Raw genomic sequence first — 115,343 nt, 5'->3', positions numbered from 1 at the left:
TAGGGTTTAGTTCGGTAGCGAGCCCCGCCTCCTGCGCTGTTGAAGCGTGGGGAGGCGGGGCTTTGCTGTGCCCGCTAGATGCCATATGCGCTGGATGCCGTACGCGCTGTGTGTACTGGATGCTGCGCGCGTTGGCTGCTGTATGTGCTGGCGAGGGGAGGGTCGCGTGTTCGCCGGTAGAAATAGTTCGCTCAGTGGCGACCGATATATCGTGGCGGACTTCATATTTACGGTTTATAATGGGTATGTGCGTAAGTACAACTGACACATGTGATTACGAAGAGAAGAGCATTATGCTTTCAAAATATAACTGGATGTCCTTGGTTACCGGTCTGTTGCTGATTGCAGCGGCAATCTACATGTTCGCCAATCCCGCTATTCCGCTGGTAGTTCTGGGTTATGTGTTCTCCATTTCGGTGTGGCTTGGTGGCGTGTTTGAACTGGTACGTTACTTCGGCACGCCAAAGCAGGCACGTACCGGCTGGGACCTGGTTAACGGCATCCTGACCGTGGTGGTTGGTCTGATTCTGCTGAGCGCTTCGGCTGGTGCGCAGGCGACGTACATTCCGACTATTGTGGGTACGTGGATGATTATGTGGGCGCTGATTCGTCTGATGACTGCCCAGGGCGTGAAATACCTGAGCTACGCCGCCGGACGCCACCTGCAGCTCTCTGCTATTGGTACCCTTATTCTGGGCTTGCTCGTGGTGCTGTTCCCGATGTTCTTCGGCGTGGCGGCAGTATGGATGGCAGCACTGGGTCTTCTGGTGACCGGTCTGGTATTCGTGGGTGACTTCTTTGTTTCCCGCCGCACCAAGAGCACCGTGCACATTTCCCCGGACGGTGTGATTGACGGCGAAGCTAAATAAGAGCTTCCAAACGGCTTCTAGACCGTACACTAGAACATAAGAAAGACCGTGTGAGACAACCACCTCACACGGTCTTTCTGTATGCTCTGCCAGGTTCGCCTGACGCCTTCCGGTAGTCCTAGCGGTGCTCTGCTTTATCGATATTCCGGCAGGCGGAACATCATTTCCTGCGCCACGGTCGCCACCAGCTCACCGGAACGATTGAAAATCGAACCCTGCGCGAGCATCCTGCCGCCCTGCGCGCTCGGGGAATCCAGCACGTACAGCAGCCACTCGTCGGCGCGCGCCGGGCGGTGGAACCACATCGCGTGATCCAGCGAGGCGCTCTTGAGGCCCGGTTCCAGCCAGAACTTGCCGTGACGACGCAGAGCAGGCTCCAGCGGCAGGTAATCCGAAGCGTAGGCGATAGCGGCGCGGTGCTCCGCCTCCGACGCCTCAGAACCATCAGCATGCACCAGGCGGTCAAAGGTCTTGAACCACACGCAGGCACGCGGCTGTGTCGAGGAGGCATCCGGCTGAGTGTACAGGGGCGCATCCACGTGGCGCATATCAATCGGACGTTCCCACGCTACCGCCTGTGCAATGGGGTGGGGGAGCTGGCCCAGATAATCGCTGACCTTCGGAAGGGACTCGGGGTCCGGAACCTCCGGCATGGTGACCGCGGTGTGCTCCGGGCCGCGGCTATCCGCCTGGAAAGACATAATTGCAGAGAACATGGGCGCCTCATCCTGGAACACCTGCACGCGGCGGGTCGAGAAGGAACGGCTATCGTTCAGGCGCTGAGTGGCGAAGAACAGTTCACGCTCAATATCGCCGGGACGCAGAAAATAGGCGTGAATCGAGTGGATGTCCTTGCCCTCCACCGTGCGGTCGGCGGCAATAATCGACTGGGCAAGAACCTGACCACCGAAAGTGCGCGGCTGCTCGCGGGTGAGCGTCACGCCGGTAGATACTTCATCGCTACCGAAGGAGGCGGGCGCCGCCTCCACGGGGGAGAGGTCCAGCATCCGCATGAGGTTTTGGGTCACAGTGGGCTTGGTCATGGTTTTATTCTCGCACGTTTTCAATGAACCGGTTTCTGGCGTAGAGTGGGAGAGCATACTCTGAGACAACCACGACAGGTTGATTCGGAACATTGACTAGGAACGATGACCCGGATTGTCGATCCGGAACGTCTGCCTAACACACCATCGCAGATATCACCCACCAACTTGCCACCGAGCAGGCCTACGCCGAAAAGGAGCAGAAATGACTACGCCGTCTGAAACCACCCCTGACAATACCCCCGTGCAGGAGAACGCTCCCGACCAGAACAGCGCATCGAACGCGGCAGCACCCATTGAGCTCAAGTACAACCCCCACGAAGGCGTGGAGGAGCCCTACCTGATTCTGCCCGGCGGCGCGCAGGGTGCCGCAGTCGTCAAGGATCTTGCCACCTACATTTCTCGCGCTCTGGCGGTCAACCCGGATGCGGCTATCCGCCTGACCGCGCGCGGTCGCGTGGTGGCGGTGTTCGCCTGCGCCCTGGAGCCGGAGGACGCCTCCTCGGACACCCCGGTTATTATGGGTCTGCGAGCCCTGCACCTGCTGGCTGACTCGACCCTGGACATGACCGTACAGGGGCAGGCGCTACTGGACCGTCTGGCGCGTCTGCAGAAGCAGGCAGAAGAACAGGGCAACGAAGAGAACCCGCAGCTGGTGCTGTTCATGCCGCCGGTGACCGTCAACGCCAGCTGGGCTGGCAAGTCAGCCCCGCTCAGCGGCTGGCACGAGGTCGGCACCGTTCCGGTTGAAGAGTTCCACCGCGCCACCGCAGAAGGCCTGGAGGCGGTAGAACGCGCCCTGCCCGAGAACCCCGGCGCCGCGGTGCTTTCCACGGTGCGCTCGCGTATTTGGTCCTCCGATATGGTGCTGGAATACCTACCTGAGTTCGATACCGTGCTAGTACCGACCGGTGCGGCATTCGCCCTGCGCGTGTTCGGTTTCATTCCGGAAGGCTTCACGGGCGATCTGCCGCTGTTCGCTGCGCATGTTGGTTCGGAGGAGTGGCTGCGCATTGTGGCGCCCGCCGGTATGGTGCTGGTGCGCCGCGGGTCCGGTTCGCTACTCTAACTTTCCTCGAGACATTTCTAGACTTTTTACGCTGGTGGTGTGGGCTCTTAGCCTGCGCCACCAGCGGTTTTTCTATGCCGTATGACATCAACGGGGTAGTTGTAATAATGACATTCGATAGGGCATTACTTTACGAAAATAGGGTATTCTAGAAAGACTACGCCCTTTCACCTGGGCGTCTTTGACACACCGATTACCAGCCACACCGCACGGGAACTCTTCCGCTGCGCCCTCACCAGGCGCATTCTTCCCGTACGGATTGAAAGTGAGACCTATATGGATCTGATTGCAGTCGACATCGACGGTACCCTTGCCAGCAACCGAGATCAGATGGACAAGTACCTGACCGGTTTCTTCGCAAGCAACCGCCGATTCTTCAAGGCCATCCGCAACGCCACGGTCAATGTTGAAGTTGCCGACCGTGTTCGCGAAATCGCGGCAGAAACCGGCGCAGAGGTCGTAGTAATTACCGGCCGCGACGGCACCTACATGAAGGAACTGAACCAGTTCATCGCCCGCGCAGGTCTGGAACCCAAGCACGTGTTCGCTAAGCCCGGCAACGATGGCTCCAACAGCCCCGCATGGAAGGACTCCGTCATCGAGTCCCTGATTGCTGACGGCAACCGCATTATCCACGCTTTTGAAGACACCGACCACGAGGTGTACCTGCGCCGCGGCATTCCCGTCACCTGGGTCGCCCCGATTCGCGACTACATTGGTGAATGGCACTACGAGTCGATTGACATTGACCCGGTCGCCTGGGCTGCCGAGCAGCGTGAGAAGGAAGCCGCTCGTGAGCGTCAGAAGCGTCGCCTTGCGGAGGGCGTGCTCGCACACCAGAAGGCCGAGGCGAAGGAACGCCAGGCAAACGTCGCGGCATAAAACCCGCACACTAACTTGAGAGCTGCGGTGGGTAACCCACTCAAACGAATGAGGCGCCGGAAGGATTCAATCCTCCCGGCGCCTCATTCTAATGCTATATGCGTTGATCGAAGCTGATGTACTCGGCTGATTACACAGTTAGTTTACGCGGTGCCGAGCAGTTCACGCAGACGAGTCGCAAAGGGGCCCGCCAGCTTATGGTGCGCCTTCTCCTTCAGATGCACGCCATCAGCCATGTCACCCTCAGCCAGGTAGAGGCTCTGCCAGCCCGAGGTGTCCATGAACAGCACGCCGGTCTCGCGGGCACCCTGCCTTGCCACCTCGTTTGCCACGTGACGCTTATGCGCCACCTGCTTATCCGGTGCAGACGCCTCATCCATAGACACCACACCACCGAACACAATCTTCGACGACGGGTACATACGTCGCAGCTGCTCAATGACCTGAGTCTGGTGAGCGTTCACGTGCTCGCGCGCCTTCGTCTCATCCTCGTGAATGTAAATGTCATTGCCGGAGGCGTCCAGGTAAATCACGCCGGGGTTACCGCTCGGCAGAGCCCAACGGCCACCCATCACACCCTGATAGTAGGAGGGGCACACACCCTCGCGGGCAGTCACAAAACCGATGCCGCCGCAACGGAACAGGTACGGGACGAAACCAGCCTGCTTCAGACCCAAACCAACCCAGGAGGTTGCGGTCACCTGCGAGTCACCAATCACCAGGGCATCCTTAGCGCCAAGAACATTGGTGTTACGCGGCAGACCGTTCGCCTTATCCCAGTAGAGTTCAGCCTTCTCAAACTTGGTGTACAGAACGCCGTTCTTGGATTGCCAGCTCACCGGCAGACCCTCCCAACCGGCAAAGTCGCTGTACCCGCGCTGCTTCCACCAGTGCTCGTAGACACCAGATTCCACCGCGACCGGACCGTACTTGGGGGTGTACATGACCACGCCACCCTTGAACTGCTGAACCAGCATGTCGGCGGCATCAGCGGAGGTGGAGAACGGCGCCTGAATCTCACCGGTTGCCTGCGCGCCCTCCTTGCCGAAGGCGTTCTGCGCGGTGCGTTCCATCTTCTGAGCCGGGGTGGTCGGTTCCGGAGTCGGCTCGGGGGAGGGGGACTCGCTGGGGCTTTCCTGCGCCGACTGGGTAGGCTCGGCGCCCGTAGCAGCGGTAGCGGCGGTGCTACCGGGCGCGATGAAGCCTCCTGCGGAGTACACGCCAAAGGAACCGGCGGCAACCACAGCAAGGATTGTGCCGGTCAGAGAAACTTTCGCGATAGGAGACTTGATAGAAGGCATGCACAACAGTATACGATAGGCGCAACCCCAAGTAGAGAGCTTTTGAGGGATATTCAAATGAAAATAACAAAAAATATGCACCGCAGTGACAAGAATTAGACTCGGTGCGCAAACCGGTGTGCAACTTGGGGCACAACTCAAAATAGAACCGGCATAAACCCCCATATAGAAACGTCCCCTCCCACCCCGAATCGGGGTAGAAGGGGACGAATAAAAACCCATGAGTAAAAACCTATGAGCAAAAACCCATGAGAGCAGGTGGCGAACCCGCCTCAGCTCACAAGCATTGTTAAATGTCAGCCGCCTGAACCTTCAACGCACGAGCCACGCCGTCGCGTGCCTCCGCAATCTGACGGTACAGAGCCGCAGCATCCTCAGGCAGAGATGCCAGGTACGCCTCGGTACGCTCCAGCAGCTCAGCGGTCGGCTCGCTCGGGTACATGCCACCAATAATCTGCATGGAAATCTCGTGCGAACGCGAACGCCAAATACCCTCAATCTGCTCGAAGTACGGCTCATCGTACTGGGCAATCAGCTCGGGCTTGCCGGACTTGAAACCGGAAATAGCGTAACGCTGAATCATGTTCGACAGCTCGCCGGTCACCATGATCTTGTTCCAGTACTCAGCCTTAGCCTCCGCGGTCGGAATCGACGCGTATGCCTGAGCGGCGTACTGCTGACCGTTCGCGGTGTTGTCGTTCTCCAGCTCCGCAGCAATCTGCTCGGCGGAGAAACGGCCACCGGTAGCCAGGCGGCACACCAGGTTCCAACGCAGGTCAGCGTCAATGTCCAGTCCCTCAAGGGTCAGCTCACCCTCGAAGAGGCGCTGCACGTTGTCGTACTGCTCCTCGGTGCGGGTCTGGTTGATGAACGCCTGCAGCAGCTGCAGCTGAGCATCCGAATCGGGCTCTGCAACGCATGCCAGCTCCCACAGACGGTCAGCGGCACGGTGGCGGGTCTCCTCGCGAGCCTCAGGAGCTACGAAGGAGTGCAGAGTAGCGGACAGGTTGTTGATCTGGGTGCGCAGAGCGGTGGAGTTGGTCTCCTTACCGATGTTGTTCAGCACCAGGTCAACGTACTTACGTGCCGGCATCTGAGCGTCACGCACGGTATCCCAGAGCGAACCCCAGACCACGCCGCGAGCCACGGACGAATCAATGTCGCCCAGGTGCTTGATAGCGGTCTCGATGGAACGCTCGTCCAGGCGAATCTTGGCGTACGCCAGATCCTCATCGTTCAGCAGCAACAGGTCGGGGCGCTTCTTGCCGAGAGCCTCCTCAACCACGGTCAGCTCGCCGTCAATGTCCAGCTCGATGCGGTCGGTGCGGGTCAGCTTGCCGTCCACCAGGTTGTAGAAACCAATTACCGCACGGTGCGGGCGCAGGGTCTCGAAGCCCTCAGCGTAGGACTGGCGGATGCCCAGGTTCGAAATGTTGCCCGCCTCATCATTCTCAACCTCAACGGCGAGAGTGTTCACGCCAGCGGTCTCAAGCCACTTAGCGCTCCACGCACGCACGTCACGGCCGGAGGTGCGCTCCAGCTCAACCAGCAAGTCATCCAGAACGGTGTTGCCCCAGCTGTGCTTATCGAAGTACACCTTCAGAGCAGCCATGAAGTTCTCCTGGCCAACCCACGCCACCATCTGACGCAGCACCGAAGCGCCCTTCGCGTACGTAATGCCGTCGAAGTTCACCTGAACATCGGCAAGGTCACGAATCTCAGCCACAATCGGGTGAGTCGAAGACAGCTGATCCTGACGGTATGCCCAGGTCTTCTCCGACGCGGCGAAGGTAGCCCACGCCTCCTTCGCGTAGCGGGTGTTCTCCGCAGCAGCCAGGGTCGACATGAACTCAGCGAAGGACTCGTTCAGCCACAGGTCGTTCCACCACTTCATGGTGACCAGGTCGCCGAACCACATGTGAGCCAGCTCGTGCAGAACGGTGATAGCGCGGCGCTCACGCAGAGCCTCCGCAACCTTGGAGCGGAAGACGTAAGTCTCCAGGTAGGTCACGCAGCCAGCGTTTTCCATCGCACCGGCGTTGAACTCGGGCACGAACAGCTGATCGTACTTCTCGAACGGGTACGGGGTCTTGAACTGCTCCTCGTAGAACTCGAAGCCCTGACGGGTCAGCTCAAACATGTCCTCAGCATCCACGAACGGCATGAGGGACTTACGAGCGTACACGCCCAGCGGAATCACACGACCCTCAGAGTTGGTCAGCTCGCTGGTGACCTTCTCGTAGGGGCCAGCCACAATCGCGGTAATGTACGAAGACATGCGCGGGGTCGGCTTGAAGAACCAAGTCTTCGCACGGCCGCAACCGCACTCCTTCTCCTCAACCTTCACCTCGGGCTGGTTAGACACAACCACCCAGTGCGAGGGAACGCGCACAATAAACTCGAACTCAGCCTTCAGGTCGGGCTGCTCAAAGACGGGGAACACGCGGCGGGAGTCCGGCACCTCAAACTGGGAGTACAGGTACACTTCGCCGTCGGCGGGGTCCACGAAACGGTGCAGACCCTCACCGGTGTTGGTGTAGAACATCTCTGCGTCAATGACCAGGGTGTTCTCAGCAGCAAGGTTCGGCAGCTGGATGCGCTCGCCGTCCGCCAGGTCGGTGCTCAGCTCTTCGCCGTTGAGGTTAATGGACTTGACCGAGGAGGTGATGGCGTCAATGAAGGTGGAGGCACCTTCCTGAGCGTCGAAGCGGATTTCAACCTTCGAGGAGAAGACGTCTTTGTCCTTCGGAAGATCGAGTTCAATACGGTACGAGTGCACGCGCTTAATGATGGATGCGCGTTCGGTTGCCTCATTGCGGGTTAGGTTCAGACCGGGCATACAGCTCCCTCTCCTTAGATGTGAATAGCGTGCCATGTTGACACGCCCTGTCATGGTGCGCTGGTTCCCGAGGTGCGCGGCTCCTGCGATGCTGCATACGTAGCGCTGGAGGCGTTCAAACTTGGGCGCGGCGAATCGGGACACCAAAAAGTGCCATACCCCACAGTCTACCGTATAGGTGGGGGTCTAGAAGGCTTCCCATTACCCGAACCCGCGTGAATTCGATACAGTTAAGACAGAAAAAACCCAAACGGGGAAGCGCATCCCACCTGATGGATGCGCGGCGCACTCTAGCAACGGCGCTCAGAACTGAGAACCGGCGCCTCCCACGAACGCACAAACGCACGTCACACCAAGACAAAATCACCAGGAGAGTACCTTGCGCGTACACATCGCAACCGACCACGCTGGCCTCGAACTGAGCCACTACCTGATCGAGTCCCTCACCGCTGCGGGCTACGAAATGATTGACCACGGCCCCGCCGACTACGACCCGCTGGACGACTACCCCTCGTTCTGCATTAACGCAGCCCTTGGCGTGAAGCGTGACCGCGAGGCTGGCCTGGACTCCCTGGGTATTGTGCTGGGCGGTAGCGGCAACGGCGAGCAGATGGCTGCGAACAAGGTTGATGGTATCCGCGCGGCTCTGGCATGGAACCACGACACTGCGGCACTGGCTCGCGAGCACAACAACGCACAGGTCGTAGCTGTGGGCGGCCGCCAGCACAGCAAGGAAGAAGCACTGGAAATCATTAAGGTCTTCCTGGCTACCCCCTGGACCAACGAGGAGCGTCACGCACGCCGTATCGGTCAGCTGGCTGAGTACGAGCAGACCGGCGACATTGCCGGCAAGCAGATTGACGCTGCCTAAGCTCTAAAATCTGAGGCGCATAGTGCAGGCTATGCGCCTCAGTCGTCTCTGCACTCCATATAATCCACGCTATTTCTAGCCGACAAGTTTTCGAGGAGAACCCGTGCCCGAAGGCCACTCCATCCACCGTATCGCCCGCCAAATCAGTGACGTCTTCACCGGCGAGCGCGTGCAGGTTTCCTCCCCGCAGGGCCGTTACGCTGAGGGTGCCGCCCTGCTGGACGGGCACACCATCACCGGGGCGTACGCGCACGGCAAGCACCTGTTCGTGACCTTCGAAAACGACCTGACCCTGAACGTGCACCTGGGTATTTACGGTAACTGGAGCTTCGGCGGGGACGAGACGTTCACTGGTGCTTCGAGCATTGGTGCGCCCCGCAAGATCGGCGAAAAAGAATACGCGGCGGGGGAGGGGGAACCCTACGCCGGTCCTCCCGAACCGAAGAGCACGGTACGTTGCCGTATTGTTTCGGAGCACGGCTGGGCGGACCTGGTGGGCCCGACTATCTGCCGCACCCTCACCCCGGAGGAGGTGCGCACCGTCCGCTCCAAGCTCGGCCCCGACCCGCTCAACCCGGACGCCGACCCCGAACAGTTCTACCGCGCCGCACGCAAGAGCTCCCGCCCGATTGGCGTGATTTTGATGGATCAGGCGGCAATCTCCGGCGTGGGCAATATCTTCCGCGCCGAATCGCTGTACCGCCAGGAAATTGACCCGCTGCGCCCCGGCAAGAGCCTCAGCGACGAGGAGCTGGAGCGACTCTGGGAAGACAATAAGCACCTGCTGGTCATTGGCGTGCGCGTGGGGCGCATCATCACCACCGAACCTGAAGACCGCCCCGGCGTGCCCGAAACCGAAGCGTGGCCCGACCACGCCAACTACGTGTACATGCACCACGGCGAGCCCTGCCGCCGCTGCGGAACCACCATCCGCATGGAAGAAATCGCCGGCCGCAAACTCTACTGGTGCCCCGGCTGCCAGATGTAGTGGTATCCAGCTCTAACTCACGGCTGTGGATACGAGAAAAGCGAGGAGTCCTCGATAATAAATTGGGGCTCCTCGCTTAGCTCTACTGCTCTGATTTTGTGAGGGCTTATGAAGTGAAGATGAATTTCTCGCCCTTAGAGAGGCGCTGAGCCCACTCCTTCAGCTGTGCATTATCAACATTTCCACCCTGTTGCTTCACAAACTTCTGCAGTTCCGGCAGGATCAACTCCACCGGTTTGCCCTTCATAGTTGAGGCGATGCGGTCAAACTCATGCTGATACTTCTGAGTCGTTGCAGCAATCTGTTGCTGTACGAGCTTTTCCAAAGCTTTTTCATTAATCTTCAAGGTCACTGGATTTTCCTATCTGAAATAGATTACTTTCGAATAAGTGTACCATGTTTTGAGGTAAATATTCGTATCTGTTTCCTATTGCTTTATTGGGGTGAAGTTTTTAGGTGGGGTAAGTGCGGTAGGGGCTCCGTGTGTTGTCGGGGATGGCGAGTTGGAGCGTGCGGATTCCGAGTGCGTGAGGAAACAAATCCGCATACGGAAGGGATTCCTGGAGATTAGTTCTCGAGGGATGATGGGCTGGAGTCTAAAAGTTTCGAAAGCTTTCGGAACTTTTAGACGTAAGCGATTCCCGGAATCCCCGGAATGCAAAAAGGCCCCGACGCTTGCGTCGGAGCCTTTTTCATGGAGGGGATGACGGGAATCGAACCCGCGTAATCAGTTTGGAAGACTGAGGCTTTACCATTAAGCTACATCCCCGGAATGGAACTTGACCATAGTAACGAGGTTCCATCTGTGCTGTCAAACTCTTAGGCGTGTTGGTGCGGTTTTGTGTGCTGGCTTTTGCAGGTTCTTGCGGGCGCTCGCCCCTCCTTTTTTACGCCGGTCTGCGCATCCTTATTAGGGTAGTACGCGCTCAGTGGAAATAAACCGTGCACGAGCCGCTGTGTTGGGCATTTAGCGGGAAAACAGGTAAACTAGGGCACTGACTGTGTTAAACACGCAAGTGCGCAACACGGTCGGTTTCACGGGGCGTGGCGTAGCTTGGCTAACGCGCCTGCTTTGGGAGCAGGAGATCGCAGGTTCGAATCCTGTCGCCCCGACGTGAAACGGTTGCCGCGACGCTACAGGGTCGTGGCGCTCTTTCCACTAAGCAACCGCGGCACACACGATTCGTGCCGCACCGAAACTATATGAGGAGATCACGGACGTGAAGACCGCCGTCGAGAAGCTCAACCCGACCCTCGCAAAGATTGAGGTCGAGGTTCCCTTCGCAGAATTCAAGCCCTACCTGGACCGCACCTACAAGAACCTCTCGGGTCAGATCAGCGTTCCCGGCTTCCGCAAGGGTAAGCTGCCCAAGCAGCTCATCGAGCAGCGTGCGGGCTTCGACTACATCGTCGAGGCATCCCTGAACGACGCTCTGAACGACTACTACGCACAGGCACTGGGCGAGAACGAACTCTCCCCCCTGGCACAGCCCGAGCTGGACGTTCAGTCCCAGCCCTCCACCGAGAACCGTGAGGCAGACGTCAAGCTGACCATCACCGTCACCGTCCGTCCCGAAATCGAGCTGCCCAACTACGAGGGTCTCGAGGTTGAGGTTGACGAGGTAGAGGTCACCGCTGAGGACGAGGTTCAGGCACTGGACGCTCTGCGTGAGCGCTTCGGCACCCTGAAGACCGTTGAGCGCCCCGCAGCTGACAAGGACTTCGTGACCATCGACATCGCCGCAGAAATCGACGGCGAGCAGGTAGACGCAGCAAACGACCTGTCCTACCAGATCGGTTCCGGCACCATGCTCGACGGCATCGACGAGGCTCTGACCGGCCTGTCCGCTGGCGAGGACGCAACCTTCGAGACCAAGCTCTCCGGCGGCGAGCACGCAGGCGAGCAGGCAACCATCAAGGTCAAGCTCACCGCAGTCAAGGAGCGCGAGCTGCCCGCAGCTGACGACGAGTTCGCACAGCTGGCTTCCGAGTTCGACACCATCGACGAGCTGAAGGAAGACATCAAGAAGCAGGTTGCAGAAGCTAAGGTTGCCGAGCAGGGCACCCAGGCACGCGACAAGGTCCTCGCAAAGCTCGTTGAGCTCGTTGAGATCCCCGTCCCCGAGAAGGTTATCGAGGACCAGCTCGAGCAGCACTTCAACAACCCCAACGCTGAAGCAGACCACGACACCGAGGAGCACCGCGCCGAGGTTCGCGAGAACACCGAGACCGCATTCAAGAACGAGATGGTTCTCGACGCTGTTGCGGACAAGGAAGAAGTGACCGTCGACCAGGCTGAGATGATCAACTACATCATCACCATGAGCTCCCAGTACGGTATGGACCCCAACCAGTTCGCACAGATGCTGGACGGCTCCGGCCAGGCAGGCGCACTGGTCGGCGAGGTTCGCCGCTCCAAGGCTCTGGCAGCAGTGCTGAAGACCGCAGTGGTCAAGGACACCAAGGGCAACGTTGTTGACCTGTCCAAGTACCTGGGCGAGGGCGAAGAGGCAGCTGCCTAAATCCCGCCACGGTCTGCAAAAAGCCACCCCGCTAGAGGGCGTGAGCTGATTGCTTGAAACGTGTAGCCTCAGCGGGCATCCACCGAATTACCGGTTGGGTGCCCGCTGAGGCTCTTTTCACCCCAAACTATTCCGCCCTCAAGTTATTCCGTACCGAGGTTTTCGCCTCTGCTTCACCCCCTGGCGAACGAACAACCCGAAGGGAAGCGGGGGAGAGCAACTATCGGTAAGGTAGTAGCAACGAAACTTTTCGCGTGCGCTCCGGCGCGTAAATCGCGCAAAGATGCAGCGAAGACCCATTAGAGAAGAAGAGGAAGAATGTCCAGCTACATGCCTCTGCCCATCGGCGCCTCCCAGGCAGCCGGCGTGGCGCCCGCGCCGTCTATGGCAACCCCCATCGTTGGTGCCCAGGAAGATTACGTCTACAACAGCCTCCTGAAGGAGCGCATTATCTGGCTCGGCTCCGAGGTGCGCGACTCCAACGCCAACCTCATCTGCTCCCAGATGCTGCTGCTCTCGGCTGAAGACCCCGAGGCAGACATCTACCTGTACATCAACTCTCCCGGCGGCTCCGTCACCGCCGGCATGGCTATCTACGACACCATGCAGCTCATCCCGAACGACGTGGTGACCGTGGTGACCGGTATGGCAGCATCCATGGGTCAGTTCCTGCTCACCGCAGGCACCATCGGCAAGCGCTACGCAACCCCGAACGCCCGCATCCTCATGCACCAGCCCCTCGGCGGTATTGGCGGTACCGCATCGGATATCCGCACCCAGGCTGAGCTGATTCTGGACATGAAGAAGCGCCTGGCAGAGATCACCGCTGAACGCACCGGCAAGAGCCTCGAGACCATTCTGAAGGATAACGACCGCGACAACTGGTTTAACGCGGAAGAAGGCCTGGAATACGGCTTCTTCGACCACATTGCCACCACCGCCGGTAAGCTGCCCGAATCGAAGAACGCATAAGGGAGATGCACATGAACTACCTGCCGAACGATATCACCACCTCGGCGCCGGCTATGCCGAGCAACCGCTACGTGCTCCCCAGCTTCGAGGAGCGCACCCCCTACGGTTACAAGCGTCAGGACCCGTACGCAAAGCTGTTCGAGGACCGCATCATCTTCCTGGGCACCCAGGTGGACGACGCATCCGCTGACGACATCATGGCTCAGCTGCTGGTTCTGGAGGCGCAGGACCCCGAGCGTGACATCACCCTGTACATTAACTCGCCCGGTGGCTCCTTCACCGCAATGACCGCCATCTACGACACCATGCAGTTCATCCGCCCCGAGATTCAGACCGTGTGCCTGGGCCAGGCGGCATCCGCTGCGGCGGTTCTGCTGGCTGCCGGTACTCCCGGCAAGCGTCTGGCACTGCCGAACGCTCGCGTGCTGATTCACCAGCCCGCGCTGAGTGGCCAGCAGGGCGGTCAGGCATCTGACATTGAGATTCACGCGAACGAGGTTATGCGTATGCGTGAGTGGACTGCGCAGACCCTGGCACTGCACTCGGGCAAGACCTACGAGGAAGTTGACCGTTCCATTGAGCGTGACAACATTCTGACTGCGGCTGCTGCCCTGGAGTACGGCCTGGTCGATAAGGTGCTGGAGTCTCGTAAGCTGCGTAAGCCTGCGACCAACACCGCTATTTCCCACACCTAAACTTTAGTTTTGAGGAATATCCCGGAGCGTTTTTCGGGGGAGGGGCGGCATCGCTCCGTGTGCGAGCCTTCGGGCTGGTGCGCGGTGCGGTGCCGCCCTTTTTGCGCCCGCCGGGTGGGGGCGGCGAACCAAGCTGATATGTGGCGTTGACCTGCGCTTTCTTGCCGGGCTTTAGCGTCACATACCTATCGTCATATGCCGGAGTATCAGCCTCGCCGCCGTCATAAAAGACGCGCTTTGTCATATGCCCGGTAAGTCCGTTCATTTGCGGTGCGTAATTCTGAGTTCCGGGGTGAACTCCGGTAGCCTTAGAGAAGGAGAAAATTCGAGTATTTCATACCGGTTTCTCACTCAAACTAAGGCGCCCACCACCCACCGGTGCCCCTCCTAAGAAATCACCGCAGACATCAGGTCACTGACCCTTCTGCACCGATTTCACCACGCCGATCGAAAGGGAATCTTCGTGGCCACAGACATCATTGTGCCTCCCGAACAGCCCAACGCCAGCATGCGATGCTCCTTCTGCAAGAAGACTCGCGCGCAGGTTTTCAAGATTGTGCTCGGCCCGAATGTTTCCATCTGCGACGAATGCGTGGAGCTGTGCGAGGAGATCCTCGCTGAAGAGCGTCTGAAGGTGAAATCCTCCGCGGCGGCGCCTGCATCTCAGCTGGCTACTCCGCGCGAAATTTACAGCTACCTCAACGACTACGTCATCGGTCAGGACGCGGCGAAGCGCACCCTGGCGGTGGCGGTGTACAACCACTACAAGCGCATCCACGATATTGATAACCCGGTGCTGACCTCCCGCATTCTTTCGGCGACCGCGGGGGAGCAGGTGGAGCTGGGCAAGTCGAATATTCTGATGCTCGGCCCGACCGGTTGCGGTAAAACCTACCTGGCGGCAACCCTGGCGAAGAAGCTGGATGTGCCCTTCGCCCTGGTCGACGCAACCACCCTCACCGAGGCGGGCTACGTGGGTGATGACGTGGAGAACATTCTGCTGCGCCTCATCAACGCCGCTGACGGTGATATTGCCAAGGCTCAGCGCGGCATTATCTACATTGACGAGATCGACAAGATTGCCCGCAAGGGCGGCGAGAACCTCTCCATCACCCGTGACGTGTCCGGTGAGGGCGTGCAGCAGGCGCTGCTGAAGATTATTGAGGGCACCGTGGCGACCGTACCGCCGGAGGGCGGACGCAAGCACCCGGCACACGCGAATATTGAGATTGATACCTCGAACATTCTCTTTATCGTAGCTGGCGCCTTCGACAATATCGACGACCGCATCGCAGCCCGCGTGGGCGCCGGCGGCATCGGTTTCGGCGCTGAACTGGGCAGCTCCGTAAAGAACCCGCTGGACCAGATCATGCCCGAGGACCTGGCGCACTACGGCATTATCCCCGAGCTGATTGGCCGCCTGCCGGTCATCTCGACCCTGAGTGAGCTCAACGAAGAAGAGCTGGCTCGCGTGCTGACCGAACCGAAGAACGCGCTGCTCAAGCAGTACCGTCACCTCTTCGCCCTGGACGGCGTGGACCTGGTCCTCGACGACGCTGCGATCGCGGCTATTGCCCGCCTCGCCGCCGAACGCGGCACCGGTGCCCGCGGCCTGCGCGCCATGATGGAGCAGATTCTGCAGCCGATTATGTTCGACATCCCGGACCGCACCGATGTGGTGTCCATCGTCATCGGTGAGGACACCGTGCTCAACGGCACGGAACCCCGCTACGTGCTGCAGGCGCCCGACCCCGAAACCGAGACTACCCGCACCGTGAAGGGGGAGGCGAAGGCCACCTCCCTGAAGGACGCGGACCGTCAGGCGGCATAACCGAATACTTCCAGCCGACAGGCTAGGGAATAAAGAAGCCGTCGCCCCGGTTATACGGGGTGACGGCTCACTAGCAGGTACCGCTCGGCAACATGTGCTGAAGGGCGTGTGCCGAAGAATAAGCGCCGGCTCATAGAAGCGGCTGGCGCAACCGTATGAAAGAGGAACACTCATGGCTGAGAACGCACCCGCACAGATTGATTTCTGGTTCGATCCGATTTGCCCCTGGTGCTGGATTACCTCCCGCTGGATTGGTGAGGTGCAGAAGGTCCGCAACGTTGAGGTGACCTGGCGCCCCTTCTCCCTGTCCATGCACAACCAGGGCCGCGAGCTGCCCGCCGACTACCAGGCAATGATGGACCAGTCCTGGGCACCGACCCGCCTCATTACCGCTGTGCGTGAGCTGCACGGCAACGAGGTCATCAAGCCCCTCTACGACGCTCTGGGCGAGCAGATTCACCACAACAAGAACAAGGCTGATTCCTACCGCGATGCAATCGTCAAGGCGCTGGAAGAGGTCAACCTGCCCGCTGAGCTGGTGGACGTCGCCTTCACCGACAAGTACGACGAGCAGATGCGCGCCTCCCTGGACCTGGCACTGGAGACCGTGGGCGGCACCGATGTGGGTGTTCCGCTGATTTCCATCAACGGCACCGCTTTCTTCGGCCCGGTCATCTCCCCGAGCCCCGCCGGTGAAGAAGCAGGTAAGCTCTTCGACGGCGCTCTGGCGCTGGCTTCCTACCCCGGCTTCTTCGAGCTCAAGCGTCCCCGTAACGTGGGCCCGATTTTCCACGGCGAAAAGGGCGAAGCCTAAGAACCCTGCAATGTGCTGAGATTCCTGCAATGCGCGCAGGCTCGGTAGAGTCTGCGGCTGCAGAGCAAAAAAAGTACCGCCCGGTCATGTACTGACCGGGCGGTACTTTTCTATTCACTATGTTGCGCTGAAACGTGCAATCCCTGAAACGTGCAATCTACGCGCGGTGAGCGCTACTTGCAGAGGTAGCCTTGCGTGCCTTCTGCGCATTGTGCGTCTTCTGTGCTTTCTGAGCCTTGCGCTGTGCCCTGTGCTCGAGAACCTTCGGGTGCGTCGCGCGCTGCACGATTTTCGTGTCGCGCATGTGGAAGGTGCGGGTCGCGGTGTACTGGACCGCCTCGTCCGAGGTGAACGCCAACATTGCGAACACCGCAACGCCCAGCTGGAAGAAAATCGTGGACAGCGGCAGGGAGTGGTGCCCCCACAGCACGCCGCCGGTAATCGCCATGAAGTTTAGCGCCGTCAGTAGCAGGGCCAGACGGCGAGCCTTGGAGGAGCCGCGCAGCGTGCTCCACAGCAGGAAGAGGTGGGCCGCAGAATAGACGGCTACGAAGCCCACCAACACCGCGCTGGTGATGGTCAGCAGCACGTCGCTATCCACCTGATCGAATAGGCTCAGCAAATCAAGATCGTCGCCGGATCCTTCCTCCAGCAGCTTGGCTCGCAGAGCCGGGCGGCTGAGCGCCAGAATGACGCTGTTGATAATGTCTGCGAGGGTCACGGCGATGAGCATACCCGAACCGACCAGCAGACTCAGCGGCATGCGGTAGGCCAGGTCGTGGGCGCTGGAGAGGTGAATTTCTTCCTGCTCCTGTGGCTCCAGTCCCTCATTGTTCAGCACGATGACCGGGAGCGCGCCGTCTGTGCGGATCGCGTCGCCGCCGCCGTTGCGGGCGTGATAGCCGGAGGAGAAATCGTGCAGAATCTCAACGTGAGTTTCCGGGTGGGCGTACTGAATGGACTCCACAATGTAGTCGCGTTCAAAGTCGGTTTCAGCATCGATGCGGTGCGTGACCTGCAGGGTGAAGAAGCTGAAACCCACACCGGAGTCGTAGGTGCCCGCCGCTAACCAATCCACCTGGTGACCACCAGGCAGAAGCCAGCCGTTCGGGGTTTTCCAGAAGCGCACGTGGTGGCGTTTCTCGGGGTTGCCGTCCACTTCCTTCTGGTAGGCGAAAGCCTGCGTCTTACCAAAAATTTTTAGCGGGGAGACCGGCGCCTCCGCGTAGGAACGGCGGGTGATGGTGGAGATAATAATCTTCCACGAGGAGACGAGGGTGACGTCGTCAGCGCGGGTCCAGCCGGCGTCCTGCATGACCTGGTGAATCTGCTCCTCGGTTCCAATCAGACCGATATTGACCGGGTCACCGAGCAGACCGTCCGGGGTGCGGGTGCGCCCAATAAAGTAGTCGGGCACATAGATGCGGGTCATGATGGCGTGAAAACGCGGTAGCGTCAGGTACGCGGTGACCGCCCAGAAAATGAAGGCAATGGGGAAACCCCAAAAAGAGTGGCCGACCGTATTCGCCAGAATCATGAAGGTCAGTACGAGTGCCGCGATGCCGGCGAAGATGAAGAAGAGAGTGTCCCAGAAATCGACCCACAAGCTGCGCGGGACGAGGTCTTGCGCCGTGCCGCGCGCGTCAATATCACCACGGTAGACCGGTGGCGAGGTAACTGGGGGAGCAACATCGCTACGGATAGGCCGCAGGACGCGTTTTTGGTGGGACATTCCCGCCCTTTCTGCAACATAGTTAGAGTCTTTGAATATCCATAACTATAGCAAGGGGCAGGTTGTGTGAAGTACGCATTCCGGGCAGGGCTTAATCGCTTGGCTCGATAGCCCCGCCGCAGAAAAACGCGGTACCAACGCGGAGTGCTGGCGTTGCCGCGCGAAAGAAATAAAGGGTGACCCTACTCGGGGAGGGGCTTAGCCTCCACAGCGGCGCGTGCGGCGGCAATGGAGCTTTCGTGGTGCAGCATATCGCGGCTTTCACGCATGAGGCGCACCCACTTGCGGGTCAGCTCCTCAAGCTGCTGAGCGGTCAACGAACCGGAGGCGATGCTCGCCTCATCGGCGGCGGCGCTGGTGGAAATATGCTGAAGCCAGAGTTCATACACTTCGTTGGTGTAGCTGGCACGCAGCGCCTGGGCGTGTTCACGTGCCTGGCTGATGTACTCGTTCAGGCTCGTGTGATAGTGCTGAAGCTGATCGGGGGAAATGTTGGCTTGTGCTCCTGGCGGCGTGCTCGGGGTTGAGCTCTGCCTCGCCTGAGGCTCTTGCGGTAATCCGGAAGATGAAGAGTGTGAATTCATAGTAATTATGGGTGCGCCTACTTTGGCGCGGGTCAGAGTCAGGACGCATCGCTGCGTCTGACGGGTGGTTTACTGTCGTGCGGTTGGTCGGGGTATGTCGTTACTCGTACCGGTGATTTGTCTGTTGCTGAAGTTGAATAGAAGGTTGTTCCTGATGGTAAAACCCTCGCATCAACAATCATACATAAAGTGACAGTCAATCTCATAAGGTTGATTATGCTCTTTGCACATTGATGAATATAAAAAAGGGGTTGGAAATCCCACAGAATCCCCACAGATTAGCAGGCTAAACCCACATCGTTGGGGAAGGGAGCCAGGGAAGCTCTTCGAATCAGATGCAGGTACTTGCGGGCCCCACAGAGATAAAACACAAAGTCAGCACCGTATAAGTCCGCAGCCGGGGCCTCACACCCGGCGAGCTACAACGAGCCGCAGGCACAGAAAACGGGGCGGTACTGAAAACCAGTACCGCCCCGTTACCAACACCAAAGTGGCGTCATAAAATCAAGCGATAAAACGCTAAGACGCGATTACTCAGCTGCTTCTTCCACAACGAGTACAACATCGCGAACCTCCAGCTCGCCCTCAGCTGCCACCAGGGACAGCTCACGAGCGTTACCGGCAGCCTTCAGGTCAGCCAAGCCAGCGGCAATGCGATCCAGCTGAGCCTGAGGAGCCGCAATAGTAGCGGACTCAACCTCGGTGCGCTGCTTGACCTTCGCGTCGCTCTTAGCCTTACGCAGACCACCCAGAGCCTCAGCAACATCCGGCAGGATCTGCTTGAGCGACTCAATCTGAGCCGGGTCAGCGTCCGCCAGGACCCACTGAGCAGAAATGCCAGCAGTCGGGTTCTGTGCGGAGTACTCAGCCAGCAGGGTGCCCTCCAGGATGGGCAGTGCCTGCGGCCACTCGGCGCGGTGTACGCTACCTGCACGCCACCAGGACCAAATCTCTTCGGTCACGAACGGCAGGAAGGGAGCGAACAGACGCAGCAGAGCATCCAGGGTGGTTGCCAGTGCGGCAAGAACAGAAGCCTGCTCCTCTTCGCCGCGAGCACCGTACGCACGGTCCTTAATCAGCTCAACGAAGTCGTCGGTGAAGGACCAGAAGAAGCTCTCGCAAATCTGCAGGGCACGAGCGTACTCGTACTTCTCAAACGCTGCGGTTGCCTCTTCAATCAGGTACGCCAGGCGAGCCAGCAGGGAGCGGTCCAGGGCGTTGATGAGCACGCGGCCCTGAGCCTGAGAAGTAATGACAGACTTCTCGGTAGCGCCCAGGTTCAGCACGAACTTGGATGCGTTCAGCAGCTTGATCGCCAGGCGGCGACCAATCTTCATCTGGCCTTCGTCGTAGGCGGTGTCAGCACCCAGGCGAGCGGAAGCAGCCCAGTAGCGCACAGCGTCCGAACCGTACTTCTCCAGAACCTCGTTCGGGACCACAACGTTGCCCTTGGACTTGGACATCTTCTTGCGGTCCGGGTCGAGAATCCAGCCGGAGAGCGCGGTGTTGTACCACGGCACGGAGGACGCCAGGGTCTCCGCGCGAACAGCGGTGGAGAACAGCCAGGTACGGATAATGTCGTGACCCTGCGGGCGCAGATCCATGGGGAAGGTCTTCGCGTGCAGGTCCGGGTTCACACCCCAGCCGGTCGCAATCTGCGGGGTCAGGGAGGAGGTAGCCCAGGTGTCCAGAACGTCCGGGTCAGCGATGAAGCCGCCCGCTACGCCGCGCTGATCCTCGGTGTAACCGGGAGCAGCCTGAGATGCGGGGTCAACCGGCAGCATCTCTTCGGTGGGCAGAATCGGGTTCTCGTAGTCCGGCTCGCCCTCAGCGTCCAGCGGGTACCAGACGGGGAAGGGAACGCCGAAGAAGCGCTGGCGAGAAATCAGCCAGTCGCCATTCAGACCCTCAACCCAGTTCTCGTAGCGGCTACGCATGAAGGAGGGGTACCAGTTCATCTCACGGCCGCGCTCGATGAGCTTCTCGCGGCGTGCAGCGTCACGGCCACCGTTGCGGATGTACCACTGGCGGGAAGCAACGATTTCGAGGGGCTTGTCGCCCTTCTCGTAGAACTTCACGGGGTGGGTAATCGGCTTGGGGTCGCCGTCCATTTCGCCAGCCTCAACCAGCATTTCCACGACGGTCTTCTGCGCGGTGAAGACGGTGGTGCCTGCCATACGCTCGTAGCGCTCGCGACCCTCGGCGGAGGTGATCCACTCGGGGGTTTCGCGGGAGAAGCGGCCGTCGCGACCGATGAGGGCGCGGGTGTCCAGCTGCAGTTCACGCCACCAAGTGACGTCGGTGGTGTCACCGAAGGTACAGATCATGGCGATACCGGCACCCTTGTCGGGCTGTGCCAGCGGGTGCGCCTTAATCTCGACCTCAACACCGAACAGCGGGGAGGTGACGGTGGTGCCGAACAGCGGCTTGTAACGCTCGTCGTCCGGGTGCGCCACGAGAGCCACGCAGGAGGGCAGCAGCTCGGGGCGGGTGGTCTCAATCCAGACCTTCTCGCCGTTGGGACGGTGGAAGCTGATGCGGTGGTACGCGCCGGGGCGTTCCTTGTCTTCCAGCTCAGCCTGTGCCACTGCGGTGCGGAAGGTGACGTCCCACATGGTCGGTGCTTCAGCCATGTAGGCGTTGCCTGCTTCCAGGTCCTTCAGGAAGGCGAGCTGGGAGACCTTGCGGGAGTGTGCGTCGATGGTGCGGTAGGTGCGCGACCAGTCAACGGACAGACCCAGGGTGGTGAAGAGGTTTTCGAAGACCTTCTCGTCTTCAACCGCGAGCTCTTCACAGAGTTCAATGAAGTTGTTACGGGAGATACGCGGCCACTTTGCCTGGCTGCGGTCGGGCTTGGGGGTGCCGTCTGCCTTCCAAGTGATCAGGTCACGGAAGGAGTCGTTGTCTGCCACGGAGGGGTCGCAGAGAACGCCGTAGTAGTTCTGAACGCGGCGTTCGGTGGGCAGGCCGTTGTCATCCCAGCCGAGGGGGTAGAACACGTTCTTGCCGGTCATGCGCTGGTAGCGTGCAATGACGTCGGTCTGGGTGTAGGAGAACATGTGACCCACGTGCAGGGAGCCGGATGCGGTCGGCGGCGGGGTGTCAATGGAGTAGACCTGTTCGCGAGTGGTGTTCTCGTCGAATGCGTAGGTCTTCTCGTCGGCCCAGCGCTGCGAGAGCTTCTCTTCGAGGCCTTCGAGGGCGGGGCGGTCGGGAACGTTAATCTGTACGGGCGAGTCTGAGCCCAAAATGTTTTCAGCCATAACGGCTATTTTCTCATATTCACGGCATTCTCTCAGCTCCAGGGGAATTCTGCGCTGTGCTTGCCTGTTCGTACCGCTCGATGGCGGCTTCTAGACGCGCCAGGAGGGGCTTGTATCGGCGCGCAAATTGTGCCCTGCGTACTGCGGCGCGTACCCCGGTAGAGGCGGTGAGCTCTTGCCAGCTGGCGGGGTCGAGGTAGCTCTGCCCCAGCAGCAGGTGCACCTCGGAACTGTAGGGGGTTCCGGCGGTGGCACGGATAGTGCGCGCCCGCTGCTGGAGCGCTTGGCGCTGCTCTTTAAGAGAGGTGATGCGCTGGTGCGGTATTGCTGTCATGTGGAGGTTCCCTATATGAGGAGTAATTGGCGGTTCAGCGGCAAACTCGGTGGAAACGGTAATGGGGGAGAGGTACCCCTAATATACTGCCCTCGATTACCTGCAGTGTAGGCGCGAAAATCTGCAGTATCAATACCCACGAATCCTTCTCAGCAAAGCGGGCGCGGCGTAGACTGATAGATACACGACCTTTGAGGAGTTGCCAATGAGTTCTCTGAGTATTTTTGGTTTGGGTACGCCTGAAACCGTTCTGCTGATACTGCACCTGACGCTGGTGGCGTTGTGCCTCTGGCATTTGACGGTGCGTAGCGGCTACGGCGAGGCGCGCATGCGGTTCGTGCTACCCCTGCTTGTGTTCATGCCCGGCGCCGCGGCTCTTTACCTGTTGTCGGCGCGTGAGGGTGCGGTCCCTCCGGACACGATCAAGACTGGTAGTAGCTCGCCCGTGTATTTTGAGCACCGTCTCGGTTTCCGTGACGGCGGTAGGAGCCGTTGGGGTCTGCCTCGCCGCCGCAAGTAGTAGCCTGACAGAGCGCCGCGCAGTTGTGGTACCGCCATCTATCTCACTATCGAAAATTTCAAAATATATGCCCGCGAGTCTGCTCGAACAGAGCACCCGCGGGCATCACTCTACTAGGATTAAAGTATGACTGAGAACACCCACATTCCTGCATCTCCTTTCTTGCCTCATACCGGCGACGGCAAAGTTGCCGTGGTGACCGGCGCATCCAGCGGTATTGGTCGAGCCACCGTACAGCAGCTAGTAGCAAGTGGCTGGACCGTCTATGCTCTGGCTCGTCGCACCGACCGTCTTTACACCCTTTATGCGGAGACCGGCGCTCACCCGGTGACCTGCGACGTGACCGACGAGCATTCCGTGCGCTTTGTCGCCGAGCAGATTCTGGAGGAGCAGGGCACCATTGACGCCCTGGTCAATATTGCCGGTGGTGCTATTGGCGTGGATAAGGTTGCCGACGGCAAGCCTACCGATTATTTGAAGATGTACCAGATGAATGTGCTCGGTATTCTGCACATGGTGCGTGCCTTCGCGGAGGCGTTACGCCTGAACGGTCACGGCACGATCCTGAACCTGACCTCCACTGCAGCCGAGCACGGTTACGAGGGTGGCGCCGGATACAATGCGGCGAAGTTCGGCGCTCGCGGCCTGACCGAGGCGCTCCGCCTGGAAGAAGCGGAACATAACGTTCGCGTGATTGAGATTTGCCCGGGCATGGTGCACACCGAGGAGTTCTCCCTAAATCGTCTGGGTTCCAAGGAAGCCGCCGAGCGCGTCTACGCGGGTGTTGAGAAGCCGCTGACCGCCGAGGATGTGGCGCAGACCGTGACCTTTGCACTGAACGTTCCGCACCACGTGAACCTTGACCGTATTACGATTCGCCCGGTGGCCCAGCCGAGCCAGTTCAAGGTGATTCGCAAGGAGAGCTGAGCTCGCGGCGCACCGTGACGCTTGAACCTCAGTGAGGCCTTGACTTTGGTAGCCCCGCCCGCATCCCTATCTGGATGCGGGTGGGGTGTTTCTCTGTGTTCTCGGCGTGTAGAGAAGACATGCATGAAGGTGCCCGTGGGGTATTGAGAGGCAGGGGAGGAGTGTGAAGGGAAGCTTGAGGGAACTATAAAGTGGTACGTGAGACTTTAAGGTTCACTTAGATGAAAATGGTGAGCCTAAATCACCTATGGAACACCCTATATTTTCTTCAAATGCAATCAAAAGATAGGGTTATATGCCTTCGTGTGTCAGTAGATGGGCGTAAAATTCCCGGATTGGTCTGCATTAAGCCTCAACTTAAGGGGTGGTTTTATAACGATTTCGTTACAGTTGGGCAAAGATGGCGGTAAGCATGCTAAACGTCCAGGGGCAAATGCTAGCCTTTTAGCAGTCACACCCATGTATGGGCCTACTGCACCTTCAAAGACGGGGGCGCACCACGGTAGGTTCAACACCGATAATCAGAGATCGAGGAAAAATGTCGAAGACTACCCGTCGCGTTTACAAGATCGCAGCAGCGGCAGCCTTTACTGCCGGTTCCGTGGCAGCAATCCCGGCAACTTTCGCGGCAGAAGCACCCGCTGACCAGCAGCAGGTTGTCGATCAGAAGGCAACTACGCAGACTTCTTCCCTGCCCGGTGGCAATGCAACCGAGGCCCCCAAGGCTGAGGCAACCCAGGCACCTAAGGCTGAGGCCCCTAAGGCTGAGGCCCCTAAGGCTGAGGCCCCTAAGGCTGAGGCAACCGAAGCTCCCAAGGCTGAGGCTCCTAAGGCTGAGGCTCCCAAGGCTGAGGCTCCCAAGGCTGAGGCAACCCAGGCGCCTAAGGCTGAAACCCCTGCCCCCACTGCTCCTGCAACCGAAGCTCCCAAGGCAGAGACCCCCAAGGCCGAGGCAACCGAAGCTCCCAAGGCTGAGACCCCCAAGGCAGACGCAACCGAGACCCCCAAGGCAGAAACTCCTGCCCCCACTGCTCCGGCAACCCCCGAGCCCACCACTCCGGCAACCCCTGAGCCGACCACCCCCTCCACCCCGGCTCCCGAGGCAAAGCAGGCTGATCCCTCCGTCGTTATTGAGAATGCTCACTTCCCCGGTGACGCGCAGTTCAACACCGTGAACGTTGTTGGCACCGGCTTCTACGGTGAGAAGGTTGGCCCCGGCGTTCAGGTCAGCATCTACGCACTGGATGCAAACAAGCAGGTCACCGGCGATGCTATCGCTACCGTCTCTGTGTCTGCAGATCAGATTCAGGACGGCTCCTTCAAGACCGCCTTCACTGTTGAGGCAAGCAAGCTGCCCGCAGGCGCATCCTACGCTCTGGTTGCTGTCAGCAACCCGCAGGGTCAGCCCGATCAGAAGCTCGTGGCTCTCTCCTCCTTCAAGGTCACCGATTCCGCTTCTCCCGAAGCTCCGAAGACCGAAGAGACCCCCGCCCCTGAAGCTCCCAAGACTGAGACCCCCAAGGCTGACGAGACTCCCGCTCCCGTAACCCCGGCACCGGAGACCCCCAAGACCGAAGAGACCCCGGCACCCGAGGCTCCCAAGACTGAGGTTCCCAAGGAAGAAACTCCTGCTCCGGAAGCACCCAAGGCTGAAACCCCGGCACCCGAGCAGACCGAGACCCCCGCTCCTGAGGCTCCCGCAGCACCCGAGAATGCAACCCTCACCACCGAGGATGCATCCCTGAATCCGAACGACCAGTACAACGTTCTGACCTTCAACGGCTCCGGCTTCACCCACGAGTCCGTCGCTAACGGTGTGCAGATTGCTATCTTCCGCCTGGATGCAAACGGCAACATCACCGGTGATGCTCTGGCAACCCACGATGTGCCCGCTTCTGAAATCGTGAACGGCACCTTCCGCGTCAAAGTCAGCGTTCTTGCTGAACTGCTGCAGCCCGGTTACGCCTACGCAATGGTGGCAACCAGCGACCCCAACGGCCCGGTACACCAGGTGGCAGTCACCACCGCTACCGTGAGCGATGCGAACAACCCCGCACCGACCCTGCCGGCAGCTACCGAGGACGAGAACACCACCGTTCGCGATAACGGCGACGGCACCACCAGCGTCTTCACCGCTGAGATGCGCGAAGATGGTTCGGTTGTCGTAACCGAGACCCGCATGCCTTCTTCTCAGGCACCCAAGGCTAAGGTTGGTAACGCATCCGCTGCTACCTCCTCTAGCTCCAAGGGCCACACTGTAGGTGTCTCCGGCACCAAGGGTTCGACTTCGACCTCTTCTTCGGCTTCCTCGAAGCCGCAGCTGGCTAACACCGGTGCTGAGGGCGTTGCAGGTATCGCAGGCGTTGGCGCCGCAGCTCTGATTGCTGGTGCCGCACTGATGCTCCTGCGCCGCCGCAGCCTCTAATAGCTCAGCCTCTATAGGCTAGGCTCTGAATATCTGATACTCGCCGCAAGGTGAGTGATTCAAGTGCCGCCAATACTCTGAAAGGGTATTGGCGGCACTTTTGCGTGCCAGCAGTTTTTGTTGAGCTGTTCTTTGGATCCGGGAGGGGGCTGTGCGGTAATGCGTGTGCTGCAGGCTGGGGGGAGGGGTGCAGACTGACGTAACGGAATGATTTTGTCGACTTATTTTGTGTGTGGTTATTGGTATGCACGCTTTTAATCAATGTGCGGGAAAAGGCGCTGTGACCTGCATTTTTTCACTTAAAAGAAATAAATTAAATGCATGAATGTGCAGAATATTTTTATCTCAAATCCATTAAAACTGCATATGCATGCAATAAAACCTTGAGCCTCAAGGGAGAGTTGAAAAATTTCGCCTAGTCCATGCATTTTGAGTGCTCTTGGTGATGTTATGGAGAGTAAAAAATATGCTGTGTGGGTTATTGCACAGGAAAATAGTCGGGACGTAAAGCGTCTTTACAGCAATAACAAGAAAAGTATTGTTAGTGTGGAATTACCGATAAATAGAGCGATTCCCTTCGCGGTAACTTCCACCATTACATGAACGTTATGGCTAGTCCGTACGTTATAGCGTTCATTCCCGAAGAGGCACCCGTCCAGCTTCGATCCGTGGCACCCTCCGGAGGGTATCGTTCACACTCACAGAAAAGGTGTGTTCCATGCCCGAACCCGCTCACTCAAAAACCCGTGCAACAGCCGCTATTGCTGCATCCGTCCTGTCCGTTACCGGTGTTGGTGCTGCGCATGCAGATGTGCAGGTGCAGAATACTGGCGGAATTGCTTCATCGACTGCGGTAGAACCCGACAATCCCCCCTCCGCAGCAAACGCGACCCCCATCGAAAACGTTGCCACCCAAACCTCCCCGCAGGTGTATGTGGAGCAGGGCGTCGTCATTAACCCGGCACGTTCCCAGAGCATCACCGTCACCGGTGAAGGCTTCACCGGCGGTGCCGTTGAACGTTACGGTGTGGCAGTGTACGTGAGCGAATACCGCCAGTACCCCCTCTACGCACTGGGCCGCGGCTCCGCAGTGACGATGACCCTCGTGCCCGAACTCGATGTGGACGGTGGCCGTTTCAGCACCCAGTTGACCCTGCCCGCAGGTACCCTCGACCCCAACCAGCAGTACGTTGTCGCAACTGCCGTGGTTGACCCTGCCAAGGGCTACGCGACGGAGGATCCCTCCTACAACTCCTCTGCACCGCTGGAGCTGCTGCCCGCAAATACTCAGGATGAGCCGCTGAATGCTCAGATTCTCTCGGGCCAGATGGAAATTCCACAGGAGAAGAACCTGGTGGTTTACAAGGTTACCGGCCTGGGTGAAGCGCAGGCATTTGAAGTGATGACCTACGTCTACGCCTTGGATAGCCAAGGTAACCGCATTCTGCTCGCTGCCTCTCCCGCGCGCGCCGACGTTATGAACGGCACCCTCCTGGATGGCATTGAAGTGCCCGGATCCAGGCTGGAAGAAGTGCAGGCTGTTCACGAAGACCTGCGCTATGTGCTGAGCGTTGAGGTTGCGCCCTCTGCCGCTAATGGTTACACCGCCCAGGAAGTTGAGGTTCCCTTCATGAATGGTTGGAATGCACAGAATGGCTCCGCTCCGGTTGCTACCGCTGAGCGTGCAATGGCGGAGCAGGCACAGTTCGAGAAGAAGCAGCCAGCAGAGGAAGCGCAGCCCGCGCAGAACGCCCAGGTTGATTCTGAGCAGGTAGTTGCTGTGAGCCCCGTCGAGAAGTTCGACCACGTATTGCCCGAGGATGACCCGCGCCGCCACTACAGCCTGCCGCGCAATACCGTCTTTGACCGCGTCCACGACACCACTGAAGAACAGAACAACACCTCTAACCCCGTGATGACCGCCCGCCTGCACGTAGAAGAGACCGTAGTTCCTGAAAACGACTCAGCTAAGACCCTGACCCTGCGTGGCGAGGGCTTCACCGGTGTCGGCACAGTGCACCTGATGGTTAGTGCTGTCGACGAATACGGTGTGGCAACCGGCGGCGTGATTGCTTCGGCTGATGTCTCTGAGATTGATGCCTCCGGTGCTTTCACTGCCCAGGTGCAAATTCCTGGCTCGGCACTCAAGCCCGGCACCACCTACCGTGTGAGTGCTGTGGCGGAGGATGAGCAGGGTACTGTGCGCATGGTCAATGGCGGCTTTACTGTCGAGCGCGATAGCGTGGATAGCCAGCCCCCAGCCCCTGAGCAGGATGCGCCCACTGTCGAGGCTCCCGTAGCCGACACTTCCGCAGCCGAGACTCCCGCGGTCGAGACTCCCGCGGTCGATGCTTCGGCGCCTACTGAGCCTGTGGCTGATCAGGCTTCCGCTACCGAGCAGAAGGCGGGGGAGAGCGGTGCTGAGCAGAAGAAGGACGCTCCGGCTGGTGTTCAGGGTGCTCCCGCGCAGAATGTCACTGCACAGAACGCCTCTGCACAGAAGGTCGAAGCACAAGCATCTGGCTCCCAGAAGGTTGCCTCTGGCGCCCAGCAGAAGCGCGAGCAGTTGGCGGCTACTGGCGCCTCCAATATGCTGGTCATTAGTGCCGCTGGATCGCTGTCACTGCTTGCCGGTATGCGTTTGAGTCGCCGTCGCCGTAGTGAGATGCGGCTCAGTTCTCGCCACTAAAACGGGGTAATTATTGCCCCACTAGGCAAAATATTCATATAGATGTATGGATGTCCGATATGCAAGATTCGGGCATCCCTACATCTTTAACTTTTTCTAAGGTTATACCTATAATTTAGAGTGCTGTTATAGACGGTACTATCACTCTTTATCACCTCGTTCACCCGGGGTGAGGAGTCGCTGTGAAGCGCCTCCGGTCACCGATATGAGAGAACCGTTATTCTGCGCCTACTTCCGACCTTTGGGCGCAGGAGTCACACGACGATTCATCACACTCACTCACGAAAATAGGTGACCATGTTTTCCACGCAGCGAACTGCTCGCGGCGCGGCGCTAGTAGCGTCTGCCGCCCTCGGTTTGGGCGGCTCCGTCGCGCCTGCAACTCTGGCCCCCGCAACCTTTGCATCTGCCGCTCACGCGCAGACTCAGCAACCCCCGAAGCCTGAACTTCCCATCGCTGTCGCCACCGACGTAGTCAGCCACGATACCACCCTGGATCTGGTAGCTCAGAGCAAGGACTACACCCTGCTCTCGTTGACCGGCGTAACCTCTTTGGAGAATCTGAAGGTTCGCCTGATCGCTATTTCCGTTGATGACGGTCCCGTGGCGGCAATGACCGTGCCCGCCTCCCAGATGACTGCCTCTCTGAACGATGAGGGCGCCCTGGAAGTTAGCATTCACCAGCGCCTGAACATTGAGCAGCCGTACATGGTTGAGGTGCTGAACCTGCGCACCAATGACACCGTCTCGGTTGAGTTCATGCCCGAACAGGGTGCGACCGTTGACGAGATTCTGGCGAGCCGCCAGAACATTTTCTTCCCTGACACCCCTGGCGTTCCCCGTGCTAACCGCGTGGAGGCGAATCCTGCCCCCGAGGTGTCCCTGAACCCCAGTGCATCCCCGAGCGCCGCGAAGGATAGCCCGCGCCCGACGGTCGCCCCGGTACCTTCTGAGGCGCCGTCTGCATCGCAGAAAGTTTCGGCTCGTCCTTCTGTGAGTGCATCTGCTAGCGCCTCGGTGAGTGCGTCTGCCAGTGCTTCTGCTTCGGTGAGTTCTTCTACCGATGATGCGGCGCCCACTGAGGTGACCGAGGATCGTCTGCTGGTGCACTCCCGCTCCGATCGGGCTCCCGCGGAGACCCGTGAGGCGACCCTGGAAATTTCTACCGCAGAGCTGCGCGGATCGGATGAGCTGCAGCCGATTAGCGTGCGCGCTAGGAACGTTGCGGAGAGTGGCCTGGGGTATGATGTGATGGTCTTTGAGATGCCTGCTGACGGCGGTGCCGTGGGTTCGCCGCTGGCGACCACGCATGTGAGCCCTCAGCAGGTGACTGATGCTTCTTTCTCTGCTGATTTGAAGGTTCCCGGTACCTCTTTGAATGCGGGTAAGCGCTACCGTGTGGTTGTGGTGGGTGGTAACTCCACTGAGGAGCTGCAGCTCATGGCGACCAGTGCTTTTGGTGTGAGCGTGATTCAGCGTGCGGTTCCTGTTGATCCGGCTCCGAAGCCTACGAATACTGTTGTTCACCCGCAGATCCCGATGATTTCTGATGCGAATCAGCGTGTGAGCCCTTCGGCCCCTTCGGGGCGCGTGAGCGCTGTGGATTCTTCAGGTGCCTCTGCGGATGCTCAAGATTTGGTGACTGATTCTGTTGCTAAGATTCCCTCGGTGGATAGCGCTCTGGGCTATATTGTGCAGGCGCAGCAGTCGGCGCGTGCGATTACCGCGCAGGCTCGTAGTTCTGTGGCTGAGACTGCGGTGGTTCCTTCGACGATGGTGATGTCTGGTTATGCGGTGATGTTGCCGGGGCGTACCGTGGTGAACCTGTTGGGTTACCAGTCTACTGAGGGGGAGACGGTGACTGTTGCTTCGCCTCAGGAGAATGTGGGTGCTGCAGGTTCGGGTAGTTTCTATACGCGTAGCTCGAAGTCGCGCGGTGATTCTGCCGGTTCGAAGCTGGAGGCGAGCGCTCAGGATAATGGCCCGCTGCCGGAGGGTACCTTGCCGCTGAGTATTGCTCTGCTGGGTTCGGTTGCTTTTGTGGGTACTGCTGTTGCGGTTAATGTGTATCGTCGCCGCCTTGAGGGTGCTGAGGAGCTGGGTGCTGAGTAGTTCAGCTATTTGTTGCTTAGCGCTGTGAGGCGTGGCTCTCTGTAGGGGAGTTTGTTGAGTGGGAGGCGCTCTGTCGGGTGCGTGCCGTGTGGGTGCGTGTTTGGCGGGGCGCCTTCTGTGCGCCCGGATGTTTGACTCTATTGCGCGGTGGTCTGGTGCGCTTTGGGGTGGTGTAAAAATCTCTTTTTGGTGCACTCTGGGGAATATATTTTGACATTCGAATTTTGCGTTATATATATCTCAGTAAAGTAATTAATTCCCTTTTGTTTCGGCAATTATCGCGACATAAAGTTTTAGCACGTGAATGCAATGCAACATTAAGTGCAATATCCGTGTTAGGCTAGGGTGTAACCGACGTACTGGTGCGCAAATACTTGGATAGAAACACCGGCTTGTGGTGAGCCTTCCCTAGTCCACGCTTTGCGCCTACATCGATCGAAATGGCGCACATGACTATCACTCGACTTCCGAAACGCATTCATGCTCTTTCGCTTGCAGCCGCTTTAGGTGCAAGCGCTTTTGTGCTTCCTGGTGCCTCCGCAGTAGAGGCTGAAGCAATTAACGTGAATGATTGCCTGGCGGCTCTGGTTAATAGCGAATTTAATTCGAGCTGCCCCTACGAAGACCTCGAAATTGAGGTCGACACCATTGAGATTCAGATTCAGTCCATCAAGGACGGTCAGGCAACCATTAAGCTCGTGCCCCTCTATGAGGGCGGCTACGTGGGCGATGCCTCTAGGGTGTACCTGGTAATGCAGTACTACGACGCCACTGGCACGTTGCTTGGGTCTGACACTTACGAGCCCTCCGCAATGCAGGTTGAGCGTGCGGACGACGGCTCGATGCTCGTCACCTTTGAGATGCCGCAGATGCCTCAGGAGGGCTACTACTCCATTAGTGCCATGGATCTGACGACCTCTGACGAGGGCTATGGCGAATTCATGATTTCTGAGGGTTCCCTCGTTCCGCACGTTATCCCGATTGAGGATGACTCTGACGAGGTTATGGTGGATAAGAAGGAAAACGCCCACCGTGTTCCGACCATTGACGAGCTGAAGACGATGGAAAAGCTCCGTGAAGAGGAGCAGAAGAACCAGCAGGCTGCAGATCAGAAGGGTAGCAAGGATAAGGTTAAGACTGAGGTGCCTTCCGAGTCTGCTGAAAACCTGAACCTCGAAACCCACACGCAGAAGCTGGAGCAGATTCCCGGTGGATCGACCTCTTCTCGCGATACTCAGACCCTGAGTGCTACGGAACTGAAGGTCGCGTATGCTGAGGTTCGCTCTGATAAGGAAACCAAGCCGGTGACTATCAGTGCAGAGCGTCTGCCCGCGAATGCGGCTGGCTACGACCTGATCGTGGTTGAAACCGACATGAGTGGCAACCATAAGGGTGATGCGCTGTCCATTACACGCATCAGCTCTGATCGCATCGTGAATGGCGCGTTCAAGGAAGAGGTTGGCATGCCCGGCTCTCTGCTGAAGACCGGCTCGGTGTACACCGCCTACCTGGTGCGCGCCGATGATACTGAGTACGCGGAAGAAGTTGTCTCGGTGCGATTCAAGGTCAGTGGCGAGGCGACCGGCAACTCAACCTCCTTGACGAAGGATGAGTCGCCCCGCCAGGATGCAAGCGCATCGCTCACGCCCAGCACCAATGCGGCCGAGGCGACCGGCACCACTCAGGGTAGCCCCTCGGCTGCTACTAGTGCCGTCTCGACTCGTTCTGATGATACCCAGTCGGGCTCGGGTCAGTCTGCCGCGAGCGCACCCCGCTCCACTCTGGATGCGGTGAGCGCCATGTCCAAGGCAAAGGAAGCGAAGGCTGAGCGTCAGCGTCAGGCTCTGCAGGCTTTGGCTCAGGCACGTACGATAGCTCCGCGTTCGGCTTTTGAACCGACCCGCACCAATCAGATTTCGGCGTACAGTTCGGGTTCTGACCCGGCATCTATCGCTGCTGCCGCGAACTCGGCTGCTTTGACGGATGAAGAAAAGGCGGCGTCGGCAGCTTCTGGTAATGGCAATAAGGGTTTCACCCCCGTGGTTCATTCGGAATCTAATAATCGTTCCGCTACGGTGAACTCGAATACCACCCAGGTGCACTCCAACGCGAATGCTGATCGTCAGGATGGCGTGAAGGCTGTAGCTTCGGCGGCGTCTCCCGCTAGTGAAGAGGTTGCGCAGCACGGTGTAGCTTTCTGGGCTCTTGGAGGCGCCGGTTTGGCGCTGGTGGTTGGTGCCGCATGGATGGCTCACCGCAGGGGAGTCCTCGGCGGCTAACGCCCCTAATCCGTGCTTTTTGACGGCATCGCATAGTATGTTCGTTGTTTCATGAGGAATGCTCGCCCCCGCTATCTGTTGGCGCAGATTGCGGGGGCGAGTCGTGCGTTCAGGGTGTTCAAAAAAACTCTACCCTCGCGTGAATAAACCTTAAGGTTCGTGATAGGGTTGAAATAACCGATAAATAGATGCGAGCTATTGTCAGGTCTTCTTCACCTGAAATATGAAGCGGAGTATGGTACGACAAATCCGGGTGTATGGCGCTCCCGAAAGGCTCCCTGAGGCGCATGAAGAATGGGCAGTAGCACGCACAATTCCATCATGAAAAGACGCATTGCATGAGTATTTATTCAGCGAAGCACCGTATTGTCACCGCAACTGTTTTGGTTGCGGGGCTTCAGTGCGGGCTTGTTGTACCCTCTGTCGCAACGGAAGCACCCGTCACGACCCACTCTGCCGTGCAAAAAACCGCGACCTTGAACGCGAACCGGGCTGAAGACAATCAGGAGACGCAGGGCGCCGCCTCCACCATCACCATGAAGGCGCAGCTCAAGGATGGCGGCTACCTTCTACGTTGGACGGGCTTCCCTGAAGATCTGGAGGCCTCCAGCGTTCTGGTTGACGTGAACTTCTACACCCCTTCCGGTGAGTACGGTGGCTCCGTTCTGGAAAGCCCGACCCTGACTGAGGGGACCAAGGAGGGGGAGTTTCGCCTCCGGATGAGCCCGGCGACGGACTCTAACGTCGTGTACGTGATCGTTCTGGAGGATACCGCGCACGGTGTATCCTACGAATTTTTTGTGACTGAGCGGGGGAACCGCCTGGTTGAGGCTGCTGACCCGCGCAACGGCAAAGCAAAGCCCACCGAACCGCCGGTCGACATTGAGCGTGAAGAGGTAGAAACCGCCGAGGCGACTGCTCAGCCGACCCCCGAAGCGGTGAACCTGCCTTCGCCTACCGCTACATCACCCACCGCTGAGAATGGTGACGCGGTTCGCCGTACCGTAGACAACCCGCAGAATAAGGATTCTGGCCAGTATGTTGTCTCCGAAGACACCAGCGTGTACGACCCGATGAACCAGCGGGATGGCAAGGCGCACATGTCTATTCAGGATTCGCAGGGTGACTCTCAGGATGATACGAAGCCTGTCACGGTCCGTGCCACGAACTTCCCCCAGAATGACAAGGGCTACGACCTGATCGTCATGGAAGTCGACTCCAATGGCAACACCGTGGGTGACGCGCTCGCCATTGTGCACGTTAGTCCGGAATCTATTTCTGCGGGTGCGTTCGAGGCTGTGATTGGTGTGCCCGGTGCGTCCCTACAGATCGGTAAGACGTACCTGGTGGCGGCTTTTGAAGCTGCCGGTGACGGTAACCTTCAGCTCAATACGGTGCGTTTTACGGTGACTCAGGCATCCTCTGAGAGTGGGGGAGTATCGTCCGGTTCTTCGTCTATGAACGAGGAGAAGCCGGTTGCTGTACCTTCCGCGTCTGCCTCTGAGGCTGCGGACGCATCCGGCGCGAATGCACCCGCTGCGGGTTCTAAGTCTAAGACCCGCGGTATTCAGGCTGATACCGCCATGGCTCCGGGTACTAATGACGCCACGATTTCTGTTCCGCGCGCTGCCGGTAGCTCTGCCACCGCGTCTTCCTCGGCGCTGGGGTACCGCACCGGGGAGGCGCAGCCTGTTGAGGTGGTGACCCCCGAGTCTAATTTGCCCTCGGGTACCGATTCGGCGGCTCAGTCTCGCCGTGCCGCGATTCTGAATGGTTCTTCCTCTCAGGTTCGTACTGATCCCGGATCGCCGAATGGTGTGAAGGCAACGGAGGCGCAGATTACCCGCAACATGGATAAGAGCTCGCCGCTTCTGCCGATTTTGGTGACCCTGGGCGGCGGTCTGATTCTGGGTGCTTTGGGTGTGTCACGTATGCACGCTTCGAAGAAGGATTAGTCGCCTAGGGGTTGGGGTAGTGGCGGCCCCTGTTGCCTGTTGAGGTGTGTTGGTGCGGGGTGGGTATATTGCCCTGTCGGTGTGCTGTGAGATGTTTTGTCATAAAACGGCTCATTTGGTGTATATCTTGAGAAATGTACACACTGTCGATATAGTAAGCCTGTCCTAACAATGTCGATAGTATGGATGCACACCAATGAAGATTTTCACATCTGGCACCCGCCTCTCCAAGGGAGCCTGCGCCCTCGCCGTTGCTGGCGCTGTTGCCCTGCCCCTGGCACCCGTTCTCGCCGAGAACATTAATATCGCTGCCCAGAACGTTGCCGCACAGAACGTCGCTGCAGGCGACCAGGCAACTGCAGGCGCGTCCTTCGGTTGGGGCGTGCGCGCCTCCTTCCTGTCCTACAACGGTATGCCCCGCGAAATGACCGACGGCGCATCCTGGGACGCAACCGCAAAGCAGTTCACCTTCACCCCGACCTCCACCACGGTCTCTGAAGATGGCAAGCAGGTCACCCTGCAGGCTGCCGGCCGCCTCTGGTTCACCGGCCACTGCGCCGAAGGTCAGGACCCCGAAACCGGTTGCGCCCTGAACCTCACCTTCTCCAACCCCCGCGTGGAACTGAACCTCGCTGACGGCACCGGTTCCCTCTACATGACCGTGCGCACCAAGAACTACGCCTCCGGCAAGTTCGAGGGCCCCATGGAAGTCAAGATGGCGACCCTGAGCACCGGCACCGCTAAGCAGAGCGAGAAGGATGGCGTGGTCAGCATCAGCGGCATCTCCGCGAACCTGACCGCCGACGGTAACCACGCCTTCTCCGACTTCTACAACGAAGGCGCCAGCCTCGACCCGCTGAGCATCTCCTACAACGGTAGCGCAGCCAACACCCCCAAGAGCGCCTACAGCGTCGCCGAGTCCTACAACACCGGCGCGGGCGTGAGCCTGCCCCAGAACACCGCACGTCTGGGTCAGAACCACATCGTGCACGTGGCACCCCCGAGCTTCGGTGGCAACACCACCTACACCGTGCTGACCAGCTCCAACCTGAAGATGACCGACACCGGCGTTCTGAAGGCAATCAAGGGCGTTTTCGCGGTGGATGCTGACGGCAACCGCATGCTCGTCATCGGCAGCGAGACCAACAAGCCCGAGCTGTACACCGTGACCGCTGAGGGTAAGCTCGTCTCCTCCGGTACCTACTCCGACGCAGAGCTCGGCGCCAACACCGTCAAGGCAATCGGCTACAACCCCGCCAACAACACCTGGGGCATCGTCAGCATTGACGGCCAGGGCGGCGGTAAGCTGACCATCATTGACGCATCCGGCAAGGCAACCTCGCAGGCTCTGCCGAAGCCCGACTCTATCGACCCGCAGGTTGTGAACGCCTACTCGCTCGACGAGTACTACGGTGACTCGTTCTCCAACAACACCGTGACCCTCGCACCGCTACCCGACGGCAGCTTCGTGTACGCGCCGTCGACTTCCATCTACGATGCGGCCGGCGAAAAGGTGGTTCAGAAGGGTCACCTGCTGCACATGAGCAGCAACGGCGTGTCCCTGGTGCCGAACTCTTCACCCGCAGGCTATGACACCGCCCTGCCCTCGACCCTGGTCAGCCCCAAGGGCTACATTTACCGTTGGAACAACTGGTACGGCGGTAAGGTGCAGATCCTCAAGTACGAGAACGGCACTTTCAGCGTGGTCCGCGAGTCCGCAACTCTTGAGGGCTTCGAGAAGACCGAGGTTGCCACCATGTTCCTGACCCGCGCGGGTAACGTGGTTGTGGTGGACGCATCCGGTTCCCGCCTGGTGTTCATGGATGAGACCCTGAACAAGGTGAACGAGGTGGTTCTCTCCTCGATGCGCAAGACCGACAAGAGCGGCGGCTACAACGCTCTCGAACTGCCCAACGGCGATATTATCTACCCGACCAGCTTCGAGAACCCGAACACCTACGAGGATCAGCTGTGGCTGAACCGCCTGGCAGCAAACTCGGCACCGACCCCGGCTCCCGAGCCCACTAAGTCTGCTGAGCCTACCGTGGCACCGACTGCTGAGCCGACTGTCGCGCCTTCTGCTGAGCCTACCGTGACTGCGGAGCCGACTGTTGCTCCGACCGAGGCACCGACCGCAGAGCCCACTAAGTCTGCTGAGCCGACCGTCGCGCCCACCGAGGCACCCTCTGCTGAGCCTACCGTCGCGCCCACCGCTGAGCCGACTGTGGAGCCTTCTGCTACTGCAGAACCCACTAAGACCGCAGAACCCACTAAGACCGCAGAACCCACCGTAGCGCCTTCGGCAACGGCTGAGCCCACTGCAACCGCAGAACCGACTGCTGAGCCCACCAAGACTGCAGAACCCACCGCAGTTCCTTCGGAGGAGCCCACCTCGCCGTCTCTGCCGACCGCGTCCGTGGCGCCTTCTGCTGCCCCGAGTGCTTCTGCAACTCCGAGCGCATCGGTGAGCGCATCCCCGACCGCGGTTCCGAGCGTTCCCGCCGTGACCCCCTCGGCGAGCGAGTCCGCATCCGCTAGCGCGTCTGCTTCTGCGAGCGCATCGAGCTCCGCAAGCAGCTCCAGCAGCGCATCGGCGACTGCATCGGCTAGCGCCTCGGCTTCTTCGAATGCGTCCGCGAGTGCGTCCGCAAGCGAGTCTGCATCCGCGAGCGCTTCTGCTTCTGAGAGCAACACCGCTGACCAGAACGCAGCCGGCCACAAGGGCGGCTCCAACGGCGGTTCTGATGCTGGCTCTGGTGCCTCCGACAACTTGGGTGTGAGCGGCTCCAATGGCGGCTCCTCTAACGGTGGTTCTTCCGCAGGTGGTTCCTCGACCTCCGGTAGCTCCTCCTCGAAGCTGGCGCAGACCGGCGCATCCGGCGCTATGTTCGCTGCCGCAGCTGGTGCTATCACCCTGGCTGCAGGTGCCGCACTGGTTGTGGCTCGCCGCCGCAAGAGCTAAGATTTAGCCTTCGTGCAACACCCCGCTTCGCCACTCGTGTTCATGAGTGGGGAAGCGGGGTGTTCCTTTCATACAATGGAAATATGACTATTCTGAATGTAATCGCAACCTCGCACGGCACCGACTCGGTCGCCGGTCGCGAGGCTATCACGCTGATTCGTGAGCAGATTAAGTTCCTGCTTGCCCAGCGTAACGACGGCGTGGAGTACCGTGTCCACGCCGCATATGTGGATGTGGAATCTCCCAGCGTTGATGATGCCGCAGCCTCTCTGCCCAATGATGAGCCCTGTGTGATCGTGCCGATTCTGCTGTCGACCGGTTTCCACACTCAGGTGGATTTGCGTCGTGCCGCACGCAATAGCGGTATTGAGCGTATTAGTATCGGTGAGTCTCTGGGCCCGGATGCGCGCCTTGCCGCACTGACCCGCGCCCGCCTGGAAGAGGCTGGCTGGACTCCCGGTGACGGCCCTGTTGTGCAGGGTGCTGCGGGCTCTTCTCGTGCTGATGGTCGCGCGGACATGAGCCGTGCCGCTGAGCTACTGGCTGAGGAACTGAACACCCCGGTGCATCACGGCTTCGTTGCCGCGATTGATCCGAAGTTCCACGAGGTCGTTGCCGAACATCAGCCTAAGTTTGCCGCGACCTACCTGCTGGCGGAGGGTTTCTTCTCCGGTAAGATGCGCCGTGATGCTGAGTCGACCGGTGTGCCGGTGAAGGTTGCCGCGCCGCTGGTGAACGTGCAGGGTGGTGCTTCTGCCGCTGTGGTGGCTGAATGCTTTATTGACCGCATGGATGCGGCTATTGCGCAGCTGGATGCCGCCTAGCTGTTCGCCCAATTTAGTTTGGGGCTTCTAAAAGCACATACAAAAAACCTCGGGACGTTATGTTCCCGAGGTTTTTTGTATGTAGCTGAAGTAGCTGAGTGCTTAGGCAGTCTTGAGGTAGACGTCGCCGTCGCGGACCTCTACGGGGTAGACCTTGATGGAGTAGGAGGGGTCAGAGACGCACTCACCGGTGGTCAGGTCGTAGACCTCCTTGTAGAGGGGGGAGGTGATGGTGGGGTTACCGTTCTTCTCACCGACGATGCCGCGTGCGAGGACCAGTGCCTGGCTGTGCGGGTCGAGGTGGTCGCCAGCGTAGATGCCGTGCTTGGTCTTGTAGATGGCGTACTGGTAGCCGTCGACCAGGGCGACTTCGCCCCAGTTTTCTTCGAGGTCAGATTCGGCGCAGATGCGTACCCAGTTCTCAGCCATGGGGGTTTCCTTTCGAAGTGGTGGTCTGCGCCGCGCAGGGTGCAGGACACAATAGCGGTTCGTGTGTTCTTTGTTTGGAGTTTACCTTATGAAACCCACATTTGGAAATGGGGCACGCAGAGGGTGCTAAAGGTTATTTTTACCCTAAAAGACGATTTCAAATTTTATAGATTAGCCTTACCTAAATTAGGTTTAGATAAGGTGAGAATGCCTTATTTCAGCCCGGTATTCCGCGGATTTTTTGGAAAATTTTCCCAAAAAATACGGATTTTCGATGCTTCGACCCCGCGCTAGAGTGTACGATAAAAGTCGTAGTTTAAAACGCCTTTTGACTGCCTGAAGAAAACAACATAATCCCACACAAAAATGTTTCGTAATTTTCAGATGCATTCTAAAGAAGCGGGCGCTCCAACTACTCGGTACGCATCAGGTACGAGCCCAACGGACGGAAACTAGGAGTTCCAATACCGGGCACGATCCAGCCGCACACTGAGGGTAGATAAGTGCCATGAACTACCTGCATTACAACTAGGAAGGAAAATCCATGTCGCACACCCCCCGCAACATTCTCGTTGTCGGCGCAGGCCCCGCTGCGTGGCGTTTTGTACGCGCGTACCACGAAGGCGCTGAAGCTGCCGGTCGCGCAGCGGACACCATCACCGTCCTCAACGATGAGCCCTACATCCCCTACGATCGCGTTGCTATCGAGAAGATTTTCAAGGACACCGAGAAGGACCTGACCCTCGGTGACCCCGAACTGTGGAATGCAGAGAACATCAACCTGGTCAACAACTGCCACGCAGAGAAGCTTGACCGCACCCGCCGCGTCGTCACCGACACCGAGGGCAACGAGTACCCCTACGACGTGCTGGTCTTCGCAACCGGTTCCCGCGCGGTTCGTATCCCCATTCTTAACTCGGACGCCGCACACGTCTTCCGCACCATTGACGACGTGAAGAACATGGTCTCCGAGGTCAATCGCCTGCAGGACACCCTCGGCCGCGCACCCCGCGGTATTGTCGTCGGTGGCGGTCTGCTCGGCCTCGAAGCAGCTGAGGGTCTGAAGGACCTGGGCGCAGAGCCCACCATCCTGGACGTGGCACCCTGGCTGCTCTCCGTTGAGGTTGACCAGGGCGGCGGTTACGCCGTGAACGCCCAGATCAAGGCAACTGGCATTGAGATTGAGACCGGCGTGTACATCTCCGGCATCAACAAGGATGCTGACGGCAACGTCGTCTCCGTCTCCATCGCAGATTCTCCCTCTGAGGATGCAAAAATCCGCACCCTGCCCGCCGACATGGTGGTCTTCGGTGCCGGTATTCGCCCCAACGACGAGCTGGCACGCGACGCCGACCTGGCACTGGGCGAGCGCGGCGGTATTCTCGTCAACGACGCATGCCACTCCTCCGACGAGCACATTTGGGCTATCGGTGAGGTCGCCTGCGTGCTGGGCCGCACCTGGGGTCTGGTCGCACCGGCTAACGCTATGGCTGACGCTGTGGCAGCTAACCTGCTCAACGACAACGAAGAAGCTCAGGTTGAAGAGTTCGACATCGCAACCAAGCTGAAGTTCTCCGGCGTTCAGGTTGCTGGCTTCGGTGACCGCCGCGGCACCACCGAGGGCTGCCTCGAGGTTCTGTTCGCAGACCCCGCACGCGGCATGTACCAGAAGATCGTGACCAGCGGCGACGCAAAGACCCTGCTCGGTGGCGTGTTCGTCGGTGACACCGCTCCCTTCGACTCCCTCAAGCCCCTGCTCGGCCGCGAACTGCCCGCTGAGCCGAACGTCTACCTGACCGCAGCTGGTGGCGGCGACGGCATCCCCGACACCGAACTGCCCGACGACGCAATCCTGTGTTCCTGCAACAACATCAGCTTCGGTGCTGTCCGCGAGGCTATCGTTGACGGCAACCACGATGTTGCATCCCTGAAGTCCTGCACCACCGCGGGTACCCAGTGTGGTTCCTGTGTTCCGATGCTGCAGAAGACTCTGGAACAGCAGATGAAGAAGATGGGTCTGACCGTCTCCAAGGCACTGTGTGAGCACTTCGACTTCTCCCGTGCAGAGCTGGCTGAGGCTGTACGCCTGACCAGCCTGGATGACTTCGACTCCGTGCTGGCACGCTTCGGCCGCGGTGGCGACGGCTGTGCTATCTGTAAGCCGACCGTTGCGTCGATTCTCTCCTCCTTCCGCAACTCCTACGTCCTGGACGCAGGCCGCGGTGGTATTCAGGAGACCAACGACCGTGCGCTGGCGAACATGCAGAAGAACGGTACCTACTCCGTCGTTCCGCGTATTCCTGCAGGTGAGATTCCCGCTAAGAAGCTGGGCGTCATCGCAGAGGTCGCTGAAGAGTTCGGTCTGTACGTGAAGATCACCGGTGCACAGCGTATCGGTATGTTCGGTGCTCGCCTGGAGCAGCTGCCCTACATTTGGGAGCGTCTGGTGGATGCTGGCTTCGAGTCCGGTCAGGCATACGGTAAGTCCCTGCGTAACGTGAAGTCCTGCATGGGTTCGACCTGGTGCCGCTTCGGCGTTCAGGACTCGACCGGCATGGCAGTCCAGCTGGAGAACCGTTACCGCGGTCTGCGTTCCCCGCACAAGTTCAAGTTCGGTGTTTCCGGTTGTAACCGTGAATGTGCTGAGGCACAGGGCAAGGACGTTGGTCTGATTGCAACCACCAACGGCTGGAACCTGTACCTGGGCGGTAACGGTGGTGCGAACCCCGCTCACGGTCGCCTCTTCGTCAAGGACGCCTCCAGCGAGGACATCATCCGCTACATCGACCGCTACCTGATGTACTACATCCGTACCGCAGACAAGCTGCAGCGTACCGCTCGCTGGCTCGAGGATCTGGATGAGGAGCACGGCGACGGTCTGGCACACCTGCAGTCCGTCCTCATTGAGGACTCCCTGGGTGTGTGCGAGGACCTGGAGCGCGACATGCAGCGTCACGTTGACTCCTACGAGGACGAGTGGGCGGCAACCCTGCGCGACGAGCGCCGTCTGCGCCGCTTCCGCGCCTTCATTAACGAGCCCAACGGCAGCGACGAGGGTTCGCACCTGTACGTGCTGGAGCGCGAGCAGATTCGCCCCGCAACCCCCGAGGAAATTGCGGCGGCAGAAGCTGGCGAGTCCAACACCGTCCTGCTGACCGGTGCCAAGATTCCCGTGGGCAAGCCCAGTGACCTCAACCCGGTCCCGGCAGCGTAGTATGTGCCCGAAGATTCCTCCGTTCCCGCCCCGCGAGTTCGCCACTATTGACGAGGTGCTCGCGGGCGGGGCGCCCGGGCACACCCTGGACGATAGCGTGACGGAACGCGGCATTCTTCTGCCCGGCGAGCCTGCTGAGAACCCCGGCAAGGTCTACATTGTGGGTGGCGGCCCCGGTGCCGCTGACCTGCTGACCCTGCGTGCGGCACGTGCCCTGAGTGAGGCGGACGTAGTCCTTCTGGATCACCTCGCCCCGCAGGAGTATGGCGAGTACGCACCGAACGCCCTCATTGTTGATGTGGGCAAGGTTCCCGGTAAGCACGCTGTTCCGCAGTCCCGCATTCAGCAGCTCATGATTGATTACGCGCTTTCGGGTAAGACCGTGGTGCGTTTGAAGGGTGGCGACCCGTACGTGTACGGTCGCGGCGCTGAAGAGCTGGATGCGTGCATCGCCGCAGGCCTGGAGGCTGAGGTTATCCCCGGCATCACCAGCGCCATCGCGGTTCCTGCGCGTGCGGCGATTCCGGTGACCCTGCGTAAGGTGTCCTCGATTTTCACCGTCATTTCTGGTCACTCCGGCCTGTCGGAGACCGAAGTGTCGGCGGTTGAGGCAACCCTGCGTGCCCAGGGCACCGTGGTGCTGCTGATGGGCGTTCGTACCCTGCCCGATACGGTGGCGTCTCTGCTCTCTCGTGGGATTGAGGCTGACACGCCGCTGGCAACCATTGAGAACGGTTTCTCTGAGAAGGAGCGCGTGACTGTCACGACCCTTGAGAACGCTCAGGCGGATTGCGCATCGGTTAGGGCGCCGGCTATTACCGTCATCGGTGAGGTCGTGCATTATGCTCGCGATGATCAGAACCGCTTTGTGAGCGAGGTTCACGAGCGTCTGCGTGAACGTTCCACCTCCTAGAGGCGGTGCGCCAGATAGTATTGCGCAGCCCCGCATCCTTGGTTTTCCTAGTTGCCAAGGAGCGGGGCTGTTGCTGTGCCGGGTCATATTGCCGCGCCGGAATGCCGCGGCACAGGAACATACGAAAGCGGGGCGGGTATCAGTTGATACCCGCCCCGCTTTCGTCAGGGGTGCTGCTCTCAGAGCCTAGACCTTGAAATCGCTGCTGCTACCGGAACTAGAGCTACCGGAGCCGCCACCGCTGGACTTGCTTGCCGAAGCCGATGAGGAGGGACCCTCAAAGACCTTGCGGAATTGGTCGCTGTACTGGGACACGAAGTACTCGCGGCTGGTCACGCGCCACTTGCCCTCGGCGTACACTACATAGATAACGACATCCAGGGTGCTTGCCTTCTGAACCTCACCGGTGCCCTTCTGGTAGATGGTGTATTCCTTGACGACATCCCGGCAGGGGAACGCCACAACAGCCAAATCGGAAGAGGCAAGAGCCTTCCCGTCCTTATCGTCACGGATGCTCAGCTTGCTCTCGTAGTCCTTAGTCCAACCGCCCGCGGCGTAGAGCTTAGCAATAGCCTTCAGATTGTTGACCAGACCGCTGTCAGCGCCGTGGACCAGACCCTTGAGGTACTGCAGATCGCCGCTGTACATCGCGGCAATGTACGCGCTCTGGTAAGCGGCCAGGGTCTTGTAGGCGCCCTCGAGACTGACGGTACGCTGAGCCACCGTATCAATGACCGGAATCGGAACGTTCTTCGCGGGGGAGGTGTCGGTCGGCTCAACATAGTGCGCAATGGCGGGCTTGTACTCGTACTTGACGTCGCCAATGTACTTCTTATAGTCCTTCAAGAACTCGTCGGACGGAATAATCTTCGCGTTGTTATGGCTGGACGAGGATGAAGACGAAGCGGATGCCGAAGCCGAGGCAGACTCAGAAGGCGAAGCCGAAGCTGAGGGGGAGGCGGAGGCGCTCGGGGAGCCGGAGAAGGTGTCGCCGGTACCGGTGGGGCGAATATCCTTGTTGAAAGCGCATCCGGCTAGAGCCAAAGCACCGGCGGTCAGACCGCCAAAAAGAACGGCGCGGCGGGTCAATCCGTTTCGGTCGTTAGCAGAGAAGCTGGCGTGTGCACTCGGCCGGAAGGACATGGTATCTCCTGAAAGTGGTTGATTGAGGTAGCTCGCTTCACAACGCTGTGATGCGTACGAAAGGATCCGCCTCATCGTTTTTTGTATGGTGCGCGGTACAAAGGGGGTACCGAGATACGGGTGCGCCGGAGTGTGAACTGCGGCGGTATGAAGTATCCACTTCTTACTATAGAAGACTGGTTTTAAAACTTCGTCAAAAAACCCTGGACATTGTCTTTAAGACGCAATAACCCAAAGTCGGTGAGGTGCAGGGGAGTGCGCCTCCTCGACTTTGGGCTAGTGCATATGGAATTGATGAGACGGGCTGCTCTCGACTAGGGTATTAGACCCCTGCGGATTTAGACCTTAGTGGAGCCGCGACCCGAGGACGAAGAACCGCTAGAACCTGCGGAACTGGAACCAGCGGAACTAGAAGAGTCGGAAGAGCCCTTGCCGCCATTCAGACGCTCGTTCAGATAATCGTTGCCGATTCGCCACCACTTACCCTCGGTGTAGAGCATCACGTGCGGAATGGCTACCTGAGTAATCGCCGGTATCTTGCGTTCGGTGCCGTCCGGCTGATGGATGGCGGTGGCAGAATACTTGGCGTCCATCATGATTTCTACGTAGCCGTCACCGTTCTTCAGGGCGGTTCGAGGCTCCGTATTCCGCATGGAAATGCTGCACGTGAAGTCCATGTACCAGCCGTTCTGCTCATACAGTTCCTTGACTGCTTTAACCTCGTCGATGGCGCTCTTGTCTGCCGGGTAGGTCAGCTCAATCGCCTGATCTGCATAGTGGCCATCCTTGAGCGCGGTGATCTGAGCACTGTAGTAGGCACGCAACGTCTCGTAGGCGCCCTGGAAGGTCGGTTCTTCACGGTGCGGAACGGTCTTGAGGGGCTTAGGTACGTTCTTCGCAGGGGAAGAATCCGTTGCGGGCTGGTACTCGCCCATGTATTCGCCGGTCAGCTTCAGAGGGCCGGGGTACTTTTCCCAACCCTCAACGAGTGCGTCCTCAGATACGGGTACGCGTGCCGCGCTGGACGAGCTGCTCTTAGCGCTTGCTGATGCGGTCGCCGAGGAAGTAGCGGTAGCAGACGGTGAACTAGACGCAGAAGCGGTCGCGCTCGCGGAAGGGGTGGGGGAACCGATCTTAGCTTTTGCTTCTTCGCTCAACGGGCGAATGTCGGAGGCGCAACCAGCCATGAGGGTTGCCGCACCACCGAGCAGTAGGGCGCGGCGGCTCATAAGGCGGGAAGCAGCGGAACGGGTGCTCGAAGAGGGTGAGAGCATCGGTGAACTCCTTGATTATTCCCGAGGTGGGCTCGGGGCACCCGGCGGCGGGCGCGTGGTTGTATGGCGTGTTGGGTGAGGCCGTGAAAGGGGGTAAAACTTCAGGCAAATGCCGCGGTTTCAGTCCACATCCGGAAGTGACCTCGGGCGCGTACATGCTGCTGGTAGAGCGAACGGATACGCGGTGAACTCATCGTTGAGACTGCTATGTTCACACCCCGGTGAGAGGGCAGATGCTATCGAATCGTCATTGATGTGTTGCACGATTCATTTTAGACTATTTTGAGCTCAAAATACACGAAAATACACCTTAGTAATCTCTGTGAGTCTATGGATCACTCAAGATATCAATCACCGTAAAGTATTGCGACTATGCTCTGTTGATGGGGAGCTATTTGATGAGGTGGATGCTTTGGTGAGAGGTGGCGCGCATGTTAAATTAAGTGATTTCAATCATATTTATGGTCTGAAAAATGAAAGAGTCTCACCCCAGTGTTCGCAAAAGATGGGGGAGAGGAGAGGGATTGGCTCAACCTTCTGGTTGTGAGGAGGCCTTCAGTAGTTCAGGAGAAATACCCGATTCAACAAGGGGAAACCCGCTCAACAATTCCCAAATATGCACTCTATTCACCCGCTATGCATTGCTGAATCATTTAGAAAAACCGGTTCCCACACGGGGTGTTGAAGAGATGAAAACGTGCAGGGGTGAATATCTAGTGGAATTACATCGGTGTTCACCCCATATCTTGTGGTTGCACTGACTGCAATCCCATGGGCTCCCACGAAAAAATCGAAACCCACTTAAAGCAACACCGGGGGAATGCAAAAACATACATCCTTAAACACGCCCGAGCGTGGGGTGAGGCAAGACCCCTTAAGCCCCCTACTCGCTCTAAATATCGCCGAACGAAGAACCATTCTGTTTTGTGTCCCCGGCATCGGCGCATCTGAATAGTACTGTTCAAACCCACACCCCGCGGGGTTGCATACAGGCACAAAAGCCACATAAACTATTAGTGTTTGCAACGACCCGGCCATCACCGGCGAGCAATTCGGAAGAACGGACCGCACCTGCGGGCACCCGCCAATCGCTGCGGCGAGGGTGTCTTAGCGGAAGAGATGTAGTCCCAGTAGAACCGGACGGTTAAGCCCGATATAGCTGTAATAAGCGACTGATACCCGCCCAACGCGCCGCTCTTCCGGTGGCTAGGTATCGCGGACACGCGACACCCCGCTAGCCCCGGGAGGGTTCGGTGCGTTGAGCTGTTAAATCAGTAAGCAAGGTGGTACCGCGCCGCATCCCGACCCCCGGCACAACCCGGGCAAGTCAGCGATGCCTAGGCGTCCTTGCACCCGTCATGTCAATCCTCACCCGCTGAAACGGTGCGGACGACGAGTGCTACGTACCCTGTCGCCCCAACCTCTCAGCGTTGAGAACAACAGATAAGGGCGCACAAACACATGTCCCATGTTTACCCCAAGGCGAGCGCCTTCGAAGCCGCAGGAAGCGGCGTCACCGCATCGCCCAAGTTCCCCGCACTCGAAGAGGCAGTCCTCGACTACTGGAAGAAGGACAACACCTTCTCCGCATCCGTCGAGAACCGCCCCGCAGGCGAAAACGGCGAAAACGAATTCGTCTTCTACGACGGCCCTCCCTTCGCTAACGGCCTGCCCCACTACGGCCACCTGCTCACCGGCTACGCCAAGGACCTCGTCGCACGCTACCAGACTCAGCGCGGCCACAAGGTAGAACGCCGCTTCGGCTGGGACACCCACGGCCTGCCCGCAGAACTCGAGGCAATGAAGCAGCTCGGCATGACCGACAAGCGCGAAATCCTCGAAATGGGCATCGACAACTTCAACGACGCTGCCCGCGCATCCGTGCTCAAGTACACCAACGAGTGGGAAAAGTACGTCACCCGCCAGGCACGCTGGGTCGACTTTGAAAACGACTACAAGACTCTGAACGTTGAGTACATGGAGTCCGTCATCTGGGCGTTCAAGCGCCTCTACGATAAGGGCCTGACCTACCAGGGCTTCCGCGTGCTGCCCTACTGCTGGAAGGACGAGACCCCCCTCTCCAACCACGAGCTGCGCATGGACGACGACGTGTACAAGGACCGCCAGGACCAGACCGTCACCGTCGCATTCCGCCTCACCGCAGACACCGCCCTCGGTGCTGACGAGAAGGTCGCCGCAGAACTCGACGGCGTCGAAGCACTCGCATGGACCACCACCCCCTGGACCCTGCCCACCAACCAGGCGCTCGCCGTCGGACCCGAGATTGAATACTCCGTCGTACCCGGCGCAGGCAAGTTCGAGGGCCGCTCCTTCCTGATCGCCTCCGAGCTGCTCGGCTCCTACGCCAAGGACCTCGGCTACGAAGGCGACCAGCCCGAAAAGGACGCAGCCGCAGCCGTCACCGCACGCTACACCGGCTCCCAGCTCGAGCACGTGCGCTACACCCCGCTCTGGGACTACTTCGCAGACGCCGAAAAGTGGGGCACCGAAACCTCCTGGCAGATCCTCGTCGCCGACTACGTCACCACCGGTGACGGTACCGGCATCGTCCACCAGGCACCCGCCTACGGTGAAGACGACCAGAAGGTCTGTGAAGGCTACGGCATCCCCGTGATTCTCTCCCTCGACGAAGGCGCAAAGTTCCTGAACCTCTTCGCCGAGCCCACCGCCTCCGGCTCCACCGCCCTGGCTGAGATTGCAGGCATGCAGGCATTCGACGCGAACCGCACCATTATCAATGCCCTCAAGGCAGACGATGTGCTGATCCGCGAGAAGTCCTACGTGCACTCCTACCCGCACTGCTGGCGCTGCCGCACCCCGCTCATCTACCGTGCAATCACCTCCTGGTACGTGAAGGTCACCGACTTCAAGGACCGCATGTACGAGCTGAACAAGCAGATCAACTGGATCCCGGAAAACGTGAAGTACGGCCAGTTCGGCAAGTGGGTTGAGAACGCACGCGACTGGTCCATCTCCCGTAACCGCTTCTGGGGCTCCCCGATCCCCGTGTGGGTTTCGGACGACCCGAACTACCCGCGCATGGACGTGTACGGCTCCCTCGAAGAGCTCAAGGCAGACTTCGGCCGCCTGCCCCTGAACAAGGACGGCGAACCCGACCTGCACCGCCCGTACATCGACGAGCTGACCCGCCCGAACCCGGACGACCCGACCGGCAAGTCCACCATGCGCCGCGTGGAAGACGTGCTCGACGTCTGGTTCGACTCCGGCTCCATGCCCTACGCACAGGTGCACTACCCCTTCGAGAACCAGGAATGGTTCGAGAACCACTACCCGGCAGACTTCATCGTCGAGTACATCGGTCAGACCCGCGGCTGGTTCTACGTTCTGCACGTACTGGCGACCGCGCTCTTCGACCGTCCCGCGTTCAAGAACGTCATCAGCCACGGTATTGTGCTCGGCTCGGACGGTCAGAAGATGTCCAAGTCCCTGCGTAACTACCCGGACGTCTCCGAGGTCCTCGACCGCGACGGCTCCGACGCAATGCGCTGGTTCCTGATGTCCTCGCCGATTCTGCGCGGCGGCAACCTGATCGTGACCGAACAGGGCATCCGTGAGGGTGTTCGCCAGGTCATGCTGCCGCTGTGGAACGTCTACCACTTCTTCGCCCTGTACGCTAACGCCGCCAACAACGGCGAAGGCTACAGCGCAAAGCTCAAGTACGACTCGCAGCACGTGATGGACCGCTTCATCCTCGGCAAGACCCGCGAACTCATCGAGCAGGTCACCGTAGCGATGGACTCCTACGACATCTGGAACGCTTGCGAATCCCTGCGCCAGTACGCCGACGCACTGACCAACTGGTACGTGCGCCGCTCCCGCGAGCGCTTCTTCAACGAAGACACCGACGCATTCGACACCCTCTACACCGCACTGGTGACCGTGTCGAAGGTCGCCGCGTCCCTGCTGCCGCTCAGCAGCGAGGAAATCTACCGCGGCCTCACCGGTGAACGCTCCGTGCACCTGGCTGACTGGCCCGAGGCATCCGCTTTCGCTGACGAGTCCGACCTGCTGGCTCTCATGCAGACCGTGCGTGAGGTCTGCTCCGCCGGTTCGGCACTGCGCAAGGAAAAGAAGATCCGCGTGCGCCAGCCGCTGCAGAAGATGACCGTGGCGATCACACCCGAGCAGTTCGCTGCTCTGGGCACCGCTTTCGGCGAGAAGGGCGCGGAGTACTTCGCGAACATCGTCGAGGACGAGCTGAACCTGCGCCAGGTGGAACTGGTCAGCGCCGACACCGTCGACCCCGCCGACTACGGCATCTCCCAGCAGCTGAAGGTCAACGCACGTGCGGCAGGTCCGCGCCTGGGCAAGCAGGTGCAGGTTGCCATTAAGGCATCCAAGTCCGGTGACTGGACCGTGACCGAGGACGGTACCGTCCTGGTCGGCGTGGCAGCTCTGGACGGCGGCCTGGCTCTGGAAGAAGGCGAATACGAGCTGGCAACCGTGGTTGCCGCTGACGCTGAGGGTGCTGAGCACACTGCGGCTGCGGTTCTGCCCGGCGGCTTCCTGGTCCTCAACATTGAGCTGACCGACGAGCTGGTTGCCGAAGGCATCGCCCGCGACACCATCCGCGCTATTCAGCAGGCACGTAAGGACGCCGACCTGAACGTTGCGGACCGCATCAACCTGAGCATCGTGGCACCGGAGGAAACTCTGGCAGCTCTGCGCGCGAACGAAGCACTGGTGACCGGCGAAACCCTCGCCGTGTCCCTGCAGCTGAGCGAAGCAGCCGAGCTGAGCATTAGCGTAGCCAAGGCATAAAACGCCTGAACCGTACGGCCGTCCCGCCCCCTTGATTGGGCGGGGCGGCCCGTCGTCTATCCCGCCGCACGGTTATCCCGCCGCACGGTGGGCCCCTGCCGGCACCGGCCGGCTATCCCAGTGAGGAGAACAATGAGCGAGAAGAATTACCCCGCAATTCCCGACCCCGAGGGCGTGGAACGGGTCTACGGTGAACTGCTGGCGCGAGCACCCGAAAACAAGATGGCGCCGCGCCTGGACGCTGTGGCGCGTGCCGTCGAAATCCTCGGCGACGTGCACCGTGCCGCGCCGGTCATCCACATCACCGGCACGAACGGCAAGACCAGCACCGCCCGCATGATTGAGGCGCTACTGCTCGGCCACGACCTGCGCGTAGGCCGCTTTACCAGCCCGCACCTCGAAAGCGTCACCGAGCGTATCTGCATTAACGGCGCGCCCGTACCGGACGCCACCTTCGTGCGCATTTGGGAGGAAATCGCCCCCTACCTGCAGATCGTGGACGCAGAGATGACCTCCCGCGGCGAGCCCGCCCTGACCTTCTTCGAGTCCGTTACCGTGCTCGCCTTCGCAATTTTCGCGGACGAGCCGGTGGACGTGGTGGTGCTCGAGGTCGGTATCGGCGGCACCTGGGACTCCACGAACGTTGCCGACGGCGTGGTTTCCGTGGTCACCCCGATCGGTCTGGACCACACCGATATGCTCGGTGATACCCTCGCCGAGATTGCGACCGAAAAGTCCGGCATTATCAAGCCCGGCGGCTTCCTGGTTTCTGCAGCACAGGACCCGGAAGCGGCGGACGTACTGCTCGCCTCCGCCCGCGAGAAGGAAGCATCCTTCGCCTTCGAGGGCGTGGAGTTCGGCATTGTCTCCCGTGAGCTTGCGGTCGGCGGTCAGCTGCTGACCCTGCGCGGCCTGGCGGGCGAGTACCCGGATGTGCCGCTGTCCCTGCACGGTGCGCATCAGGCGCAGAACGCCGTGGTGGCTCTCGCCGCCGTGGAGGCGTTCTTCGGCGGTCAGCGTCAGCTGCCCGAGGACGTGGTGCGTACCGCCTTTGAGACGGTGCGCTCGCCGGGCCGTCTGGAGGTTGTGCGCACCGAGCCGCTGACCATCCTGGATGCGGGCCACAACCCGCACGGTGTGCGTGCTTCCGCGGCTGCGCTGACTGAGGCGTTCAAGCTGTCCCACCTGCACGCCGTGGTCGGTATTTTGGGTGAGAAGGATGCTCTGGGCATGTTTGAGACCATGCGCGAAGAGTACGTTGACGCTTCTGACGGTACCTTCCGCCTGTACTTGGCGGCGTCGGATTCGCCGCGTGCGATTGCGCCGGAGCGTCTGCACGAGCTGGCGCTGGACGCGGGCCTGGACGAAGACTCGATCGAGGTGTTTGAGCACCTGGACGAGGCGATTGCCACCGCCATGGAGAACGCCCTCTTTGAGCAGGAGTCGGCGGGTGTGCTGATTACCGGTTCGATTACGGTCATTGGTGAGGCACGTACCCTGCTGGCGGCGCATGAGCAGGCGAAGACCCCCGGCGCTGAGGCTGAGGAGCTGCCGGATGAGCTGGGCGCCGAGGGTGCTTATGCGGGTTCTGCGGGCGCGGCGTCGGCTTCGACTCTGGCTGCCGCGGCGGCTGCGGCTGCCTCTGCTGAGCCGGATGAGCTGCTGGACGGCATCATGGCTGAGCTGGGTGGCGAGTCTGCGGCGGGTTCTTCGCTGGAGGATTCGCTGGGTCTGCCGCTGGGCGATTCGTACACCGATGATTTCTTCGGTGACGATGACTCCGAAGACGAATAAAGCCCACTGAGGTTATTGATGAGAAGGCGGGGTGCCGCCCTCCGGCTAGTATTTCTAGTATTTATTGGCTGGGGGAGTGGCACCCCGTTTTTTCGTGCCCCCGCTTTTTATGCCTTTGCCCTCATACTCCCACTCGAACGCATGATTTCTCACGTGTTCCCATGGGCTCTCACCTAACCCCAATCGCCCGAATTTGACCGGCATCATCCGCCCTCACCCACCCAAAAAATCGAAAAGAACGAAAATTTGCGGGCACCGGGGCGCAAAACCGGGCACGCCTTGGTGTCACGGTGCTATATTCGCTGAGGCGCCGGCCCCAACGCCTGAGGCCGCACCAACACACCCGCACACATACGCATACCAGCGACGGTATGCCACATAGTGAAAGGCACCCATCATGCCCGCACCCTTCACCGATTTGATTGGCACCGATTCGTTCACGGAGACGCTGCGCCAGGAGAACCTCGACACCTGGCTTTCCGCCACGAATCACCGCTTTGTTGCTGAGCTTTTTGACGGCTCGATCGCCCCGCAGGTCATGGCGGGTTACCTGGTGCAGGACTACCGCTTCCTCGATACCTTCCTCGCCCTGATTGGTGGCGCGATTGCTAACGCTGATACTCTCGCGGGTCGCCTGCGCTTGGCACAGTTTGCGGGCGAGATTGCGGGCGATGAGAACACCTACTTCCTGCGCTGCTTTGAGACTCTGGGCGTGACCGAACATCAGCGTGACTCCATGCCCGATACGGAGGCGACCACCGGCTTCAAGCGTCTCTTCCTCGACGCGGCGGCTAGCGGCAGCTACGCGGCGATCCTGTCGGTGCTGGTGGTTTGCGAGGGCCTGTACCTGGATTGGGCGTCGAAGGCTCCCGCCAAGCGTCCCGAATCGTTTGTGCACCACGAGTGGATTACCCTGCACGACTACCCGGAGTTCCGTGAGCTGGTTGATTTCCTGCGCCGCGAACTGGACCGTGTGGGCCCGTCGGATGCGCAGCGTGCCCGCGAGTTCTTTAGCCGCGCGGTGGAGCTGGAGCAGCTGTTCTTTGACGAGTCGTACACCCACCCGCTGCCCTAAGTAGTACCCTTGATGAAACCCTCGGAAGGTTCCGCTCACCGCTGAATTGCGGGCGCCTCCCGGGGGTTTTGCGTGCTGAAGACGCCCTGAAAGCGCCCGGAATTAGCTCCGAAATCGTCCTGAAAACGCGCCCACCTGTGTAAAATAGCACGTCATAAAACGGAACATATAGGCTGATGGCGTGCCATTTAGCGGTGTGAGAGGCTAGGATAAATGGGGTACCGCTTCCGGGGTGCTGGCTATGCCGCGCCGGTACGTACCCGCTACTGCACGAGGTGAGGCGCGCCCTTGAGGAACCTAACCGGTACCTCCTCAACCGTCCCCGGCGTCTGCCGCGTTGACGGTTGCACGCGCCCCTCAACGCACTGAGCTTAAGACGGTGCCGCTGCGCAAATATCCGCAGATATCTGCTGTGCAAGTATCCGCTACGCAACTATCACCGTAAAACACTATCTAAAGGAGTCGTATGAGTACCGCCGCATCGAGTACTACCGAGCCCACCCACGCTGCAAAAGAAGCGCAGCACGGGCACGCGGGAACCCCGGGCAGCTACTCAGACCGACAGCTCGGATTCTGGCTGGTTGGCGCCGGCCTGATTGCACTCATTTCTTCAGCGATTCTGGTGTACGAGCGCCTGCAGATTTACATTGATGCTGGCCACTCCACGGTCTGCGATATCAACGCTCTGCTTAGCTGCGGCACGGTGATGCGCACCCCGCAGGCGGAAGCTTTCGGTTTCCCGAACCCGTTCATTGGTCTGGTGGGCTTCTCGATTGTGGTGACTATCGGTGCCGCGATCATGGCGGGCGCACAGTTTAAGAAGTGGTTCTGGGTGTGCATGAACATTGGTCTGGCTGCGGCGACCGCATTCATTATGTGGCTGTGGTACCAGACGACGTTCCAGATTAACGCCCTGTGCCTGTTCTGCATGATCGTGTGGGTTATGACCATCACGCTTTTTGTGAAGACCACGGTCCGCAATATTTCGGCGGGTGTTATTCCGGCGTCGCAGTCGATGCGCGAGAGCGCTCGCGGCTGGTCGTGGTTTGCGATTAGCCTGTGGCTGATCCTGATTTTCGGCATCATCGTGATCCGCTTCTTTGAGGTCATTGTGAATATGATGCGCTAAGCAGTTGAGGGCTGATGCCCCGAACTTTCAACGCCCCGGTACTTGTTGGTGCCGGGGCGTTGTTGCGTCTGCGGGTGGGTGAGGCTGCGCAGAATACACCGGGCTGGGGCGCCGGGTAGCGGGGGAGGCGCCGGTGACTTTGCCGGTGGCAGTCAGCGGGGAGGCGGCGCGGGTGCGTATAATGGTCAGGTATATTCTTGAGCGGCGTCAGCCGCAGCCGTCCGCGGGTTTTGCCTGCGGCGTTGACTGCCTGCCGTTCTGCTGGACACTAGATTCTTGATACCCCTTCGAGGAGAACCGTGAAGACTGCCGGAATTGCCGCAATGGGCGTTGCTGCCGTTATTTTTCTGACTGCCCTGCTGTTGCTGACTGCCGGTCACTTCTCGCTACTGTGGGTGATTCTGCTGGTTGTTTCTCCGTTTGTTTTCATTCTGGGTGTTCCGTTCGCGACCGGTTCCGGTCCGGAGTACCTGCCGACCGACCCGAAGCTTGCTCAGCAGGCTCGTGAGGCGCGCGATGCGGAGCTGGGTCTGGACTAGCCCCTCCTCTTGAGAACTTTTTGAAGCCGGGTGGTGCGTAGTGGCACGCCCGGCTTTGCTGTACCCGCAATGCGTCCGCCGCAGTGTGCCTACCGCAAGGTGCCCGCAGTAATGTGCCCGTGCATCCTGCCGGGAAGTGAAGCCCAGATAGGATGGGCGGGGTGGCTTAGAGGTACCCTCTACCGGGTATAATGGAACACGGTGTCTTGTGCGCCCCGCACGCGCATAAAGATCCCCACCAACGCATCGAGGGAGAGTACCCGAAGAGCGCCGGCTATAAGCCGCGGAGCATAACTGTCGCACCGCGCGGGCCGCCCGCCTCGGCGAAGAAACCCGAAGACCGGCAGGGCACCCAGGAAGGGTGTGAGCGTGCCGTGCTCGAGAGCGAGGTGGCTGTGACCGTCGCGGCGCGCTCTGCGTTCCGCCCGCTCGCCCCCTACGGCAGAAGCACTGAACGAGATAGTGCCCGGTAGCGCCAATGAACGCGCGCCGTAGGGTGAGGCTTGAGCCGCGGTGACAGCAACTAGGCTTTGCGCTGTATGCGCGCTGTTAAAATCCTTGCGGTGCGGAGCAGGGTGTAACGAAAGAAGATTAATGTCTGACGAGAAGAACGTCGAACTTGGGGTTTTTGAGGCGCTGAACGCCCTCGCGGAGGAGAAGAACGCCTCTGCAGAGACCCGTGAAACTCTGCGTAAGAATGTTCGTGAGAGCTCTGACGCCCAGCAGGGTACTGAGCGCCGCCGTCCGGGTCGCCCGAAGAAGGAGAAGGCTCCTGAGGTTCCTCTGGATGAGGCGATTGCGGCTGGCCTGACCAACCTGCGTAACGCTAAGGCTAAGCACGCGCCGGCACCGAAGGTTGCCGCTCCCGCTGCGTCTGAGACTGAGGTTGCTTCTACTCTGGATAGCCTGTTTGAGGCTGCTGAAAAGAAGGTGGCTGAGCCTGCTGTCGTGGAGAACACCGCGAAGGTTGAGACCGTTGAGAAGACCGCTAAGGTGGAGGAAGTTGTTGCCCCCGCCGCTGAGTCTGCTGAGCCGGTTGCTGAGAAGAAGGCGGCTGAGCCCGCTGCCGAGTCTGCCGTTGAGGTGAAGGAAGAGACCGCCAAGGTTGAGGTCGTAACCCCCGCACCGGCTGAGAAGGCTGAAGCTCCCGCTGAAGAGCCTGCCGCAGAGCAGCCCGCCGAGGCTGCTGCAGCTGTTGAGGAATCCGCAACCGAAGAAACTGCACTCAAGGCACCCGCAGTAGAAGAGTCTGCTGAGGAGCCTGAAGTAGCTCCCGAGCCGGTAAAGACCATTAGCGACCTGCAGCGCGAAAAGCTGCAGGAGCTGCGCTCGCGTACCCCCATGGGTGCGATGCCGCTGTTCATGGCACCCGAGCCGGAGGAGCTGAGCGAGCTCGCTGTTGCCGCCAAGCTGGAGCGTGAGGCACGCCGCGCCGCTGCCGAGGAGCAGAAGCGCAAGGAGCGCATGGAGCGCCGCCGCGAGGAGGCTGCCGCTGAGGCTGAGGTGACGAGCCACCGTCGCCGTCGCCGTCGCCGCGGTACCGAAGATATTGAGATTGAGGGCGGCGTTGATGATGAGGTTGAGACCGTCACCAAGGTACGTGCGCCGCGCCTGGCTGACTCTCACGCATCCAACACTGTGACCGGTGTGCGCGGTTCTACCCGCCTGGAGGCGAAGCGCGTGCGCCGCCGCGAGTCCCGCTCCCTGGGTCGCCGCCGCCACATCGTGACTGAGGCTGAGTTCCTGGCTCGCCGCGAGTCTGTGGACCGTCAGATGCTGGTTCGTCAGAAGGACGGCCGCATCCAGATTGGTGTGCTTGAGGACGGCGTGCTGGCTGAGCACTTCGTGTCCAAGACCCAGCAGGATTCCCTGATCGGCAACGTGTACCTGGGTAAGGTTCAGAACGTTCTGCCGTCCATGGAAGCTGCGTTCGTTGACATTGGACGCGGCCGCAACGCTGTGCTGTACGCGGGCGAGGTCAACTGGGATGTCACCGGTCTGGACGGTGCGCCCCGCAAGATTGAGAACGCCCTGAAGCCCGGCGATTCGGTTCTGGTGCAGGTTACCAAGGACCCGATTGGTCACAAGGGTGCCCGCCTGACCAGCCAGGTTTCCCTGCCCGGTCGCTTCCTGGTGTACGTGCCGGGTGGTTCGATGACCGGTATTTCCCGCAAGCTGCCCGACACCGAGCGTGCGCGTCTGAAGAAGATTCTGAAGGATAAGCTGCCCGAGGGTGCTGGCGTGATTGTTCGTACTGCGGCGGAGGGTGCTTCTGAGGAGGAGCTGACCCACGACATTAACCGTCTGCGTGCGCAGTGGGAAGAGATTCAGGAGAAGGCTAACTCCCGCAAGGTGCTGGCTCCGGAGATGCTCTACCAGGAGCCCGACCTGATGATTAAGACCGTGCGTGACGTCTTCAACGAGGACTTCACCGCGATGATCGTTCAGGGCGAGAACGCGTGGGATTCCATCGAGGCGTACGTGACGTACGTGGCGCCGGACCTGGTCTCCCGCCTGCAGAAGTGGGATTCCGCGGATGACCTCTTCGACCACTACCGCATTAACGAGCAGCTGGCGAAGGCACTGGACCGTAAGGTGTACCTGCCTTCGGGTGGTTCGCTCGTGATTGACCGTACCGAAGCCATGACCGTGGTGGATGTGAACACCGGTAAGTTCACCGGTAGCGGCGGCAACCTGGAAGAGACTGTCACCAAGAACAACCTGGAAGCTGCTGAGGAGATTGTCCGTCAGCTGCGTCTGCGCGATATTGGCGGCATTATTGTCATTGACTTCATTGACATGGTGCTTGAGTCGAATCGTGACCTGGTTCTGCGTCGCCTGATTGAGTGCCTGGGCCGTGACCGTACCAAGCATCAGGTGGCTGAGGTGACTTCGCTGGGTCTGGTTCAGATGACCCGTAAGCGCCTGGGTACCGGTCTGCTTGAGGTCTTCTCGGAGCCCTGTGAGCAGTGTGCCGGTCGTGGCCTGGTGGTTCACGATCAGCCGCTGAGCGGTCGTAGCGGTGGCGCGTCGGATTACATCCACCGCCATGAGCGTAATGACCGTAAGCGTAGCCGTGCCGCTGCCCGCGAGGATTCTCGTGACCAGCAGAAGCAGGATGCTCTGGAGTCGAAGAAGGCTGAGCGCCGTAACGCTATGGCTGCGGTGGCTGCCGCATCCGCTCAGAGCGAGGATGTTTCGGAGGAGACTGCTTCGACCCGCAAGAAGCGTAAGCGCCGCAAGCGTTCGCGCCGCGCGGAGACCGCTGAGCTCTCGCTTGAGCAGGAGATTCAGGGTATTGCCGAGGCCGCCAGCGAGCAGGCTCACGCCGAGGTTGCTCAGCGTGAGGACAAGGTCGCTGAGGTCACCGAGGGCAACTGGATTGGCGAGCAGGGCGGTTTCTCCCTGGAGCAGCTGGCGAGCGCGTTTGACCGCGTGGAAGAGTCCGCTGAGGATTCCTCGAAGGACTCTGAACAGGAGCGTTCGGAGGATCGTTCTGAGGAACGTCGTTCGTCCAAGCGTGGCGAGAAGAAGTCTTCTCGTAACCGTAAGCGCCGCGAGCTGACCGATGCGGATATTGCCGCTGTTGAGGATTCCGGCGCGGGTGCGCTGGAGGACGAGCACCACGTTGACCCGGAGCTCGACCCGCGCTTTAGCCGCTCTTCGGATCGTTTCGAGGCGATTCGCGCCGGTGAGGCGAAGGCTCGTGCTTCTCAGAAGGCTGGCCGTATTGCCCGCACTGAGGGTGAGTCGTTCCGTTCGGGCCGTGAGGATCGTTCGGAGGAACGTCGTTCGTCCAAGCGCCAGGACCGTGAGCAGCAGAACGCTGAGGCAACCTCCGCTGAGGTAAACTCGGGTGTGCAGAAGGCTCAGGAGTCCAAGCGTGTTGAGCGTGAGGACCTGCGCATTGAGGATGTTCGTGAGACTCCGCGTGCCTCCCGCCGCCGTGCTCGTCGCGAAGCTGATGAGAAGCGCGCCGAGAAGGCAGCTGAGCAGAGCGTGGTATCCGAGCAGGCATCCGCAAAGGCTGATAAGGTTGAGAAGTCTGAGTCTCGTACGGTTGTGACCGGCGTGATTGGTGCTCCGGCGGTGACCGGTGTGGTGGGCGCAGCTCCCGCTGTGGTTGAGGCTCCGGTTGAGGAGGCTCAGAAGCCTGCGGCTCAGGTGCCCGGTTCAACCCCGCGTAAGCGTCGCACTCGCCGTGCGGCGTCGAGCGCCGGTGCCGGTGCTCAGGTCGTGACCGTGGACGCTTCCGAGCGTGCTGAGGGTTCCGTGGTTGCTTCCGCTTCTGTTGCGGATGTGGCTCCGGTGGCTGATGACGCTTCGGCTCCTGTCTTGTTCGGCATTGGCGTTGCTGCTGCCGACATTAAGCGTGAAGGTAAGGACGATTAGTCTTTAGCTTCCGATCATCGGAATTCCGATGGTGTGTGTATATGAGATAGCCTCGGTAGGGCGAGCCGGAACTTCCCTACCGAGGCTATTTTCTCTGTGCGTGTGCTGCGTCATTTTAAAGGCGCTACTAAGAGTGCGGTGCAGTATTAGAGGAGCATCACGTGGTGTCTGCGGATAATCCGTGAAATTATCTATTGCGCGGCGCGTAGATCATGCCGTATCCTTAAGGACTGGTGTTTATCTCAGTGAAGCCCTATCGACGCAGGGCCAGCGGGAGACACCGCTCCCACCCGCATCGTCTTCGGCGCGGTCGAGTATTCGGCTGAGTCGAAACGTGCGGGAGAGAGACACCACCGGTGAGCCTCGCGTGTTGGCTTCGGCGGGCAATCCCGCCGGAACGCACGGGCCGTTCCTCCTTATTCGCGGTCATTCGATTCGCGGGGGAGGGCGCACAGCAATGAAAGCGTAGGCTGCTCATTCGTGTGAGATTCAAGAAGCAAGTTGTCGAGAAAAGTGAGTCCCATAGTGGCATACGCGATTGTACGCGCTGGCGGCCGCCAGGAGAAGGTTTCCGTAGGCGACCTCGTTACCCTTGACCGTGTTGCAGGCGAGCCCGGCAGCACCATCGAGCTGCCCGTGCTGCTGCTCGTCGACGGTGACAAGGTCACCGCTGACGCAAAGTCCCTGGCTTCCGCCAAGGTTGTTGCTGAGAAGGTTGAGGACCTGCGCGGTCCGAAGATCGTTATTCAGAAGTACAAGAACAAGACCGGTTACAAGAAGCGTCAGGGCTTCCGCGCCGAGCTGACCACCGTCAAGATTACCGCTATCAACGCGTAATCGAAACGACCGGAATTCAACCCTAAGGTAGGAATACAGAATGGCACACAAGAAGGGCGCAAGCTCCACCCGTAACGGCCGTGACTCGAACCCCCAGTACCTCGGTGTTAAGCGCTACGGCGGCCAGTCCGTCAACGCAGGCGAGATTCTCGTTCGCCAGCGCGGCACCCACTTCCACCCCGGCCTGAACGTTGGCCGCGGTGGCGACGACACCCTGTTCGCTCTGGCAGCAGGCACCGTCGAATTCGGTACCCGCAAGGGCCGCAAGGTCGTTAACATCCTGGCAGCAGCTGAGTAATACTCACCGCTAGGGCAGAGGGGGTAGGCGTTAGTCTACCCCCTCTCGCTATGACCTCGAATGCCGTGGACGCCCGTGCTGGGCTCCATGATGAGGCGCACCCCAACCCGGTCGCGCCTGCCGCCGCATCCGCAGCATGATTAGTGTGTGCCGTGCGGTGGCGAAGTGAAGATTTTCCAAGATAAGGAGAACCCGTGGCAGAATTCGTGGACCGCGTGGTCTTGCATGTATCTGGCGGTCGCGGAGGTAACGGCTGCGTCTCCGTGCGACGTGAAAAGTTTAAGCCCCTGGGCGGCCCTAACGGCGGTAACGGTGGTAATGGTGGCGCGGTGATTCTGCGCGTGGATAACCAGACCACGACCCTGCTGGAGTACCACCACAGCCCGCACCAGCACGCCCCGAATGGCGATATTGGTCGTGGCGATATGCACCACGGCTTTAACGGTGAGGATCTGATTCTGACCGTGCCGCAGGGTACTGTGGTGAAGGACCGCGAGGGTAATGTTTTGGCTGACCTGCTGCGTGTGGGCGACGAGTATGTTGCGGCCCGTGGCGGTATGGGCGGTCTGGGTAACGCTGCGTTGGCTTCGGCTAAGCGTAAGGCTCCCGGTTTTGCTCTGCTGGGCACCCCCGGTGAAGAGGCTGATATTGTTCTGGAGCTCAAGTCCATTGCGGATGTGGCTCTGGTGGGTTACCCGTCGGCGGGTAAGTCTTCGTTGATTGCTGCGATTTCTGCGGCGCGTCCGAAGATTGCTGACTACCCGTTCACCACTTTGATCCCGAACCTGGGTGTGGTGCAGGCGGGCGATGTTCGCTACACCGTCGCGGATGTTCCCGGTCTGATTGAGGGCGCTTCGGAGGGCCGCGGTCTGGGTCACCGCTTCCTGCGCCATGTGGAGCGTTCTTCGGCTCTGGTGCATGTGATTGACTGCGCTACTTTGGAGCCGGGCCGCGACCCGATTAGTGACTTTGAGGTGATCCGCGGCGAGCTGCAGAACTATGAGGTTGACCCGACTGCGGGTGTGACCGTGCCGCTGCATGAGCGTCCGCAGATTGTGGTGCTCAATAAGATTGACGTTCCTGAGGCTCGTGAGCTGGCTGAGTTTGTTCGCCCCGAGTTTGAGGAGATGGGCTTCAAAGTCTTCGAGATTTCGACTGCTTCCCATGAGGGTCTGAAGTCCCTGATCTTTGCGATGGCAAAGCTCGTGGAGGAGGACCGCGTGGCTCGTGCCGCTGCCGAGAAGGAAGCGGAGCGCGTGGTTGTTGAGGCTCCCGTGGTTCGTCCGAAGGGCTTCCGCGGTAAGAAGAAGCAGGAGTTCACTATTCGCCGCGAGGAGCGTAACCTTGAGCCGCTGTTCCGCGTGATTGGTGAGAAGCCTGAGCGTTGGATTCAGCAGACTGACTTCAATAATGATGAGGCTGTCGGCTACCTGGCGGACCGCCTGGCGCGCCTGGGCGTTGAGGATGAGCTGTTCAAGGCTGGTGCTCGTGCCGGTGACGCCGTGGTGATTGGTGAGAACGACAACTCGGTGATCTTCGATTGGGAGCCGACCATGGTCGGTGGTGCTGAGTTGCTGTCCTCCCCGCGTGGTACGGACGCTCGTCTGGAAGAGATCATTCGCCCGACTCGTGCGCAGAAGCGTGTGGAGTACAAGGAGCGTATGGACGCGAAGGCGGAGGCTCGTGCCGAGCTGGAGTCCGAGCGTGTTGCAGGCGTGTGGACCGAGTCGGTTGAGTACCGCAAGAAGTTGAAGGAAGGCAAGGTCGACGAGAATATCGACATGCCGAACATCGACGACTAGTAGCTGAAGCGTAGCTATTTCCTAGACAGCTGTTTCCTAGACAGTGAATGGTGCCGCGTACCGGGGTTTGGCTCCGGTGCGCGGCGCTTTCTTGTGTGCGGTGCTTTCTTGTAGGTTCTGTGGTTGCCGCTCGCGCCGGATGTGCGTGTCGGAACACGCGGGTGAGCCTGCGGTCGGGCGTGCTGGCTGGGTATTCCACTGGCGGCTTAGCTCACCCCCGTCATTTCGGTGTTTTTGACCGCAAGCAGGTAGCATAGAGGGGAATGTACGCGGGCACCTTTTTCGGTGTTGCGTACCTTCTGTGTACCTGCCCGCATCCGCACCTGTGGTGGCTTTTTAGCTGCCGTGGTGCGGTCTCTGTCCCCAGCAAGGACGGCATTTGTGACTGACCAGCCTGTTCACCTTGATTTTGGTGCTCCGAGCACCGAGTCGATTCCCCCGCGCACTCCCGGTCGGGTGCGTCTGGGTGTGATGGGTGGAACCTTCGACCCGATTCACCACGGACACCTGGTGGCAGCTAGTGAAGTTGCCGCCGTGTTCGACCTGGACGAGGTCGTGTTCGTTCCGACCGGTCAGCCCTGGCAGAAGGTGGGGGAGCGGCACGTGAGTGACGCTGAGCATCGCTACCTGATGACGGTGATTGCGACCGCGTCGAACCCGCGTTTTACGGTGAGCCGTATTGATATTGACCGTGGCGGCGCGACCTACACCTTTGATACGCTTAACGAGCTGCGCGCCCTGCGCCCGGATGCTGACCTGTTCTTCATTACCGGCGCGGACGCGATTAGCCAGATTATGACCTGGCGCAATGCCCATAAGCTGTGGGATTTGGCGACTTTTGTGGGTGTGACCCGCCCCGATCATGAGCTGGATCCGCCGCTGGCTGAGGGTCGTCATATTACGACCCTGAAGATTCCTGCGATGGCGATTTCTTCGACTGATATTCGTCGCCGCGCAGCTGAAGATGCCCCCATCTGGTACCTGGTGCCGGATGGTGTGGTGCAGTACATTGCTAAGTACGGCCTGTACAAGAAGGACGCTTTGACGGCGTACCGTGACGGCTTGCCCCGCGTGAAAGATGAGTCTGGGCAGGCACCCCAATCGACGAATAATGAGGGAACACATGAGTGAAGCTACGGGTTCGAAGCCCTATAGCGAGGACGAAGCGTACCTCTACGAGACGTACGTGACCGAGGACGGCATTGAGGTGCCGCCGCCTACTAAGGTGATGGGTCCGCGTCGTCTTGCCCGCTACCGTGAAGAAGTTGCCGAGTACCTGCGTGCAGCCCGCCGCGGTGAGCCCGCGAAGCCTGTTGCGAACATGGGCTCCGTGATTCATGCGGGTGCTATTGACCCGCAGGTTCTGGCTGTGCAGCGTCGTTTTGCGGCGCTGGCGGCGCAGGGCAAGATTGACACTGAGGCGAACGATGAGGAGAAGCTGCACGAGCCTGCTCCTCTGACCAGTAGCCTGCGTGTTCTGCGCCCCGAAGAGATCGCGCAGAACCGTGTGGATGCGACCAGCCCCTCCGCGGTGGATAACCCGATGACTTCTTCGATCCCGGTCATTGCCGTGGTCAAGGAGGAGAAGCCGGAACCCGAGCTGCACCAGTACTTGGTGCGCGATGAGCCGAAGGTTGAGGAGCTGGACAGCTCTGACTTTGAGGCTGAGCAGACTGAGGTCGCTTCCGTTGTGGAAGAGACCGTTGAGGTTGCTGAGGTTGAAGAGTCTGCTGACGAACTGCCCACCCGCGTGAGCGCAGTGAACGCGCAGGGTCTTGACCTGAGCGTGCTGGATAGCGCCTCCGCTGGTGACACCGTGGATTCGGTGGACGGCGACCCGACTGTTGCTCTGAGCCCGGATGAGGTGGAGGAGCTGCTGCAGCGCATGGTGGATCGTCAGGATCCCGAGGAGTCCGCTGCCCTGGTTGAAGAGGTCACCGAGGAAGCTGAGGAGTCTGAGGAAGCCGCGAAGGATGCAGAGTCCAAGGTTGCTGATTCTAAGGTTGCTAAGTCCAAGTCTGCTCCGGTACCTTCCGCTGAGGCTTCCAAGGAGTCCGCTTCTAAGGGCGCTGTTGAGAAGGCTGAAGAGGTTCTGCAGCCTGCGCAGAAGGCCTCCCTGGCGTGGCTGTGGATTGTGCTGCTGCTCGCCCTGGTCATTGTTGGTCTGATTATGATTTTTGGCCCTAAGTAGGCCGTGAACAATGCACCCCTGTTGCGGGGTGCTGCCGGCGGGTGTTCTGCCGGCAAGGAAGGAAAATATGACTGCTGCACAGTCCTCGATTGAGGCTCTGCGCATTGCCGCCCGCGCTGCGGAGGAGAAGCAGGGAACGAACCTGTTCGCTGTGGATGCATCCGACGCGATGGGTCTGATTGATGGCTTCCTGGTGGTTTCTGCCCACAATGAGCGCCTCGTGAACGCTGTTGCGGATGAGGTTGAGGACGCTCTGCGTGAGCAGGCTGACCTGAAGCCGGTCCGCCGTGAGGGTCGTTCCTCGGGTCGTTGGATTCTGCTGGACTTCGGCGATATTGTTGTGCATGTTCAGCATGAGGAGGACCGCGAGTTCTACGCTCTGGATCGTCTGTGGGCTGAGGCTCCGCGTATTGAGCTGGGCGTTGAGAATGAGGCTCCATTCGACATCGAGGGTGAGACTGAGGAGGATGCTGCGCGCATCATTCCCGCTCAGGATGAGGCGTAAGCTTTCGCTTGATTTTTAGCTGATGAGGGGTGGGTTCTGCTGGCGCTGTACGGTGCCGCGGGGCCTGCCCCTTTGCTGTGCTTGCCTCTGCCGTGCTTTGTGCTGTACCCGCCCGCCTCCGGTAACTTTTGTGGTTTTGGTGTGCGGGTTTGCATCGCTGTCCGTGGTGTGTGTAATATATTCATGTTGCCTCGTTGAGGTCACTAACAGAATATGGGGATATGGCGCAGCTGGTAGCGCACCTGCATGGCATGCAGGGGGTCAGGGGTTCGAGTCCCCTTATCTCCACGTTTTCCTCGGTTGAGGAGCTTTTCGCCCGGTTCTTGTGAATCGGGCGATTTTGCTATCTGCCGATAACTCTCGATAGTCAACAACACAGTTCATAGTTGAGGAGTCACTCATGGGAGCGCACGCACATCACGGCCACGGCGGGCATCACGGGCATCACCACGACCATTCGCATGCCCCGAGCCCGGAGGACGCCGCTTCGATGCGTCCGCGCCTGCTGATTGCGTTCAGTCTGGCGGTCGTTATTGTGTTGGCGCAGGCGATTGGTTCGCTGGTCACGGGAAGTCTCGCGCTGCTCACTGATACTGCGCACGCTGTTACGGATGCGTCCGGTCTGCTGGTTGCGCTCACTGCGGCTTCGCTCATGACGCGCCCGGCAACGTCCCGCCGCACGTGGGGTTTCCGTCGCATTGAGGTGCTGGCGGCGCTGGGTCAGTCGGTGCTGCTGCTGGCAGTGGGTATCTACACGGCGGTGGAGGGCGTGCATCGCCTGTTCGCCCCGCCGGAGGTGCCCGGCACCGAGCTGCTGATCTTTGGTGTGGTTGGCCTGGTGGCGAACGCTATCGGCATTGCGGTGCTGGCTACGGCGAGGAACGCAAACTTCAATATGCGTGCCGCGTTCCTGGAGGTGCTCAATGACGCCCTGGGTTCGCTGGGTGTGATTGTGGCGGCTATCGTGATTTGGCTGACCGGCTTCTACCAGGCGGACGCCCTGGCGGGTCTGTTCATTGCGGCACTGATTGTGCCGCGTGCGATGCGCCTGATGAGGCAGACGACCGCGGTGCTCATGGAGTTCACCCCGGACGGTCTGGACCTGGACGCGATGCGTGAGCACATGCTGCGCGTTGAGGGCGTTGTAGAGGTGCACGATGTGCACGCCTCGATGGTGGCGACCGGTCTGCCGGTGGTGACCGCGCACGTGGTGGTTGCAGATTCTTGCTTCCATGACGGCTCTGCGGTGGCAATTCTGGACCGTATCCGTTCGTGCGTGGCGGGCCATTTTGAGGTGTCGGTGGAGCATTCGACGTTCCAGCTGGAGACTGCCGAGTTGGGTGGTCGTGAGCCGGCTTCGATTCGCCACCCGTAGGTTTTGCCCGGGCTTCATCGGCGGTTCTGCCCGCCGCGGTAAATTACGGCAGAAAACGGCAAACCAGAACAGGTACCAGAGCCTGAAATAGCGGGGGAGTAGCGACCGTTATATTTGGTGGCTTCAACACGCAAAAGATACACTCTTTAGGGAGCAAAAGGTGCTCCTCACCCACACACTTTGACAGGTCCGCTGGCTGGCTCTTTAGCTTGGTAGCCGCGGTAGCCTGCAATGATGAGCGCCTCAGCCCGACTGAAACGGAACAGCTGAAACGGAACAGCCGGCGGGCGCATCCATAGATTTTTGACGAGAACAACCACGATTAGCAGCAGATACGGAACACCATGCATTCACCTATTGCCACTTACCTAGCTGAGACCCTCGAGTCGGTCGCTTCTGATACCTCCGGTGAGCTGGCAAACTACATTCCGGAACTTGCCGCCGTGGACCCGGACAAGCTCGCCGCGTCCATCGCCATGGTTGACGGTGAGCAGTACGCCGCCGGCGACTCCGATGTGGAGTTCACGATCCAGTCGATTTCTAAGCCGTTCGTGTACGCTCTGGCGCTCGCGGACCGCGGCTATGATGATGTGCTCGCGAAGGTGGGCGTGGAGCCTTCCGGTGAGCCGTTCAACGAGCTGTCCCTGGAGGACGGCTCCGGTAAGCCGCTGAACCCGATGATTAACGCGGGTGCGATTACCACCCATTCGCTGGTGGGACCTCCCGGTGCGACTCAGGGCGAGCGCATGGAACGCGTCATTTCTGGTCTGTCTGCGTTTGCGGGCCGCCGCCTGTCGGTGAATGAGCGCGTGTACGAGTCTGAGCTGGAGCACGCGCACCGCAACTACGCGATTGCGCATATGCTGCGTGGTCACGGCATCCTGACCGGTGACCCGACCGTGGCGGTGCAGGGCTACACCCGCCAGTGCTCGCTCATGGTGACGGTTAAGGATTTGGCGCTGATGGCGGCGACTCTGGCGAACTATGGTGTGCATCCGGTGACGGGTGAGCAGGTGGTTCCTAAGACTGTGGTGCGTCAGGTGCTGAGCGTCATGTTCACGTGCGGCATGTATAACTCTGCGGGTGACTGGGCGACCCAGGTGGGTGTTCCGGCGAAGAGCGGCGTGGGCGGCGGCATCATTGGTGCGGTGCCCGGTCAGCTGGGTGTGGCAACGTTCTCGCCGCGCCTTGACGGTCACGGTAACAGTGTGCGCGGTGTGGAGCTGTTCGAGCAGTTCTCGGATGACATGGGCATGCACGTGATGAACGTGCCGACCGTGGCTCGTTCGGCGTTGCGCGCGAACTACCAGATCGGTTCGGGTGATGAGTCTATGCGTCTGATTCAGTTGCAGGGCCGCATCCGTTTTGCGGGTGTGGAGCGCGTGATTCGTGAGATTGTGGAATCCCCGATGGAGGGTTCCAAGGTTGCCCTGGATGTGACGCGCGTGTACGCGGTGGATGAGGTCGCTCAGAGCATGCTCCTGGAGCTGATGCGTCGCCTGCGGAATGACGGGTACAAGGTGTACCTGATTGATAATGACGAGACGATCACGAATACGGATGCGCTGCGCAGCATGGGCGTGAAGGTTCTGACGAACCCGGCGGCGGTGACTTCTGCTGAGTCGGATGCTGAGCGTGTGGCTGAGGCGGACGCCGAAGAAGCTGCGGAGGCTGCGGCTCTGGAGGCACTGAATGCGTTGGAATCCGCTAAGTCGGAGCAGCCGGAAGCTTCGGAGTCCGAGTAGGTTTTTCTCCGCGTACTTGGTTGTACGATTGTGTGAACTTATATATTGAGGCCCCTTTCCCGGGCGCGTTGTGAACGTGTTCTGGGGGAGGGGTCTTGCTGTACTTAGAATTGCACCTTGCGCTGTAGCTGGGGCTGTACTTGAATCTGTACCTGGATTATCTGGCGTGCGGGTAGCTTAGCGTACTGAGCGTGGTCTTCGGTGAGTGAGGGGACTGAAAGTACGTAGAGGTTCTTTAATAGCGCAGTTGTTAATCATTAAGTAATATTTTGAATTTTTCGATAGCTAACAGTGGTCTCATCATACACTCGTAATATGAACACTGTTCCACACCCAGAAACACCTATCGCTCCTCGTCAATCCGCTATTACTGATCCCACCGCTGACCGGGCGGTGGCGGGTGCTTCTGCCCGCGCCTCCATGGGGCGACGGGAACTCTTACAACACGTTGGTACCTTTGGTCTGGGCGCGGTGGGCTTCGGCGTGCTGGGTCTTGGCCTCACCGGTTGCACCACGTCCGCGGCGGATGACGCTCACGAGGTAACGGCTAGTGGGTCTGCCTCGGGCAGTACCCCGTCGAACACCCCGTCCGGTAGTGCGTCGGGTAGCGCCTCGGCGAGCCCTTCTTCGACCCCTTCCGCATCTGGCTCCGCAACGGGTACCCCATCCCCGACCGCCGCAGCATCTAAGACCGCTTCTGCGACTGCGACCTCGTCGAACCCGGTTCCCGAAGCTCGTGCCTGGACTGGCCCGCAGACTGGCCTGCCCGGTGAGGGCAAGTATATTGCGTGGACGGTCGATGACGGCGCAGACCCGGAGGTGGTACGCGCCTACGCGGAGTTTTCCCGCCGTACCGGCACGCGCCTCACCTTCTTTATTAACGGTCAGTACCCGGCGTTTAGACAGCATCGTGACCTGTTGTTGCCGCTGGTGAAGAGCGGTCAGTTGCAGATTGCGAACCATACGTATAGTCATGCGGCGTTGACGAGCCTGACGGATGAGCAGATTGTTCAGGAGTTGACCCGTAATGATGAGGAGATTAGGCGCCTGTTTGGGGTGTCTTCGAAGCCGTATTTCCGCCCGCCGTACGGGTATTATGATGCGCGCGTGTTGGCGGCTGCGGCGTCGTGTGGTTTTACGCGCCCGGTTCTGTGGTACGGGTCGTTGGCGGATTCGTCTAATATTTCTTCGGCTGAGGTGTATGCCTATGCGGAGAAGTATGCGTTGGCTCAGCATATTGTGATTGGGCATTTGAATTATCGGGGTGTGGTGTCTGAGCTGGACCGTATTCGGGCGTTGTTGGATCGGCGCGGGTTGAAGACGGTGACGATTCGCGACTATTACGGGTAGTGCGGGGGAGCCCCGGCGGGGGGTTCCGATGGGTATACTGGGAGGCATGATGAAGCTTCCTCAGAACCCTCTCCTTCGGCAGGTGCACCGCTTCCGTGAGTCGCTGCTGCTTCTGCTGTATTACTCGCTGTCTTTTCTGGGTGTGCGGTGGATGCGCACGGGGCATCCGCGTGTGGCGGCGGTGTGGTCTGTTGGTTTGTGGCTGAATTTGGTGCTGCGCGGTATGGGCCAGCTGGTTCGTATGCTGGTGCCGGTCTTGCAGGATGCGGAGGCGCGCCGTGCTCGTGCTGAGCGTGCCCGCGCTTACCAGCCGCGCTAACCTCACCGGCTGAGCTGACAGAACGAAGCTGATACGACGAAGCCCCCTCGTACTAGAAATGAACTGCCTCCCGTTTCTTGGACAACAAAATTAAAGTCCAAGAAACAGGAGGCTTTTCATGTCTGAACATCTGAGATCAAGGCATGACCGTTTGCTTCGGGAGCAGGCAGCGCAGATGTTTGAGAAGGGATTTGGCTATGGTTTAACCGCCAAAAGGCTTGGTATGTCTGCCGCGACTGTGAGAGAGTGGCAGAAAATGTACCGCGTCATCGGGAAGGGCGGGCTTCTTGCCATGGGAGTAAAGCACACCAAATACGACTATGAGACCAAGGTCGCCGCAGCGAAGGCTGTGGTTGACGGTGGGATGAGTAAGCCTGAAGCAATGATGCGCTTCGGTATTGCAAGCGCAACACCGTTGAAGCAGTGGTGCAGGCTGTACCGCCAGGGCGGCGCGCAGGCGCTTAAGCCTAAGCCCAAGGGCAGGCCGAAGGGGTCGGTACGGGCGGTGCCACCAACGCGTGAGGAGGAACTCGCCGAGCGTGTGCGCAAGCTTGAGGCACAGGTGGCGTACCTAAAAAAATCGATTGCCCTGAAGGCGCAGAAGCGCTCCCAAACCGGGACAAAGCCCTAGTGGTCGCTGAGCTTTCAGGGCATGGACACAAGCTGTACGACCTCCTCGAAGCTGCTGGCCTTGCCAGGTCGAGCTACTACTACGCACTGGCTCACCCCCAGCAGCCAACCAGAGTACAGCTACGTCCCAAGGTCGCCCAAATCTTTTCGCGTACCCCCAACGGGTGCGGTCACAGACAAGTAGCTATGTGCCTGCGCGCTGAGGAAGGGGTGCGCATTGCCGATAAGACGGTCTTGAAGATGATGCGTCAGATGGGGCTGCGCTGCGGTATACGCCGTGAGAGGGCCTACCGCAGGTACAACTCTTACAAGGGGTCTGTGGGGCAAAGGTTCGCCAACATTATTGGTCGCAACTTCACGGCGACTGGTCCTTGGCAGAAGTTGGGTACCGATGTTACCGAGTTTAAGCTTTCCTTTGGTAAGGCCTACCTCGCTCCGGTCTACGACTTTGCCAGCAAGGAGATTGTTGCCCACTCGATCTCGATGTGCCCTAATCTTGCCCAGCAGCAACAGATGCTTCAGGTACTCATGGATGCTAAGCCTGCAGGGGTTGAACCGATTTTGCATTCGGATATGGGTTGGCAGTATCAGCATGAGACCTATGTCAGAACGCTTGCTGATAATGGTTTTGTTCAGAGTATGTCACGCAAGGGTAACTGCATTGATAACGGTGCCACTGAGCAGGTCTTTGGACACCTTAAGGACGAGTTTTTTCGTGGCCAAGACTGGCAGACCTTTGAGAGTTTCAAAGCTGACCTTGAGGCCTATATCATGCACTGGAATACGGTAAGGCGTCAGGTGAAGCTTAAGGGCCTGACCCCGGTAGAGTACCGGGTTCAGGCCCTGCTGGAAGCCATATAGGGGTTACTATTTATAGCGTCCAAGTTTCGGGGCGCAGTTCAATAGTGCGAGGGGGCTTCGCTATATCTGGGGCTTCACTAAATCTGGGGACACCAGCCGGGGCGCTAGGGGAGTAGCACCCCCGCCGCGCCTCGCTCAGCGGCTACTAGGAGCAGTTGCCGTTCACATCGCAGGACGGACCCGCCTCCGCAGCATTGCTACCCGCGCCGTCACCCGCAGTATCACCAGCCGCGCCCGCCAGCGGGTTCAAAAACTCCACACGGTGAGTTTCCTCCCACACCTGACGTAGCGCCTGCACCAGCATCTTCGCAGGCTGCGCACCACTGACCGCCCACTTCGACTCAATCAAAAAGAACGGCACACCATTAATGCCCAGCTGACGCGCTAACTGCTCGTCGGCACGCACATCCGCCGCGTAACGGTCGCTCTTCAACACCGCCTCAACCTCGGCAGTATCCAGGCCAATCTCAGAAGCAATATCCAGAATCGACTCGTGATCCTGCACCGAACGGCCCTGCGTAAAGTACGCCAGCTTAAACGCCTCCTGCGCCGCCGACGCCAAACCCTGCTCCGCCGCATAATGAATCACACGGTGCGCATCAAACGTGTTACCGTACCGTGCCTGACGCCAATTGAAATCCAAACCCACCTCACGGGCACGCTCCGCCAACGACTCCTGGCTCGCAATCGCCTGCTCCAGCGACATCTGATACTTACCGGCAATCAGCTCAGGTAGCGAACCTGCCGGATGCTCCGTAGCCGACGGGTCCAGCTCAAAACTATGCCACACCACCTCAACCTCGTCACGGTGCTCAAACTCAGCGAGCGCCTGCTCCAGGTTACGCTTGCCCACGTAGCAGAAGGGGCACACAATATCGGACCAAATATCAATACGCATGTTATCTATTCCTCTCATACTCGGATGCGGCACGTTGCTGCCTTGTATGCTCACCTAACGCCCCGGCTGCCGCGTTTATTCCCGGCTATTCCCAGCGTTATTTCCCAGAGTTTATTCCCCAGCGGTTATTCCCGCCGGGTACGGCAAAGCCCCCTCGCGCCGGTTCGTACAGAATCCCTGTATAGGAATGTCCGTACAGGAACCGGGCCAAGGGGGCTTAGCACACGCGAAATACGCGAACCTATCGGCGGGCAGCCGCCGGTGCGGTAGTGGCAGTAGCCGCAGGTGCGGTGGTCGCACGAGCCGGCGGAGCCGTAGTGGTTGCCGCCGCAGGTGCAGTCGTAGCCTGCTGGCTTGCCGCTACCTCATCCTCATAGCGGGTAGTCGGCGCCTGAGTCGGAGCCTCAGTAGTCGGCTCCGGGGTAGGGGTAGGCGCCTCCGTAGTTGCCTCGGGGGAGGGGGTGTTCTCCTCCGGGGTGGGGGTCGGCGAAGGAGCCGCCGCCTTAATCTCTTCCTCGGATGCGTCACCGTAGTAGTCACGAACCGTCACCGCAGTCAGGCCGCGGTCATCGAGCAGGCCCTTCACCTTATCGAGGATCGGGATGATTGTCTCGTAGTTCAGGTGACCCAGCACAATCTGCTGCGGCAGCATGTAGCGGATGCAGCGCATGTAAATCACACGGGAGCTGGTCTTCGCCTCGTCACCGGTAGTGCCGTTCCACATGACCGGGCGGGTAAAACCAATCTCACCGGCAGCCTTCAGCACCGCATCGTTATAGCGGCCGTACGGCGGGCGGAAGTACGGCTTCGACGAGACACCGAACATGCTCATAATCTCGTCTTCGTTACGTTGCAGCTCTTCCTTCACACCCTCAGCATCCAGGGTGGTCAGGTCAGCGTGGTTGTACGTGTGGTTCGCAACCTGAATCTGGCCACTCTGAACCAGCGGACGCAACAACGACACATGCTCCTTAAACCCGGTGTAAGAAGCGTTAATGAAGAAGGTCAGGCGAGTATTCGTACGCTTCGAGAACTCAGCGTAGCCGCGAATCGCCTCCGGGCTTGCGCCGTCATCAACAGTCCACGCAACATACTTGCCGTCACCAATGAGGGAGTTGCCGATACCGGGCCATTCGCGCGGCTTATCAACCGGGTTGCCAGCAGCGGCAACCGTCGGCGAATTCGTGGGTGCGGGGCGAGTAGCAGCAGAGGTCTCGCCGCCAGCCTGATACGGAGTGAAATTACCGCTGGTGCCGTCGTAGTCATTCGACGTCTTCGAGCAGGCAGCAATCAGCGGAAGCATAGCAGTGCCGAGCACAAAAAGTCGGCGGTTAGGCTGTGAGTGGGTCATACTCTCCAGGATAACGCCCCCACCTGCAAGGAACGAATCTGAACAGCGAATACACCCTAAATAATGTGCACATCACACCCCGCGCTCAGCACCACAGTATTAATAGGTATAAAAACTAGGTATAAGAACACAAAATCCTAAAGCCGCAAGCCGGTAACGCTCCGCTACACTAGTGGGATGGAGAATTTGGGCACTCACGAACTGCGCAACCTTGTGAACGATGCTGCCGACGAGGCAGTCAACATCGGCTACCGTGTTGCAGACCGGCTGCACAGGTGGCGCGAAAAGCGCGCCATCGCCGCCGGTCGCGAGCCTATCCTCGTGCCCACCGAAGGCTACGGCCGCGCCGCCTCCGAAGGAAACCCCGGCTGGGTCCGCATCATCGCCCGCGCACTCTACAAGACGGTCAACCTCGAACGCCTGCTGCAGGTCGTAGAAGGCACCCAAGACACCGCCAACCCCATGCGCGGCTGGCGCTCCTTCACTGCAACCGCAATGTCCGATGCGCCCGTCACCATCGTCATCGACGGCACCAAGTACGAGGCGTACACCGACCGCGGCGGCGTGCTCGACGTCAAACTCAGCATCGACCTGGAACCCGGCATGCACGAAGTCATCATGTACGTGCCCGGCTCCCGCGCCGTAGCAACCAGCGTCTACATCGTTCCCGAAAGCCAGAAGCTCGGCGTCATCATGGACGTCGACGACACCGTCATGGTCACCATGCTGCCGCGCCCCATGGTAGCCGCCTGGAACTCCTTCATTCTCGACGAGCACGCACGCATCCCCACCCCCGGCATGGCGGTCATGACCGACCGTATCCGCCGCAGCCACCCGGATGCGCCGTTCATGTACCTGTCCACCGGCGCCTGGAACATCACCCCGACCCTGCGCCGCTTCCTCAGCCGCAACGGCTACCCGCGCGGCACGTTCCTGCTCACCGACTGGGGCCCCACCCCCGACCGCTGGTTCCGCTCCGGCACCAACCACAAGGTTGAGTCCCTGCGCCGCCTCGCCGAGGAATTCCCGCAGATGAAATGGATCCTCGTCGGCGATGACGGGCAGCGCGACCCGTACATCTACAACGGCTTCGCGGTACGCTACCCGGACAACGTGGCGGCAATCGTCATCCGCAACCTGACCGTGGGGGAGACCATGCTCGCCTCCGGCCGCGTGTGGAGCGACTACCGCGCCGAACAGATGATGCGCTCGCCGCTGTGGATTGAAGCCACCGACGGCGTAACGCTCAGCAAGAAGCTGCGCGAGCTGGGCCTGATTGATTTCTAACCGGTTACTGCTCGCCGGTTGCTAAAACCAGCGCTGATACCCAGTAAACCCACCGTGAATACCGTGAAATACCGGTATATGCGGTGGGTTTTGCCATTCCAGAAGCATTAACCAACTTAAACCCACGACACACCGGCTGCTGAAAAAGAGTTAAAAATCTTTTCTACAGCCTTAATCACATAGCTTAAAGCCGCTCGAAGGGGGTTAACCCCCGCCTTTAAGAAAGTCCGTTCTGCTTTAAAACCGCGCCGTTCCGCGCAAGAATGGGCGAGAGTTAAGATTTCTTTAAAATCAAGCCCGAATCTTCCGGGTTTTATGCCCTCGAAAGCATACATGAGGTTAACTGAACCTCAACTCAGCGGGCGAATGAACCCTTAAAAATCCTGACCAACTTAAACCCCACCTGTGGATAACCCGGCACACCCCGCGAAAATACGGCGAACTAGCCCCGCGGCAGGGTGTGGATAAGCTGTAGACACCCCCTCTTAAGTGGGTTCAACTGTGGGTTTATCGAACGAAACACGACCCTCGCACCACATCATCTTGTGGTGAAGAAAAATCTCGACACTAGATGTAGTATTAATACTCGGTTCCACCACTACGGCACTTTTAGGCGCCCTGCCCCAGCGCAGGAAACCGCCACGCCCCACTAGGAGGGGGTAGCGGACGGCACAGCGCCCGCCGTAAACAACACGTGGTGAACCACCGACGAAACACGCCAGATTCATTCACGAGATAGCCCCGCCCGAGCGGGAGAAAGTAAGAGGCACTCCCATGGTAGTGACCGTGTACACCAAGCCCCAGTGCGTCCAGTGCAACATGACCTACCGCGCCCTCGACGCGAAGGGTATCAGCTACACCAAGGTTGATATCACCGAAGACGCTCAGGCCCTCGAAATGGTCAAGTCCCTCGGCTACATGCAGGCACCCGTCGTCATCGCAGGCGACGAGCACTGGTCCGGCTTCCAGCCCGACAAGATCAACGCTCTGGCAGCGTAACAACCCTGCCGAAACCCGTACAAACGGAAAATCGGCACGGAACCACACCGGCACACGAGAATAAGGAGTACAGATTGAGTACCGCCCTCACGCCCAACCCCGTCGACGAGCACGCAGAAATCCGGAAGATCCTTCTGGACGCACGCAACGCCTCCGAGGGTCGAGCGACCGAGGTCGAACTGGACGACACAGCGCCACTCATCGTGTACTTCTCCTCCATCTCCGGTAACACCCACAAGTTCGTGGAGAAGATCCGTGCCCGCCGCCTCCGCCTGCCGCTGCGCACCGGCGAGGACACCCTCATTCTTGATGAGCCGTTCGTGCTCATCGTCCCCACCTACGGCAAGCCTGATGGCGTCGGTAACGTTCCCCCGCAGGTGGTTAAATTCCTGAACGTGGAGCAGAATCGCCACCACATACTCGGTGTGATTGGCTCCGGCAACACCAACTTTGGTCCGCTCTTCGGTATCGCGGCAGACATTGTCGCCAAGAAGTGCGATGTGCCCGTGCTCTTCAAATTTGAGCTCATGGGCACCGATTCAGATGTAGAAAAAGTCAACGAAGGATTGGAAGCATTTTGGACGCAAAACTGCCCTCAGCACTAGAAACTCTCGGTGCAGGCCACAACGGCAAGAGCGTGCCCGAGAAGTTCAAGGGTATGAGCTACCACGAGCTGAACGCACTGCTGAACCTCTACGATGAGAACGGCCAGATTCAGTTCGATGCAGACCGCCAGGCGGCACGTCAGTACTTCCTGCAGCACGTCAACAACAACACCGTCTTCTTCCACGACCTGGAAGAGAAGATTGAGTACCTGATTGAGAACCAGTACTACGAGCCGGAACTCTTCGACAAGTACAACTTCCAGTTCATCAAGAACCTGTTCAAGCGCGCCTACGCCGTGAAGTTCCGCTTCCCGACCTTCCTGGGTGCCTTCAAGTTCTACACCTCCTACGCGCTCAAGACCTTCGACGGTCAGCGCTACCTGGAGCGTTTCGAAGACCGCGTCTGCATGGTCGCACTGCTGCTGGCAGAAGGCAACGAGAAGCTCGCCGAAGACATCGTCGACGAGATCATCTCCGGCCGTTTCCAGCCGGCAACCCCGACCTTCCTCAACGCAGGTAAGAAGCAGCGCGGCGAGCTCGTCTCCTGCTTCCTGCTGCGCATGGAAGACAACATGGAGTCCATCGGCCGCTCCATCAACTCTGCACTGCAGCTCTCCAAGCGCGGCGGCGGCGTGGCATTTGCCCTGACCAACCTGCGCGAGTCCGGTGCGCCCATTAAGAAGATTGAGAACCAGTCCTCGGGCGTTATCCCCGTCATGAAGCTGCTCGAAGACGCCTTCTCCTACGCAAACCAGCTCGGCGCACGTCAGGGTGCCGGTGCCGTGTACCTGCACGCACACCACCCCGACATCTACGCCTTCCTGGACACCAAGCGTGAGAACGCTGACGAGAAGATCCGCATCAAGACCCTCTCCCTGGGCGTTGTCATCCCCGACATCACCTTCGAGCTGGCGAAGAAGAACGAGGACATGTACCTCTTCTCCCCGTACGATGTGGAACGCATCTACGGCGTGCCCTTCTCCGACATCAACGTCTCCGAGAAGTACTACGAGATGGTCGACGATGCACGCATCACCAAGACCAAGATCAACGCGCGTGAGTTCTTCCAGACCATCGCAGAGATCCAGTTCGAGTCCGGCTACCCGTACGTGATGTTCGAAGACACCGTCAACCGCGCGAACCCCATCGCCGGTAAGATTATCATGTCCAACCTGTGCTCCGAGATCCTGCAGGTTTCTGAGCCGTCCACCTACCACGCTGACCTCGGCTACGAGACCGTCGGTAAGGACATCTCCTGCAACCTCGGTTCGCTGAACATTGCACTGACCATGGACGGCGACGACTTCGGCAAGACCGTGGAAACCGCGATTCGTTCGCTGACCTCCGTCTCCGACCAGTCCGACATCCGCTCCGTACCCTCCATCGAGCGCGGCAACAACATGAGCCACGCCGTGGGTCTGGGCCAGATGAACCTGCACGGCTACCTGGCACGCGAGCACATCTACTACGGTTCCGAAGAAGCACTGGACTTCACCAACATGTACTTCTACACCGTCGCCTACCACGCAATCCGCGCCTCCATGCAGATTGCTAAGGAACGCGGCCAGCGTTTCGAGGGCTTCGAGAACTCGAAGTACGCATCCGGTGAGTTCTTCGCCAAGTACATTGAGAAGGAATGGGCACCGCAGACCGAGCGTACCCGCGAACTGTTCGCTAAGCACCACATCCCCACCCGTGAAGAGTGGATCCAGCTGGCTGCTGACGTGGCACAGTACGGCATGTACAACCAGAACCTGCAGGCTGTTCCGCCGACCGGCTCCATCTCCTACATCAACGGCTCGACCTCTTCGATTCACCCGATCGCTTCGAAGATTGAGATCCGCAAGGAAGGCAAGCTCGGCCGCGTCTACTACCCGGCGCCGTACATGACCAACGACAACCTGGAGTACTACCAGGACTCCTACGAAATTGGTTACGAGAAGATCATCGACACCTACGCTGTGGCAACCCAGCACGTGGACCAGGGCCTGTCGCTGACCCTCTTCTTCCGCGATACCGCAACCACCCGCGATATCAACCGCGCCCAGATTTACGCATGGCGTAAGGGCATCAAGACCATCTACTACATCCGTCTGCGTCAGATGGCTCTTGAGGGTACCGAGGTTGAAGGCTGCGTATCCTGCATGCTCTAGCCCGAATGCTGTGACGCATTCAGCCTGAGCTGGCACACTATAACTAAAGACTGGAGGGGGTGGTTACGGTGAACACGCAAACCGCCTGCGCGACTGGCTGGGCGCGCGTGGGACCGTAACCGCCCCTTAAGAATCGGAGAATTACTAATGAGCGAAAAGGTGAAGCTCGTCGACCACGTGGTCGAGGCTATCAACTGGAACCGTATTGAGGACGAGAAGGACCTTGAGGTTTGGGATCGTCTGACCGGTAACTTCTGGCTCCCGGAGAAGGTGCCGCTGAGCAACGACGTGCCCTCCTGGAAGACCCTGACCGAGGAAGAGAAGCAGCTGACCATGCGCGTCTTCACCGGTCTGACCCTGCTGGACACCATCCAGGGTACTGTCGGTGCTGTGTCCCTGTTGCCGGACGCTGTGACCGCGCACGAAGAGGCCGTGTACACCAACATTGCGTTCATGGAGTCCGTGCACGCAAAGTCGTACTCCTCGATCTTCTCGACCCTCGCCTCCACCAAGGAGATTGACGAGGCGTTCCGCTGGGCTTCTGAGAATGAGCACCTGCAGAAGAAGGCGAAGATTGTTCTGTCCTACTACACCGGTGATGACCCGCTGAAGAAGAAGGTTGCCTCCACTCTGCTGGAGTCCTTCCTGTTCTACTCGGGCTTCTACCTGCCCATGTACTGGTCTTCGCACGCGAAGCTGACTAACACCGCTGACCTGATTCGTCTGATTATTCGTGACGAGGCAGTGCACGGCTACTACATTGGCTACAAGTTCCAGCGCGGCCTGGCGAAGGAGTCCGCGGAGCGTCAGGCAGAGCTGAAGGAGTACACCTTCAACCTGCTGTACGAACTGTACGAGAACGAGGTGGCGTACACCCACTCCCTGTATGACGGTGTGGGTTGGAGCGAGGACGTGAAGAAGTTCCTGCACTACAACGCTAACAAGGCTCTGATGAACCTGGGCTACGAGCCGATGTTCCCGGCGACCGTGACTAACGTGTCCCCGGCGATTCTGTCGGCGCTGTCCCCGAATGCTGATGAGAACCACGACTTCTTCTCCGGTTCCGGCTCTTCCTACGTGATTGGTAAGGCTGTGAACACTGAGGACGAGGACTGGGACTTCTGAGCCCCCTTTCTTGCCTTTAGTTATGAGGCTGAGATAAACCGAGCGGAACCCCCGCGTGTCCACTGTGGATGCGCGGGGGTTCCGCCGTTTAACCGGGCTATTTAACGTGCCAGGATGCCCAGGCTTCCCCGGTTTAACCTGGCGCGGAAACGCTCGGGAATCGGGGGAGTAGGAGCGGTTTTTCTGGTTCCGGTTGTCGGGATTTTTACCTTCACCCCGTAGCATAAAAAATTATTGATATATCGGGGTGCGGGGCGTACTCTGATACGACTAACCATCAACGCAGATTTGAAAGGAACATCATGCGTTCAGTTGTTATGGAAGCCCCCGGCAAGGTCGTCGTCAACGAAGTCGACAAGCCGACCCTGCTCGAACCCACCGACGCCATCATCAAGCTCGCAGCATCCTGCATCTGCGGCTCCGACCTGTGGCCCTACCGCGGCGCACAGCCCGTCGACCACCGGGCAATGGGCCACGAATACATCGGCGAAGTCGTAGAAGTAGGCTCCGAGGTCACCACCGTAGCCCCCGGCGACTTCGTCGTAGGCTCCTTCTGCATCTCCTGCGGCGAATGCGAAACCTGCACCGCAGGCTACCCCTCCCGCTGCCTCAAGGCAATCGCGGCAGGCGACGCCTTCATTGGCGCACGCTCCAACGGCACCCAGGCAGAATACGCCCGCGTACCCTTCGCAGATGGCACCCTCGTCAAGACCCCCGCTGCACCCACCGCAGAGCAGATTCCGCACCTGATGGCGGCATCCGACGTGCTCGGCACCGGCTGGTACGCGGCAGACGCAGCGCAGGCAGGCCCCGGCAAGACCATCGTCGTTGTTGGCGACGGCGCAGTCGGCCTGAGCGCAGTCATCGGCGCTAAGCAGCTCGGCGCGGAGAAGATCATCATCATGTCCCGCAACCCCGAACGTCAGGCGCTCGCTAAGGCATTCGGCGCAGCCCACATCGTGGAAGAGCGCGGCGAAGAGGGCATCGCCAAGGTCATGGAGCTCACCGACGGCGTGGGCGCACACGGCGTCGCGGAGGCTGTTGGCACCCAGCAGTCCTTCGACCAGGCTCTCGGCTGCGTACGCCACGGCGGCTACATCGGCTTCGTGGGCGTTCCGCACGACAGCTCCATCGGCACCGATAAGCTCTTCGGCAAGCAGGTTCACCTGGAAGGTGGCCCCGCCCCCGTACGCAAGTACCTGCCGACCCTCATCGACCTGATTTACAAGGGCGAAATTGAGCCCGGCCGCGTCTTCGACATGGTTCTGCCCATTGACGAGGCGGCTAAGGGTTACGAGGCAATGGACCAGCGTACCGCTACCAAGGTTCTGCTGACTATGCCGTAATAGCCGCTCGTATCGCCGGTTCCTATACCGGCTGCTGTACCCGCAACCCGGCGTATATGCGCTACTAATCCCCGCACCGATCCTGCCGCTCCACGTGAGCGGAGGTCACCGGTTGCGGGGATTAGTGCATTAAAAATTGGGTTTATTTGCCACCTTCCGGCGAGGTGAGGGACAAATGAGTGAGCCAAGGCATAGAATAAAAGAGCATGATTCGTACAACTCGAAGGATGACAATGACGAAGAAGCCTTTCCCTTCCGACCTCGAAATCGCACTTGCCGCCGATCTTTGGCCTATTAACAAGATCGCAGCAGACAACGGCATCAGCGAAGATCGCCTTGAACCCTACGGCAAGTATGTCGCTAAGGTCCTCCTCGACGAAACCACCAACGCAGAGACCGCCCGCAAGCGCGGCTCCAAGTACATCGTGGTTACCGCAGTCACCCCCACCCCGCTCGGTGAAGGTAAGACCGCAACCTCCGTCTCCCTCGCACAGGGCTTCGCACAGACCGGCCGCAAGGCAATCCTGGCGCTGCGTCAGCCCGCAATGGGCCCGACCTTCGGTATCAAGGGCGGCGCAGCGGGCGGCGGCTACTCCCAGATCGTTCCCATGGAGAAGCTGAACCTGCATCTGACCGGCGACTTCCACGCCGTCACCGCAGCACACAACCTGCTTGCCGCCATGATCGACAACCATCTGCACCACGGCAACGAGCTGCGCATCGATCCGCGCGCAATCGAGTGGCGCCGCGTTATCGACATGAACGACCGCTCCCTGCGCAACATCGTCGTGGGCCTGGGCGAACGCATGGACGGCGTGGTCCGCGAGACCGGTTTCGACATCACCAGCGCCTCCGAAATCATGGTGATTCTCTCGCTGGCAACCTCCTTCAAGGACCTGCGTGAGCGCCTGGCAAAGATCGTGATCGGACTGAACTACGACGGCGAGCCCGTCACCGCAGCCGACCTGAAGGCTGACGGCGCAATGTCCGTCATCCTGGCAGACGCTATCAATCCGAACCTGCTGCAGACCCTGGAGCACACCCCCGCACTGATTCACGCGGGCCCCTTCGGCAACATCGCAACCGGTAACTCCTCCGTGGTCGCCGACTACGTTGGTCTGGAGTACTCCGACTACGTGATTACCGAGGCTGGCTTCGGTGCCGATATGGGTGCGGAGCGTTTCTTCAACGTCAAGTGCCGCGTCTCCGGCCTGAAGCCGGACGCAGCAGTGCTCGTCGTGACCGTGCGCTCCCTGAAGTCCCACTCCGGCCTGTACAAGATCGTTCCGGGCAAGCCCCTGCCCGAAGGCATGCTGCAGGAAAGCCCCTCCGATGTGGAGAAGGGCGCAGAGAACCTGAAGAAGCACATCGAGATTGTGCGCAACTTCGGTGTTCAGCCGGTCGTGGCAATCAACGCCTTCCCGACTGACTTCGAGTCCGAGCACGAGACCATCCGCCGTATCGCTGAGGAAGCTGGTGCTCGCGTCGCTATCCACCGCGGTGTGGCTGAGGGTGGTAAGGGCACCACCGACCTGGCAGACGTGGTTGCTGAGGCATGTGACGACGTTTCGGATCTGAAGTACACCTACGATCTTGAGGACTCCATCGAGACCAAGATTGAGAAGGTTGCGACCAAGGTCTACGGCGCGGACGGCATCTCCATTGCTCCCGCTGCCGCTAAGCAGCTGAAGCGTTTCGCTGAGCTGGGCTACTCGCACCTGCCCGTGGTTATCGCGAAGACCCACTTGTCCATCTCTTCGGATGCAACCCTGAAGGGCGCACCGACCGGCTGGACCCTGCCCGTGCGCGAGGTTCGCCTGGCTGCAGGTGCTGGCTACGTCTACGCTATCTGCGGCACCATGCGCACTATGCCGGGTCTGAGCAAGAGCCCCGCAGCTGAGCGCATCGGCTTCGACGAGAATGGCGTGATGATCGGCCTGTCCTAAGGCGGCTGTTCTAGCTGATCTGACTAATCCAGCTGATTTATAGCTAGTGGAGGCGGCGCTCCTTCCCCACAGCGGGGGAGGGGCGCCGCCTTTGCTGTGCCCTATGCTGCTTTTGTGGAATGCTCTGCCTCGGATACATGGAAGCATGAGAGGCGAATAAGAGGTGCGCAACGCTTGAGGGCGGGGGAGCGGAGCTCTTGAAAATAGAGTGAAACTAGGTTGCAGCCAGGCTACAACCCGGGCTGAAACTAGGCTGCAACCAGACTGCAATCAGGGAGAGTGAAGGATTCTGAAACCCCTAGTGGAGGGGTCTTTCAACCTTTCATTGAGGCTTCTAGAGCGCCTGTTTTGAGGGTGGAATTGGTACTTGCTGGTCAATAATTGGGCTCTATGTATGCTTGAAGGTCAGGTTTTATTAAACAATCTATAGAGGTTGATTTTTAACCCGCTTATCACCTTGCATTTTGTGAAAATATAGTACTGACTAGGTATTTTGCTTTTTTGGGGCGGGTTCATTGAGTGCACTTGGTGAACCTAGTGGGGGGTGTGATGTTATTGTTTTGTAATAAAACCTCTACTTTAGGGGGTACTTACAGGGGCAAAACAGACCAATTGATTTTGCCCTCGCGCGAATAATCGTGCAGATTTTGAACGGTGAGTGGTACATTTTTTCCAGTTAATGAAGTTGCAAGTACTTGAAGATACTTTCACCTTAACCCTCTACTTCCGCGGAATACCGGGCTAAAACCGGGTATTGAGCCTTTAGGATTGCCGAGTGTGAAGCTTAAGTTAAAGGTGCACCGAAGTGTCAAAAGAGGGAAAATTTAAAATTATTTTGGGTGAAATAAGTCACACTAAAACTCGAAAAAAATGAAATTGGTACGTATGGATACCCTAAAAAACACCTGTTTTTATTACAGAATGATTACATTGAGGCGCGGGTCACTAAATCCGGCTCTCCGTACCAAATTGGGCGGTAAAACAGCCCCCAAAAAGTTCGCTACTATTGAGTCATCAAGTAATCGTGAGATTTCCAAAGTCCTCGGGTTGCTTGTGTTTGAGTGAGTGATAGATACCCCTGGGTGTCATGAGAAGCGACTGTGTATCGATGCGCAGTCGCTTCTCTGTTTAACTTTTGAATTTCAGTGGACTTTTGAATTTCGCTGTTTGAATTTCGCTGAACCCTCAGCCGGGCGGGGTCCAGTCGGAACCTAATCCGCCCGGAACCTAATCCGCGCTGAACCCAATCTGTACTGAGCCTAATCTGTACCGGGCGTGCTCCAGAATCTATTCCCTGTGCATCCCGCACATGCAACCCGTACATGTATCCCGCGCGTTCAACGCCGAATGCGCTGATAGGGGAGCGAACCGCATAGGCGCATGCTGTGCGGTCACAACCCCTACACTGGAACTATGACTACTTACCCCGAACCCACCCTCATCTTTGAGAACCCCGAGCTGACTGTCCGTGCGTTCAGTGTCTCCGAGATGGACAACAGCGTCTACCTCATCACCATGCGCGCCACCGGCGAGCAGGTACTCATCGACCCCGCAGACGACGCAGAAGAACTCTACGCTTTCACTCTCGATGCGCTCCTGAATGACTGCCCGCAGCTTGAACTGGCAGACGGCGAAGAACGCCGCGTGCGCGTCATGGAGAAGGAAGAGGACTTCAACTCCATCAGGCCCCGCGCTATTGGTCTGACCGGCATTCTGGTTACTCACGGCCACTGGGACCACATCCGCGCTATTAAGGAGCTCGACCGCCTCACCGGTGCCGTGACCTCCGCGGGTGCAGCTGACGCTGCTGAGATTAAGGAACTGGAAGACTACACCGTCGAAGAAGAACTGATCGGCGGCGAAAGCTTCGACTTCTACCTCTCTGACACTGTCATTCGCTCGCTGCACGTGCCTGGCCACACTCCCGGATCCATCGTCTACACCCTCGAAACCACCTGGGAAGACGGTACCCCCGCAACCCTGCTGTTCACCGGCGACACCCTCTTCCCCGGCGGCGTGGGCAAGACTGACTCCCCGCAGCAGTTCGGCGAGCTCTTCTCCAACGTGCTCGAAAAGCTCTTCGGCGGCTTCGAAGACGACGCCATCGTACTGCCCGGCCACGGCCGCTCCACCACCCTCGGTGACGAGCGCCCCCACCTGGAAGAGTGGGGAACCCGCGGCTGGTAAACCGCGCCTGACAGCCCACCTCATATAAGTACTGCACCCTCATGCCTTCACCGGCCGCATAATCCCGCTGGTGAAAGGCGTGAGGGTGTAGAATTTAAGTTCGAAGATAAGACGAAAGGATTTTCGATGACACCCCGCCCGGCACACGGTAGCACCGCACTCAAAGCGAACGATCTGACCAGTATCCGGGTTCAGGGTGCCCGCGAAAACAACCTCAAGAACGTAGACCTCACCATTCCGCGTGATGCGATGGTCGTCTTCACCGGCCTCTCCGGCTCCGGTAAATCCTCCCTCGCCTTCGACACCATCTTTGCGGAAGGTCAGCGCCGCTACGTCGAGTCGCTGTCCTCCTACGCGCGTATGTTCCTCGGACAGGTCGACAAGCCCGACGTAGACTTCATCGAGGGCCTCTCCCCGGCGGTGTCTATCGACCAGAAGTCCACCTCCAAGAACCCGCGCTCAACCGTCGGTACCATCACCGAAATCTACGACTACATGCGTCTGCTCTGGGCGCGCATCGGCCACCCGCACTGCCCCGAATGTGGCGAAGAAATCACCCAGCAGACCCCGCAGCAGATCGTGGACATTCTGCAGGAGTACCCCGAACGCACCCGCCTGCAGATTCTCGCGCCCGTCGTCAGCGCACGTAAGGGCGAGTTCGTTGACCTCTTCAAGGACCTGCTGACCCAGGGCTATTCGCGTGCCCGCGTGGACGGCGAAACCGTGCAGCTCTCCGACCCGCCCAAGCTCGCCAAGCAGTACAAGCACACCATTGAGGTGGTCGTTGACCGCATCGTCATTAAGGACGGTATTCACCAGCGCCTGACCGACTCCATCGAAACCGCGCTCAAGCTCGCCGACGGCCGCGTGCTCATCGACTTCGTGGACCGCGAGCAGGACGACCCCGAACGCACCCGCTCCTTCAGCGAAAACCTCGCCTGCCCCAACAACCATCCGCTGCAGATCGACACCATCGAGCCGCGCGCCTTCTCCTTCAACTCGCCGTTCGGCGCATGTAGCGCCTGCGACGGCATCGGCTCGCGCCTGGAAGTAGACACCGAACTGCTCGTACCCAACCCCGATTTGACCCTCGGCGAGGGCGCTATCGCCCCCTGGTCGCAGGGCAAAGCAACCACCGAATACTGGCTGCGCCTGCTCGCAGGCCTGGGGGAGGAGCTCGGCTTCGACCTGAACACCCCCTTCAAGGACCTACCCGCAAAGACCCGCGCCGCCATCCTGGACGGCAAGGACTACAAGGTTGAGGTGTCCTACCGTAACCGCTTCGGCCGCGAACGCCGCTACACCTCCGGGTTCGAAGGCGTGAAGGCGTACATTAAGCGCAAGCACGAAGAAACCGAATCGGACTTCGCCCGCGACCGCTACGAACAGTACATGCGCCAGGTTGCTTGCCCCTCCTGCGGTGGCGCGCGCCTGAACCCGACCATCCTCGGCGTGAAGGTCGGCGGCCAGTCCATCGCAGACATCACCGACCTGTCCCTGGCTGACGCGCTCACCTTCGTGCGCGGACTGCAGCTCAGCGCCCGCGAAGCCAAGATTGGCGAGCAGGTCCTCAAGGAAATCGATGCGCGCCTGCAGTTCCTGCTGGACGTGGGCCTGGACTACCTGACCCTCTCACGCTCCGCCGGTACGCTCTCCGGCGGTGAGGCGCAGCGCATCCGCCTCGCAACCCAGATCGGTTCGGGTCTGGTCGGCGTGCTCTACGTGCTCGACGAGCCCTCCATCGGTCTGCACCAGCGCGATAACCGCCGCCTCATCGAAACCCTCACCAAGCTGCGCGATATGGGCAACACGCTTATCGTGGTTGAGCACGACGAAGACACCATGCGCGAAGCCGACTGGATCGTGGACGTAGGACCCGGCGCCGGCGAGCACGGCGGCGAAATCGTGCACTCCGGCAGCTTTGAGGAGCTGCTGAAAAACACCCGGTCCATTACCGGCGACTACATGGCTGGCCGCCGCAGCATTGAGGTGCCCGCCTCCCGCCGCCCCGTGGACAAGGAACGCCAGCTGACCGTGCGCGGCGCCCGCGAAAACAACCTCAAGAACGTGACTGTGTCCTTCCCGCTGGGCGTGTTCACCGCGGTGACCGGCGTGTCCGGCTCGGGCAAGTCCACCCTGGTCAACGACATTCTGTACACCTCCCTGGCGAACAAGCTCAACGGCGCCAAGCAAGTACCCGGCCGCCACAAGAGCATCGACGGCCTGGAACACCTGGACAAGGTCATTCACGTTGACCAGTCGCCCATCGGTCGTACCCCGCGTTCGAACCCCGCCACCTACACCGGCGTGTTCGACCACATCCGCAAGCTGTTCGCAGAGACCAGCGAAGCAAAAATGCGAGGCTATACCCCGGGTCGATTCTCCTTCAACGTCAAGGGCGGCCGATGCGAGGACTGCTCCGGCGACGGCACCCTGAAGATTGAAATGAACTTCCTGCCGGACGTGTACGTGCCCTGCGAAACCTGCCACGGCAAGCGCTACAACCGCGAAACCCTCGAAGTACACTACAAGGGCAAGACCATTGCCGACGTACTCGAAATGCCCGTGGAGGAGGCAGCAGAGTTCTTCGCCGCATTCACCCCGATTGCGCGCCACCTGAACACCCTCGTGGACGTGGGCCTGGGCTACATTCGCCTGGGCCAGCCCGCAACCACCCTCTCCGGTGGTGAAGCGCAGCGCGTGAAGCTCGCAACCGAACTGCAGAAGCGCTCCAACGGCCGCTCCATCTACGTGCTGGACGAGCCGACCACCGGTCTGCACTTTGAAGACATCCGCAAGCTACTCGCCGTGCTGCAATCGCTGGTTGACAAGGGCAATAGCGTCATCACCATCGAGCACAACCTGGATGTGGTCAAGTGCGCCGACTGGATTATCGACATGGGTCCCGAAGGCGGTAGCGGCGGCGGCACCGTGATCGCCGAAGGTACCCCGGAGCACGTGGCGACCGTCAAAGGCTCGCATACCGGCGCCTTCCTGGCGGAAATTCTGAAATAGCGTAGGCAGCCCGACCCCGCGCCCGTGTGGCGCGCAGGGTCGGGCTGAGACCGTATTGCCACCCCGTCTCCCTGTCGATGACACTGCGGCGGGATGCGGTGACCGCATCTCAACCAAAAACTCAATGACGAACGAGAGGACCCCGTGAACACCGAAGATCGCGTCAAAGCAGCCCAAGCCAAGCTCACCGCCCTCGGTGCGCGTCGCGGTGCCGTGACCACTCTAGACCGGGCGCGGCACATCCTGCACACCCAGCTGGAGGCGGACTTCTGCCAGGCACCCGGCTCGATTAGCTGCGCCCTCGAAGAGCTACGCGACTACCCGGAAGCCGAGAGCCTGCCGCTACTCGCCACCGTGCAGCCGCCCTCCGAGAAGATGGGTGCCGCACGCCGCCGCAACGACGATATCTGGGAGTTGCGCGTCGCCAACTACGCGAGCGTCGGCATTCTCTGCGCCAAACATCCGCGCGTGCTGGACAAGGCCATCGACTACATGCTCGGCGACCAGTCGAACTGGCTCGGCGACTACGCGCAGCTGCGCCAGCTCAATGAACTGCTCACCCCCTACACCCAGCAGGTTAGCGGCACGAGCATCTACTACACGCCCGGCCGCGCCCTGCTGAACTCGGTCGTACCCGAGGGCGTGCAGGCGCAGGAGGTCAAGTGCGCCGTGCCCGGTGTGGGCATGATGCGCCGCGTTGACCCCGCCGAGCTGAAGGCTGCGCTGCTTGCCGAAATCACGGGCGAGCGCACCATCCGTAGGGAGGCAAACGCCTCCGCCGGTGCCCTTGAGGTTGACCCGGAGGACACCGAGGCGCGCGTAACCCGCCTGCGTGTGGAGCTGCTGGACGCTGAACAGTTTGAGCGTTTCCGCGGGGATAAACGCTACCCGAACGCGTTGGGCTTTAGCGTGACCCGCCCGGACGTGGTGGTGCTCGCCGCATACCCGGTGGATGAGAACGCATCTAAGGCATCTGATGCACCCGCAGCGGGGGAGAGCCCCGCGCTCGCAGACCCTATCGCTATGGTTGGCCTGAGTGATGATTCGCCGATTATGCGTCAGATTGGCATTGATGTGCTGCCCGCCTTCCGCGGTGCGGGTATTGCGAGTGCCCTGGTGCGTGATGCGGCACGCCTGACCCTGGCGGAAGGGTACCTGCCGTTCTACGGTACGAGCCCGTCGCACATGCTGTCGCAGAGGGTTGCGATGAATGCCGGGCTGGTGCCGACCTGGTGGGAGTACGTGTCCACCAGCCTGAACGACCTACCCATGGACTAGATTTGCCTACAGACTAGAGCCGCCCGCACTAGGCATAACAGGCACTAGACAAACAGCATATGGCGCGAAAGCCCCCGAGATCAGAGTCTCGGGGGCTTTTTGCTGCTGAGTTTCGCGTGCCGGGATTTTCGCGGGGTTCAGCGTCTAGAACTTTCTAAAGCTCCGCGCCGTTGCTGGCAATCACCTCGCGGTACCAGTGGAAGGACTTCTTGCGGTAGCGCGCCAGGGTGCCGGTGCCGTCATCGTTGCGGTCCACGTAGATGAACCCGTAGCGCTTGGACATCTGCGCGGTGGAGGCGCTAATCATGTCGATGCAGCCCCAGGTGGTGTAGCCGAGCACGTTCACGCCGTCCTCGATCGCCTCGCGTACCGCGTGCAGGTGCTGGCGCAGGTAGTCGATGCGGTAGTCGTCTTCCACGGTGAGCTCACCGTTCACCTCGACCAGTTCGTCGCGTGCACCCAGGCCGTTCTCCACGATGAACAGCGGCTTCTGCCAGCGGTCCCAATACTGGTTGAGGACCACGCGCAGGCCGGTCGGGTCGATCTGCCAGCCCCATTCGCTGGCGGGCAGGGTCGGGTTCGCCACGCCGCCGAGGATGTTGCCTTCGCCGCGCTCGCCTCGTGCCGGGTCGCCGGTCGCGCAGGTGGACATGTAGTAGCTGAAGGACACGAAATCCACGGTGTTCTTCAGGTCCTCGCGGTCCTGCTCGGTGATGTTCAGCTCCACGCCCTTCTCACGCAGGGCACGCAGGAAGTAGCCGGGGTATGCGCCGCGCACGTGCACGTCACCGAACGCGAAGTTCGCCTGCTCCGTCTGCATGGCGGCGAGTACGTCGGTGGGGTCGGGGGTGAGCGGGTAGGTGGGCATGGCGAGAATCATGCAGCCAATCTGCGCGCCCGGTGCCAGTTCGCGTGCCGCAGCGGTGGCGCGCGCGGAGGCGACCAGTTCGTGGTGCATCGCCTGGTACAGGTCGGCGTCGCTGAGCTGATCCGCCGGGGTGTTAATGCCGCCGGACATGAACGGCAGGTGCAGCATCGAGTTGATTTCGTTGAAGGTCAGCCAGTACTTCACGCGCTTGCCGTAGCGGGCGAATACGGTGCGTGCGTAGCGTTCGTAGAAGCCGATGAGTTCGCGGCTGGTCCAGCCGTTGTACTGTTCGACCAGGTGCAGCGGGGTTTCGTAGTGGCTGAGGGTGATGAGCGGTTCCATGCCGTGCTTTTCGAGCTCGTCGAGCACGCGGTCGTAGAAGGCGAGGCCTGCCTCGTTCGGGGTTTCTTCGTCGCCGCGGGGGAAGATACGCGACCAGGCGATGGAGAAGCGGAAGACCTTGAAGCCCATCTCCGCGAGCAGGGCGATGTCTTCGCGGTAGCGGTGGTAGAAGTCGATGCCCTCCAGTTTGAGGTTGTCCTCGGTGGGTTCCGCGGTGCGCGGGTATAGGCCGCCGGCGGGCAGCACATCCTGCAGGCTGGGGCCCTTGCCGTCTTCGTTCCAGGCGCCCTCGAACTGGTTGGCGGCGGTGGCGCCTCCGAAGAGGAATCCGTCAGGGAACGCGCCGAGCGGCTGCGGCTCGGTCAGCGCCGGGTCGGAGTTGGGCAGAGCGGTGGTTTGGGCGGTGATGTGCTGATCCTGATGCACGGCATCCTCCAAGGTGCTTTAGGTCTTTCTTCTACCCTAGCGGAGGGGGTGGGGGATTACTAGGTTTTGCGCCGGTTTGGGACGCTAGCGGGCGCGCAAAAGCCCGGCATCCTCACACGAAAATTCACGTGAGAACACCGGGCTTTCTACAGCGCTTTTACGTTGAGCTAGGCCGCCGCGGGGCCTGCGCTACTAGTTGGCGAAGCCGAGCGCGAACAGCCACGCAGTACCGACCGCACCCCAGACGACGAGGTTCACGATAGCCGCCATGAAGCCGATCTTGAACCATTCGCCCACACTGAAGTAGCCGGAACCGTAGTACACGCCCGCCGGGCCGGAGGCGTAGTGGGTGATGCCGCCAATCAGGTTGCCCATGAAGCCGAGGAACAGCGCCGCGAACATCGGCGGAACACCGGCAGCCACCGCCGCGCCGAGGAACACGGCGTACAGTGCCACAACCTGCGCGGTGTTCGAAGCGAACATATAGTGGATGAAGAAGTACGCCAGAATCAGGATCGCGAACGCCATGGGCCATGCCATGCCGCTGACGCTGTGCGCCGCCTGCTGACCAATCCAATCGACGACCTTGAGCTTCTTCAGGTGGTCCGCCATGCCGACGAGCACGGCGAAGAAGATGAGGGTGGACCATGCGCTAGAGTTCTTCGCCATGTCCTTCCAGGTCAGGACCTTAGTCACCAGCAGAATTGCGATGCCGAAGAATGCGGCGCTGGTCGCGTCAATACCGATAGAAGTGCCGGTAATCCACAGGACCAGCAGCAGCACGAAGGTGCCGAGCATAATCCATTCCTTGGAGCTCATGGGGCCCATTTCGTGCAGTTCCTGGCGGGCGTGCTCGGGTGCGTCCGGGGTCTTCTTGATGGTCGGCGGGTAAATCTTCGACATAATCCACGGCATGACAATCAGCGCGGCAAGACCGGGAACGATAGCGGCGAGCGCCCACGTGCCCCAGTCGAGGTTGATGCCGCGGTCGTGCGCGAACTTCTGCGCCAGCGGGTTACCCGCCATTGCGGTCAGGAACATCGCGGAGGTGATGGTGTTGACCTGCGCCTCAGTCATGAGCAGGTAGGAGCCGAGCTTACGACGCGATTCGGGGGTTTCGTTGGTGGAGCCGTTGACCTCGGAGAGGGAACGGATAATCGGGTAAATCACGCCACCGGCACGCGCGGTGTTGGAGGGGGTGGCGGGGGCGAGAACCAGGTCGGTGATTGCCATACCGTAGGACAGGCCGAGGGAGGACTTGCCGAGCGCACGCACGAACAGCAGTGCGATGCGCTTGCCCAGGCCGGTGATGAGGAAGCCGTCGGCAATGAAGAATGCGGCAACAATAATCCAGATGGAGGAGTTGCCGAAGCCGGTTAGCGCCTCGTTCTTTGCCGCCATGGTGCCGGTAATCATTGCGGCGCCAAGGCCGACGAGCGCCACGGACGGGGTCGGCAGCGGCTGCAGGATCAGGCCGAGGATGGTGCCGACGAAGATGGCGAGCATGTGCATGCCGCGCGGGTCGACGCCTTCGGGGGCGGGAACGAACCAGATGGCGAGGGTCGCTACGAGGATGATGGCAACGTGCAGGATCAGCTTGTTTCGCTGTTTGCGGGCTGCGCTCACCTCCTGGCCGTTCACCTCCGGATTGGATGCGGCAGCGGCTGCTGCTGTGTTGGTGGACTGTGTCATGTCCGTACTCCTTATGAAACGTACAGTTTGGTCCGTGGTGGGTGGGCCGTCACGGTGTGCGCGTTTCTTCTGCGTTGTCATGCTGTGTTGTGTACTTATGGCAACGTGTGGGATGCCACGTAGTTTTTTAATCGTAATGGTTTGGATTCACGGAGTGAAGAAAATTGGCATAAAAAATGTGAATATGGCTGGGGGTATCAGCGGCTGGGATTCCGCGGGGTTTCGGCGATGACTTTGCACAGCTTCAAGGGGGAATCGGCGTGAGGCGTAGCGGGGGAATGCCGCCTCCTGAACTGCTTCTGGGTCGCCCCTGAGCTGTCTCTGGGTTGCTTCCGCGTCGCTCCTGAGACGCCCCACCGACCACGCACCGTAAGTGACGGGCGTAACCGTAAAATAGGAACGTGCAGATTATTCGAGAGACCGGCCCCGAGTCCGGCGATATCCTCATTCACCACGAGCAGACGGTGCAGATGCTCCGCGAGGTGGCAACCGGCAAGCGCGAAGCTACCTTGCGCATGTATCAGCCGAACCCGACGGTCGCGTTCGGCCGCCGTGACGAACTGAACCCCGGCTTCGCGGAGGCCTCCGCGGCGTGTGCCGAGCACGGCTTTGAGGTGCTGGTGCGCAAGGTCGGCGGGCACGCCGCCGCCTACCATCAGGGGTGCCTGGTCGTGGACCATTTTCAGCCCGCCTCCGACGCCCGCAGCGGCAACACCCTACGCTACGAACTCTTCGGTTCCATGTACGCGCAGGCGCTACGCGAAGTCGGCGTGGATGCGCGCATGGGTGAAATCCCGGGGGAGTACTGCCCCGGCGAGTATTCGGTGCACGCGCAGCTTCCCGCCTCCGCAGGTGGCGGCCGCATTAAACTGGTCGGCACCGCCCAGCGTGTGGTGACCGGCGGCTGGTGGTTTAGCACCGGCATCGTGGTCTCTGATTCTGCACCCCTGCGGGCGGTCACCGCGGATGTGTACCGCGCCCTCGGCATGGAGCTGGATCCCGCCACGGTTGGCGCGGCGCAGGACGCGAACCCCGCCCTGCTCATGGAAGACCTGGAAGACGCCATCGTTGAGGTGTACGCCCAAAACGGCTTTCACTAGGTTGTTTTATTTCTGACTTTTACCCCTAACCCACCCCGAACTACCCCCACCTGAAGCGAAGGAGCATCCATGCGTTGGGCACAGATTAAAGACTCGAAGGGCAGCCGCGCGGTCTGCTTTTTCGAAGAGACCGTGTACGAGCTTCCGGCGAAGCTCAGCCCGCTACTGAATTTCTACAGCCGGTTCCGCCTGAACTTTGGCGACCCGAAGAACGCCGTAGCGATTCTGAAGGAGAACGGTGCGACCGTCATGGGTCACGGTGAGGAGCTGTGGAACTCCCTACCCTTTATTCGCCCGCTGGATAAGCCCGGCAAGATTGTGTGCGCCGGCCTGAACTACCGCGACCACGCCGCGGAAATGAACCTTGAGGTGCCCGAGCATCCGGCGCTGTTCGCGAAGTTCCCGAACGCGCTGATTGGCCCCGGCGAGCAGATCCGCATGCCCGCTGATGACGGCACCGGCAGCACGAAGGTCGACTGGGAGGTTGAGCTGTGCCTGGTCGTGGGCGCTCGCCTGCGTAATGCCACGGAGGAGCAGGCACTTGAGGCTCTGATGGGTTACACGATCCTGAATGACGTGTCGGTGCGTGACTGGCAGGGCCGCTCCTCGGAGTGGTTCCAGGGTAAGAACTGGGATGCGATGACTCCGTTCGGTCCGGTGATTGTGAGCCCCGATGAGGTTGACCCGGTTGCTGGCCTGGAGCTGGTCTGTGAGGTGGATGGCGTGGTGCGTCAGCGCGGCACGACGGCAGATATGGTGTTCACCCCGGCGCAGTTGCTGTCCTATATTTCGCGGTTCATGACCCTGGAGCCGGGTGACCTGGTGGCGACGGGTACCCCGGCGGGGGTTGGTTTGTCGCTGCATCCGCGTCAGTGGTTGAAGCCGGGGCAGACGGTGCGCACCCGCATTGAGGGCATTGGTGAGCTGGTGAATGTCTGCTCGGAGGCGGGCGCGCTGTAGTTATCCGGTAGCTCTGTGAGTAACCGCTATTGAACCCACCTGAACCCACGGAGGCGGGCGCGGCACCTGCTATTGGGTGCACCGCAAGGCACCCACAAATGAATATATATGCACCCCGCATGTGTTTTTGAGGCGCATGCGGGGTGCTTTTTTGCGTTAATAAAGCTCCCGGTGGGCGGCTTGGAATCCTTGGAATGTACGGTGAAGGGCGTCCTGCGCGGGGAGTGTGGTGCATGCATGGTTACACACTGTTAAACACATGCAAACTTTAAACTTTGACCTGAATTTTAGGGTTTGGGGTGGGTTTTGTGGGTCTATAGAGATGAAATAAGGGGGTGCTCCCCGGTGGTGATTGCGACTCGAAAATGGTTGATGGGGCTCACAGAAGCCCCTGTTTCAGTGACTGAGACCATATCTACCCCCGGTACAGAATCCCAAATTATGGGCATGTGTGAGAAATTCAACAGAAGGTTTTGGCGCGTCATTCCGGGAACTTTGAGGTTGAGGGTTTAGTTTCCCGTGCGCAATTTTCGTTTCTTTAAAGTTGCCCTCGCTTGACTAGGAGTAAAGCCTGGACACTGCGGTGCAAATTCTGAAAGCCTGAACATCTATCAATGCACACAGGTGTAAAGAAATATGAGTCTAAGCTTGAACCTTTATCAAAAAATCGGTGCCCAAAATCACAAACTCGTTTTGCGTTCACCCAAAAGACTATGTAGGGTATGGGGATTATCTGAGAGTTTCCTGAGAACTCCTGCCAGAAGATCAGGACCCACCCGGGCACACCCTCAGATGCATATTTCACTCACGTCCGTGTTTGTTCATACAAACGCACTCACTCAAATAAGCCGACACGAACGAAAGAAAAACATGACCGCAACTGCATCCAAAAACCCGGCACAGCGCCCGGCAAACCGCCGCCGTGCCACCATCGCTGCCTCCGCAGCACTGGCAACCGTCATCACCGGCGCGAACCTCCCCGCGACCTTCGGTGCAACCGCCCCCATCCGCAACGTAGCCGGTACCACCTGCGTCGACGCAGGCTACCGCACCGTGCCAACCCTGGCGAACCTCACCAACGTGGCGCCCGGTCCGACCTGCTACTGGAACCCCGACCAGAAGGCACAGAGCATCGCGACCCTCGCACCGGTTAACTCCTCCCTCACTAAGGCGCAGCTGACCACCACCGAGAACACCTCGCCCCTCAGTGGTAAGCTCGCCCGCGATTCATTCGCCGCCAAGAAGCTCACCGGCACCGAAGCCGTCGTAGCCAACAGTAGCGAAATCAGCCGCACCTTCCTCGAATACACCGGCGATGCGGGTAACCACCCCGTCACCACCGCCATCAACGCGGGCACTGTGAAGAAGGACCGCGCCCAGACCGTTGGCGGCCACGAGAATATCCCGACCCTCGCCGTGAACTCCGCGAATCCGCACCAGGAGTACGTCGAGGTCGTCTCCCGCGACAACCGTGTCAACGCCAACGCGGAGAACAAGCGCATCCTCACCGGCGGCGTCCCGATCCCGAAGTGGCTTGCCGAGGACCACGGCCTCTCCGGCGACCAGTCCGTCGCCCTCTATGACGAGGCGACCGGCATCTGGCGCTCCTACTTCAAGTTCGTCAAGGATGCAGACGCACAGACCTACACCAGCACCGCCCGCGTGCAGGTAGGTGGCGGCAACGCATCCACCCCTACCAGCGCCAAGATTCAGTACAACAATGTCGGCCGCGGCAACGCAGGTCAGACCGTCACCATCAACGCACCCGTGAGCATCGACGCGAAGTCCGGCAACGCCCGCACCTCCTACCCGATTGCTCGCGGCGCGAAGTTCCGCCTGGCAAAGAACGTACCCGGCGCGTCCATCGACGCGAACACCGGCGTTATCACCTACAAGATTCCCGCAGGCACCCGCGGTACCGTGGACATCCCCGTTGCGGTTGACTACCCGGCAACCTACCACGTGTCCTCCGGCGGCTACATGCTCGCTAAGCCGAACTTCGGCGGCGTGGGCGAAGACAACTACTGGCTGACCCTCAAGAACGGCACCTCCTCCGTGGTGGGCCTGGCGAATGAGCTCACCCAGATTGGTGTGGACGAGCTCAAGGCCGGCAAGATCAACCATATGGTCTCCATTACTGCCGCTGACTATTCCTCGCTGACGTCCTCCTTCCCGGCGAAGGGCACCGACGGCAAGATTGACGTGAGTAAGTACCCGAACGCACCCCGTGCCGGTCAGCGCGGCTTCCTGCCCGCGAACTTTGACGTGGAAGAGCACCTGCGTAACACCGGTCACGCCGACGACCAGCTCAGCCGCATGATTCTGACCGCGATGAAGGAGTACGGCTTCATCATCGCGGACCGTAACCTCTTCACCAACGCATTCAACCTGGAGGCGGCAAGCTCCTACGCGCCCTACGCCCGCCAGGGTAAGAACGTGTACAAGGAAGACCCGAAGCTCGCGGCAATGTTCGCGAACTTTGTGCCCAGTGGCTTCACCGGCAACCAGTTCCCCTGGCAGCAGGTGCAGTGGATGCCCGTGAACTACACCGAGTCCGCTGAAAACAGTGCAGGCCGCAACACCGCCAGCGCAGATACCAGCGTGAAGTTCAAGTACCCCTCGGATTCCTACGGCAAGACCGGCACCGGCTCCGGCGTGATCTACCAGCCCGCCGAGCACCACGCCACCGTCTACTCCGGCGAGACCGCAGTCGCGCAGAGCGTTCACCAGTCGCACAAGGCTTCCCCGAACTACCGTTACGCCCGCGACTACAACTTCCAGGAAATCGAGCAGACCCCGAACTTCAAACCCAGCCGCTGGGTCAACAAGGAGAAGGTCAACACTGCTGGCGGCCAGTTCTCCAGCGCGGAGACCGGCATCCGTTTTGCCTCCAACGGCAAGACCGGCACCTACTCGATTGATCTGAACACCCACGAGGTTACCGGCACCACCTGGGACCTGCGCCGCGATAACGGTACGAACATCACCGTGAACCGCACCGGCAAGGCGCCCGCACGCATGTCCGATGTGAAGGCGAAGAAGGGCTCCGCCGCGCAGCTGTACTCGATCCCGCTGAAGGTGCACGTGGTCGACAAGAACAGCCCCATCGCACGTGAGGACTCCGTCTCCCTGTACTCGGGTACCACCCAGAACGTGGCAGTCTTGAACAACGACGAAGCATCCTTCGGCGCATACAGCCGCGGCGAAACCGTGAAGAAGCTGGAGCTGCTCAACGAGCGCGGCCAGGTCGTCAGCTCCTACAGCGACGAATACGGTACCTACCGCGTGGTGACCCTGCCGAATGGCACCCAGGGTATTGCGGTTTCTGCTAAGAATAAGCAGGGCTTTGCACCGCTGGTCCGCTACCGCGCAGTGACCGACAAGGGCGTAAAGTCCGCTGAAGGTTACCTGCAGGTGGCAGTCGCTAACCGCTAAGGGCCCGTTAGGGTTCCGCCCGCGAGCTGATACACAGTGAATGCGTAGCGCTAGGCATTATGACCGCAATGTGATGAACCGCTCTAGGAGGGCGGTGGTCCACGACGTTGCCGCCACAATGACGATGCACCGACAGCCGCAACGGCATCGGAACAGCCGCATACAGCGCATCAGCAACACCAGCGAGTATCAGCGCACATAGGGGAGGGGCACGCTCAAGAAAGCACGCCGCACAGGCGTAACTTCCTTGACGTGCCCCCTTTCCTGTACATAAGGTGAAAATACTATGACTCAGAGCCAGCACACAGACCAGACCGAAACTAACACCACCTACACTGACCATGCCCACGAGCATGCATCGGACCATGCCCACGAGGCGCCCACCAACGCGCCCCTCCTCGAAGGGAGCGGCCCCAAGGACTGGGAGGAGCAGTTCGGCCCGTCCGTGGCGATCTTCTCGGCGCTCGCGAACCCGCTGCGCCTGGCCATTGCGCACCACCTGGTGCACCGCCCGCACAGCGTGAGCGAGCTGCACACCTGCCTGGGCATTTCTCAGCCGCTGGCCTCGCATCACCTGCGCATCCTGCGTGAGGCGCACGTGATTGACCGCGAGCAGCACGGCCGCACCACGATTTATCGCCTGAAGGACCATCATATTAGTCACATTGTGACTGACGTTCACGAGCATACGCGTGAGCATCATGCGGACTAGTCCGCCCTCAAGCTGAGCGTTGCCTGGGAGCCGTTGTAAGATGGTGTGTGTCCGTGCACCAGTACAGTGCGGAATAGTATGCGCACCCGCGGCGCCCCGAGCGGCCGCGAGCGCCTGAGTTAAGGAGACTTATGTCTGCCGCTGATTCTTCAGCAATTGTTATTAGCGTTTCTGGTGAGGAGCGCGAGGTCACCGCGAAGACTGCCGCTGAGCTGTTCGCTGACGACCCGAAGATCGTTGTGGCACGCGTGAACGGCGTGCTCGTTGATCTCTCCCACGAGCTGTCTGCTGGCGATTCCGTTGAGCCGGTTTTCATTCACGAACCGGACGGCCTGAACGTGCTGCGCCACTCTGCCGCGCACGTGATGGCGCAGGCGGTGCAGGAGTACCGCAAGGACGCCAAGCTGGGCATCGGCCCGTACATTACTGACGGCTTCTACTTTGACTTTGATGTTGCCGAGCCCTTCACCCCGGAAGATCTGAAGAAGATCGAGAAGTCGATGATGAAGATCATCAAGTCCGGTCAGCTGTTCCGCCGCCGCGTGGTCACCCACGACGAGGCTGTTGCCGAGATGGCGAACGAGCCGTACAAGCTGGAGCTGCTCTCCCTGACCCAGGGCCCCGGTTCTGGTGCGGATGCTGCCGAGGGCGCATCCGTGGAGGTCGGCGAGGGTGAAATCACCATCTACGACAACGTGCACCCGAAGACCGGCGAGACCGTCTGGAAGGACCTCTGCCGCGGCCCGCACCTGCCGAACACCAAGCTGATTGCTAACGGCTACGCCCTGATGCGTGCCGGTGGCGCGTACTGGCGCGGTTCTGAGAAGAACCCCATGCTGCAGCGTATTTACGGTACCGCATGGCCGACTAAGGACGAACTGGTGGCGTACAAGGAGCGCATCGCTGAGGCGGAGCGCCGCGACCACCGCCGCCTGGGCCGTGAGCTGGACCTGTTCTCCTTCCCGAAGAACATCGGTCCCGGCCTGCCGGTGATTCACCCTAAGGGTGGCGTGATTAAGCGCGAGATGGAAGACTACGTGCGTACCCGCCACATTCAGGAGGGGTTCCAGTACGTCAGCACTCCGCACATTTCGAAGGAAGACCTGTTCTACACTTCCGGTCACCTTCCGTACTATGCGGACGGCATGTTCCCGCCCATGGAGCTGGACAACGGCAACTACCGCCTGAAGGCTATGAACTGCCCGATGCACAACGAGATTTACCGTTCTCGTGGCCGTTCGTACCGTGAGCTGCCGCTGCGTTTCTTTGAGTTCGGCACCGTGTACCGTGACGAGAAGTCCGGCGTGCTGCAGGGCCTGACCCGCGTGCGCATGATTACCCAGGACGACTCCCACTCGTATGTGACGAAGGAGCAGGCACCGAACGAGGTGCGTCACCTGCTGAAGTTCATGCTGAGCCTGCTTGAGGACTTCGGTATGAATGACTTCTACCTTGAGCTGTCCACCCGTGACACTGAGGGTGATAAGAAGGATAAGTTCATCGGTACTGATGAGCAGTGGGAGGCGGCTACCGCGGTTCTGGAGCAGGTTGCGAAGGAGACCGGCCTGGAGCTCGTCCCGGATCCGGGTGGTGCTGCGTTCTACGGTCCGAAGATTTCGGTTCAGGCGAAGGACGCGATTGGCCGTACCTGGCAGATGTCGACCGTGCAGTACGACTTTAACCAGCCGAGCCGTTTCGGTCTGGAGTACCAGGCTGCGGACGGTACCGTGCAGGAGCCGGTCATGATTCACTCGGCGAAGTTCGGCTCGATTGAGCGCTTCTTGGGTGTGCTGACTGAGCACTATGCGGGTGCGTTCCCGGCGTGGCTGGCACCGGTTCAGGTGATTGGTGTGCCGGTGGCTGAGGCGTTCAACGACTACATGACCGAGATCGCGGATAAGCTGCGTGCGCACGGTGTGCGTGTTGAGGTGGATTACGGTTCGGACCGCTTCACGAAGAAGATTCGTACTGCGTCTACTGAGAAGGTTCCGTTCATTCTGATTGCTGGCGGTGAGGATGCGGAGCACGGCGCTGTTTCGTTCCGTTTCCGCGGCAACAAGCAGGAGAACGGTGTGCCTGTGGATGAGGCTGTGGCACGTATTGTGGAGCATATCCGCAACCGCGTGAACGAAGACCCCAAGCCCAGCACTGAGGCTGCTGAGTAGTAGCGGTTAGGATGCGGGTTTGCCGGCGATGCTGACTGCGGTTGACCGCGGTTAGCTGAGCCGGCGGACTTGCACCGAGTCTATATATAGAAACCACCCCCTTTGCGGCGACAAGCTGCGAAGGGGGTGGTTTTTTACATTTTATGGCGGTTAGGGAGGAGAGAGAAGGGCAGTTGGGTACAGAAAGTTGTGTTGCGGTGGAGTTTTTCCTAGTCAGGGTGAGTATCGTTATGCTAATGTAAGTGATGGTGCTAACGTTCGTTGCCGTTCGTAAGCGCCGGTAATTGTACGATTCGGATAAAGACGTCTGGATATGGTCTAGGTGCCCTACGCCAGCTAAATGCGTTATCCATGGTTTGAAGAGGAACGATAGTGACTACTCTTGAAGATGAAATTCGCGACGCCCGTCGTGAGATTAGCACCGATGGCTACTCTATCAGCATCGGTGAATTGACGAACATGTATACGGATGGGGAACTGATTGTTTCTCCTGACTATCAGCGTTTGTTCCGCTGGGACTTGCGTCAGAAGAGTCAGCTGATTGAGAGTATTTTGATTGGAATCCCGGTGCCGTCAATTTTTGTTGCTCAGGATAACCAGGGGCGTTGGGAGATTGTGGACGGCTTGCAGCGTATTAGCACCTTGTTGGAATTTCAGGGCGTTCTAAAAGCTGAAGAGTCATCTGACGGAGAAGATGAAAAGAATGACGAAAGTCCGAAAACTAAGTTTGCTTCTGTACTAGGAAAGACTGAATATCTCCCTTCGATTGATGGTGTTGCTTGGAGCGACGAGGTAAAGACTAAAACTACTCCCAAGGGTTATCTGAGTGACGCCCAGCGAAGGGACATAAAGCGTTCAAAAATCGATGTCAAAATTGTCAAGCGAGATTCTGACATCAAGACCAAGTACGATCTGTTTAAGCGTTTGAACTCTAACGGTAGCAGCTTGAAGCCGCAGGAAATTCGTACTGCAGTACTTGCTAGTCAATCTTCAGACATGGTTAAGTGGATTTCTCAGAAAGCAAATACTCCTAATTTCTTTAAACTCTTGGGTCTCAGTAAAAAAAGGGTGGATCAGAAATATAATGAGGAATTGCTTCTTCGCTTCCTCACGCTTTCACATATGTCTAATGAAAAAATTGCTGACATCTCTGATTTTGCAAAGGAAGTGGATGAATTTTCTCTCGATTTTGCTGTTAACTTTGAATCTAAGAAGGACGGGTATGGTCTAGTATTTGATACCACATTTAAGAGGCTGTCTGAATTCCAGAATATCTTTAATCCCTGGGATAATAAGAGTGGGAAGTATAGCAATAAGTTTACGCTTAGCGCATTTGAAGCTTTTGCTGCAGGTCTTGGGTTCTATATCGCCAATGATAAAGAATATAATGATAACTTTGAAGATATTTCAAAGAGTTTCTGGATTAATCCTAATACTGCTAAAACTACCGGTGTATCAACTGAGGCACGAATCAAGAGGACTGTTTTGGCTGGCCGGGAATTGTTGGCTAAGTAATCATAATATCTAGGAGCTTTGAATTCATGGGAAAGAAAATGTCAGACGAAGACTTTGTTAATCAAATAGACTCTTGTCGGGCATGGAGGAGACAAGAGCTAAGTAGAGTTAAAATGGACATTGAGTCTCTCAACGCAGAGGATGGATTGTATGAGCAGAATGTTAGATATGTACTTAGAAGATCATACCTAATGCTCTATGCTCACTGGGAAGGTTACATAAAGGAAGTTGGTCAGAAATATATTAAATCTGTAAGCAAAGAAAAGATTCAATATCGAAATGCCAGTGATGTTATAGTTGCTTCCTCCTTAAAGACTGCACTGACTAATTTGGGTGGAGCAAATACCCATGATGCTCATATTGATTTTGTTAATAAGTTTAGGGATTTATTATCTGATGGTAAATATGTTGATCGCAAATATGTGAAAATTAATGAGAAAATTATTGATGCGAAGTCGAATCTTAATTATGAATTATTTATTGATATACTCAAAAAATTAGATATAGTTGACAATATTGATGATAAAATGCTGCCATCGGAGATAGAGTCCCTAAAGACAGATATTGATACAAATTTGCTGAAGGTTAGAAATGAAGTTGCGCATGGCGAGAAGACAATGGGAATCCTTGGGATGAAGAAGAATATAGAAGAATATTTGAGTCTCCATGATCGAATTTCTAAGATTATGTATGATTTCTCAGAGTGGGTAATTGATGCTTGGCAAGAAAAGCGATACCTAAAGCACTGATATAGCAGGAGAATCGGTGAGTACAGATTACTATGTGTTCATCGATTCTTCTTCTTTTTGGGGAATTATGTGAAAAGACAATTGTAAGGTAATTACTAATTTGAAGGAGCTATTAAGCCGTATCGTTGGATGATGCGATCTATCTGCTTGCCACATTCTAAAATACTGGATCGCGTTGTACTCGTTGCATAGAAGGCTGGAGGGAGCGGTACATTATCTCTACTCTTCCCGTTGAAGATGAGGCTGTGGCACGTATTGTGGAGCATATCCGCAACCGCGTGAACGAAGACCCCAAGCCCAGCACTGAGGCTGCTGAGTAGTAAGGGTTTAGGCTTCTAACCTAGCCATATAGAAAACCACCCCCTTTGCGGCGACAAGCTGCGGAGGGGGTGGTTTTTGCGCGCTTTGAGGAGGTGAGGTGGGGAGTGCGTCTGGGTGCAAAAAGCTGTGTCGCGGGCTAGTTTTTAGCTCCAGAGTGCTAGCGTGGTAGTAAGGCGAACGTCCATAGTCATTCAGAAAATGGGTAGCTGGATGGTCCTGAAAATGATGTATCGCTGTTGGTTATTGAGGGAGCACGAGCGTATGAAGTCGAATAAGTATGTTCCTGTTGGGATGCTGTTCTTGATCCTGGCAATTATCTTGAACGTGGTGTCAAATGTCAGCGACATGGTGCTTGGAATCCTTTATGGCATCTCAATAGCAGTATTGATTATTGGACTATTTAATAGTCGAAAATAGGTACTGTAGCAGACGAAAACGGACCCGGCGGGTCATCCGATTGGATAGCCCTCCGGGTTTTTCGGGAAGTAAAGTTTGTCTACGAGGGAGTAGCAGGCTTTGCTGTTGAAGTGCATTTGAAAGGGATGAAGGTATGGCAAGCGTTGAGGTGATGAAGGAGCGAGCTCGTATTGTGGGTCGTTTCAACCTGTCTGCCCGCCGCAATCCGGAACACAAGGCACTTGTTGCGCTCGCTGCACAGAAGGCGGGAGGGGAGTGCCACGTTATCCCTGCGGGTCCCGGCGAAGATGAGGCTGACACGCTCGCCCGCGTACGCAAGGTTGCGGGCGATAAACCGGTCATTATCGTGACAGAGGCTGACGGGGAGCTTCGCGCTCGTCTCGTCAACGGAGGCAACAACTAGTTGTAAAGGTAAGGAAGGACTCGGCGGACACTAATATTAGTGGTCCGGCTGGGTCCTTTCTGTTTTGACGAGGACTGTTACAGCTGAAATTCGTATTGAGAAATATTCTGTCATGGCGTCTCTCTTGGAAGCGTAGACGATTCTCCGTATGCTAATGTGGATGATGGTATTACGCACCTGAAGTCGTGTGGCGCCATCACATATCCGTATTGGACAAAGAGGTTTGATTAGTAGGTAATAAGCACTGCGTGTGCAAATCATCCAGTCGTGTAACCTGCAATTTAAAACATGAAAGGTTTTTAATAGTGTCAAATTTTGTTGCTAACGAAGTAGTTGGAATACTTAAAGGTTACCCTCTTATTAAACTTTTACTTAAAATTCTCCCGCATATTTTAGTTTCGTTGTATGCGGGTGCGGTTTTTATTAGTTTCAGTGGGCTCCCTTGGGTGAAGTACACTGCTGATGGTCTTGGGATAAAAGTTATTTCTGAGGCACTTAATCTCCTTGGTATAAATGTATTAGTTGGACCTGTTAACGATTTTATATCCTGGGTTAAAGGTGGGCGTGAAATTTGGATTTCTGCGGTAATAATATTTGTCCTGATATCTTCGGCAAATTTCTATTTACAAGAGTCTACTCGGTACATCAAGGATTATAATCCCGAGAACGAGTACAATATTATTGTGCATATGATGAATCCAGCCAATCCAGTATATGCATTTATTTTTTCATTTTCGGCGGCCATAGATTGGGTGAAAATCATTGGTTTCAATTGGATATTTTTCTTGCTTCTAATTGTTCCACTTGTTATGATTGTCCATACCATTCTATCTTTTGTTAAAAGTGGGAAAAAAGACAAAAGCGGGTTTGGAAATAAGGATAATAATAAAGTACCTATTCTGCTTGTTTTAGGGGAAGTTTTTGTCCCTATTTTTGTGTCGTTGTTTTACGTCCCGGTTCTTCTATTCCTTCTTTTTACTGGAAATATAGATGCGGAAAGAAGTAAATAAATTTTGGTACTCTTAAACGTTTGAAATTTTAGGGACCCGGCAGGCTATCCATCAGATAGCCCGCCGGGTCCCTTCTTTATACCGCTGCTATGCGCTCAGCCCTTAGCGGGTGGTGCGTTCCAGCAGCTGCAGCACGTTCTGGTAGGTGTGGCCGGTCGCCTCCGTCATACCCTGCTCACAGGTGCGGTTAGCCGAAATATATGCGGCGAACTGCTTCTGCTCGCTCAGCTCCGCAGCCTCCGCCTCCGTAGCGCTCGCAGTCAGCTCCGGGTGCAGCATACCGCGGTCACCCGCATAACCACAGCAACCCCAGTGCTTCGGCACGTACACGTCGTCACTCATCGCGTTCGCAATCTTCTCAAACGCAGGCTGAGTACCCAGGTGAGTCATGGAGCAGGTCGGGTGCAGCGCAACCGACGGCAGGGGAGCAGACACAGTCAGCTTGTCCAGCATGTTGTCCGCGGCGAACTGAACCGCATCGTACATGCGCAGACGCGAGTAGTCCGGCTCACCCGGCTTCAGGCCGTTCACGATCTTGTGCTCCAGCGCCTTAATAACCTTCTCGCGCATCACCTCAAGGCCCTCAGTACAGGACGAAGCGTCACACACGACCGGCAGGCGGCCACCGTCAGTAGCCTCCCACAGGGACTTCAGCACACGGTCACTCATAATCGAGTAGCCGTCGGTGAAGCCCTTCGACTTCCACGGGGTGGAGCAGCACATCTCACCAATATTGTCCGGGATGCGGTACTTCACGCCCGCACGCTCGCACAGGCGGATGAACGCCTGGGTTGCGTTGACCGGGTCGTGCTTGCCGTCGCCGTCCACGCCGCCGAACATAGAGTTCACGCAGGCAGGGAAGAACACAATCTCGGCGGTTGCGTCCTTGTGCGGCTTACGTGCCGGGCCGCCGACCGGCAGGTCCTTCTTGTAGGAGGGGACCGTGTCGTCGCCCATGACCTTGCGGGCAATGTTGGTGGTGCCGTGCACCACGGGGAACGGCAGCTTCTTCGCCACAGTCAGGGCCTTACCGGCGACCTTATCCATGACGCCCCACTGCTGTGCGGCAACCTTCCAGCCGGTGGCGGCCAGCTTGTCCTGGTTCTCAGAACGCAGGCGGCGAATCAGGTCACCGGTGTTGATGTTCACGGGGCAGCGGGTCTGGCACATGCCGTCCACGGCACAGGTCTCAATGCCGTAGTACTCGTATTCCTTACCCAGACGCTCAGCGAGCTCGTGGTCGCCGTTCGCCTCGGCGGCGGCAATTTCACGGCGCAGCACGATGCGCTTACGCGGGGTCAAAGTCAGGTTGCGGGAGGGGCAGACCGGCTCGCAGTAGCCGCACTCCACACAGCGGTCGACTTCTTCCTCAACAGTCTCAGCGACCTTCAGGTCGGTCACGTAGTCGGTGTCCGGCTCAACCAGCAGAACGCCCGGGTTCATGAAGCCCTTCGGGTCAATGAGGCGCTTGATCTGGCGCATCACGTCGAAGAGTTCGTCACCGAACTGGCGGCTCACAAACGGCGCCATGATACGACCGGTACCGTGCTCAGCCTTCAGCGAGCCGTCAGCGGAAAGGATCAGCTGAACCATTTCTTCGGTGAAGTCGCGGTAGCGGTCCAGCTGCTTCGGGTCGCGGAACTGCTCGTTCAGCATGAAGTGGATGTTACCGTCCTTCGCGTGGCCGAAAATCACGGAGTCCTGGTAGCCGTGTGCGTCGAACAGCTTGGTCAGGTCGCTGCAGGTGTTGCCCAGAACCTCGACGGGCACGACCACGTCTTCCAGCAGTGCGTTAGTGCCGGAGCGGCGGTTACCCGCAACGGTGGTATACAGGCCGCGGCGTGCCGCCCACAGTGCGTTACGCTCAGACAGCTTGCTGGTCATCGACACCGGCGAAGCCACCGGCAGGCTCTTAAACATGGGTGCCGCAGCGGCAGCCAAGTCGCTCAGCTCCTGCTCGGAGTTGCCCTGGAACTCAACCAGCAGGGCGGCGTGGTCCTTCACGTCAATGGCGGCGAGCGCCTCCGCAGCCTGACCGGTACGCTGAGCCACACGAATACTGGTGGCGTCCATCAGCTCCACGGTAGCGAGCTTGTTAGCAACCAGTTCAGGCACGGAACGGGCCGCATCAATCAGGTTGTCGAACACCAGCAGGCCGGTGGAAATGTTCTTCAGAATCGGCAGGGTGCGGTAGGTTGCCGAAGCAACAAAACCGAGGGTGCCCTCCGAACCAATCAGCAGGTGCTGCAGAATGTCCACGGGGGTTTCAAAGTCGACCAGGGAGTTCAGGCCGTAACCCATGGTGTTCTTCATGGAGTACTGCTGGCGGATCTTCGCCATGGATTCGGGGTTCTCAAGCACGCGCTTGCGCAGGCGCAGCAGGCCCTCGTGAAGTTCAGGTTCGAGGGAGCGCAGCTTCTGGTCAGCGTCCGGTTCGGCGGTGTCAATGATGGTGCCGCTGGGGAGCACGAACACCATGGAGTCGAGGGTGTTGTACGTGTTGTACTTGGTGCCCGACGACATACCGGAGGAGTTGTTCGCAACCACACCACCGATGGTGCATGCGGACCAGGATGCCGGGTCGGGGCCGAGCTTGTAGCCGTAGGGTGCCAGGTAGTTGTTGACCATCATAATGGTCGCGCCGGGCTGCACGCGCACCTTCTTGCCGTCTTCAAGGACCTCAATCTTCTTGAAGTGGCGGCGGGTGTCGACCATCAGGCCGTCACCGCTGGACTGGCCGGAGAGGGAGGTTCCGCCGGAACGGAAGGTGAGGGGCAGGCCGAGGTCGCCGGCTGCACGGAAAATGTTGGCGACATCTTCGGCGGAATCGGGGCGAATCAGGCCAGCAGGCACGAGCAGGTAGTGGGATGCGTCGTGTGCAATAGCCAGGCGTTCCAGTTCGGAGACGCTGGATTCGACGGCTTCTGCGCGTGCATCGGAAAGTAGACGGTTGAGGGTGTCCGCGTAGGGGGACTTGAGTGCTTCGGACGTGTTTGACACGACGGTCATGATCTTGCTTCCTTACTGGTGACAGGTGTGCGAATGCTGTCCTTATTCCAGTATCTTCCTTTGAACGCCGTCTTTTCCGGTTAGCTATGGCTAAGCTTGGCGACTACTTGTCACCATAAAGGGGGTGGGATATACACCGTGCTGATGCGCGTTTTTGCCGCCTATTTGCTGGTTTTCCGGGGGAAATACGCCCGGGTCTGCGGAGGCGCACCCACCACATTCTGAACGCCGCAGCTGCTCTTAGGCGCGGCCGCCGAGGGTCGTAACATTCCAGCTAGCAGTACTATCAGAAGTCACCACACCACAAAACAGGGGAGAACCCGCCGAAGCACGCACCCCCAAATCCTCCACAAATACGCGGCCACCCGCAGGCACACTACGCTCCTTACGGTCCACACCCGCACAATACACCGTCATCTTCGCATCCGAACGGTTCTCCACCGCAACCGAACCGCCGCCCGATTTCGACACAGTATCGTGCACAAAACCGCGGTTGCCCTGCATCTGAATCTCGCCCACCTCCGCGCTCTGACTCGTCAGCGGCACGCCATCAGGAGCCTCAAACTTACCGGAAGAATCAACACCCGCCGCACGAACAGACACCATCCACTGCGCATCATCAGTCAGCTGCGACGTCGACGCCGTCACACGCGCCGAACTATACGGCACACTCACCGCACCGGCAGACTTAGCAGTACTAGAGGGACTTGGCGCAGACGCGCTCGCCGTATTACGAACCCACACGCCCGCACCCTCACCCGAGCCGCCAGCAACCACCTCAACCTGAGTACCAGAACCGTCAGAGACTGAAACCTTCATCGTGCCCTCCGGCTCACCGCGACGCTCAAACTCCACATACGAATAGGAGGCGGGTGCCACCGGGCCCTCAAAGACCGCCTCCTCAACCGAACCGCGACCGGTAAACAGGCGGAAACCCTCAGAATCCTGAAGCACCGGCGCCGTCGCGTGACTCGCCGCAGTCGGCGTAGACGAAGCCTCCGCAGAAGTAGAAGGGGAAGAGTCCAGGGAGGCGCATCCACCCAGGGTGGCAGCGAGCGCACCGGAGAAGCAGAGGCTCGCGCCCAGCTGACGGAAGCTCAGCTGACGGGAACCCTGCTGACGGAAGTTCGGCAGGCGGAAGAAGAAAGCGGTGGTGTGTGAAGACATGAGGCACTCCGATGTGCGGGGTAGCAACATAAGGTTGCTTTGATAGGTACAACACGCATTTTGCCAGGTTGGGTGCGCTCTGTGCAACGAAATAGAAACGCAAACGCAACGGCGCGGAGTATCATTCACACTATGGATAAGGCGGAACAGAACCAGGCAGAAAACACGGTAAAGAACGGCACAGCAGCCAATGCGTCGGCGGGCAATATCTCGGGCAATACCTCGCGCAATATCCCGGGCGATACCGCGGCGAGCAGCCCGATGAACAGCCCGGCTGAATCTGCCTCGGCGGAGGCTACCGCTCCCCGCATGGAGGCAGTGCAGGTTGATGCCGTGCAGATTGATAGCGCCCGCCTGGACAGCACCCACTCCGTCTACTCCACCGACCTGGACCCCGACGACGACTACGAAGAAGTCGTCGAAGAATACGCCACCACCGACGCGCCGGACGGCACGCACCGCGAGGAGCGCCGCATCACCCGCACCACGCATCACCCGCACGGCAAGGGCGACCCGAAAGCTGCCCCTCAGAAAGCGGGCACCCAGAAGGCAGGTACCCAGGGTAACCCTGATGGTGCCGCCGAGATTATTGACGCGGGCGAACCTGAAACGCACACCACGACCATCCGCACGGTCACCCGCACCGTCACGGACCCGCCGCGTCGCGCCCCGCGCACCCGCTTATTCCGCACGCTCAGCAAGTACCGCGGCGAGAAGAACCTGGCGGCGTGGGAGGAACGCTCCTCTCGACCCATGTTCGTGGCGTCCGTACTGTACTTGCTCGCGTTTGCCGCGCCCATCATGAGCACGCGCATCCAGGAGCCGTACGACGGGTACCTCAACATCATCCAGATGATTCTGTGGGGCCTATTCGCCGCCGACTACTGCATTCGCCTGTACTTGGCGCCGCGGCGACTCTACTTCATCACGCATAACCTGATGAACCTGGCGATTGTGCTGCTGCCGGCGTGGCGTATTGTCAGCTTCCTCGCCATGATTCACCTGACCACCAACCGCCAATATAAGAGGCTCTCAGAGCTGGCGGTGAAGCTCTTCGGATACACCGCGATCTTCATCATCATGTTCGCCCTGGCAATCTATTCGGTGGAGTCCTCCGAGCCGGGCGCGATGATCCGTGACCTGCCCACCGCCTACTGGTGGACGTTCACGACCCTCGCCACGGTCGGTTACGGCGACGTCTACCCGGTCACCGGTATCGGCAGGGTTATCGCCGTGGTCGTCATGCTGTACGGCGTGGGTATGGTCGCGGTTGCGACCGGTGCGCTCGCCAGCTGGATTATCGAAAAGATCGGTGGCAGGGAGGAGCAGGAGTACCCCGCAACCAAGGCTGACGTGGACGATCTTCGCCAGGAGATTTCTGAGCTGCGTGCCCTGCTGGCTCGTGAGTATGCGCGCCGTGAAGCCCACGACTACACGTTGCGTGAGGTCGTGGATGAGGACGGCGTGCACCCGGTTCCTTCGGAGGCGGAGGCGGCACGCCGCGCAGGTTCCAGGGCTGGTGGTTTCGGTGCCGCCTCGGGTTTCAGTGCCGCCGGTTTTGCAGCCGCGGGCTTTACTGCTCCGGGTGCTGCTGAGCCTGCCTCGGCTGCTCCGGCAGCTTCCGCAGAGGCTACCTCGAACACCGCACAGGGCGCCGCGCGTGCTGGTGAACCTGCCGAGTCTTCGACCTCTCATGAGGTTGCGGTGCGTGAGCAGGAGCCGGTCGCCCTGCTGGAGGAGACTCGCCAGACCTTCACGATTATTCGTGAGAAGTTCTCGTTGCGTTCCCGCAAATAATAGGGGCCTGCGAACAGTAGCTGGACTGCGGTAGCGCGGATATAAGTGCAGATATAACAGCTCAATTGAGGCTCGGCACTCAAACCCACACCGCATACCTCTTGAAGCGGTGGGTTTGGGTGCCGAGCCCACGCGAAGGCAAGACGAAGGCAAGAAAATTGCCACCCACGCCACCGTGCGGGATATTTTGCCTTGTCGAGGCAAAATTAGCCCCCGGAGTGCAAATCGGGGCTCGTGTGCGCGAAAAACCCCTCAACTTAAGGTCTAATGTGACCAAACTATCTTTTAAAAATGGCCGCCACTGGTGAAACTCCTAGCCAGAGCCTATAAACTATCTACCGTGCCGGTTATCGAACGCCCTGTAGCCTCAATGCGCTACGGGGGTGTCGTCGTATCCCCACCTCACTCACGGGGAGGCACCACTCAACTCACAAACTCACTCAAACACATACTCTGTTAGGACACTTTCGTGGCACCTAAGCCCACCCTGGGCGCGCTCGCTCTACTCGTCAGCGCGCTCTCCCTCACCGCGTGCGCATCCGCACCGAATAACGCCTCCGCAAGTGCGGTTGTTGACCCCGCAGCTTTTGAAACCGCCGAGCCCAGCGCTGTTTCCGCCCCCGGCGACGACAGCACCGGAATTAAGGCGGCGGTTATTACCTCGCATGACCCGTCGATTCACCCGACCGCGACCCAGCCCACTGAGACCCCCGCGCCGGACAACACGAGTAACCAGGAGCCTGCCACATCCGCCGCGACGGCTGTTCCCTCTTCTGTGCTCGCGACTCGTTCGACTGCGAGTGCTGACGGCACCTGGGTTCAGCAGGACGCTGCGGGCCTCGAGAACTACATGGACGCCGTCATTCACGACGGCATTATCGAGGTCACCTACCACCTGAACCACGAAGAGCTGGCAACCCCCTTCTGGGCTGGCACTTTCGAGGCGAAGACCGGCAACTTCAGCTACATTTCGCACGTGGACCATGCGAAGCTGAGCCACGCGCCGTACGCCTCCGATAAGGAAACCAAGGAATTCGTCATGGAGGACGGCGTGCTGAGCTTCCCCATGACCTTTGAGGGTGCCACCCGCATCATTCACCTGGAAAAACAGCACAGCTAGGCGCGCTGCCGGGGGAGTTATCTCATATCTGGCACGCATGACGGGCCGGGCGTTCCCGTTGCCGCGTGCGGGCTATAGAATGGGACTATGAGCGAGAACACGACCCCCGAGCATGGCACCGCAGCCTCGGTGCAGGATTCCTTCGAGCTGCCCAGCGCACCGGACCAGTTCCAGCGCCTGTGGACCCCTCACCGCACCGCCTACGTGAGCGGTGGCCAGAAGGACTACACCGAGAAGACCTGCCCCTTCTGCACCGCGCCCAGCCGCAGTGACGAAGAGTCGCTGATTGTGCACCGCGGCGAGCATGCCTTCGTGATTCTCAACCTCTACCCGTACAACCCCGGGCACCTGCTGGTCTGCCCGTACCGCCACATCCCGTTCTACGATGATGCGACCGAGGCAGAAACCATGGAGATTGCGCAGCTGACCCAGCTCGCCATGAAGGTTCTGCGCGAGGTGTCGCATAATGACGGCTTCAACATTGGCATTAATCAGGGCAAGGTGGGCGGCGCGGGCATTGCTGATCACCTGCATCAGCACATTCTGCCGCGCTGGAGTGGAGATACGAACTTCCTGCCGATTATCGCTCACACCAAGACCATGTCTCGCACGCTGGATGATATGCGTTCTGCTATTGCGGAGGGGTTTGCCCGCCTCAGCTAGATGGCGTGGCTCATCCGTCAGATAGTCCGGCTGAGCGGCTTGGTGAGTTTGAAATTTTGCACTAATTGCTTCAATTTGCCAGCTAGTGCATAGAAATTCTGCGTCATAAATGCGCAGATTGGGCAGTCGATGCGTATTTGAATGATGTTATGTCCATTGGATATGGCAAAGTTTTAAATGCAGCGACGCTGTTGGGAAGCTTCCGGCTTCCATGAACACCGCATAGCTCACCGAAAAATAGCGGTCACCGATCGCTTTCGGGCTTGGCAGGGTAAGCGCCCTGCCTCAACCACAGAGGTCAGCGCCTCAGCTGAGAACCCACCCCGCCGTGCGTGAACGCACGGCAACACTGCGGGGGTGCGGATCAGCGTGAAGGACGCTGGCCTCTTTTTGCATTTCGAGGGCGCTGCTTTTGCCCCTCGGGGATGTTGCGCCAGGATGCGCCGCCGAAGACGTGATACCCGGATGCACCGCGCCCCGCGAGAAAGAACTCGCCAGACCCGCTAGAGTGGAATGCTATGGACTACCCCAACCTGCTTGAGACTGCTTTCGACGAGATGCCTGCCGCGCCCACTGTAGCTACTGTGCCCGCCGCCGGTAATGGTGCCGCTGGTGATTCTGCAGGCGCGCCGCAGCTACTTATCTGGAGGCAGATCCGCTGGTCCAACCGCCGCCCGCTCATTGAGGTGGAACCGGTCGTGCCCGGCGGGGTCGCGGAAGGAACTCATAACCGGGTATCTCAAGCGGCAGGGGCACCTCATATGACAGGGGAGAGCACCCCTAACCAGGAAAGAAGCCCCGCGCAGCGTGGCGTTCCGAGCGGGGTTCGCATCCAGATTTCGTTGACTCCCGGCGCCTATCTGGGGTTGCGTATTCCGCGCGATAGCGAGGGGGAACTCTACCGTTACTGCGCCGGCTACACCACCGGCACGAGCAATGACGCCGCCCCCGAATCCGCGGGAATCCGCCGCGTACCCTGCCCCGAAGGCACCCGCATCCAGCGTGGCCAGCAGTGCCCGCGCTGCACCGCCCGCGACGAATTTACCGCCCTGCACCGCGCGCACCTGTACCCCGGAACGCTCACCGAATCCATGCGCGCCTATGCCATGCTGGAGCATCGCCTCTACATCGCGACTTTCCCGGACGGCACGCACAAGGTTGGCACGAGCTCCCTGCATTCGACCCCGCGCCGCCTGGATGAGCAGGCGGTCGCCACCGCCACCTACATTGCGCTTGCACCTGACGGCCTTGCCATTCGCCGCGCCGAGGACGCCGTGACCGCTCTCGCGAAGATTCCGCAGGTCAAGCAGGTGGCGAACAAGTACCGCGCCTGGACAAACCCGCTACCCGGCGCGCAGCTTC

79 protein-coding genes and 3 tRNA genes (2 of these 82 running past the window's edge) are annotated in these 115,343 nt (G+C 59.3%); 65 read left to right on the top strand and 17 right to left on the bottom strand.

Going from position 1 to position 115,343, the window contains the following annotated elements:
- Window positions 1-3: the 3' end of an energy-dependent translational throttle protein EttA gene (gene ettA, locus O3675_RS01920; RefSeq protein ID WP_070599850.1), read on the top strand. It extends 1,677 nt beyond the left edge of the window; the window shows 3 of its 1,680 coding nt (coding positions 1,678-1,680); its start codon lies off the left edge, out of view; the stop codon is at window positions 1-3.
- Between the two features lie 290 nt (window positions 4-293).
- Window positions 294-869, top strand: a complete 576-nt coding sequence (locus O3675_RS01915; RefSeq protein WP_371570609.1) for an HdeD family acid-resistance protein — start codon at window positions 294-296, stop codon at window positions 867-869.
- Window positions 870-1,003: 134 nt separating this feature from the next.
- On the opposite strand, the gene O3675_RS01910 is transcribed toward O3675_RS01915, so the two are convergent.
- Window positions 1,004-1,912 (bottom strand): acyl-CoA thioesterase II, encoded by a 909-nt coding sequence (locus tag O3675_RS01910; RefSeq protein ID WP_049342090.1) that lies wholly within the window; start codon window positions 1,910-1,912, stop codon window positions 1,004-1,006.
- 205 nt (window positions 1,913-2,117) lie between these two features.
- Here O3675_RS01910 and O3675_RS01905 point away from each other — a divergent pair, with 205 nt between their 5' ends.
- Both O3675_RS01905 and O3675_RS01900 read left to right on the top strand, forming a co-directional pair.
- A complete protein-coding gene (locus O3675_RS01905) occupies window positions 2,118-2,981 on the top strand; it encodes a transcriptional regulator (protein WP_314361345.1) in 864 nt (287 codons plus the stop codon).
- Between the two features lie 276 nt (window positions 2,982-3,257).
- Entirely contained in the window at window positions 3,258-3,863 is a 606-nt protein-coding gene (locus O3675_RS01900; RefSeq protein ID WP_049327794.1) for a hypothetical protein, read from the top strand.
- 143 nt (window positions 3,864-4,006) lie between these two features.
- Here the strand turns inward: O3675_RS01900 and O3675_RS01895 are convergent, their stop codons facing one another.
- The gene (locus O3675_RS01895; protein WP_371570605.1) at window positions 4,007-5,164 is read right to left on the bottom strand and encodes an SGNH/GDSL hydrolase family protein; all 1,158 of its coding nucleotides are present in this window, start codon (window positions 5,162-5,164) and stop codon (window positions 4,007-4,009) included.
- 289 nt (window positions 5,165-5,453) lie between these two features.
- Window positions 5,454-8,003: an aminopeptidase N gene (gene pepN / locus O3675_RS01890; RefSeq protein ID WP_371570602.1), complete on the bottom strand. Its 2,550-nt coding sequence runs from the start codon at window positions 8,001-8,003 to the stop codon at window positions 5,454-5,456.
- Between the two features lie 379 nt (window positions 8,004-8,382).
- On the opposite strand from pepN, the gene O3675_RS01885 reads away from it, so the two are divergent.
- Together O3675_RS01885 and O3675_RS01880 are read left to right on the top strand one after the other, a co-directional pair.
- Entirely contained in the window at window positions 8,383-8,874 is a 492-nt protein-coding gene (locus O3675_RS01885) for a ribose-5-phosphate isomerase (protein ID WP_005505713.1), read from the top strand.
- Window positions 8,875-8,977: 103 nt separating this feature from the next.
- A complete protein-coding gene (locus O3675_RS01880) occupies window positions 8,978-9,862 on the top strand; it encodes an Fpg/Nei family DNA glycosylase (protein ID WP_303945270.1) in 885 nt (294 codons plus the stop codon).
- Window positions 9,863-9,968: 106 nt separating this feature from the next.
- Here the strand turns inward: O3675_RS01880 and O3675_RS01875 are convergent, their stop codons facing one another.
- Window positions 9,969-10,214 carry a hypothetical protein gene (locus tag O3675_RS01875; protein ID WP_049327799.1) on the bottom strand — a complete coding sequence of 82 codons (246 nt, stop codon included), beginning with the start codon at window positions 10,212-10,214 and terminating at the stop codon, window positions 9,969-9,971.
- Between the two features lie 343 nt (window positions 10,215-10,557).
- A tRNA-Gly gene (locus O3675_RS01870) sits at window positions 10,558-10,631 on the bottom strand.
- A 269-nt stretch (window positions 10,632-10,900) separates the two neighbouring features.
- On the opposite strand from O3675_RS01870, the gene O3675_RS01865 reads away from it, so the two are divergent.
- From O3675_RS01865 to O3675_RS01840, 6 genes are all read left to right on the top strand, one after another.
- Window positions 10,901-10,975, top strand: a tRNA-Pro gene (locus O3675_RS01865).
- A 107-nt stretch (window positions 10,976-11,082) separates the two neighbouring features.
- Entirely contained in the window at window positions 11,083-12,384 is a 1,302-nt protein-coding gene (gene tig, locus O3675_RS01860; protein ID WP_049327800.1) for a trigger factor, read from the top strand.
- 318 nt (window positions 12,385-12,702) lie between these two features.
- On the top strand, window positions 12,703-13,356 hold the full coding sequence (locus O3675_RS01855) for an ATP-dependent Clp protease proteolytic subunit (RefSeq protein ID WP_005505718.1): 654 nt from the start codon (window positions 12,703-12,705) through the stop codon (window positions 13,354-13,356).
- 5 nt (window positions 13,357-13,361) lie between these two features.
- Complete coding sequence (locus tag O3675_RS01850) at window positions 13,362-14,051, top strand: ATP-dependent Clp protease proteolytic subunit (RefSeq protein WP_012903382.1); 690 nt, start codon at window positions 13,362-13,364, stop codon at window positions 14,049-14,051.
- A gap of 508 nt (window positions 14,052-14,559) precedes the next feature.
- Entirely contained in the window at window positions 14,560-15,882 is a 1,323-nt protein-coding gene (clpX, locus tag O3675_RS01845) for an ATP-dependent Clp protease ATP-binding subunit ClpX (protein ID WP_371571001.1), read from the top strand.
- 172 nt (window positions 15,883-16,054) lie between these two features.
- Window positions 16,055-16,696 carry a DsbA family protein gene (locus tag O3675_RS01840; RefSeq protein WP_005505724.1) on the top strand — a complete coding sequence of 214 codons (642 nt, stop codon included), beginning with the start codon at window positions 16,055-16,057 and terminating at the stop codon, window positions 16,694-16,696.
- 157 nt (window positions 16,697-16,853) lie between these two features.
- Here the strand turns inward: O3675_RS01840 and O3675_RS01835 are convergent, their stop codons facing one another.
- The 3 genes from O3675_RS01835 to valS all read right to left on the bottom strand — a co-directional run bounded on the left by O3675_RS01835 (window position 16,854) and on the right by valS (window position 22,275).
- Window positions 16,854-18,428: an LssY C-terminal domain-containing protein gene (locus O3675_RS01835; protein ID WP_371570598.1), complete on the bottom strand. Its 1,575-nt coding sequence runs from the start codon at window positions 18,426-18,428 to the stop codon at window positions 16,854-16,856.
- A 182-nt stretch (window positions 18,429-18,610) separates the two neighbouring features.
- Window positions 18,611-19,012, bottom strand: a complete 402-nt coding sequence (locus O3675_RS01830) for a hypothetical protein (RefSeq protein ID WP_154099625.1) — start codon at window positions 19,010-19,012, stop codon at window positions 18,611-18,613.
- A gap of 530 nt (window positions 19,013-19,542) precedes the next feature.
- Window positions 19,543-22,275, bottom strand: a complete 2,733-nt coding sequence (gene valS / locus O3675_RS01825; RefSeq protein WP_049363081.1) for a valine--tRNA ligase — start codon at window positions 22,273-22,275, stop codon at window positions 19,543-19,545.
- A gap of 539 nt (window positions 22,276-22,814) precedes the next feature.
- Here valS and O3675_RS01820 point away from each other — a divergent pair.
- The 9 genes from O3675_RS01820 (at window position 22,815) to O3675_RS01780 (ending at window position 39,302) form a co-directional block, all read left to right on the top strand.
- Window positions 22,815-23,129, top strand: a complete 315-nt coding sequence (locus tag O3675_RS01820; RefSeq protein ID WP_070676636.1) for a penicillin-binding protein — start codon at window positions 22,815-22,817, stop codon at window positions 23,127-23,129.
- Between the two features lie 126 nt (window positions 23,130-23,255).
- Entirely contained in the window at window positions 23,256-24,056 is an 801-nt protein-coding gene (locus tag O3675_RS01815) for an SDR family oxidoreductase (RefSeq protein ID WP_005505741.1), read from the top strand.
- A gap of 538 nt (window positions 24,057-24,594) precedes the next feature.
- Window positions 24,595-26,481 (top strand): LPXTG cell wall anchor domain-containing protein, encoded by a 1,887-nt coding sequence (locus O3675_RS01810; protein ID WP_371570595.1) that lies wholly within the window; start codon window positions 24,595-24,597, stop codon window positions 26,479-26,481.
- Between the two features lie 718 nt (window positions 26,482-27,199).
- On the top strand, window positions 27,200-29,170 hold the full coding sequence (locus O3675_RS01805) for an adhesin (protein WP_371570593.1): 1,971 nt from the start codon (window positions 27,200-27,202) through the stop codon (window positions 29,168-29,170).
- Between the two features lie 297 nt (window positions 29,171-29,467).
- The gene (locus O3675_RS01800; protein ID WP_371570590.1) at window positions 29,468-31,282 is read left to right on the top strand and encodes a propanediol dehydratase; all 1,815 of its coding nucleotides are present in this window, start codon (window positions 29,468-29,470) and stop codon (window positions 31,280-31,282) included.
- Window positions 31,283-31,731: 449 nt separating this feature from the next.
- The gene (locus O3675_RS01795; protein ID WP_371570588.1) at window positions 31,732-33,561 is read left to right on the top strand and encodes a hypothetical protein; all 1,830 of its coding nucleotides are present in this window, start codon (window positions 31,732-31,734) and stop codon (window positions 33,559-33,561) included.
- A gap of 476 nt (window positions 33,562-34,037) precedes the next feature.
- Window positions 34,038-35,516, top strand: coding sequence for an enoyl-CoA hydratase (locus O3675_RS01790; RefSeq protein ID WP_371570585.1), 1,479 nt, complete (start codon window positions 34,038-34,040; stop codon window positions 35,514-35,516).
- Window positions 35,517-35,712: 196 nt separating this feature from the next.
- A complete protein-coding gene (locus O3675_RS01785) occupies window positions 35,713-38,478 on the top strand; it encodes an HtaA domain-containing protein (protein WP_371570583.1) in 2,766 nt (921 codons plus the stop codon).
- 83 nt (window positions 38,479-38,561) lie between these two features.
- Entirely contained in the window at window positions 38,562-39,302 is a 741-nt protein-coding gene (locus tag O3675_RS01780; RefSeq protein WP_371570581.1) for a sirohydrochlorin chelatase, read from the top strand.
- A 102-nt stretch (window positions 39,303-39,404) separates the two neighbouring features.
- Here the strand turns inward: O3675_RS01780 and nirD are convergent, their stop codons facing one another.
- Complete coding sequence (gene nirD, locus O3675_RS01775; protein WP_294641948.1) at window positions 39,405-39,731, bottom strand: nitrite reductase small subunit NirD; 327 nt, start codon at window positions 39,729-39,731, stop codon at window positions 39,405-39,407.
- Between the two features lie 544 nt (window positions 39,732-40,275).
- Between nirD and nirB the strand changes: the two genes are divergently transcribed.
- Window positions 40,276-42,945: a nitrite reductase large subunit NirB gene (gene nirB, locus O3675_RS01770; RefSeq protein WP_371570578.1), complete on the top strand. Its 2,670-nt coding sequence runs from the start codon at window positions 40,276-40,278 to the stop codon at window positions 42,943-42,945.
- Between the two features lies 1 nt (window position 42,946).
- Window positions 42,947-43,858, top strand: coding sequence for a uroporphyrinogen-III C-methyltransferase (cobA, locus tag O3675_RS01765; protein ID WP_296547574.1), 912 nt, complete (start codon window positions 42,947-42,949; stop codon window positions 43,856-43,858).
- 186 nt (window positions 43,859-44,044) lie between these two features.
- Here cobA and O3675_RS01760 read toward each other — a convergent pair whose 3' ends face one another.
- A complete protein-coding gene (locus tag O3675_RS01760; protein ID WP_371570574.1) occupies window positions 44,045-45,001 on the bottom strand; it encodes a DUF6318 family protein in 957 nt (318 codons plus the stop codon).
- A gap of 338 nt (window positions 45,002-45,339) precedes the next feature.
- Window positions 45,340-46,275: a DUF6318 family protein gene (locus O3675_RS01755; RefSeq protein WP_303958518.1), complete on the bottom strand. Its 936-nt coding sequence runs from the start codon at window positions 46,273-46,275 to the stop codon at window positions 45,340-45,342.
- Window positions 46,276-47,736: 1,461 nt separating this feature from the next.
- On the opposite strand from O3675_RS01755, the gene ileS reads away from it, so the two are divergent.
- The 19 genes from ileS to O3675_RS01660 all read left to right on the top strand — a co-directional run bounded on the left by ileS (window position 47,737) and on the right by O3675_RS01660 (window position 71,920).
- Window positions 47,737-51,078 carry an isoleucine--tRNA ligase gene (gene ileS, locus O3675_RS01750; RefSeq protein ID WP_371570571.1) on the top strand — a complete coding sequence of 1,114 codons (3,342 nt, stop codon included), beginning with the start codon at window positions 47,737-47,739 and terminating at the stop codon, window positions 51,076-51,078.
- A 132-nt stretch (window positions 51,079-51,210) separates the two neighbouring features.
- The gene (locus O3675_RS01745; protein WP_371570569.1) at window positions 51,211-52,872 is read left to right on the top strand and encodes a folylpolyglutamate synthase/dihydrofolate synthase family protein; all 1,662 of its coding nucleotides are present in this window, start codon (window positions 51,211-51,213) and stop codon (window positions 52,870-52,872) included.
- 397 nt (window positions 52,873-53,269) lie between these two features.
- Window positions 53,270-53,947 (top strand): TenA family protein, encoded by a 678-nt coding sequence (locus tag O3675_RS01740; RefSeq protein ID WP_070676604.1) that lies wholly within the window; start codon window positions 53,270-53,272, stop codon window positions 53,945-53,947.
- Window positions 53,948-54,413: 466 nt separating this feature from the next.
- Entirely contained in the window at window positions 54,414-55,076 is a 663-nt protein-coding gene (locus tag O3675_RS01735) for a vitamin K epoxide reductase family protein (RefSeq protein ID WP_005509072.1), read from the top strand.
- Between the two features lie 299 nt (window positions 55,077-55,375).
- Window positions 55,376-55,615: a nucleoside-diphosphate sugar epimerase gene (locus tag O3675_RS01730; RefSeq protein ID WP_070635093.1), complete on the top strand. Its 240-nt coding sequence runs from the start codon at window positions 55,376-55,378 to the stop codon at window positions 55,613-55,615.
- Between the two features lie 594 nt (window positions 55,616-56,209).
- Complete coding sequence (locus tag O3675_RS01725; RefSeq protein ID WP_371570565.1) at window positions 56,210-60,007, top strand: Rne/Rng family ribonuclease; 3,798 nt, start codon at window positions 56,210-56,212, stop codon at window positions 60,005-60,007.
- Between the two features lie 525 nt (window positions 60,008-60,532).
- The gene (gene rplU / locus O3675_RS01720) at window positions 60,533-60,844 is read left to right on the top strand and encodes a 50S ribosomal protein L21 (RefSeq protein WP_005505764.1); all 312 of its coding nucleotides are present in this window, start codon (window positions 60,533-60,535) and stop codon (window positions 60,842-60,844) included.
- Between the two features lie 40 nt (window positions 60,845-60,884).
- Complete coding sequence (gene rpmA / locus O3675_RS01715) at window positions 60,885-61,142, top strand: 50S ribosomal protein L27 (protein WP_005505766.1); 258 nt, start codon at window positions 60,885-60,887, stop codon at window positions 61,140-61,142.
- A 194-nt stretch (window positions 61,143-61,336) separates the two neighbouring features.
- Window positions 61,337-62,944, top strand: a complete 1,608-nt coding sequence (obgE, locus tag O3675_RS01710; RefSeq protein WP_070819560.1) for a GTPase ObgE — start codon at window positions 61,337-61,339, stop codon at window positions 62,942-62,944.
- A 381-nt stretch (window positions 62,945-63,325) separates the two neighbouring features.
- On the top strand, window positions 63,326-64,075 hold the full coding sequence (nadD, locus tag O3675_RS01705; RefSeq protein ID WP_070543680.1) for a nicotinate-nucleotide adenylyltransferase: 750 nt from the start codon (window positions 63,326-63,328) through the stop codon (window positions 64,073-64,075).
- Window positions 64,068-65,135, top strand: coding sequence for a sulfite reductase subunit alpha (locus O3675_RS01700; RefSeq protein ID WP_313988965.1), 1,068 nt, complete (start codon window positions 64,068-64,070; stop codon window positions 65,133-65,135). Before nadD ends, O3675_RS01700 begins: the two co-directional genes overlap by 8 nt.
- A 67-nt stretch (window positions 65,136-65,202) precedes the next feature.
- The gene (rsfS, locus tag O3675_RS01695) at window positions 65,203-65,640 is read left to right on the top strand and encodes a ribosome silencing factor (RefSeq protein WP_005505774.1); all 438 of its coding nucleotides are present in this window, start codon (window positions 65,203-65,205) and stop codon (window positions 65,638-65,640) included.
- Between the two features lie 215 nt (window positions 65,641-65,855).
- Window positions 65,856-65,928: transfer RNA gene (locus O3675_RS01690), tRNA-Ala, on the top strand.
- Window positions 65,929-66,040: 112 nt separating this feature from the next.
- Entirely contained in the window at window positions 66,041-67,015 is a 975-nt protein-coding gene (locus O3675_RS01685; RefSeq protein ID WP_102033726.1) for a cation diffusion facilitator family transporter, read from the top strand.
- 344 nt (window positions 67,016-67,359) lie between these two features.
- Window positions 67,360-68,760: a glutaminase gene (locus O3675_RS01680; protein ID WP_371570559.1), complete on the top strand. Its 1,401-nt coding sequence runs from the start codon at window positions 67,360-67,362 to the stop codon at window positions 68,758-68,760.
- Between the two features lie 315 nt (window positions 68,761-69,075).
- Window positions 69,076-70,110, top strand: a complete 1,035-nt coding sequence (locus O3675_RS01675; RefSeq protein ID WP_314910028.1) for a polysaccharide deacetylase family protein — start codon at window positions 69,076-69,078, stop codon at window positions 70,108-70,110.
- 46 nt (window positions 70,111-70,156) lie between these two features.
- Window positions 70,157-70,429, top strand: a complete 273-nt coding sequence (locus O3675_RS01670; protein WP_230457242.1) for a hypothetical protein — start codon at window positions 70,157-70,159, stop codon at window positions 70,427-70,429.
- Between the two features lie 118 nt (window positions 70,430-70,547).
- A complete protein-coding gene (locus tag O3675_RS01665; protein ID WP_371570554.1) occupies window positions 70,548-71,060 on the top strand; it encodes a helix-turn-helix domain-containing protein in 513 nt (170 codons plus the stop codon).
- Window positions 71,060-71,920, top strand: coding sequence for an IS3 family transposase (locus tag O3675_RS01660; protein ID WP_371570551.1), 861 nt, complete (start codon window positions 71,060-71,062; stop codon window positions 71,918-71,920). The genes O3675_RS01665 and O3675_RS01660 overlap by 1 nt, the downstream gene beginning before the upstream one ends.
- 145 nt (window positions 71,921-72,065) lie before the next feature.
- On the opposite strand, the gene O3675_RS01655 is transcribed toward O3675_RS01660, so the two are convergent.
- Both O3675_RS01655 and O3675_RS01650 read right to left on the bottom strand, forming a co-directional pair.
- Window positions 72,066-72,818, bottom strand: coding sequence for a DsbA family protein (locus O3675_RS01655; protein WP_371570549.1), 753 nt, complete (start codon window positions 72,816-72,818; stop codon window positions 72,066-72,068).
- Window positions 72,819-73,059: 241 nt separating this feature from the next.
- Complete coding sequence (locus O3675_RS01650) at window positions 73,060-74,169, bottom strand: polysaccharide deacetylase family protein (protein WP_371570546.1); 1,110 nt, start codon at window positions 74,167-74,169, stop codon at window positions 73,060-73,062.
- Window positions 74,170-74,346: 177 nt separating this feature from the next.
- On the opposite strand from O3675_RS01650, the gene O3675_RS01645 reads away from it, so the two are divergent.
- From O3675_RS01645 to O3675_RS01600, 10 genes are all read left to right on the top strand, one after another.
- Window positions 74,347-75,456 carry a phosphatase domain-containing protein gene (locus tag O3675_RS01645; RefSeq protein ID WP_314669246.1) on the top strand — a complete coding sequence of 370 codons (1,110 nt, stop codon included), beginning with the start codon at window positions 74,347-74,349 and terminating at the stop codon, window positions 75,454-75,456.
- A 774-nt stretch (window positions 75,457-76,230) separates the two neighbouring features.
- Window positions 76,231-76,455, top strand: a complete 225-nt coding sequence (gene nrdH, locus O3675_RS01640) for a glutaredoxin-like protein NrdH (protein ID WP_005505794.1) — start codon at window positions 76,231-76,233, stop codon at window positions 76,453-76,455.
- A 74-nt stretch (window positions 76,456-76,529) separates the two neighbouring features.
- Window positions 76,530-77,060, top strand: a complete 531-nt coding sequence (gene nrdI / locus O3675_RS01635) for a class Ib ribonucleoside-diphosphate reductase assembly flavoprotein NrdI (RefSeq protein WP_371570543.1) — start codon at window positions 76,530-76,532, stop codon at window positions 77,058-77,060.
- Window positions 77,033-79,213, top strand: a complete 2,181-nt coding sequence (nrdE, locus tag O3675_RS01630; protein ID WP_371570540.1) for a class 1b ribonucleoside-diphosphate reductase subunit alpha — start codon at window positions 77,033-77,035, stop codon at window positions 79,211-79,213. Before nrdI ends, nrdE begins: the two co-directional genes overlap by 28 nt.
- Before the next feature lie 147 nt (window positions 79,214-79,360).
- Complete coding sequence (gene nrdF, locus O3675_RS01625; RefSeq protein ID WP_005505797.1) at window positions 79,361-80,338, top strand: class 1b ribonucleoside-diphosphate reductase subunit beta; 978 nt, start codon at window positions 79,361-79,363, stop codon at window positions 80,336-80,338.
- A 302-nt stretch (window positions 80,339-80,640) separates the two neighbouring features.
- On the top strand, window positions 80,641-81,684 hold the full coding sequence (locus O3675_RS01620) for a zinc-binding dehydrogenase (RefSeq protein WP_049356804.1): 1,044 nt from the start codon (window positions 80,641-80,643) through the stop codon (window positions 81,682-81,684).
- Between the two features lie 233 nt (window positions 81,685-81,917).
- Window positions 81,918-83,630, top strand: a complete 1,713-nt coding sequence (locus tag O3675_RS01615) for a formate--tetrahydrofolate ligase (RefSeq protein ID WP_005505800.1) — start codon at window positions 81,918-81,920, stop codon at window positions 83,628-83,630.
- A gap of 1,413 nt (window positions 83,631-85,043) precedes the next feature.
- On the top strand, window positions 85,044-85,817 hold the full coding sequence (locus O3675_RS01610) for an MBL fold metallo-hydrolase (protein WP_044145820.1): 774 nt from the start codon (window positions 85,044-85,046) through the stop codon (window positions 85,815-85,817).
- Between the two features lie 126 nt (window positions 85,818-85,943).
- Window positions 85,944-88,832: an excinuclease ABC subunit UvrA gene (uvrA, locus tag O3675_RS01605; protein WP_371570535.1), complete on the top strand. Its 2,889-nt coding sequence runs from the start codon at window positions 85,944-85,946 to the stop codon at window positions 88,830-88,832.
- 144 nt (window positions 88,833-88,976) lie between these two features.
- Window positions 88,977-90,110, top strand: a complete 1,134-nt coding sequence (locus O3675_RS01600; RefSeq protein WP_371570533.1) for a GNAT family N-acetyltransferase — start codon at window positions 88,977-88,979, stop codon at window positions 90,108-90,110.
- Window positions 90,111-90,264: 154 nt separating this feature from the next.
- Here the strand turns inward: O3675_RS01600 and O3675_RS01595 are convergent, their stop codons facing one another.
- Together O3675_RS01595 and O3675_RS01590 are read right to left on the bottom strand one after the other, a co-directional pair.
- Window positions 90,265-91,746: a glycoside hydrolase family 1 protein gene (locus O3675_RS01595; protein ID WP_371570530.1), complete on the bottom strand. Its 1,482-nt coding sequence runs from the start codon at window positions 91,744-91,746 to the stop codon at window positions 90,265-90,267.
- A gap of 192 nt (window positions 91,747-91,938) precedes the next feature.
- On the bottom strand, window positions 91,939-93,438 hold the full coding sequence (locus tag O3675_RS01590) for an anion permease (protein ID WP_303938029.1): 1,500 nt from the start codon (window positions 93,436-93,438) through the stop codon (window positions 91,939-91,941).
- Window positions 93,439-93,839: 401 nt separating this feature from the next.
- On the opposite strand from O3675_RS01590, the gene O3675_RS01585 reads away from it, so the two are divergent.
- The 9 genes from O3675_RS01585 (at window position 93,840) to O3675_RS01545 (ending at window position 106,225) form a co-directional block, all read left to right on the top strand.
- Entirely contained in the window at window positions 93,840-94,538 is a 699-nt protein-coding gene (locus tag O3675_RS01585; RefSeq protein ID WP_303938030.1) for a lipoate--protein ligase family protein, read from the top strand.
- 69 nt (window positions 94,539-94,607) lie between these two features.
- Window positions 94,608-95,498, top strand: coding sequence for a fumarylacetoacetate hydrolase family protein (locus O3675_RS01580; RefSeq protein ID WP_303936842.1), 891 nt, complete (start codon window positions 94,608-94,610; stop codon window positions 95,496-95,498).
- A gap of 870 nt (window positions 95,499-96,368) precedes the next feature.
- Window positions 96,369-98,933 (top strand): Rib/alpha-like domain-containing protein, encoded by a 2,565-nt coding sequence (locus O3675_RS01575; RefSeq protein WP_371570525.1) that lies wholly within the window; start codon window positions 96,369-96,371, stop codon window positions 98,931-98,933.
- A 286-nt stretch (window positions 98,934-99,219) separates the two neighbouring features.
- Window positions 99,220-99,645, top strand: a complete 426-nt coding sequence (locus tag O3675_RS01570) for an ArsR/SmtB family transcription factor (RefSeq protein ID WP_371570522.1) — start codon at window positions 99,220-99,222, stop codon at window positions 99,643-99,645.
- A gap of 131 nt (window positions 99,646-99,776) precedes the next feature.
- A complete protein-coding gene (gene thrS / locus O3675_RS01565) occupies window positions 99,777-101,810 on the top strand; it encodes a threonine--tRNA ligase (protein WP_371570519.1) in 2,034 nt (677 codons plus the stop codon).
- A 372-nt stretch (window positions 101,811-102,182) separates the two neighbouring features.
- Window positions 102,183-103,325, top strand: coding sequence for a DUF262 domain-containing protein (locus O3675_RS01560; RefSeq protein ID WP_371570516.1), 1,143 nt, complete (start codon window positions 102,183-102,185; stop codon window positions 103,323-103,325).
- A gap of 38 nt (window positions 103,326-103,363) precedes the next feature.
- Entirely contained in the window at window positions 103,364-104,074 is a 711-nt protein-coding gene (locus tag O3675_RS01555; protein WP_371570514.1) for an MAE_28990/MAE_18760 family HEPN-like nuclease, read from the top strand.
- Between the two features lie 871 nt (window positions 104,075-104,945).
- Window positions 104,946-105,215: an aminotransferase gene (locus tag O3675_RS01550; protein ID WP_371570511.1), complete on the top strand. Its 270-nt coding sequence runs from the start codon at window positions 104,946-104,948 to the stop codon at window positions 105,213-105,215.
- 305 nt (window positions 105,216-105,520) lie between these two features.
- Window positions 105,521-106,225 (top strand): hypothetical protein, encoded by a 705-nt coding sequence (locus O3675_RS01545; protein ID WP_371570508.1) that lies wholly within the window; start codon window positions 105,521-105,523, stop codon window positions 106,223-106,225.
- Between the two features lie 102 nt (window positions 106,226-106,327).
- On the opposite strand, the gene O3675_RS01540 is transcribed toward O3675_RS01545, so the two are convergent.
- Complete coding sequence (locus O3675_RS01540) at window positions 106,328-109,234, bottom strand: FAD-binding and (Fe-S)-binding domain-containing protein (protein WP_371570505.1); 2,907 nt, start codon at window positions 109,232-109,234, stop codon at window positions 106,328-106,330.
- A 240-nt stretch (window positions 109,235-109,474) separates the two neighbouring features.
- Window positions 109,475-110,401 carry a hypothetical protein gene (locus O3675_RS01535; protein ID WP_371570503.1) on the bottom strand — a complete coding sequence of 309 codons (927 nt, stop codon included), beginning with the start codon at window positions 110,399-110,401 and terminating at the stop codon, window positions 109,475-109,477.
- A 132-nt stretch (window positions 110,402-110,533) separates the two neighbouring features.
- Between O3675_RS01535 and O3675_RS01530 the strand changes: the two genes are divergently transcribed.
- The 4 genes from O3675_RS01530 to O3675_RS01515 all read left to right on the top strand — a co-directional run.
- The gene (locus tag O3675_RS01530; RefSeq protein WP_371570500.1) at window positions 110,534-112,198 is read left to right on the top strand and encodes a potassium channel family protein; all 1,665 of its coding nucleotides are present in this window, start codon (window positions 110,534-110,536) and stop codon (window positions 112,196-112,198) included.
- 469 nt (window positions 112,199-112,667) lie between these two features.
- A complete protein-coding gene (locus tag O3675_RS01525) occupies window positions 112,668-113,318 on the top strand; it encodes an aspartate ammonia-lyase (RefSeq protein ID WP_371570497.1) in 651 nt (216 codons plus the stop codon).
- A gap of 87 nt (window positions 113,319-113,405) precedes the next feature.
- Window positions 113,406-113,981: an HIT domain-containing protein gene (locus tag O3675_RS01520; protein WP_294630913.1), complete on the top strand. Its 576-nt coding sequence runs from the start codon at window positions 113,406-113,408 to the stop codon at window positions 113,979-113,981.
- A gap of 518 nt (window positions 113,982-114,499) precedes the next feature.
- Window positions 114,500-115,343 carry the 5' portion of a hypothetical protein gene (locus O3675_RS01515; RefSeq protein ID WP_371570494.1) on the top strand. It continues 356 nt past the right edge of the window, so the window shows 844 of its 1,200 coding nt (coding positions 1-844); it begins with the start codon at window positions 114,500-114,502; its stop codon lies off the right edge, out of view.

Origin of the sequence: Rothia sp. 27098_8_27 (assembly GCF_041432805.1) — a bacterium.
In the GTDB taxonomy this organism is placed as follows: Bacteria; Actinomycetota; Actinomycetes; order Actinomycetales; family Micrococcaceae; genus Rothia; species Rothia mucilaginosa.
This window is presented reverse-complemented; position numbering and strand designations above follow the sequence as displayed.

Excerpts from the sequence above, each read along its gene's own strand:
- O3675_RS01570 (WP_371570522.1), top strand. The coding sequence starts at position 99,220 with ATGACTCAGAGCCAGCACACAGACCAGACCGAAACTAACACCACCTAC.
- O3675_RS01760 (WP_371570574.1), bottom strand. The coding sequence starts at position 45,001 with ATGTCCTTCCGGCCGAGTGCACACGCCAGCTTCTCTGCTAACGACCGA.
- O3675_RS01615 (WP_005505800.1), top strand. The coding sequence starts at position 81,918 with ATGACGAAGAAGCCTTTCCCTTCCGACCTCGAAATCGCACTTGCCGCC.
- O3675_RS01915 (WP_371570609.1), top strand. The coding sequence starts at position 294 with ATGCTTTCAAAATATAACTGGATGTCCTTGGTTACCGGTCTGTTGCTG.
- O3675_RS01835 (WP_371570598.1), bottom strand. The coding sequence starts at position 18,428 with ATGTCCCACCAAAAACGCGTCCTGCGGCCTATCCGTAGCGATGTTGCT.
- O3675_RS01830 (WP_154099625.1), bottom strand. The coding sequence starts at position 19,012 with ATGAATTCACACTCTTCATCTTCCGGATTACCGCAAGAGCCTCAGGCG.
- nirB (WP_371570578.1), top strand. The coding sequence starts at position 40,276 with ATGTCGCACACCCCCCGCAACATTCTCGTTGTCGGCGCAGGCCCCGCT.
- O3675_RS01575 (WP_371570525.1), top strand. The coding sequence starts at position 96,369 with ATGACCGCAACTGCATCCAAAAACCCGGCACAGCGCCCGGCAAACCGC.
- O3675_RS01685 (WP_102033726.1), top strand. The coding sequence starts at position 66,041 with ATGGGAGCGCACGCACATCACGGCCACGGCGGGCATCACGGGCATCAC.
- clpX (WP_371571001.1), top strand. The coding sequence starts at position 14,560 with ATGCGATGCTCCTTCTGCAAGAAGACTCGCGCGCAGGTTTTCAAGATT.
- O3675_RS01535 (WP_371570503.1), bottom strand. The coding sequence starts at position 110,401 with ATGTCTTCACACACCACCGCTTTCTTCTTCCGCCTGCCGAACTTCCGT.
- O3675_RS01580 (WP_303936842.1), top strand. The coding sequence starts at position 94,608 with ATGCGTTGGGCACAGATTAAAGACTCGAAGGGCAGCCGCGCGGTCTGC.
- O3675_RS01530 (WP_371570500.1), top strand. The coding sequence starts at position 110,534 with ATGGATAAGGCGGAACAGAACCAGGCAGAAAACACGGTAAAGAACGGC.
- O3675_RS01650 (WP_371570546.1), bottom strand. The coding sequence starts at position 74,169 with ATGACCCACTCACAGCCTAACCGCCGACTTTTTGTGCTCGGCACTGCT.
- O3675_RS01745 (WP_371570569.1), top strand. The coding sequence starts at position 51,211 with ATGAGCGAGAAGAATTACCCCGCAATTCCCGACCCCGAGGGCGTGGAA.
- O3675_RS01725 (WP_371570565.1), top strand. The coding sequence starts at position 56,210 with ATGTCTGACGAGAAGAACGTCGAACTTGGGGTTTTTGAGGCGCTGAAC.
- ileS (WP_371570571.1), top strand. The coding sequence starts at position 47,737 with ATGTCCCATGTTTACCCCAAGGCGAGCGCCTTCGAAGCCGCAGGAAGC.
- O3675_RS01800 (WP_371570590.1), top strand. The coding sequence starts at position 29,468 with ATGTTTTCCACGCAGCGAACTGCTCGCGGCGCGGCGCTAGTAGCGTCT.
- uvrA (WP_371570535.1), top strand. The coding sequence starts at position 85,944 with ATGACACCCCGCCCGGCACACGGTAGCACCGCACTCAAAGCGAACGAT.
- O3675_RS01680 (WP_371570559.1), top strand. The coding sequence starts at position 67,360 with ATGCATTCACCTATTGCCACTTACCTAGCTGAGACCCTCGAGTCGGTC.
- pepN (WP_371570602.1), bottom strand. The coding sequence starts at position 8,003 with ATGCCCGGTCTGAACCTAACCCGCAATGAGGCAACCGAACGCGCATCC.
- nirD (WP_294641948.1), bottom strand. The coding sequence starts at position 39,731 with ATGGCTGAGAACTGGGTACGCATCTGCGCCGAATCTGACCTCGAAGAA.
- cobA (WP_296547574.1), top strand. The coding sequence starts at position 42,947 with ATGTGCCCGAAGATTCCTCCGTTCCCGCCCCGCGAGTTCGCCACTATT.
- O3675_RS01740 (WP_070676604.1), top strand. The coding sequence starts at position 53,270 with ATGCCCGCACCCTTCACCGATTTGATTGGCACCGATTCGTTCACGGAG.
- O3675_RS01855 (WP_005505718.1), top strand. The coding sequence starts at position 12,703 with ATGTCCAGCTACATGCCTCTGCCCATCGGCGCCTCCCAGGCAGCCGGC.
- O3675_RS01700 (WP_313988965.1), top strand. The coding sequence starts at position 64,068 with ATGAGTGAAGCTACGGGTTCGAAGCCCTATAGCGAGGACGAAGCGTAC.
- O3675_RS01755 (WP_303958518.1), bottom strand. The coding sequence starts at position 46,275 with ATGCTCTCACCCTCTTCGAGCACCCGTTCCGCTGCTTCCCGCCTTATG.
- O3675_RS01540 (WP_371570505.1), bottom strand. The coding sequence starts at position 109,234 with ATGACCGTCGTGTCAAACACGTCCGAAGCACTCAAGTCCCCCTACGCG.
- O3675_RS01900 (WP_049327794.1), top strand. The coding sequence starts at position 3,258 with ATGGATCTGATTGCAGTCGACATCGACGGTACCCTTGCCAGCAACCGA.
- O3675_RS01550 (WP_371570511.1), top strand. The coding sequence starts at position 104,946 with ATGGCAAGCGTTGAGGTGATGAAGGAGCGAGCTCGTATTGTGGGTCGT.
- O3675_RS01905 (WP_314361345.1), top strand. The coding sequence starts at position 2,118 with ATGACTACGCCGTCTGAAACCACCCCTGACAATACCCCCGTGCAGGAG.
- O3675_RS01810 (WP_371570595.1), top strand. The coding sequence starts at position 24,595 with ATGTCGAAGACTACCCGTCGCGTTTACAAGATCGCAGCAGCGGCAGCC.
- O3675_RS01840 (WP_005505724.1), top strand. The coding sequence starts at position 16,055 with ATGGCTGAGAACGCACCCGCACAGATTGATTTCTGGTTCGATCCGATT.
- O3675_RS01820 (WP_070676636.1), top strand. The coding sequence starts at position 22,815 with ATGAGTTCTCTGAGTATTTTTGGTTTGGGTACGCCTGAAACCGTTCTG.
- O3675_RS01610 (WP_044145820.1), top strand. The coding sequence starts at position 85,044 with ATGACTACTTACCCCGAACCCACCCTCATCTTTGAGAACCCCGAGCTG.
- O3675_RS01850 (WP_012903382.1), top strand. The coding sequence starts at position 13,362 with ATGCACATGAACTACCTGCCGAACGATATCACCACCTCGGCGCCGGCT.
- nrdF (WP_005505797.1), top strand. The coding sequence starts at position 79,361 with ATGAGCGAAAAGGTGAAGCTCGTCGACCACGTGGTCGAGGCTATCAAC.
- O3675_RS01735 (WP_005509072.1), top strand. The coding sequence starts at position 54,414 with ATGAGTACCGCCGCATCGAGTACTACCGAGCCCACCCACGCTGCAAAA.
- rpmA (WP_005505766.1), top strand. The coding sequence starts at position 60,885 with ATGGCACACAAGAAGGGCGCAAGCTCCACCCGTAACGGCCGTGACTCG.
- O3675_RS01785 (WP_371570583.1), top strand. The coding sequence starts at position 35,713 with ATGAAGATTTTCACATCTGGCACCCGCCTCTCCAAGGGAGCCTGCGCC.
- O3675_RS01815 (WP_005505741.1), top strand. The coding sequence starts at position 23,256 with ATGACTGAGAACACCCACATTCCTGCATCTCCTTTCTTGCCTCATACC.
- O3675_RS01675 (WP_314910028.1), top strand. The coding sequence starts at position 69,076 with ATGAACACTGTTCCACACCCAGAAACACCTATCGCTCCTCGTCAATCC.
- O3675_RS01795 (WP_371570588.1), top strand. The coding sequence starts at position 31,732 with ATGACTATCACTCGACTTCCGAAACGCATTCATGCTCTTTCGCTTGCA.
- O3675_RS01645 (WP_314669246.1), top strand. The coding sequence starts at position 74,347 with ATGGAGAATTTGGGCACTCACGAACTGCGCAACCTTGTGAACGATGCT.
- O3675_RS01910 (WP_049342090.1), bottom strand. The coding sequence starts at position 1,912 with ATGACCAAGCCCACTGTGACCCAAAACCTCATGCGGATGCTGGACCTC.
- valS (WP_049363081.1), bottom strand. The coding sequence starts at position 22,275 with ATGGCTGAAAACATTTTGGGCTCAGACTCGCCCGTACAGATTAACGTT.
- rsfS (WP_005505774.1), top strand. The coding sequence starts at position 65,203 with ATGACTGCTGCACAGTCCTCGATTGAGGCTCTGCGCATTGCCGCCCGC.
- O3675_RS01895 (WP_371570605.1), bottom strand. The coding sequence starts at position 5,164 with ATGCCTTCTATCAAGTCTCCTATCGCGAAAGTTTCTCTGACCGGCACA.
- O3675_RS01555 (WP_371570514.1), top strand. The coding sequence starts at position 103,364 with ATGTCAGACGAAGACTTTGTTAATCAAATAGACTCTTGTCGGGCATGG.
- O3675_RS01665 (WP_371570554.1), top strand. The coding sequence starts at position 70,548 with ATGTCTGAACATCTGAGATCAAGGCATGACCGTTTGCTTCGGGAGCAG.
- O3675_RS01655 (WP_371570549.1), bottom strand. The coding sequence starts at position 72,818 with ATGCGTATTGATATTTGGTCCGATATTGTGTGCCCCTTCTGCTACGTG.
- O3675_RS01780 (WP_371570581.1), top strand. The coding sequence starts at position 38,562 with ATGACTATTCTGAATGTAATCGCAACCTCGCACGGCACCGACTCGGTC.
- O3675_RS01590 (WP_303938029.1), bottom strand. The coding sequence starts at position 93,438 with ATGACACAGTCCACCAACACAGCAGCAGCCGCTGCCGCATCCAATCCG.
- O3675_RS01620 (WP_049356804.1), top strand. The coding sequence starts at position 80,641 with ATGCGTTCAGTTGTTATGGAAGCCCCCGGCAAGGTCGTCGTCAACGAA.
- O3675_RS01670 (WP_230457242.1), top strand. The coding sequence starts at position 70,157 with ATGATGAAGCTTCCTCAGAACCCTCTCCTTCGGCAGGTGCACCGCTTC.
- nrdH (WP_005505794.1), top strand. The coding sequence starts at position 76,231 with ATGGTAGTGACCGTGTACACCAAGCCCCAGTGCGTCCAGTGCAACATG.
- O3675_RS01805 (WP_371570593.1), top strand. The coding sequence starts at position 27,200 with ATGCCCGAACCCGCTCACTCAAAAACCCGTGCAACAGCCGCTATTGCT.
- thrS (WP_371570519.1), top strand. The coding sequence starts at position 99,777 with ATGTCTGCCGCTGATTCTTCAGCAATTGTTATTAGCGTTTCTGGTGAG.
- O3675_RS01520 (WP_294630913.1), top strand. The coding sequence starts at position 113,406 with ATGAGCGAGAACACGACCCCCGAGCATGGCACCGCAGCCTCGGTGCAG.